The 115,343-nt window shown below is 29.8% G+C and carries 58 protein-coding genes and 7 riboswitches (1 of these 65 only partly in view); of the genes, 4 read left to right on the top strand and 54 right to left on the bottom strand.

Annotated elements, in window-relative coordinates; all coding sequences use genetic code 11:
• From BN2409_RS03495 to BN2409_RS03335, 33 genes are all read right to left on the bottom strand, one after another.
• Positions 1-1,474: the 5' portion of a C1 family peptidase gene (locus BN2409_RS03495; RefSeq protein WP_053955284.1), read on the bottom strand. The gene continues 128 nt to the left of window position 1, outside the view; only the first 1,474 of its 1,602 coding nucleotides appear in the window; it begins with the start codon at positions 1,472-1,474; its stop codon lies beyond the left edge, outside the window.
• Positions 1,475-1,487: 13 nt separating this feature from the next.
• Positions 1,488-6,224: an Ig-like domain-containing protein gene (locus BN2409_RS03490; RefSeq protein WP_053955283.1), complete on the bottom strand. Its 4,737-nt coding sequence runs from the start codon at positions 6,222-6,224 to the stop codon at positions 1,488-1,490.
• A gap of 134 nt (positions 6,225-6,358) precedes the next feature.
• Positions 6,359-6,548, bottom strand: a riboswitch (cobalamin riboswitch).
• Between the two features lie 174 nt (positions 6,549-6,722).
• Positions 6,723-9,098 carry an S-layer homology domain-containing protein gene (locus BN2409_RS03485; protein ID WP_053955282.1) on the bottom strand — a complete coding sequence of 792 codons (2,376 nt, stop codon included), beginning with the start codon at positions 9,096-9,098 and terminating at the stop codon, positions 6,723-6,725.
• 64 nt (positions 9,099-9,162) lie between these two features.
• Positions 9,163-14,799 (bottom strand): prenyltransferase/squalene oxidase repeat-containing protein, encoded by a 5,637-nt coding sequence (locus tag BN2409_RS03480; protein WP_053955281.1) that lies wholly within the window; start codon positions 14,797-14,799, stop codon positions 9,163-9,165.
• Positions 14,800-14,962: 163 nt separating this feature from the next.
• A riboswitch (cobalamin riboswitch) is annotated at positions 14,963-15,150 on the bottom strand.
• A gap of 140 nt (positions 15,151-15,290) precedes the next feature.
• Positions 15,291-19,193: an S-layer homology domain-containing protein gene (locus BN2409_RS03475; RefSeq protein ID WP_053955280.1), complete on the bottom strand. Its 3,903-nt coding sequence runs from the start codon at positions 19,191-19,193 to the stop codon at positions 15,291-15,293.
• Positions 19,194-19,208: 15 nt separating this feature from the next.
• Positions 19,209-20,024, bottom strand: coding sequence for a prenyltransferase/squalene oxidase repeat-containing protein (locus tag BN2409_RS03470; RefSeq protein ID WP_053955279.1), 816 nt, complete (start codon positions 20,022-20,024; stop codon positions 19,209-19,211).
• Between the two features lie 14 nt (positions 20,025-20,038).
• Positions 20,039-20,956 (bottom strand): DUF4430 domain-containing protein, encoded by a 918-nt coding sequence (locus BN2409_RS03465; RefSeq protein ID WP_053955278.1) that lies wholly within the window; start codon positions 20,954-20,956, stop codon positions 20,039-20,041.
• A 243-nt stretch (positions 20,957-21,199) separates the two neighbouring features.
• Positions 21,200-31,645, bottom strand: a complete 10,446-nt coding sequence (locus BN2409_RS03460; protein ID WP_053955277.1) for an Ig-like domain-containing protein — start codon at positions 31,643-31,645, stop codon at positions 21,200-21,202.
• Between the two features lie 349 nt (positions 31,646-31,994).
• A riboswitch (cobalamin riboswitch) is annotated at positions 31,995-32,181 on the bottom strand.
• A 181-nt stretch (positions 32,182-32,362) separates the two neighbouring features.
• Positions 32,363-35,695 carry an S-layer homology domain-containing protein gene (locus tag BN2409_RS03455; protein ID WP_053955276.1) on the bottom strand — a complete coding sequence of 1,111 codons (3,333 nt, stop codon included), beginning with the start codon at positions 35,693-35,695 and terminating at the stop codon, positions 32,363-32,365.
• 50 nt (positions 35,696-35,745) lie between these two features.
• The gene (locus BN2409_RS03450) at positions 35,746-38,877 is read right to left on the bottom strand and encodes an outer membrane protein assembly factor BamB family protein (RefSeq protein ID WP_053955275.1); all 3,132 of its coding nucleotides are present in this window, start codon (positions 38,875-38,877) and stop codon (positions 35,746-35,748) included.
• Positions 38,878-38,892: 15 nt separating this feature from the next.
• Positions 38,893-42,864, bottom strand: a complete 3,972-nt coding sequence (locus BN2409_RS03445; protein ID WP_053955274.1) for an outer membrane protein assembly factor BamB family protein — start codon at positions 42,862-42,864, stop codon at positions 38,893-38,895.
• Positions 42,865-42,952: 88 nt separating this feature from the next.
• Positions 42,953-43,747 (bottom strand): DUF4430 domain-containing protein, encoded by a 795-nt coding sequence (locus BN2409_RS03440; protein ID WP_053955273.1) that lies wholly within the window; start codon positions 43,745-43,747, stop codon positions 42,953-42,955.
• A gap of 152 nt (positions 43,748-43,899) precedes the next feature.
• Positions 43,900-44,095: riboswitch (cobalamin riboswitch) on the bottom strand.
• Between the two features lie 172 nt (positions 44,096-44,267).
• Positions 44,268-46,505 (bottom strand): S-layer homology domain-containing protein, encoded by a 2,238-nt coding sequence (locus BN2409_RS03435; protein ID WP_053955272.1) that lies wholly within the window; start codon positions 46,503-46,505, stop codon positions 44,268-44,270.
• A gap of 114 nt (positions 46,506-46,619) precedes the next feature.
• Positions 46,620-52,052, bottom strand: coding sequence for an Ig-like domain-containing protein (locus BN2409_RS03430; RefSeq protein WP_053955271.1), 5,433 nt, complete (start codon positions 52,050-52,052; stop codon positions 46,620-46,622).
• Between the two features lie 60 nt (positions 52,053-52,112).
• Entirely contained in the window at positions 52,113-53,501 is a 1,389-nt protein-coding gene (locus tag BN2409_RS03425) for an S-layer homology domain-containing protein (protein ID WP_053955270.1), read from the bottom strand.
• A 26-nt stretch (positions 53,502-53,527) separates the two neighbouring features.
• The gene (locus BN2409_RS03420) at positions 53,528-57,571 is read right to left on the bottom strand and encodes a S8 family serine peptidase (RefSeq protein ID WP_053955269.1); all 4,044 of its coding nucleotides are present in this window, start codon (positions 57,569-57,571) and stop codon (positions 53,528-53,530) included.
• A gap of 134 nt (positions 57,572-57,705) precedes the next feature.
• Positions 57,706-57,885: riboswitch (cobalamin riboswitch) on the bottom strand.
• Between the two features lie 165 nt (positions 57,886-58,050).
• A complete protein-coding gene (locus tag BN2409_RS03415; RefSeq protein ID WP_053955268.1) occupies positions 58,051-61,533 on the bottom strand; it encodes an S-layer homology domain-containing protein in 3,483 nt (1,160 codons plus the stop codon).
• A gap of 60 nt (positions 61,534-61,593) precedes the next feature.
• On the bottom strand, positions 61,594-66,468 hold the full coding sequence (locus tag BN2409_RS03410; protein WP_053955267.1) for a prenyltransferase/squalene oxidase repeat-containing protein: 4,875 nt from the start codon (positions 66,466-66,468) through the stop codon (positions 61,594-61,596).
• A 46-nt stretch (positions 66,469-66,514) separates the two neighbouring features.
• Positions 66,515-66,994 carry a hypothetical protein gene (locus tag BN2409_RS03405; RefSeq protein WP_053955266.1) on the bottom strand — a complete coding sequence of 160 codons (480 nt, stop codon included), beginning with the start codon at positions 66,992-66,994 and terminating at the stop codon, positions 66,515-66,517.
• 390 nt (positions 66,995-67,384) lie between these two features.
• Entirely contained in the window at positions 67,385-67,537 is a 153-nt protein-coding gene (locus BN2409_RS03400; protein WP_199872913.1) for a DUF2292 domain-containing protein, read from the bottom strand.
• A 153-nt stretch (positions 67,538-67,690) separates the two neighbouring features.
• Positions 67,691-67,865: riboswitch (cobalamin riboswitch) on the bottom strand.
• Between the two features lie 51 nt (positions 67,866-67,916).
• Positions 67,917-69,527, bottom strand: coding sequence for an S-layer homology domain-containing protein (locus tag BN2409_RS03395; RefSeq protein WP_053955265.1), 1,611 nt, complete (start codon positions 69,525-69,527; stop codon positions 67,917-67,919).
• 11 nt (positions 69,528-69,538) lie between these two features.
• Positions 69,539-72,037: a VWA domain-containing protein gene (locus BN2409_RS03390; RefSeq protein WP_053955264.1), complete on the bottom strand. Its 2,499-nt coding sequence runs from the start codon at positions 72,035-72,037 to the stop codon at positions 69,539-69,541.
• Positions 72,027-73,511: a BatA domain-containing protein gene (locus BN2409_RS03385; protein ID WP_053955263.1), complete on the bottom strand. Its 1,485-nt coding sequence runs from the start codon at positions 73,509-73,511 to the stop codon at positions 72,027-72,029. The genes BN2409_RS03390 and BN2409_RS03385 overlap by 11 nt, the downstream gene beginning before the upstream one ends.
• Positions 73,512-74,351, bottom strand: coding sequence for a DUF58 domain-containing protein (locus BN2409_RS03380; RefSeq protein WP_053955262.1), 840 nt, complete (start codon positions 74,349-74,351; stop codon positions 73,512-73,514).
• Position 74,352: 1 nt separating this feature from the next.
• On the bottom strand, positions 74,353-75,321 hold the full coding sequence (locus BN2409_RS03375) for an AAA family ATPase (RefSeq protein WP_053955261.1): 969 nt from the start codon (positions 75,319-75,321) through the stop codon (positions 74,353-74,355).
• Positions 75,308-76,813, bottom strand: a complete 1,506-nt coding sequence (locus BN2409_RS03370; RefSeq protein WP_053955260.1) for a hypothetical protein — start codon at positions 76,811-76,813, stop codon at positions 75,308-75,310. Before BN2409_RS03370 ends, BN2409_RS03375 begins: the two co-directional genes overlap by 14 nt.
• A complete protein-coding gene (locus tag BN2409_RS03365) occupies positions 76,810-77,493 on the bottom strand; it encodes a hypothetical protein (RefSeq protein WP_053955259.1) in 684 nt (227 codons plus the stop codon). The genes BN2409_RS03370 and BN2409_RS03365 overlap by 4 nt, the downstream gene beginning before the upstream one ends.
• Before the next feature lie 8 nt (positions 77,494-77,501).
• Positions 77,502-79,481, bottom strand: coding sequence for a hypothetical protein (locus BN2409_RS03360; protein WP_053955258.1), 1,980 nt, complete (start codon positions 79,479-79,481; stop codon positions 77,502-77,504).
• A 13-nt stretch (positions 79,482-79,494) separates the two neighbouring features.
• Positions 79,495-80,595, bottom strand: coding sequence for a DUF4430 domain-containing protein (locus tag BN2409_RS03355; RefSeq protein WP_053955257.1), 1,101 nt, complete (start codon positions 80,593-80,595; stop codon positions 79,495-79,497).
• A gap of 150 nt (positions 80,596-80,745) precedes the next feature.
• Positions 80,746-80,910, bottom strand: a riboswitch (cobalamin riboswitch).
• A 403-nt stretch (positions 80,911-81,313) separates the two neighbouring features.
• Positions 81,314-82,825 (bottom strand): C69 family dipeptidase, encoded by a 1,512-nt coding sequence (locus tag BN2409_RS03350; RefSeq protein ID WP_053955256.1) that lies wholly within the window; start codon positions 82,823-82,825, stop codon positions 81,314-81,316.
• A gap of 118 nt (positions 82,826-82,943) precedes the next feature.
• Positions 82,944-85,637, bottom strand: coding sequence for an MASE3 domain-containing sensor histidine kinase (locus BN2409_RS03345; protein ID WP_053955255.1), 2,694 nt, complete (start codon positions 85,635-85,637; stop codon positions 82,944-82,946).
• 413 nt (positions 85,638-86,050) lie between these two features.
• Positions 86,051-87,238 carry a pyridoxal phosphate-dependent aminotransferase gene (locus BN2409_RS03340; RefSeq protein ID WP_053955254.1) on the bottom strand — a complete coding sequence of 396 codons (1,188 nt, stop codon included), beginning with the start codon at positions 87,236-87,238 and terminating at the stop codon, positions 86,051-86,053.
• Between the two features lie 16 nt (positions 87,239-87,254).
• Positions 87,255-88,652 carry an oxaloacetate decarboxylase subunit alpha gene (locus tag BN2409_RS03335; protein ID WP_053955253.1) on the bottom strand — a complete coding sequence of 466 codons (1,398 nt, stop codon included), beginning with the start codon at positions 88,650-88,652 and terminating at the stop codon, positions 87,255-87,257.
• Between the two features lie 206 nt (positions 88,653-88,858).
• Between BN2409_RS03335 and BN2409_RS03330 the strand changes: the two genes are divergently transcribed.
• Complete coding sequence (locus tag BN2409_RS03330; RefSeq protein WP_053955252.1) at positions 88,859-89,287, top strand: Lrp/AsnC family transcriptional regulator; 429 nt, start codon at positions 88,859-88,861, stop codon at positions 89,285-89,287.
• Positions 89,288-89,330: 43 nt separating this feature from the next.
• Here BN2409_RS03330 and BN2409_RS03325 read toward each other — a convergent pair whose 3' ends face one another.
• From BN2409_RS03325 to BN2409_RS03265, 13 genes are all read right to left on the bottom strand, one after another.
• On the bottom strand, positions 89,331-89,795 hold the full coding sequence (locus BN2409_RS03325) for a ferritin family protein (RefSeq protein WP_053955251.1): 465 nt from the start codon (positions 89,793-89,795) through the stop codon (positions 89,331-89,333).
• Between the two features lie 82 nt (positions 89,796-89,877).
• The gene (gene cphA, locus BN2409_RS03320; RefSeq protein WP_053955250.1) at positions 89,878-92,520 is read right to left on the bottom strand and encodes a cyanophycin synthetase; all 2,643 of its coding nucleotides are present in this window, start codon (positions 92,518-92,520) and stop codon (positions 89,878-89,880) included.
• Positions 92,521-92,546: 26 nt separating this feature from the next.
• Positions 92,547-93,365, bottom strand: coding sequence for a cyanophycinase (locus BN2409_RS03315; protein ID WP_053955249.1), 819 nt, complete (start codon positions 93,363-93,365; stop codon positions 92,547-92,549).
• Positions 93,366-93,505: 140 nt separating this feature from the next.
• Complete coding sequence (locus BN2409_RS03310) at positions 93,506-95,422, bottom strand: OPT family oligopeptide transporter (RefSeq protein WP_199872911.1); 1,917 nt, start codon at positions 95,420-95,422, stop codon at positions 93,506-93,508.
• A 327-nt stretch (positions 95,423-95,749) separates the two neighbouring features.
• Positions 95,750-97,063, bottom strand: coding sequence for an aspartate kinase (locus BN2409_RS03305; protein ID WP_053955248.1), 1,314 nt, complete (start codon positions 97,061-97,063; stop codon positions 95,750-95,752).
• Positions 97,064-97,157: 94 nt separating this feature from the next.
• Positions 97,158-98,816, bottom strand: a complete 1,659-nt coding sequence (locus BN2409_RS03300; RefSeq protein WP_053955247.1) for a glycosyl hydrolase family 18 protein — start codon at positions 98,814-98,816, stop codon at positions 97,158-97,160.
• Between the two features lie 201 nt (positions 98,817-99,017).
• Entirely contained in the window at positions 99,018-99,758 is a 741-nt protein-coding gene (locus tag BN2409_RS03295) for a hypothetical protein (RefSeq protein WP_053955246.1), read from the bottom strand.
• Positions 99,751-100,449, bottom strand: coding sequence for an ABC transporter ATP-binding protein (locus BN2409_RS03290; protein WP_053955245.1), 699 nt, complete (start codon positions 100,447-100,449; stop codon positions 99,751-99,753). Before BN2409_RS03290 ends, BN2409_RS03295 begins: the two co-directional genes overlap by 8 nt.
• 1 nt (position 100,450) lies before the next feature.
• On the bottom strand, positions 100,451-100,810 hold the full coding sequence (locus tag BN2409_RS03285) for a GntR family transcriptional regulator (protein ID WP_053955244.1): 360 nt from the start codon (positions 100,808-100,810) through the stop codon (positions 100,451-100,453).
• Positions 100,811-101,015: 205 nt separating this feature from the next.
• Positions 101,016-102,728 (bottom strand): phospho-sugar mutase, encoded by a 1,713-nt coding sequence (locus tag BN2409_RS03280; protein WP_053955243.1) that lies wholly within the window; start codon positions 102,726-102,728, stop codon positions 101,016-101,018.
• A 354-nt stretch (positions 102,729-103,082) separates the two neighbouring features.
• Positions 103,083-103,511 (bottom strand): flavodoxin, encoded by a 429-nt coding sequence (locus tag BN2409_RS03275; RefSeq protein WP_053955242.1) that lies wholly within the window; start codon positions 103,509-103,511, stop codon positions 103,083-103,085.
• A gap of 31 nt (positions 103,512-103,542) precedes the next feature.
• Positions 103,543-104,175, bottom strand: a complete 633-nt coding sequence (locus tag BN2409_RS03270) for a DUF3793 family protein (RefSeq protein WP_110942921.1) — start codon at positions 104,173-104,175, stop codon at positions 103,543-103,545.
• Between the two features lie 161 nt (positions 104,176-104,336).
• Positions 104,337-105,059, bottom strand: a complete 723-nt coding sequence (locus BN2409_RS03265; RefSeq protein ID WP_053955240.1) for an NAD-dependent protein deacylase — start codon at positions 105,057-105,059, stop codon at positions 104,337-104,339.
• A 226-nt stretch (positions 105,060-105,285) separates the two neighbouring features.
• Between BN2409_RS03265 and BN2409_RS03260 the strand changes: the two genes are divergently transcribed.
• From BN2409_RS03260 to BN2409_RS03250, 3 genes are all read left to right on the top strand, one after another.
• Positions 105,286-105,828 (top strand): hydrolase, encoded by a 543-nt coding sequence (locus tag BN2409_RS03260; protein ID WP_053955239.1) that lies wholly within the window; start codon positions 105,286-105,288, stop codon positions 105,826-105,828.
• Between the two features lie 286 nt (positions 105,829-106,114).
• Positions 106,115-106,456: a CidA/LrgA family protein gene (locus tag BN2409_RS03255; RefSeq protein ID WP_053955238.1), complete on the top strand. Its 342-nt coding sequence runs from the start codon at positions 106,115-106,117 to the stop codon at positions 106,454-106,456.
• Positions 106,457-106,464: 8 nt separating this feature from the next.
• The gene (locus tag BN2409_RS03250; RefSeq protein WP_330375364.1) at positions 106,465-107,157 is read left to right on the top strand and encodes an LrgB family protein; all 693 of its coding nucleotides are present in this window, start codon (positions 106,465-106,467) and stop codon (positions 107,155-107,157) included.
• Between the two features lie 36 nt (positions 107,158-107,193).
• On the opposite strand, the gene BN2409_RS03245 is transcribed toward BN2409_RS03250, so the two are convergent.
• The 8 genes from BN2409_RS03245 to BN2409_RS03210 all read right to left on the bottom strand — a co-directional run bounded on the left by BN2409_RS03245 (position 107,194) and on the right by BN2409_RS03210 (position 115,205).
• Positions 107,194-108,285, bottom strand: coding sequence for a dipeptide epimerase (locus tag BN2409_RS03245; protein WP_053955236.1), 1,092 nt, complete (start codon positions 108,283-108,285; stop codon positions 107,194-107,196).
• Between the two features lie 60 nt (positions 108,286-108,345).
• Positions 108,346-109,506: a DUF819 family protein gene (locus tag BN2409_RS03240; protein ID WP_053955235.1), complete on the bottom strand. Its 1,161-nt coding sequence runs from the start codon at positions 109,504-109,506 to the stop codon at positions 108,346-108,348.
• Between the two features lie 266 nt (positions 109,507-109,772).
• Positions 109,773-110,624, bottom strand: coding sequence for a diguanylate cyclase (locus BN2409_RS03235; RefSeq protein ID WP_053955234.1), 852 nt, complete (start codon positions 110,622-110,624; stop codon positions 109,773-109,775).
• The gene (locus tag BN2409_RS03230; protein ID WP_053955233.1) at positions 110,621-110,971 is read right to left on the bottom strand and encodes a hypothetical protein; all 351 of its coding nucleotides are present in this window, start codon (positions 110,969-110,971) and stop codon (positions 110,621-110,623) included. Before BN2409_RS03230 ends, BN2409_RS03235 begins: the two co-directional genes overlap by 4 nt.
• Positions 110,972-111,198: 227 nt before the next feature.
• On the bottom strand, positions 111,199-112,116 hold the full coding sequence (locus BN2409_RS03225) for a PLP-dependent cysteine synthase family protein (RefSeq protein ID WP_053955232.1): 918 nt from the start codon (positions 112,114-112,116) through the stop codon (positions 111,199-111,201).
• Positions 112,117-112,129: 13 nt separating this feature from the next.
• A complete protein-coding gene (locus BN2409_RS03220) occupies positions 112,130-113,251 on the bottom strand; it encodes an aminotransferase class V-fold PLP-dependent enzyme (protein ID WP_053955231.1) in 1,122 nt (373 codons plus the stop codon).
• A gap of 2 nt (positions 113,252-113,253) precedes the next feature.
• The gene (locus tag BN2409_RS03215) at positions 113,254-113,715 is read right to left on the bottom strand and encodes an S-ribosylhomocysteine lyase (protein WP_053955230.1); all 462 of its coding nucleotides are present in this window, start codon (positions 113,713-113,715) and stop codon (positions 113,254-113,256) included.
• Positions 113,716-113,993: 278 nt separating this feature from the next.
• Positions 113,994-115,205: a hypothetical protein gene (locus BN2409_RS03210; RefSeq protein WP_053955229.1), complete on the bottom strand. Its 1,212-nt coding sequence runs from the start codon at positions 115,203-115,205 to the stop codon at positions 113,994-113,996.
• Positions 115,206-115,343: the final 138 nt, after the last annotated feature.

Here is a 115,343-nt window from a genome sequence, read left to right as displayed (position 1 = left end):
CTTCATTAGGTTTTATTTCTTCATTAATATAGCTATGATTTACCATTTTATTATTTTCATCATATAATCCCACCATTAAAGCTACTTTCTCTGACTGATTTCCTTCATTTTTTATTTTCAATTTTAAGAAAGCTTCCTCTCCATTTGAAAAACTTATTGAATCTATTTTCTCTATCCATAAATTTCTTTTTACATGAACCTTTTCTCCTCCATTGGTAAAAGCTTTCAAACAAACATTTGTATTGGGTTCATAGAAAGTTATATCTTTCCAATCATTTCCTTCTGTACTAATATAACTTTCTCCTTGGTTTGATCTTGCTTTACTAGACTTAAATCCCTTAGGACTTTCTATGGCTATAGGATCCTTGCTCCCTTTTGTTATTAATTTTACAATCACTGCGAATTTCTCATTTTTAGAAAGTTCAATAGAGTCTATAGAAATCGTATGGTAACCCATAGAATCTATTTTTCCACTTTTGATTTTTTCTTTTGTTGAAAAAGAATGGATATCTTCAAAATTTCTGCATATCCAAATTTCATATTCTGATTCTTCTCCTCTAGTATAAAAACTTACTCCACTTAATTTTTCATTTGAAGCTTTAGCTTCAAATATATTAGAGAACCAGGCTGTATCCATTCCAAAACCATATTCTGTAGTTTGTCCTAATGGGTCATATTGATAAATATTGTCATATTGTTTTTCTCTTCCTACAAAAACTGCGTTTTCAGTATCTCCTATATTAAAATCATAATAAGAGATATAAAAATACCCTTCATCTCCAAAGCTTGTTCCCCAGCTGTTTTTACATAAAAATGCTCCGTCTCCATATATTTCATTGCTTTTAAAATTTTCCTTTGGATAATCATCATCCCATCCTATTATGGTTACTGTATGGTCATATCCTTTTAATTTGCTAGTACTTCCATAAGCTTTTTTTTCTTTATTATAATAATCATCATCCCATTTTATATTTGTATAAACCGCTCCATAAGTGTGGATTGCTTTTTTTATTTTTTCGTTATCTTTAAAATCCTTTCTTTTAGGGATAAATATTACATCTTTAATTTGAGCATCTTCTCCATATATTTCTCTTTTAATAGGAGTTCCCAAGTACGGATCTTTTTCTTCTAGGACAGGTCCTTTAAAACTTGCAAGGTAAGCTACAGCCATATAAATATTTCCTCCATCGGTAGGTTTTAAATCAAAACCATGATGGGTCATCATATGGTTTTCTGAAAAATCTATGTCTATATTCTTATCCTTCATATTGGATTCTAGGGAAGAGAGGGCTGCAAAAGCCCAGCATCCATTCACCTTTCCTTGATCCCTTACTGCTGTTACTCTATTTTCTTCTCTTAAATCATACTTTTTAGGCAAAGCTGTATCTCCGTAAGAAATACCTAGTTGAGCAGTCAGTGTAAAAATACAGCTACATGCAATTACAATCAGTATCTTCCTATTTTTTCTTATCATATTTTTCTCCCCTTTAGTTGATACTTATCACTTTTACTGGTTTGGATAGGTCTATTTTTTCATCTGTCAAAAATACTTTTATTTTATATTCTCCACAATCAGGAATAGCAAATCCAGGAGATAAAATCGTTTCTTCTCCATCTAATAATTCTTTTTCTATACTACTTCCCTTTAATACTTTATTGTTTTCATCTATTAATTGAATGACACAAATCATATTGCTAGATTGTATTCCTTTATTCTTTACTTTCATTCTTAGTTTTACTTCTTCTCCACAATGAAAATCCTCTTGATTTAATAAACTCCATTCTAATTTATTATTTTTTACATCATTTGTAACTTTTACTTTACAATAAGCTGCAACAATATTTAAGCTTTCATCCTCATAAACTGCACCAATCATATATTCTCCTTCTTTATCAAATCTTAATGTAGCATTTCCAAGATGATCTGTTGTTATATTTTCTCCATTGATCATATAAGGCTTTTGATTGACTAGAATTTGAGCATTTTTTACATTTGTTTTTTCACGATTTGTCATATCTGTACTTATATATGTCTTTAAATTCAAAGTAAATTCTTCATTAGGTTGAACAACAACTTGTGTTTTATCAAAATAAGAATAAGATTGTTTTTGATAATCCTTCACATAAAATACACATATAGAATCTCCATCCTTTATGGTTGTATTTACAAAATAGTCATTTACATATTGATTATTGATATAATACATCCATCCACTATTAGGTCCTTCTTGTCCTTCTTTTAATCCATTGATATTTGATAAAATAGATAGATCCATTCCTGCATCAAATTTATTTTTATCCGTACAATCTATATCTTTACTCTTTAGAGCTTTTATAAGAGCATTCATAGCTGTTGGAGCTTCTTTTAAAACAGAGTTTCCATTTCCATATAAAGCCATATCAAAATTATCTATTTCTAATTCAATTTCTGGTACGATGATATCTTTTAGTCCTTCTACTCTGACCTTTACCTGAGCTGATTTTTTATTGATAATATCTATCGAAATAGACTCACAAACATTTTTATTTTCCTCTAAAACAGCTTTTATCACTACTTTTCCTGTAGATAAAGCCTTAAGATATATTTTTCCTTCTTCTTCATATATGTTTGCAACATTTTCATTATCTACAGACCAAATACATTTTACTCCTTTTATTTCATTGCCTATTTTATCAAAGGAATTTGCACTTAATAAAATAACATCATCTTTTCTTATTTTATTTTTATTACATTGTATTTTTACATTTTTTATTTCCAAATCTTCTACACTTAAATGCATCTCATTTTTTATAGTTGTACCTTCTACAGTGGCCGTAATGGTTACATTTCCTGTTTTTTTTCCATTAACTACCCCATTTTTTACACTGGCTATATCTTCATCAGAAGAGGACCATACAATAGAAGGATTCTCTATCCAATTATATTGATCGTCAAAAGCAACTAATTGTAGCTTGAGCTCTTGTCCTATCAAAATTTTATCATTCTTTGGTTTTAATATAGAAACGGTAGCCACATCTTTTGGCTGAATACTTTCATCATATTTGATAGAATGAATTTCAAACATAGATTTATTTTCATACATATCCACTAATGCTGCAAAAGCATTATAAGTAGCTTTCTCATTTTTAAAATCTAATCCTTCTCCTTGACAAAATCCTGAATTTTTTAAATCTCCTGTAGGAGATACAAACTTACTTTTTAACATACTATCTAACATTGTTTTTTTATTTTTCATCCATACTTTATCATAAAGGGGATTGATACCATTAGCAATTAACCCTTGGATCACAGTTCCTGTTGTGATTGGACTATTTTTAAAATATCCTCCATTTGCATCAAATCCACCATCTTCATTTTGTTGTTTTTTGATATACTCTATCCACTCATTTATTTTTTCCTCAACCCCACCTATATCCTTATGCTTTGCCAATGCCGTTAAAGCCAACGCCTCTGATTTTATTTCTTCATATCCTGAAACATTCTCTTTATTAGATACATTCATTAAACATAACAATGCTTTTACAGCTTCTTCTTTATTGTAATCTGCATCTACCATATCTAGCGCCATAATACAACAAGCTAGTGTTTCAATGTTTTTAGAATCCATAGATTCATTAATAATGAACTGTCCCTTATTTTCACCATCTTTGATTTGATGTGCCCTTAATAGGTCTACATAATTCTTAAATGTATCTTTTTTAAATTCATCTTTTCTAGGATCTTGCCCACTTCCCCTAACCGCAATAATCATTCTTGCATATTGAAGAGCCGTAGGTCTTGAATATCTATATATCTTCTTTTGAATCATTTCTTTGTCCATTCCTGCTGTTATCGCTGCTGGAGCTGCTAAAAATTCATACTGATTATATTCTTTATAATAACCTTTTAAAAATTCTATTTCCTCTTTAACTCTTTGTTTTAAAACTTCATCAGATATTCCTGATTGGATCTGAATTATAATTTCATCTGATATTTCTTTATTATTTTCTAAATACGCCTTTATTTTTACAGTTCCTTCTGCTAAAGCTCTTATGACTCCATTTTCTACTGTTGCTTTTGTTAAATCACTGCTTTCCCATAAAACAACTGGATTTTTTATTTGATAATTTTGTTCATCATATACAATAGCTTTGATTTGTAATTGATCTCCTTCTGTTAATACAACCGACTCGTTACTTTTTATTTCTATTCTAGAAGGAGCTCCTTCTTTTACATATTTAATATTATGATACATAGAAGCCTGTGCCTTTAGATCTACCAAAGCCCCCATAGCTGCATTTGTTTGAATATCTGCTACGCTTCCATTAAATGAACTTTTAAATCTTTGTCCATCTCTACACATAAGCATTGCATCTACTAAATTATTTTGATTTTTATACTGATCTTGTATCCTCCAATATTCGTCTAAAGGACTCTCTCCTATTGCTATGATTCCCTGAATCACTGCACTTGTAATCAAACAGCTTTCTTGATTTGAAAAGGAAGTTTCTTCTTTTATTAATCCCGATTCACTTTGTGCACTTTTGAAAAACTTTTTTATACCATTAATGGCATCTACCGCACCATCTATATCTTTATGTTTTGAAAATGCAATCATTGCTTTTGCTGTTAACTCCATATCTGGATTTTCATATCTTTCAAAATAGAAATTTCCATTATCATCTTTTTTTATTTTATGTATTAAAGCTTTTACAGCTTTTTCTGAATCATATTTTGCATTAGTCATGTCTAAAGCAATAATAGCATAAACAAGTTTATCTTCTTTGTTTTCATCTATATCTTCATAAAAGACAAATGAATCATCAAGTATTTTTTCTATCTCTTTTTTGGGATCTTCATTCACTGCAATAAGAGTCATAATATTTTTTGAAGTATTTAAAAGGTCATATGTTCCTGCATCTGTTGGAAATATCCTTTTTGTATTGTTAATTTCCTCTATATCCATACCTGAATATCTTAGTGATAATGCCAATTCTCCTACATATTTGCTTAAAGTATATTCGGATCCATAAAAGGTTGGATTTTTATATCGTATTGTAAGCTCCTCTATAGCTTCTTGAATCTTTTCTTCTCTTGTTTTTGATTTTGTAACTTCCAATGTAATACTATTGCTTTCTATCATTTCTTTATCTGTACTTTGAGTCACAGCCTTAATGCTTACATCTCCCTCTTTTAGGGTATGTATTATATACTGTTCATCTATTGTTACAATATCTACAGGTTCTATACTCCATTTTATTTGTGGATTTTTTATTTCTTTTTTATTTTTATCTTTAGCTATAACATTTACTTTAATATTTCTTCCACATTCTATTTCTTTTATATCTTGATCTAAAGAAATATTTATATGATCTATCTCTCCAACTTCTTGAATAGGTTCATCCTCTACTACTGTAATTTCTATTTCCTTTGGCTCACAATTTTTACAGTCTTTGCTTTCTATTTTTATTTTTACTTTTCCAACACTGATTCCCGTTATATTTCCTGTATCTTCCTCCCATTGGCCTGCCTTGGCTGTTGCTATTTTTTCATCTTCACTGCTCCAGCTATATTTTGTATAACTTGGTACATCTCCATCTAAATCATCCCAGTACGTATCTTCATTTCCTTCATCATCTACTACCATTGCATATAAGCTTATTGTTTCTCCTACTTTTATTTCTGTTTTTTTTGGCTTACTTCTAAATGCTATGTGTCTTTCATATTTAGGTCTGTCATCAATTACTGTAATTTCTATTTCCTTTGCCTCACAATTTTTACAGTCTTTGCTTTCTATTTTTATTTTTACTTTTCCAGCACTGATTCCCGTTATATTTCCTGTATCTTCCTCCCATTGTTCTCCCTTGGCTATCGCTATCTTTTCATCTTCACTGCTCCAGCTATATTTTGTATAACTTGGTACATCTCCATCTAAATCATCCCAGTACGTATCTTCATTTCCTTCATCATCTACTACCATTGCATATAAGCTTATTGTTTCTCCTACTTTTATTTCTGTTTTTTTTGGTTCACTTCTAAAAGCTATATGCTTTTCATATTTGGATTGGTTATCAATTTCTTTTATACTTTCTCCTGCCCCTATTTCTTTTTGTTCAATTTTACTTTCTTGATCTTCTATGAACATATCTTCTTCATGATCTGTTTGTCCATATACAAAATCAAAGGGTATTCCACTACATAATAAAACAATCATCAATAAAACACTCATTACTCGTTTATTCATCTTAAATGCTCCTTTCTATACCTATTTTGTTTAATTATACAAAAATCCTTGACTTTCAAAGAAAGTCAAGGATTTTTTATAAATATCTTCATAAACATTTATATACCTTGCACTTTCCTTAACCCTAGAAGGAAGTATGCTAAAAAATTTAGATAGGTCTCCTGGCTTGTGGATTAACGCTTTCCTTTCCCTTCCCAAAATAAAATATATTTCAGTGGTATGTCAAAGAATTGCTCCCCACTTACAGTGGCTGGACCGCTTAGGATTTTCACCTAATTCCCTTTTTATCTTCTCAAAAGAAGAACCTAAATTAAAATACTATGTAGTTTAAATTATAATTATTACTAAAAAAGTATTAATATGTCGAATTCAGACATGTAATATTTTATATTATTTCTCATATTTTTTCAATACTGGATATTTTATTTGAAAATTTCTTATTTTATGACTATAGATATATAAAAACAAAAATGCCAGCATATGCTAGCGTTTTTTGTTTTATTGTATGGATTTATATAATTTGTAAAGCATAACAGCTGCTTGTGCTCTGTTTGCATTTTCTTTTGGCATAAAAGTACCATCTGGCATTCCACTAATAATAGATTCTTTTACACATAATGCTGCATTCTCATTTGCCCAAGAAGCTATATTTGCTTGATCAATAAATCTTTCTAATTCATTTATACTTGCTTTTTCTTTTCCTTTTTGAGTCAGTACCTTTCCAATAATTGTTGCCATTTCTTCTCTTGTAATTTTTCCATTTGGATCAAATATAGTTTTGCTTCTTCCACTAATGAGTCCATTTTTGTAAGCAGCTTTTACATATGGAGCATACCATTGATTTTCTTTTACATCTGTAAAGCTTAATTTTGTATCTTCTGTATCTAATTGAAGCATTTTTGTAATTAAAGTTGCAAATTCTGCTCTTGTAATAGATGCACTCGGGTCAAATAGCTCTTTACTTCTTCCATTGATGATACCTTTTTGAGCCATTTCTTCTATAGCTTCCTTTGCCCATTCATAATCTTTTAAATCATGAAATCCTATTTTTATTTCTTCTTTTTCTACTTTTTGAGCAAAATATTTGCTAAAATGACTTGTTTCAAAGGTAACCATCTTTGTATCTTGATCATATTGACCACCCATGTTTTCTATAGTTTCCTTATCCTTTAGATAAAATACTTGCACTACTTCTTCTTTTTTAACTTCTCCATTGTATAAAATAGCTACTTTTATTTTTTCTTTAAATTCTTTAATCGGTTTTTCCCCTAAATAAACTGTCAAATCTACTACTGTACTTTCTTTAGGTATAAAAGAATACAATGTATTTTTTTCTATTTCCTTTACATTCAATATAATATTGTCTTTTACTTCCTCAAATGTATTTTGTGTAAGGGTAAACACTGCTTTTTCTGTTTTCACAAGAACTTTTTCTATATTGTTTTCTTTTGCTATTTTTATTGTATTAGCTGGTAAAATGGTTTCTACTTCTTGTTTATTTATATTTGGCATTTGAAGAATCATCTTGCCTTCTATATTCTTAGCTTCTATATGATTTTTATTACATTTTTCTTCTAAGATTTTTACTGTATTTTCTATATCCTTAGCCAATTCCTTTACAGTATTTTCACCTACTACAATAGTTGCTTTTTCTTGTTCTATATTTGCTTTTTCAATTTTTTTTGTACTTGCTTTTTCCAAAGTCTTTTCCATAAGCTTTTGAGTATTTTCTATAATATCTTTTGCATTTTCCTTGCCTATTCCTTTAATTACTTTTCCATTTGCATCTATAAATTCACCTGCTAAAATAGTAACTTCTTTAGAATCATTTATTTTATCCATAAGCTTAATAGTATTTTCTATATTTTCTTTGACTACTTGATTGATTTCTTTTTGATTCTCTGATCTAGATATTTTTTCTGAAGCTTTTCCTAATATATTTACTATTTTTATATTTTCTTTGACTACTGTTTTTGCTCCTTCTTCACTTTTTACTTTTTCTATAGCCTTTTGTATAGACTTAGAAAAATCTTTCCCATAAAATACTAAATTTTTAACATCTTCCTCTGTTTTTATTTCTTCTACTTTTTTATTCAATTGCTCTGCAACATCACTAATGGCCTTTGTAATATCTTTTTCGTTTACATTTTTATCCTTGATCATATTTTGAATATGGTCTATTTGATTTTGCACTTTTTCATTTTTTTTGGAAGAAACACTGCCTCCTCCTCCAATATCTTGCCCAAGATCTACCGTATAGAGCCATTTAATTGTATCTCCATTATGTACTTGTACAACCCCTGCTCCTACATCTGGAAATTTTTCATTTATAGAAAACATCCATCCACTTTTTTTACCTTTATCAAATTCTCCTTGTCCATCTATGCTTGCAATATATCCTTCTCTATCTACATAACTTTTATTATTTTGTTCTAATATTCTTTTTGTAATACTTAATACTGTATCATTTTTTTTCATCTCTACTTCCGTATATGGCAATATAATTCCTTTGTATCCTTTTATATATATAGAAACCCTCTCTTTATTATTAGAATTATTATGATCTCCACCATTTACTAAATTTAAATCTACTTCTTGTTTATCTCCTTCAATATTAAACCTAGCTTTATATTTTTTATTTTTGTCCAATGAAAACGAAAATTTAAAATTCCCCTCTTGATCTGTTTTTCCTTGATTCATATAGTATTTTTGAGAATCATCAAATACTTGCAATGATACTGGGGCATCATAATGATTTGTATTTCCTATGAACTGAATTTCCTCCCCATTGATTCTACTTTCTATATGAATCTGTGCAAAAGAAGATATAGTCATGCATAAAATCATACCTATAATACATAAAATTTTTTTCATTCTTTTCCTCCTCAACAATTATATACTTTAGCTTCCCTATAATAGAGAAGCTAAAGCCTATTCATTATTTTTGAACTTCTACAACAAAAGGATTGATTAATAGTATATTTTGATCTTCAAAATTATCCCATACAAAGCTTTTGACTTGATAATTTCCATTTTGAGGAACTAAAAATCCTCCAATCAGATCTTTACTCTCTCCTTGATTTATATTTTCTATCACATAAGAATAATTGATCATTTTTCCATTGTCTTGATTATATAATGCAATAATCAAAGTAACATTTTGATTATTTTCTCCATTATTTTTCACTTTTACTTGTACTTTTGCTTCTTTTCCATTTTTAAATACTTCTTCTCCTATTTTTGTAATATCAAAATTTTTCATAGGTAAAGCTTCTACCTTTAGTTCTATTGTATCTTGAATTTTTTCATTTCCAACAACCTTAGCAGTAATGCTTACTTTTCCTTCTTGAATTCCTCTTACAACTCCAGCTTCATCTATTGTTGCAATTTTTTCATCTAAACTTTTCCACTCAATTTTTTCTGTAATGATTTCTTTATTTTCTTCATCCCATATTTTTACATGGAGTTTTAAAGTGTTATTTACTTTGAGTGCATTTATATTTGGTTTTTGAATCTCAATCTTACTAATACGAGTTGGTTCTACATCAATCATTCTCAATTCGTGATACATAGACTTTCCTTTATATAAATCAGCTAAAGCCATAAAACATTGTTCTGTTACACTGTTAATTTCTGATCCATACTCAGATTTATTTTCAAAATGATCTTCTACTTTAAATGAAAGTAAAAAATCTAACATATTTTTTCCATTCTTTACCCATTTCTCTTGTAATGGATTTTCTCCTACAGCAATCAGCCCTTGAATCACAGCAGCTGTAGTATATGGATTGTTTTGTCCCCATGCCACAAATCCTCCTGTATCTTGTTGCTGTTTATGAATATATGAAACCCCTTGATCTATGCAATTCTTTACACCCTCTATATTTTTATGCTTTCCAAGAGCCATAATACTCATAGCTGTTGTATCAATGTCTCCAAAACTTCCATCACTTTTTTGAAAACTCATTAATGCTGTTACTGCTTTTTGTACTTGATACTGTGCATCTGCCATATCTAATGCAATCATACTAAAAGCTGTTTGAGTAGGATATGTTCCTTCTGCTTTTACTTCAAATATTCCATTTTCTTTCTGATAATTTGTAAGCTCTTGTACATAATTTTTACCATAAGCATTTCTTGGATTTTTTCCTGCTGCAATTAACCCTATGATATTAGACGCATAGTCTGAAGCTTGAGCTGGATTTTCTCTGATTTTATATTTTTGTTGTATCTTTTTTATATCCTCATAAATTTTATCACTAGAATAGTGATATGCTATAGTTTCTCTAAATGTAAATTGATCTTTCTTCTCATAATACTTTCTCAAATCTTGGATCGCATCTTTTATCTTTTCCTGATTACTATTTTCTTCTATAGGCTTTTGTTCATATTTGATCTTTAAAGTATGATACATAGATTTTTGAGTATCTACATCTATTAATGCTGCAAGAACCATACCTGTTGCTGAATCTGTATATTCTTTATAACTAGATTTTTGAATATCATATACAAAATGATCATCTTTTTTAAATGCCATCATACCATCTAAAACAGTCTTTCCATTTTTCTTAAATTCCTCTGAAAAAGGATCTTTTCCTGCTGCAATCATAGCTTGAAGAGCTATTGCATCGTACTCAGATACTTCATGAGGATCACTACTAATACTGCCTTTATTATAATCAAATCCTCCTGTATCAATTTGCATCTCTTTTAAATCCTTTACATACATATCTATCTTAGAATTTACATGTTCTAAATCTTTATGAAAAGACAATGCAATAAGCACTTCTGATGTAGTATATACACTAGGATTTTTTAATTTTTCATACTCAGATGTTAAGACCTCAATTGCTTTTTGCACATCATATGTTCCATCAGCCATATCTAATGCAATCATACTATAAGCCTGTGTACCTACATTATTTCCGTCTATATTAAAAATTCCATCTTTGTTTTGGGATTTCTCCAAGGCTTCTACATAATTTTTACCTTTATAATTTCTAGGGTCTTCTCCTGATCCAATAATCCCCATAATATTTTTAGCATACATCTCTGTTTCATTATCTAAAACAATATACGTTCTTTTAGCTTCATCTTCTCTTAATTCCAATTGATTTTGAAGCTCACTTTTATCTAATCCAGCCAAATTTAAAGCCATTGCCTGAATATAATTATATTTATTATCTTTTTTATAATAGTCCTTTAATTCTTTGATTGTCTTTTTCAAAATATCTGAATCATCTAATACAGGCTCTATATTTTTATACATAGATTTTCCCATATATAGATCTGAAAGAGCGGCAAAAGCACGTTCTGTAGAAGGAATATCTACATAATCCCCCATCATTTCACAAGCTCTAAAAGTACCATCCTCCATTTGATCATGAAGCATAGATGTAACTAAATTTTTATCGCCCTTCATCCATTCCTTAGACATAGGATCTATATCATTTGCCATTAAAGCTTGAATTACTAGTCCTGTATATTGAGGAGTATCTCCGCATCCGCCCATATCAAATCCACCATTTTCTGATTGATTAGATTTTAAATACTGGATCGCTGAATCTACTAATTCAGAAACACCTTTTATATCTTTATGTTTAGATAAAGCAATTAAAGCCCATGCAGTCTCTTCAACATCTTCAAAATGATCTTGATCTTTCATATTGATTAAAGCAGTTATTGCTTTTTTTTCATCATATTCTTCTTGTGCCAAATCTAACGCTATTATTGCATAAGACTGCTTATATACATTTGAATCTTTTCCTTTTTCTACAAATTTTCCTTCTTCATTTTGTAAATTCATCAATTCTTGTACATAATTTTTATCCTTATATTTTTTAGGATTTTGTCCAGAAGCAATAATTCCCATAATATCCTGGCTATAAGACAATACGTCATCTTTATTATTTAATTTGTATTTTTGTTGTATATCCTTTACATCTTTTTCTTTTTCATTGCTCATATAATAAAGAGCTAAAGCTTCTTGAGAAGAATAAAAAATAGGTACATCTTTTAATGAAGAATTTTTTCTAGTTTGTGTAGTTGTTAAATAATTTCTAAGCTTCAATGTTGCATCTTTGATGATTCCCTTATAGCTTGTAGCCTTTTGCACATTTTGATAAGAAGACTTTTTATTGATTACATCTGCTAATGCAATAAATGCTTGTTCTGTAGCCTCATCTTTATAAAAATATTCTGCAGATTTCCCTTGATTGCATACAAAATAATTTAGTTTTTTAAATTTTAGTAAAGCATCTATTAAAGTATTTTCTCCTTTGATCCATTCTGAATCTGTCAGTGGATCAATACCATTTGCAACTAATGCAGAAATTACATATGCTGTTGGTACAGAGCTTTCCACTTTTTCTCTGCTCATCATGTCAAGCATCTCAAATCCACCAGTATCTAATTGTTGTTGTTTTATATAATCCAATTTGGAATGGATAAATTCCTCTACTCCATCTATATTCTTATGAGAAGCTAATGCAGTTAAAGCCACTGATAATAATGATATATCTTCTTGATCTTTATTATTTTTCATAATACATTCTACGGCCTTTTGTTTATCATATTCCTTTTGTGCCATATCTAAAGCAATGACTGCCCATTCTGTTTGTTTTACTCTTCCTATTTTAAAACTTCCATCTGCTTGTTGCCCTTCTTTTAATAATTCTAAATATTGGTTTGCACCTTGTCCTGAAGATATTAATCCTATACTATTCATTACATAAGGAAGTGTCCCTTGATTTTTATTTAATTGAACTTTGTTAGCCAAATCTTCCACATCTTCTTGAATATTTTTACTAGTTACATTCATTCCTAAAGCTTCTAATGGCCTATAAAAAGCAGGTTGTGTTTCATATTTAGAATCCATTCTTGTTTCCATGGAAGTTAGATAATCTCTTATTCCATCAATTGCCTCTTGAATCATTTTTTCATAATTTTTTTGTGTATTTCCATCCTTTATACTAAATTTTTCATACATAGACTCCCCATTAAAAATATCTACCAAAGCTGCAAAAGCAAATTGAGTGGCCGTAGGATCATCATATCCTGATCCTTTTCCCTCTGCAAATTCAAATCCTTTGTCCTTTAGTTTGCAAGCAAGTAAAGAATCTACAAGGGTTCTATTCCCTTTTTTAAAAGAGTCTGATAATATATCTTCTTGAACCAATACCAAGCCTTGTATTACAGGTCCTGTAGCATGTGGACTATTACCCATACCAAAGGCATCATATCCACCTTTTTCTAGCTGATTATTTTTTAAATACTGGATTGAAGATTGAATGATAGATTCTACTCCTTCTATATCTTTATGTTTTACCAAAGCCTTTAGAGCATAAGCCGTATCAACAGCATCTTTATAATATCCATCCTTTGCTTCATCCATTAAAGCTTTTACTGCTTTTTGCACATCATATTTTCCTTTTGCCATATCTAGTGCAACAATAGAATCTGCCAATGCTGTAACTAATTTTTTATCCCTGCTTTTTACAATGAACTTTCCACTTTCATCCTGAGAGGCTACCAATAAATCTACATACTCCTTTGGATTTTGGCCAGTAGCTAAGCATCCCATTATATTTTCTGCATAAGCTGCTGCATCTTTTTTATTACTTATTTTAAATACTTTCTTATAATCTTTCTCCCCACTCATCAAATGATTATAGGCCATAACCTCTATAGCCTTTAAATCTTCTTTATCTTTATACATTTCCTTTAATTCATTTATGATATCTTGTAATCCTTCTGAGTCTTTTCCTTCACTTTCTATCTGAATATGTTGTCTTACAATAGCTGGATAATCTTGATCCTTTGAAATATCTACTTGATACGTTCCAGCTTTGGGTAAAGAAAAAGTTACCTCCCCATTTTCATCAGTTTGATAATTTCCTTTTGTTCCTACTTTTATATCAACATTTTTAATCGGAGCATTTCCCACTTGATTATCTACCACTTTGATAGTAAAATGAATTCCATCTTGTTTGACAGTAATGACTGGTATTTTAGTAATAATGCTTGTTCCTGAGTAAGAACACATATAAAATACTAATTCTTTGCAATTTAATTCTCCATTTAAATTAGTCAATCCATCAAATTGCTCTACTCCTATACTTGGAAAAATGATATCTCCACTATTAAAATGTACATAATAGCACCAACCAAAGTTTTCCTTTTGTGATTCTCCTAATATTTCTGTAATAAAAAATCCTGTAGATGGATTGTTTGTTCCTTGTATATTTTCCTCTTTTACTGCTGCTTTTAACACATCTAGAGGATTTTTCATATCTTTTGTAAATTTTATTTTTTCATCATACAAGGTATCTTTACAACCTTCTATTCTTACATGAATCCATTCTTCTTTTTCATTTGTTTGATCCATTGTCATTACTTTTGATAGATTTTCTTCACATTCTTTTTCTACATTTTTATTTTCCCCATAAACTTGATCCACTACCTTTAATTCTTCTTTATACTGGCTACCTTCTGCATGTGCCATCATAGAAGATAATGGTAAAATTCCAAGCAACATCGTAAAAACCAATACTAAACTTAATAATTTTTTATTCATAAAAATCTCCTCTCTCTTAATTATTTTTTATAAAAATTTGCTCCTCCTTTTTCATAAGTTTTAAACAAAAAAAATCTTAACTCTAATAGAGTTAAGATTTTTAGCCCATAGCAAGTGTATACTTACACCTAATTTTATGCACTTTCCCTAACCCCAGAAGGAAGTATGCTCATACATTTAGGCAGGTCTCCTGACTTGTGAATCTGCACTTTCCTTTGCCTTCCCAAAATATAATGATTTCAGTGGCATATCAAAGGTAGCTCCTCACTTACAGTGGCTGGACCGTTTAGGATTTTCACCTAATTCCCTTTTCATCTTCTTAAAAGAAGAACCTAAATAAAATAATATGTAATTTAAAATCGTATATTGTTTAAAATAGTCATAATATGTCGTATTTAACCATGTTATATTTTACATCATTTAGTATATTTTTGCAATCGTAAATATATTTTTTTATAATAAAAATGCTAGCTTTCGCTAGCAATTTTCATTTACTTTATACTATTGTATAATTTGTAAAGCATCACAGCTGCTTGTGCTCTGTTTGCATTTTCTTTTGGCATAAAAGTGCCGTCTGGCATTCCACTAATAATAGATTCTTTTACACATAATGCTGCATTCTCATTTGCCCAAGGAGCAATACTTTCTTTGTCAATAAATTTTTCTAATTCATTGATATTTGCTTTTTCTTTTCCTTTTTGTGTAAGTACTTTTCCAATGATGCTTGCCATTTCTTCTCTTGTAATTTTTCCATTTGGATCAAATATAGTAGCACTTCTTCCACTGATGAATCCATTTTTGTAAGCGGCTTTTACATATGGAGCATACCAATCAGAATCTTCTACATCTGTAAAGCTTACATGGATATCTTCTATATCTAATTGAAGCATTTTTGTGATTAAAGTTGCAAATTCTGCTCTTGTAATAGATGCACTCGGGTCAAATAGATCTTTACTTTTTCCATGGATGATTCCTTTTTCAGCCATTTCTTCTATAGATTCTTTCGCCCATTCATAATCTTTTAAATCATGAAAAGTTATTTTTACTTCTTCTTTTTCTAATTTTTGAGCGAAGTATTTGCTAAAATGACTTATTTCAAAAGTAACCATTTTTGTATCTTGATCATATTCTCCACCCATATTTTCTATAGTGCCCTTATCATTTAGATAAAATACTTGCACTACCTCTTGATCTTTGACTTCTCCATCATATGGAATAGCTACTTTCATAGGTTCATGAAATTGATTTATTTTTTCTTCTCCCATCTTTATATTTAAATCTAGAACTATACTTTCTTTTGGAACTTTATTTTTCTCAAAAGCTGTTAAATCTTCTTGATCTATAGCTTTCGCACTTAAAGATATGGGTTGATCTTTTTGAATCAAAGTATTTGCTGTCATGTTAAATACTGCATTTTCTGTCTGAATAGTTACCTTCTCTATTTTATTTTCTTTTACTATTTTCATCATATTGGAAGGCAAACGAACTTCTACTTCTTTTTTATTTGTATTTGGTATTTGAATCATCATTTTATTTTCTATATTCTTAGATTCAATACTATTTTTATTTAATTTTTCCTTTATGTCTTTTGTAGCATTTACTATATCTTTTGCTGTTTTTTTGATTGTATTTTCATCTAATTGAGCCAATGATTTTTCACTTTCATATTCTACTTTTTTAACTTGTAGCATACTACATTGATCAATTGTATTTTGAGCCATTTTTATAGTGCTTTTTTCTACTTCTTCTCCATTTTCTTTTCCTATAGATTTTAAAACTTTTCCACTTTCATCTATAATGTTTCCCGTTAAACTTACTACTTCTTTTTTATCCTCTACCTTATTGATTAATTGGATCATGTTGTGAATATTTTTTGATACTACTTCATTTACTTCCTTTTGATTTTCTTTTTTGGATAGTTTTTCTGTAGATTTTGCTAAAATATTGAGTATCTTTATATTGTCTTTTAATAAACCTTTTGCTGCTTCTTCACTTTTTATTTGTTCTATAGCATGTTGTATAGAATTAGAAAATTCTTTCCCATAAAACACTAACTTTTTTGCATCCTCTTCTGTCTTTATATCTTCTGCTTTTTTATTCAATTGATTTATTACATTTTTTACTGTCTTTGTAATATCTCCTTCATTTATATTTTTATTGTTTAAGATCTCTTGTATTTTATCTATTTCTTTGGTCATTTCATCTTTTGGTTCACTTGCTGAAGAACCCTTTGTATAGTCTATAGTATAAATCCACTTTATTTCATCTTTATTTTTCACACTACAATCATTTACACTTTTTTGTACCCTTTCTCCATTTAATGTATATTCCCATCCACTTTTTGCTCCTTGACTAAATTCTCCATATTTTCCGATACGCTTAAAATAAGTTTCTGTATCATTTAATTCATAGCTTATATTTTTATCCTTTAAAAGCCTCTTTGTTACAGATAAAACCGTATCTCCTTTTTGTAATTTTATTTGTGTTTTAGAGATATTAGGATCATTGTTATATCCTTTGATAGAAATAGAAGCTTCATCTCCTTCTTCTATAGATCCTCCTCCAGATCCTGGTCCATCATTTTTTGTAGGAATAAAATAATCTCCAAAGCCTTCTATCGAAATAGATTTTTTTGTATACATTGATTGTTTTTGATATAAGTCGGATAAAGCTGTAAATACTTGCTCTGTAGCTAAATCATTTCCAAAATGATCTTCATTTTGATACTTTAACATGGCATTGAGCATAGTTTTTTGATCTAATTTCCATTGGCTTGCTAAAGGATTTTCTCCTACCGAAACAAGTCCTTGAATCACTGTTGCTAATGTATTTGCATTATCATTATTTATAATATTTTCCTTTTCTAATTGCAGTTTATGGATAGCCTTTTGTATAGCTTCATTAACTCCTTCTATATCTCTATGGTTAGAAAGTCCCATCATAGACATAGCTAAAGTATCTATATCTTTATATTCCCCAAAGGTTCCATCTGTATTTTGATATTTTAGAAGAGATTTTACTGTCTTTTCCACTTCATATTTAGCCTTTGCTAAATCTAGGGCAAGAATACAATAAGCTTGGGTAGATGGATAATCATCCCATCCATTCACAATAAATTTGCTATCTGTTGTTTGTTTATTTAATAATTCAGTTACCATATTTTTAGAATCTTGTCCTGTTTCTATTAACCCTATAATATTTTTAGCATAACTTGTAACTGAAGTATTAGGAATAAGTTTATATTTTTCTTTTACCTTTGAAGCATTTTTATCTATATTTTTATTACTATATTTATATCCTAGTCCTTCTGAAAGAGTAAAACTTTCTTTTTTCTCATAACGAGCACGTAATGTATTTAATACTTCTTCTATTTTTCTCTCATTTGTTTTAGGTGATTCTACAGAAATCTCAATAGATGTATAGATATTTTCATTGCTAGCAAGTTTTGCAGTAATGATTGTTTTTCCTTCCTTAATCCCTTTTACTATCCCTGTATTCTCATCTACAGATGCGATTTCTGGATTGGTGCTATACCATTTTACTGCTTCATCTAAAATATTTTCCTCTTCATAAACTTTTTTATCTAGTTTTAACTCATTTCCTATGGTTACTTCTTTCCAATGAGAAAGAATTTCTATTCTCTTTGTTCCTATCTGAATCTTTTTAGTACATTTGATTAATTTAGGATACTCATTTTCTTCATCCTTTGATATTTTTACGATACAACTTCCTGATTTTAAGTCTACCTTTACTTTTCCATCTGTATTGGTGACATAAATTTTTCCTTCTATTTCTAATTTGGCATTTTCTACTGGTACTATACTTGTAGTAGAATTTCCATTTTTATCATAAGTAGTGACTGATTCTTTTATGATTAAATAAATTTCATTATTATTTTTTTCATAGCTAAGAATAGGAAGGTTTGTATTTTGATTCACATGAAACAAAACTTCATCTAATCCTTCTATAGAAACATCAGAAACCCCACTCATAGACTCACTTGTTTCTCCATCCACTACTGTATAAAATCCCCAAAAAGCTCCATTAGTTTTCCAATTAGCTTCTTCTCCTTTTATTCCTTGGATTAAAAATCCATATGCACCTTCCTCACCTTTTACATTTTCTTCTCCTACTGCTTTTTTTAGGATTTCTAATGCATTTTTACAATTTCCTATCACTACATCTTTATCAAATAATGTTTCATCTTTTCCTTCTACTCTCACTCTTATTGTACGATCTTGGTCTTCTCCTCCATATACACTATCATATACTGTATCTTTAACAATTTCATGATTGCTTTCATGATTCAAAGGTTCTAAGGCATATGCTCCTATTGAAAAAAGCATTAAAAATATCATCAAAAATGATAGTTTGACTTTATAATTTTTTTTCATAAAATAGCTCCCTCTTTATTTATTTTTTTCATGTAATCTTGTAAAAATAGATTTTTTATTTTTATAATCTGTCATAGCTAAAAGTCCATGCCAGCTTGCCATATAATTTTCTTTGGTTTGCTTTTTGAAATGCTTAAATCCGCCATTTTTTAATTGATAAGCTCCTAATTGATCATAAAGACTTTTTTCTACCTTCATTCCTAATTTTGTTTTTGCCAATATGTAATAACTGATAGATTCACAACTTTCTCTTTTCCCTATATTCTTTTGAATAAATGAAAGAGCACTTTTTACTTCTTTGCTATTTTCATTAAGCCCTAATATATGATAAGCAATAATGGCCATTGAAGTTAAATCTATATCAGACTCAGGATCTCCTTTATAAACAGGAAATCCTCCATCTTTATTTTGATTTTGTTTTAACCAAAGTAATGCATTTTGTTTGTTATAATTTTCTTGTTTTGCACAATATAAAGCTATAATTCCCCAAATATGAGAGTTCATTAAATCTTCTCCTGTTCCATCTATAAAATCTGCAAATTTACCAGTACTTCTTTGAGATTTCATAATGATTTGCGCCTCTTTAGATACATTTCTTCCTAGAGGTAGGGCTCCCATTATATAAGCTTCATAATCTGTAGTAACCTTTGAAGAAATATTTTTTAATGCTTTTCCTTTTACAGATTTTCCACTACTATATAGTGCTAAAATTCCCCATTCATCTATCTTTTGTTTGTTAAGATATTTAGCTGCACTATTTATATCTAGTGCAAAAGAAAAACTACTAAAAAGCAAAGTAAATAATAGTACAAAAGATATAATTTTTTTCATGAAAATTCCTCCTTTTATTTTATAGGCATATTGATTATTTCATCTTCTGTAACAAATACAGAAAATTTTCCTCTTATTTTTTCAGGTTCTTCATATAATATTTTTACTGCTCTTTGAATAGATGTTTGATCATTTCCACTAATCATCCAAAGGGTTCCACTCATTCCATATTCCTTAGATATAGAAACAATCCATGCGCCTTTTTTATATTCTTTGGCCACTTTTCCATTCATATCTAATAACTTTATATTTGAATCCACCTCAAAAGATAGACCTACTTTATCCTTATTTTCATAATAATCTTTGATAGTACCTAGCTTTGATAACTCATCCCATAAACCAATCAAAATAGAATTTATTTCGCCATTCTTTAGATGATCCTCGTTTATATTTTCCCTAGAGATCTCTACCTTTTTTCCTTGTAAAAATTGCAATAAATTTTTAGAATCCTTTTCATATTCTTTTGTAGAAGATATTTCTGTTTTTAATACTTGTCCATTATATCCATTTATAAAATTTTGTGGATATGCTCCAATAATACTTGAAATACTTTTTTGACTCCAGTCATGATAATCCCATAGAATTACATCTCCAGGTTCGCATATATAGTCATCTGCACCCACTTCTGAAATCATCCCATTTACATAATAAAACCAATCTAGTTTCGTTTTATTTTCCATTCCTGTAAAACCAGATTTCAAACTATCAATTCCATTAATAAATCCACCACCATAGGCTGTCTCTACCTGAAAATTTTCTTTCATCACCTCCATCACACTTTTATCTCGATTGAGTTTTATATCTTGATCGTGCATCACTTTCTTTCCAAAATCCTTTGAAACCATGACTTGAATTCTTCCTTCGTCAACAGATTGGCTACTACAACCAGTAATCAACAAAATGATCAAGACCATCCAACACCATTTTTTCATTTTTACCCTCCTTATTTATCGAAAAATATTTTTTATAAAATACATCATTTTATAAAAATCACAAGAAATGTCGCAATTAGTCGTTTTTTTCTTTGAATACATGGTATATTCTAACTGATTCTATATATAATTTCAACTTTAACCTAAATGTGGTAATGATAGACAAAAAAAGAGAATCCTTTTGTATAAAAGAATTCTCTTTTTAAAAATTTATCTTTTTTATTCACTTTATTACTATGTCTTCTACTTCATTGCTTTTACAATCACCGTTACTGCTTCTGCTCTTGTGGCATTTCCTTGTGGTTTTAATGTTCCATCTGGATATCCTTTGATGATTTCTTTGCTTATCACTGTATCTATAGCATCTTTTGCCCAGCTAGATATATCTTTATGATCTGCAAATACTTGTGTATTTTCTTGTTTTATTAATTTTGAAGCTTTGACTACCATTACGGCCATTTGTTCTCTTGTTATTTTTTCATCTGGTCTAAAACTTCCATCTTCATATCCTGATACAATGCCATGTGCAGATGCAGTAGAGATTACACCTTTTGCCCAGTGATCTTTTGTATCTGTAAATACTTTTCCTTCTTTATGTTGTAATTTAAATGCTTTGATTACTACTGCTGCAAATTCTGCTCTTGTAATATTTTGATCTGGTTTGAAGGTTTGATCTGGGTATCCACTAATTGCTTGTTTTTGTACTAATTCTTTAATAAATCCTTCTGCCCAGTGTCCTTTAGTATCTTTTAAATCTACTTTTATTTCTTGATTTACTGGTTCTTTGATTACTTCTTTTTCAATTTTCATTGAAATGACTGCAAATTTTGTAAAATGTGTTACTTGTCCACTTATTTTTCCTTTTTCAAAATCTACTTTTACATTTTCAAGTTCTACCCATTTTTTATTGCTTTCATCATAAAAGCATAGACTAAGCTCTTCTTTATCTTTGTCTATTTTTGATTTTTCAAATGGTAATGTAATAGTAATAGCTTTTTTGAAATCTTTACTTTTATCCTTTGTAATTTCATATACAGAACCTATTATTTTTTCATTTTCACTTAATTTTAAATTAGATACATTATCTTGTTTTTCTATTTTTACATAAGTATTTTCATCTATTGCACCTTTTGGTATTTCTATGACTGCATTATATTTTTCTACCTTTGCATCCTTATCTTTTTCTACTTTTGTTCCACTTCGAGCTGGTGCTGGTCCTCCACCACCTCCACCACCAGATACATTTCCATTTGATGGTTTATTTTTTTCATAAGTAATGGTGTAAGTTTCTTCTGCTTTATTTCCTGTTTTATCCACTGTTGTAATGATAATTGTATTTTTTCCTTCTATTAATGTTACTGTGTATTTTTTCTCTTTGCCTTCTATTACTTTTCCATTTACTTTTACTTCTATTTTTCCATCTGTTGCACTTACTGTAAATATTAATTTTTCTTTATTCACTACCTTGTTTTCTAAATCTGTTGTAATTACTGGTTTTTGTTGATCAACTTCATCTTTTTCAACAACAACCTTACAATATGGTCTTGTTAAATCTCTCTTATTTGTTTCTTGATCAAATCTCTCCGCAGATACATAATAAGTTCCTGCTTTATCAAACTTCAATGTTGCTTTTCCATCTTCATTAGTACATACAGATTTTTCACCTATCTTGTATTCTTGATTGTTTACAAGAATCTTTGCTAATTGAACTGGTTCTGTTTTTATTTTATCCGTATCCATATCATAGTAATTTCCTGTAAGCACTATATCTAAATTTTTACCTGTTTTTACAGTCATTTCTTCTTTATCAAACCATGCGTATATATTTTTATTATAATCTTCTACAAAAAATACTACTATAGATTGTCCTTCTTTGATTTCAAAATTACTTACTCCTACTGGCGCGAATTGATGATCTACATAATACATCCAACCATCTTTGTCTCCTGTGCTTTTTACTTTTAAACCATCAATCATAGTTATATTGCTTCCGCCACCATGATTCAATCCTTTTTCACTATCTTTGCAATCTATGCCTTTGCTTTCTAATGCTTTTATGATAGCATGAATAGCTCTTGGATTTTCAAATTTCTTAGTGATTCCATAATCACTCAAATCTAATTTGTCTACTGCAACTTGTGTTTTTGGAACAATGGTACGGTCATTTCCCTCTACTCTTACATATACATTCACATTTGTAGCAGGTTCTTCTATTTCTCCTGATATTTTTACATCTTTTGCATAATAATCTCCATATCCAGCTTCTTTTAAGTCTATTAATGCATATAATGCTTTTTGTGTAGCCTCACTTTTACTTTCTCCTTTTTTATAATCAAAGGAATTATCTTCCTTCCATAATATAAATAAGGCATCCACTGGATTTTTACCTGCTTTTGTCCATTTTTCTGTTCTTAAATCTTCTCCTACTGCTACAAGTCCTCTTACTATATCTGCATGATATCCAGTAATATATACTGTCTCATATAATCCTCCATCTTCTTTTTGAATAGATCTAAGATAATTTGTTGCTTTATTGATACTTTCTTTTACAGCTTCTATATCTTTATGCTTGCTTAATGCGAGTAGCACATCTCCTGTAGTTCTAGAATTGGATGTATTTCCTATTAGCGTAAAGCCTCCATCTTCTTGTTGATTTGAAAGAATTTTTTTAATGGTTTTTTCTACATCGTATGCTACCTTTTGATCTGGATATTTTTCATTATATTTATCTAAAATAGTTACAGCATTAATATATTCATTTAGATTTGTACTATTTTCAAGCTTGTCTACAATTTCTTTTACTAGATTTCTTCCTTCAAAATCCTTTGGATCTTTTTGTACATCTAATAAAATAGCTACTTGTGTAATAATGTTAGATAGATCTTTTAAATCTTCATCATAATTTGTAGTATATTTTATGTCTATGTTCCATTTACTTACATCTATTCCTGCTCTTTTTAATGTTGCTGTTTTTAAAGCATCTAATTTTCCTTGAGTTTGTTTGAAATAATCTGTTTGATAATAGGATTGAACTGCTCGAATAAGCTTATCAATTCTTTCCTTTGATGTAAATTCTGGTCCATTGTATTGAGTAGCTAATTTTTTAAACATAGATTCATGGTTATAAAGATCTACTAAAGCTGCAAATGCTTGATGGGTCGCATCATTATTTAAATCCTTTTTTTCTTTGCTTGTTCCATAACCACACCTTTCAGGATTTTCTTGTACTATTTTATTTTTTAATAAAGCATCTAACATGGTTTGATCATTTTTTATCCATTCTTTATCAGAAATAGGATCAATACCATTTGCTATTAAAGCTTGAATAACTCTACCCGTTGCTATAGTGCTATTTTTAAATCCTAAAGTTCTTGATTGAGTATCAAAGCCACCATCTTCGTTTTGTTTGAATTTTAAGAAATCCATTAAAGTTTGAATAGTTTCTTTTACTCCCTCTACATCGTTATGCTTTGATAAAGCTGTTAAAGCTAATGCTTCTGTTGTGATTTCTCTATAAGTTTTAGAGTTCTTATCCTTTAGCATTTGAAGAAGTCTTTTTACTGCTGCTTCTTTGTCATATTTTCCATCCGCCATATCCATTGCAATGATGGCATAACATAAAGCTTCAATAGAGTTTTTATCCGTATTTGTGATGATAAATTCTCCCTTATTTGCTCCCTCTTTCACTTGTGCAGCTGTCAATTCATAAACAAAGTTTCTAACTTCATCCTTTTCAATCAATGCACCCCTTGGATCTAAATCTGCACCAATTAAGCACATAATTTGCTTTGAAATAGTCCAAACTATATTTGCCCTTTTATTTTCAGGTAATTTACTTTGAATCAATTGTTTATCGAGTCCTGATAGATTTCCTGCTAATGCAGACAAATAGTCTAGTATTACTTTTTCTTTATAAGCTTTATTTAAAAATTCTATTTCTTCTTTTATTTTTTTACTTGTTTCATCATTTTCATCTTTTTTGATTCCATTAGAATGATACATAGATTTATTTTGATATAAATCTGCTAATGCGGCAAATGCAGTTTCTGTGCATTTAAAATCATCAAATATTTCTTCATTTGGTGTAGAAGGTAGTTGTTCACTATATTCAAATCCACCATTATCCAATTGACGATCTAGTAAGATTTTCACCATATTATTTCCATTTTTGACCCATTTCATAGGATCTATTTGGTTTGCAACAAGTCCTTGAACAACAGTTCCTATTGCGAATGGATTATTTTTATATCCACTATGGTCAAATCCACCCTCTTCATTTTGTTTATCTTTAATATAAGTAATACAATCCTCAATAGTAGCTTGTACTCCAGCTATATCTTTATGCTTAGATAACGCAGTAATAGCTAATGCTTTTACTTCAACATCTGTATATAAGCCATCATTTTGATGCTTATCATCTTTGATCATATTTACAAGTCTATTTACAGCTTTTTCTACATTATATTTTCCATCTGCCATATCTAGTGCCATGATGGATAGCGACAATGTAACTGGATGATCTAGATCTGCTCCTTGGTGAACAATAAATTCTCCATTTTCCTTTTGAGAATTTTCTAAATCCATTACATAATTTTTGGATAAAACATTCCCTTTTTCATCCTTTAACGCATAGTTTCTAGGATTTTCTCCTGCTGCAATGATTTCCATTATATTTTTTGCATAATGGATTGCATAATCTTTTCTATAAAGTCTTAAATGAGATGCTACTTTTTCTTGATTTACCTTAAATCCTTCTCCTATATGTTTGGAAGCTAAAGCTGCCATATAATCATAAGAGCCATGTTGATCATAAAAAGTTACAAGCTTATTTATAGCTTCTTTCACTTGTAAGCTTAGATCTTGATTCTCACTAACATTTACTGTGATTTCATCAAATGCATCTTTGTTTTCTTTTAATGTTACTTTTACTTTTCCTTCTCCAACTTGTAATGCCTTGATTTTTCCATCCTTTACTTCTACGATGGTAGGAGTTAAACTCTCCCAATTTATTTGTGCATTTTTTACTACTACATTTTTTTCATCAAATGCTTGTGCCTCTATGTATTTTTCTTCTCCTACCATAAGGTTTAAATTCTCTGAGTTAATTTTAATACTTTTTGCTTTTCCTGCTGGTACATATTTTAACTCATGATACATAGATTTATTTTTATTTAAGTCTGCTAAAGCTGCAAGGGCATAAGATGTAACTAATTTTGAGCTCATACTTGCTGAAGGTTTTAATTTAAATTGACCACCATCTCTACACAATAAAATAGCATCTAATAGAGTGATTTTATTTCCGTATGCATCAATTTTTGTCCATTCATCCGAAAGTGGATTTTCACCTATTGCTATTATAGCTTGAATCACAATGGCAGTATTAGATGTATCTTCAATAAATCCATTTTCATCTTGTTTTTCTTTTAAGTATTTTTTCATTCCTTCTATAGCTTCTTGGGCACCTGATTTTCCTCTGTGATTAGAAAGGGCAATCAATGCACAAGCTGTATCCTCTACCGAAGAATATGTTGATTGAATATAGTATTGATCATTATCTTTTGTAAGCTTTTGGATTAAAGCAGTTATAGCTTCTTTTTCTTCATAGCTTTCTCCTGCCATATCAAGGGCAATGATTGCTTTTGCTATGAATCCAGCATTAGAATCATCATAAAACTTAGATGTATTATTTAAAATTAAATCTATATAATTTTTACCTTTATAATTTTTAGGATCTTCATTGGTTGAAACAATATTGATAACATTTTTTGCATAATTTCCAAGACTTTTAGATGTAGTAAGATTCTTCTTTTTACTAATATCACTTAGATTCACATCTGTAAATCTAAGTCCTAAAGATGTCATAAAATCATATGAATCTTGCTTGTTAAAATATTCTTTTACATCATGAATAGCTTCATTAATTTTTTCTTCATTTGTCTTTCCTTGAACAATTGTTAAACTTACTTCACCTTGAATTTCTTTTCCATCTGCTTTTTTTACAGTTCCTGTAATTTTGATTATACCTTCTTTTAGAGCTGTTACAATACCATATGAATCCACACTTCCTACATCATTAGGAGTAACAGTCCATTCTACAGGATAATTTTCAATAAAATCATTATCTGCATCATATACGTTTGCATTAATTTTTATCTTTTTACCTGCTTTTATTTCTTTAATATCTTGATCTACAGATACTTCTATTTTGTTAGGAATTACATTGACAATCTTTAATTCAAAAGTATTTTTAATATTTTCAAAATCCTTCACCATAGCCGTAATGACTACTGTTCCTGAACCTATAGCTGTAACTTCTCCTGTATTTGCATCTATGGTTGCAATAGCTGGATCACTTATAGACCATGTAAATGTTTGAGAAGGCACAAATTTACCATCTTTATCTAATGCTTTTGCTGATAATTTTAATTGTTTTCCTACCTTTAGCTCTTTTTGATCATTTTCTGATTGAATTTCTACTTTTTTAGGATCTCCTATTTTGATTTTTAATTCTTTGTACATAGATTTTCCTTTGTACACATCTGTAATAGCTGCAAACGCTAAAGCTGTAGTTTCTTCATTTATATAAGTAGATGTTTTATTATTTTTAAATCCATCCTCTGTCTTTAGATTTAAAAGCATATCTAACATGGTCACTTTATTTTTATATTGATCTATCTTTATATAATCTTCTGATAATGGATCTTCCCCTATTGCAATAAATGCTTGTAGGGTATTTGCCATATCTTTACTACTTGTTTTGTCATTCCATGCATTGTATTGTTCTTTCATATATGCTTTGATTTTATTTACTAAATCATGGATTCCTTCTTTATCTGTATGATTAGAAAAAGCAATTAAAGCAATAGATGTTTTTTCTAATTTAGCTTGGGCACTTCCTTTTTTTACATAAGCTTGATCTTTCATTACTGTAAATTGATCCTTTAAAGCTTCTAAAGCCTTATCTATATTATATTCTGCACCTGCCATATCTAGTGCAATCATGGAATATGCTATATGATCTGCTTCTTTATCATTAGAATAAGAATAACCCTTTGCATCAAAATATCCTTGTTCTACCTGAGAATCTGCTAGATATTTTACACAGTCCTTACCTTCATAATCTCTCGGATCTATCCCTGCTGCAATCATAGACATAATCGCTTTAGCATAATCTCCTGCTTCAGTATCACTCCATTTACCTTTTGTAAATGTTAATTTTGGAACATTTAATGTATTTTTTATTTTATCTTGAGTTACTCCTGCTCGATTTAATGCCATAGCTTCTAGATAACCATATTTTGTATTTTTTTCATAATACTTTTTAATATCATCTATTGCTCTTTGTGATTTTTGCTTATTGGTTTGAGTTGGAATCACTTTTAAATTTAGTTTCTTTTCTGCTTCAAATCCTTTTACTTTTGCTGTAATTTGAATAGTTTTTTCTTCTTTTATATCTTTTGCTGTAATCATTCCATTTTCTATAGTTGCTACATTTTGATCAGAGCTTGTCCACTCTATTTCTGCATTTTCAATGAGTGACTTATCTTTTTCGTAAGCTTTTACATCAAGCTTTAGCTTATATCCTGATTCTATTGTTTTTTCATCTATTTCTTGATCCTCAAAAAGAATTTCAATCTTTTCTGGTATTATTGCAATAATATTTAATTCAATACTTCCTGCTACATCATTTTTACTCTTTGACGTAACGGTGATAGTTACTTTTGTATCCTTTTGTACTTCTTTTGCTGTAACCAATCCTTTTTCATCTACTACAGCTATATTTTCATCTGAACTACTCCATATTACATCTTCATTTAATCCTTCCCCATCTTTTTCTAGAACTTTTTTAAATAATACCAGTTCTTTTCCTTCTTTAAGATTATTATCCTTTTGATTTTTAGGTAAATCAACTTTTATTTCATAAGGAATTCTAGCCTTGACAATAATCTCTTTTGTTATTTCTATTGATTGATCTTTTATTTTTGCTTTAATAATAATTTTTTGATCTTGACTGATATCTTTTCCTGTCACAAGTCCTTTTTCATCTATTATAGCTATTGTAGGATCAGAGCTTGTCCATTCTATAATTTGTTCTGGTACTAATTTTCCATCTATATCTGTTACTTTTGATCTAAGCTTTAAAGTTTGTCCTTCTTTTACAAAATATTGATCTCCTAAAATCTCAATCTTGTGTGGTACAGTTCCTATTTCTATTTTCATTGAATGATACATGGATTTGTTTTTATACAAGTCTATTAATGCTGCAAATGCACATGCAGTTGCTTCATCCTTTGTACCATAAGTAGATTGAGTTTCCTTAAATTTATTTTCTTTTTTAAATGAAATAAGTGCATCAAAGATTGTTTTATTATTTTTTACCCAATCTCCTTTTAATGGATTTTCTCCACTAGCAATCAATGCTTGTATTACAGAAGCTGTAGCCTTACAATTTCCTTCATATGATGTATTATACCCAGATCCACTTTTTGCTTCGAATTCTGCATTATCATTTTGCTTTTCTTTTAAATATCCTCTACATTGATTGAATAAATCACCAGCTACATCTTTATGCTTAGACATTGCAATCATTGCTAAAGATGTAATTTCTATTTCACTATAACTTCCTGCAGTTTCTAAATATTTTGTATCTTTAGAAGATTTAGCACTTGTTTTTAAAATATTTATACACTGATTCACATTATATTTCGCATCTGCCATATCCAAAGCAATCATTGGTAATACAATATTTTCAGTACGTCTAGAATTATTTCCAATACTAAAATATCCAGAGTCCTTTTGAGATTTTGCCAATTCATCTACATAATTTTTACCATTGTAATCTCTAGGATCTAATCCTACTGAAATTAATGCGATAATATTTTTTGCATAATCTTGTTCCTCTGTACTATATGAAGGTTTATCTATTATTTCTAATTTTTCTTTTATAGTCTTTTGATCTACACCCATGTAACTTAATGATAAAGCTTCTAAATAAGTATATTTTTCCTTATCTTTATAAATAGCTTGAACTTCATCTAATACATCTTTTACGACATCTGTCATAAGTATTACATCTATATTTGCACTGGCTTTTATAGATTCATAAGCAGCATTTATGACTGCATTTCCCTTTGAAAGTCCAGTCACTTTCCCTTCTTGATCTATAGATGCATGAGTATTTCCTTCTGCCATACTCCATGTAACTTTCTTTTCTTTCATCTCTTCATGATCTTGATCAAATATTTTTGCACTCAATTGAATGATTTCATCTTTTTTAATTGTAACTTTATCTGTCACTTCTTTATTTTCTAAATATATTTTAATGCTAGAAGGATTTCTATCTTGTACGACTATCTCAATATTTTTTTGAACTGCAGAATTTCCTTCAAGCTCTGCTGTAATAGTTACTTTTCCTTTTTCTTTTGCTGTAACCACTCCATTTTCAACTGTTGCAATGTTTTCATCCGAGCTTATCCATTTTATTTGTTGTCCTGTTACCAATCTATTTTTATCATCTAAAACCTTGGCTTGAAGTTTTGTACTCTTTCCTTTGATGATTTCAGTTTTATCTGCTTTAATTTCAATTTGAGATGGTGTATCTCCTAATTCTATTTTTAAAGTATGATACATAGATTTCTTTTTATTTAAATCTGCTAAAGCTGCAAAAGCTGCTTCTGTTGAGTTTTTATCATAGCCTTTAAACGCTTTATCTTTCATATAAGTTCCATCGTCTCTCTGATATTCCATTAAACGATGCAGCATGTTTCCATTCTTTTTTACATAATCTCCTGCTAAAGGATTCTCTCCTACTGCAATTAATCCTTGTATAACTTTTCCTAATGTTTCTGGATCCGTTGAATATTTTCCAAATCCTCCAGAATCATTTTGATCTGATTTTATGTAATTGATACATCCCTTTAATAAATCAGAAACACCTGCATGATCTTTATGATTAGATAAAGCAATCATGGCTAAGACAGTCTGTTTTAAATCAGCACTCCACTTTCCCTTTATATAAGCTTGATCTCCTTCTACGATAAATTTACTTTTTAATATCTCTACTGCTTTTTCTACATTATATTCCCCACAAGCCATATCAAGAGCTAACATACAATATATATGGTGAACAATCTCTTCATCAAATTCTCCGGAATCTTTTTGCATTTTTATTAACGTATCTACATAATTGAGAGCTTTTCCATCACATTCAAAGTTTCTTGGATCTTGTCCACATGCGATAGCTTCCATAATTCCTTTGTAATTATTGTAAACATTTTTTTCGTCTAATGAATATGTTCTTATTTTTTTTTCTATGATTTTCATATCTTGATCTAGATTATTACTTGAATGATGATATGCCATAGCTGGTATATAATCTATAGAATTGTCTTTGTAATAATCTTTTAATTTTTCCAGTCCATCATCTATTACACTTTGATAATCTACTTCTACTTTTTCTTCCATAAGAGGCTGTATTTCAACTTTTTTTATCACCTCTTCTACTTCTTTTTGATCAATATTCTCTGTGTCAGTTTCTTTTTCATATACATTTTCTACTGTAGTTTTTTCTTTTTCATATACAGAATCTGCAACTGTTTCTTCTCCATAAACATACATCAGATTATCTAGACCTGGCATATATGAAAAAAGCATTGCCACTACTAACAGTATACTAATAGATTTTCTCATGACCTTCCTCCTTTTTATTATAATTTTTTAAATCATTTTTCTCCTTTCATAAGCATAAATAAAATCAATAGGAAAGTCCCAACTTTAATATTGTTAGGACTTTTATATAAATGTTCTTTTTATAATTATGGTACCTGTTCATATAACAAACTTGTCGAAAATTTGTCTACTAAAGGGTGAAAAAAGGGTGAGTTTAAAGAAGAAACCAAAAGAACATTTATAATTTCCTATATATTATAAAAAAACCTTGACTTCCTAATGAAAGTCAAGGTTTTTTATACATAAGCATGATGCATGTATATCTACATACTCTTATTTTACCTTTACATACCACCTTTCCTCGGAAGGTTAATGCCTCATTTCTTAGGCAGGTCTCCTGACTTGTGGATCAATACTTTCCTTCACCTTCCCAGTTTCCCAGTGGTATACTAAAGGATTGTTCCCCACTTACAGTGGCCGGACCGCTTAGGATTTTCACCTAATTCCCTTTTCATCCTTGATATTTACATCAAAGAACCTAAAAAAATATTTAATTTAAATACTCTCTTACCATGATAGATTGTATCTTATATCCCATTTTTTTTCAATACAATATATTACATTTTTCTCAAAATTTTCTCGACATTTTTCGACCTTTATTTTTCTTCACTAGAAATGTATCCTATTTTTCTTTAAATTTCTCAATAGAAAAAAGCTAGCCTAAGCTAGCTTTTTTCATTATTGTATAGATTTGTATAGATTATAAAGCATCATGGCAGCTTGCGCTCTATTTGCATTTTCTTTTGGCATAAAAGTACCATCTGGCATTCCACTGATAATAGCTTCTTTTACACATAATGCTACATTTTCATTTGCCCAAGAAGCTATATTTGTTTTGTCACTAAATCTTTCTAATTCGTTTGTATTTGCTTTTTCTTTTCCTTTTTGTGTGAGTACCTTTCCAATGATGGTTGCCATTTCTTCTCTTGTAATTTTTCCATTTGGATCAAATATAGTTTCGCTTCTTCCACTTACGAGTCCATTTTTGTATGCAGTTTTAATGTATGGAGTATACCAAGCCATATCCTCTACATCTGTAAAGCCTACATTTATATTTTCTATGTTTAATCCAAGCATTTTTGTAATTAGGGTTGCAAATTCTGCTCTTGTGATAGATGCACCAGGGTCAAATACATCTTCACTTCTTCCACTGATAATTCCTTTATTAGCCATTTCTTCTATAGCTTTTGTTGCCCATTCATAACCATTTAAATCACTAAAAGTTACTTTTGCTTCTTCTTTTCCTACTTTCTGAGCAAAATATTTACTAAAATGAGTTGCTTCAAAAGTTACCATTTTGGTATTAGGATCATATATTCCACCCATATTTTCTATGGTACCATTATCTTTTAGGTAGAATACTTGTACTGTTTCTCCAGTTTTGACTTCTCCATTATATGGAAGTGATACTTTCATAGGTTCATTAAATTGATTTATTTTTTCTCCTTCTACCTTTGCATTTAAATCTACTACTACACATCCTTTTGGTACTTTATTTTTTTCAAGTGCTGTTAAATCATTTCGATCTATTGTTTTTGCACTTAAAGCTATTTCTTTTTGAACTAAAGTATTTGGTGTTACATTAAATACTGCATTTTCTGTTTGAATAGATACTTTTTCTACTTTATTTTCTTTTACTATTTTCATTATATTTGCTGAAAGTACTGCTTCTACTTCTTTTTGTTCTACTTTTGGTATTTGTATGATGACTTTGTTTTCAAGTGAAATACCTTCTATCCCATTTGATTTTAATTTTTCATTTATGATTTTTACAGTACTTGCTGTGTTTTTTGAAGCTTCTTGAATCATAGCTTCCTCTACTTTGACAACTGCCTTCTCTTTTTCTACTGTTATTCTTTCTTTTGTAACCTTTTTCATACTTACCTTTTCTACTGTATTTTGTGCAAGTTTTATGGTTTTTTCTATAACCTCTTTGCTATTTTCTTTTCCAATAGCCTTGATGACTTTTCCACTTGCATCCATGCACTCTCCTGCTAGTTTGATTACTTCTTTTGAATCATTAATAACAGAAACAAGCTTAATTGTATGATTCATATTTTGTGCTACCACTTGACTTAATTCTTTTTTATCATTTTCTTTAGATAATTTTTCTCCTGATTTTGCTAATCCATTCACTACCTTGATATTTTCTTTGAATACATCCTTTGCTCCTTCTTCCGTTTTTACTTTTTCTATTGCTTTTTCTATTATTTTTCCTATATCTTTTCCGTCTTTTATCATATTTTGTGCATCTTTTTCATTCTGAACCTTGTCAGCCTTTTTACTGAATTTATCTATTGCATCCTTTGTAGCTTTTACTGTATCCTTTTCATTTGTATTCGGATTATTAATGATATCATATTCTTTTTGATAATCTGGATTAGAAATAGTTCCCCCTCCTGAAATATTTTTTCCTGTAACAGTTACCTTTACTTTTTCTGTTCTAGATACAAGTGGGAAATAATATTGTCCATGCTTTGAATTTTTATCTAATTTAATAGCATATACATCAAAGGTACCTGCTGTATTCATAGTAATTTCTGCTTTTCCTTCTTTATCTGTAGTATAAGTTTCATTTCCTACATAGACAATTGCTCCTTCTATCGGTTGACTGCTTCCTGCTCCTCCAAAATTATTTATTTTTCCATTGACCTTTACATATAATTTTTCTCCTGTTTTTAAGTTTGTAGGACTTACATCTATATATCCAAAACATACTCCTGGATCAATAGATGTATAATACCACTCTACCTTGTCCTTATCTTTGATTTCCCATGCTCCTGAACCTTTAGGGATAACTACATCATTGACTCGAATCATCCATCCGCAGGTTGGATGCTCATCTTTAAAATCAAATTCTTGCTCTCCTGCCATTCTTGCAATGTAATACCCTTTGTCCTTGGAATTGACAATATTATCACTAATACCTGCTTGATTCCATGCCACAACTGTTGCTAAAAATACTGTTGGCCTATCAAATACATGCTCTTCTCCTTTTGGATCTGTGATTCTGTATTTTCCATCGCTTCCTCTGTAGTCTTTTAATTTAAAGCTTATTTTGTCATCAAATATAGTTCCTTTGTATCCTTCAATTCTCATATCTACTTTGATAGATTTATCATCTTGTCCTGGCTTATTGCTAGATGACGAATGAACTTGAACTGTTAGTGGAACTGGACGAATCCATTTTCCTTTTAGAGGTGCTTCTACCTTTCCTGTAGTGGATCCTGTAAAGATTGCTTTTCCTTCTTTATCTGTTTTCTTTTCTACTCCTCCATAGACAATAGGCTGATTTGAAACAGGTACTTCTCCATTTGTATCTATTTTTAAATATACTGTAAATTCTTCACCTGAATTGACTTCTTCTTTACTAAGCTTAAGCTTTGTGATGACTGGATCCCATATTTCATCATCTACTAATATTATTTGATCTCCTGCATGAAGCTTTGTACTTGGAATAGCCATACCACCTTTTCCATTGAGCATCCATTGCCATCCTACTTCTCCACTTATGCTATGGATCATATCTCCATCCATTTTATAATCTACATTTTGTTTTTCCAAACCTTTTTTGACAGCATCTAAAAGAGTCGTTTCTCCTTCATATATGATGACTTCTGTTAAAGGAAGCAATGTCTTTGTAGCTCCCTCTACCCGAACCGTTGCTACTGCTGTGTTTTCATCTAAAATTTGTAATTTTTCTTGTTTATGAATTCCATTGCTTGTTACAATAACTTCATATTCTCCTCCCTTAAGTGGGAAAGAAAATTCATAAGCTCCTTGATCATTAGATTTTGTTTCATTAGAATAGCTTTTACTTTGATCTTCTACTCGAAGAACTAATAATGTCACAATTGTATCAGGAGTAGTATTTCCTGTAATCATTACTTGATTTCCTTCATGTGTAATACTACTTGTCATATTGTCTTGAGCATGAGAAATAGGTATACATGAAAAAATCATCATAAAAATCATAAAAAAAGCCAAGGTATTTTTTCGAAATGAATTCATTAGATCCCTCCTCTATTTGGATAAGGCGAGAAAAAATTCTCACCTTATCTTTATTTTATTTCTTTTACTATAGCCTCTACTAAAGCTCTTCCTTTTAACCAATCATTCCATATCATTGCTTTGATTTCATATTCTCCATCCTTAGGGATCACAAAGCTTGTTTGTACTGTATGTTTTTCATTCGGAACCAATCCTTTGGATACAAATGATTGATAGATAATTTTTTGAGTATTTTTATCATACAATCCTATAATACATACTGCTTCTTTTCTTTTATCTGATATATTTTTGATATCAAAAGAAAAAATTGCTTTGTCTTCATTTTTTTGAACATCTATTTGATCTACTTCAAAATCTTGTTTGACTACTACTACTTCTGCAATTGCATTTATTTCTTTTTGGTCCTTAAATACAGCCTTTACATTTACAGTTCCTTCTTTTTTAGTAATAAGTTTTCCATCTTCTACTTCTGCAATAGAAGGATCACTCACACTCCATAATATCTGATCCTTAGAAATATAAGCACCATCTTGATTTTTGACAGTTAAATAAATACTTTTTCCATTTTCAATTTCTATAGATTTTGGAGCAATCTCTATACTTTCTACTTCTACATTTGCCTCTTTGGCCGTATCAATTTTATAGAATATAGTAGAATATCCTTTTTCCATATATTCATTTAATGCTGCTAATGCTTGTAATCCTTGTGGAGTTCCAAAGTTTGGATCTGCTATATCTGTATGCTTAAACATTCCATTTTCTACTTGATAATTCAACAAAGCAGTTACTGCATTCCCTTTTTTCTTTGTAAATTCAGGACTTTGTGGATCTATTCCCCAAGCAGTCAATCCCATAATTACCTGTGAAATAGATTCAGAACATTCAGTTCCCCAAGAACCAAATTCTCCTGTTTCTAATTGATTTTCACTTAACCATTTGATTGCTCTTTGTCCTGCTAATTTTACATCTGGTCTCTCTTTATAAGGAGCTAGTGCATATAGAGCCATCCCTGTCATATCTGGATCTGCTACACTTCCTCCTCCAAATGCCCATCCTTCTCCACTCATATGAGTTAGAATATAATCAATCAAAGAATCCCTTGTATGAATAGATCCTGCTGGTATTTCTCCATTGGCAGCATCTAATGCAATGAGTCCCCAAATAGGTGCATTGATTCCTTGACTCAAATTTGGCCAATTTACTATTTTGTCTATTAAATTGATTCCTCCAAGATTAGTAGGATCTCCTCCTCCTGATAGTATAGCTATAGTTGTACGCTCATAATCTGTCATAAAAGAGCCTACTCCCTTTTCTTTTATTTTATTTTCTAATTCTTGAAGAGATCTTTTCATTTGTTCATTTTGTGTACCTGCTGCATTGATAGCAAACATTTCCCAATCATCATAGGTTTCTTTTCTATTATAATAGCCTATGGTTTTTATGATGGCATTTTTTATATCTCTATCTGTTGCCTTTTGAACTTCTACATTTTTTACAGTAATTTTTGCTTCTTCTGTCAATTGAGGATAATTTTTTAATCTAACTCTTATGATCCCTTCTCCTGGTTGAATTGCCTCTACCCTTCCTTCATCTACATTGACAATAGGTAGAGTTCTACTTATCCATTCTAATTTTTCTCCTTTTATTTTCATTCCACTTTTGGTATTGATACTTGCTATAAGGAAAATATTCCTTCCTTCTATGACCTTCGCATTTTTAGGAGAAACTTCAATTTTTACTTGACTACTATCTTTTAGTACCTCTATATTTACCGCATCTGATAGATCATGATCTGCATCAAAAACCTTTATGGTCGCTTTTCCTTCCTTTAGTGCTTCTACTTTTCCGTTTTCTACCTTTATGACTTCTTCATTATTGCTTTCATATTCCAGATGATTCAAACTCATAGGACGATTGTATGTATCTTTTAAATCAATAGAAAGAATATATTCTCCTCCCTTGATCATGGCAAAATCATCATCTTTGATATGGATATCCTTTGGTATTTGCTCAATAGTATGATCTACAAATTTGAGAAGTCTTCCCTCTTCTCCTCCTCCATAGATTTCTCCATTTAATCCAGGCTTTGAAAGGGTATGTATAAAATATTCTCCCCCTTTACTTTGAGCCTTTTTTGTTCCATCTGGATTGATTGCATATATATTTTTTCCCATAGGAACATAAATTGTACCCTCTACTCCTATAGCAGGAGGACGTGTATCACCTCTTCCTATTTCATACTCTTCTCCCTCAGCTGTATATATCCATTTTTCTTTTCCAGATTTTGTATCTACTGCATGAAGTACATTGTCCTGTGTTTTATAATAAACTGTATCTTTATATACAGCAGGAGCACTTGCTCCTTTATAAATATCTATATTCCATAAATCTTTTCCATTTTCTCCAGAAAATTTATGAAGTTTATAATGATTGTTTCCTTTAAATGTGATGACATATAAATTGTCATCTTCTCCTACAGCCATTCTCTTTTCATTAGTTCCACTCCAGCTTCCATGATAAATGGTTTCATCATCTAAGCGGATATGCCACTTTAGACTTCCATCTTTATGAATAGCATTAATCTTTTTTGTGCTTCCTACAAATATAGTTCCATCTGAAGCTACAACTGGAGTGTTGCAGCTCCAATTTTGCTTGATCGGAGCATCCCATTGTTTTTTTCCAGTATTTTTGTCAATGGCATATAATGTACCTCCCAAAGTCACTGCATAGATAGTATCTCCTTTTAATACAGTAGAGGTTCCTATTGCTACCTCATCCTTCATAAGATATGTCCAAATGATATTTCCATTTTTTGAGATGCAATATACTTTTTTATCTCCTGATGCTATATATGCATTTCCTTTTTCATCAAATACAGGGCTTACTCCTCCTATTTTGTCTGCTTCCCCTCTTTGAAACAAATTTATCTTCCAATCCATAGTTCGATCAGGTGCTACTGAAAATAAATAACCACTTGTTACATTTACATATACACTTCCATCTTTATGGATGGAAGGAATTTCATCATATCTTAAGTCATCAAAATATCCTGTATGAAAAGTTCTCTCCCATTCAAAGGTAATTCCTTCATTTTCTTGTGCAAAGGAAAAAGGAGTATAAACACCAACTATCATACAAAGAATCATGGTGTATATGAGTAATTTTTTCACAGTTTTTCTCATATAAATCCTCCTTGTCTATTTTTTTACTTTAATATTTTTTTGAATCAGTACATTTTTTGATTCTTGGTCTATGACTTTTATAGTCATTTTATAATTTCCTTCCTCTGGAATATGGATTCCACAATCATAAGATTTTGTTTCTTTAGCATTCATATGATCTTTAAAGGAAGTATTTTGTATTTCTTTTTCTTCATCATACAAGCTTATTTTTAAAATAATATTTTTATTTTCTTTTAAATTGTTTTTTATCTCAAGGCTTATATCTTGAAAACTTCCTAAATAAACTTTATTTCCTCCAATAATATTTAAGCTAATACCTTTATTGGATATTTCTTTTCCTTTTATTGCAACCAATCCTCTCTCTCCTGCTGTCACATAAATGATTTCATCTTCATCTACCGTAATAGTATCTGGAGCTTGATGAGAAAATGCATCCTTTAAAGATACTTGCCATTGTTTTTCTCCCGTTTGAGGATCTACTACATACAACCGAACTAAAGATATATATACTCTTCCATCACTTCCGATCAAAGGCTTGTATACCCCATCTGGTCTTCCTACCTTGTCTAAAGCTTTTTTTACTCTTTCCGTGCCATCTGAATTTAAAAAGTAAATATGTATATCTCTTAAAAAATCATCCTGTTTTTTCTCTACCGCATATACAGATCCTTGATCATCACAGCTTAATTCTACTTTTCCATCTATTCCTTCATATGTCCATTTGCAATTTCCTTTTTGATCAATAGAAAGTAAATTATATTTTTCTCCCTTTTTTTGTTGCAATATAATGTTTTCATTTGATGTAATGTCTTCTATAGATAATTCTCCTTCTCCTGTATAGATATTATTAAGTTTTTTTTCATTTTGAAGAACAAAAACCTTTTCATTCATAGATAAATACAAAACTCCACTTTCAGATAAAAGAATACTACTGTTTTGTCCTACCTCTAAAGGAGTCTCCCATAAAAATTCTCCATCTTTATTTAAATGATAAAGCTTTCCTCTTTGAGTTAAAGCATAAACTCCATCTTCTCCTATTTCAAAAGATTTGATTCCATCATTTCCTTCTACTTTTTTCCATATGATTTCTCCATTTTTTGGATTTACTTTTATAAAAGCTGTGCTATCTTTTCCATACAAATAAATATCTCCATTTGTATCTATTTTAGGATGACCTAGATTGATTCCCAAATAAGCTCCTATTTCAGAAATCCACAATGAATTCCCTGTATGTTTATTGACTGCCAAGAGTCTATTTTCATTGACATAAAAAATTTCATCCTCTTTGCCCATCACATGATATGCTCTTTTTTCCCACCAATGACCTTGAAGGGGTACCTCCCATTTGATTTCATAAGGTGTAGCTTCAATTTCTATAGGAATGCTACAAGTGATTTCAGGATGATCTACAAGCTTTGCTGTCAATATGGTTTTTCCTATTTTCTTTCCTGTCAACACTGCATTGTATCGAACTTTATCATCTCCACTACCACCTTGATAATTGAGCATAGATACAATACTACTATCTTCTAAAATCCATTCTATAGGTTGTTTGGGTGCAAATTTATTATTTTGATCTTCTATAAAAACTCTGATTGATCTTAACCCTTCCCCACAAACTCCTTTTAAACCTTTTTCTACATCTACAATTTGTTGATTTTGAGGGTCATTTCCTCTATCCACATCATCATATACAAAATACATTTTTTCTGGAATAGGTGTTTCAATAACTTTTATATTTATACTTTTGTGAATTTCTGGTTTTTCTTTTATAGTGATTGTAATTGTTGCTTCTCCTACTTTTTTTGCTTTCATCATTCCATCTTCTTCAATAGACACTACATCAGGATCATTACTTTCAAAAATAATTTTTTTATTGTATAGTACAGCTTTATTTTGATCTAGTACTTCTGCTTTGATTCTATGTTCTTCCTTTGGATAGAGGACTATATTTTCTTCATATAATTTCAAATCATCTATCACTGAATCTTTTGTATCATAAAGTGTTACTTTTTCTATTCCTATTGCCAAAGATTCGCTATTTAATATCCTATAGATGCTATTGTCTTCTCCTAAATTAAATGCAGAATATGAAAAATATGGTATGTCATTTTTGTAATCATCATAATAAGCCATAGGCTCTCCAGCTTCATCATATATGATTTTAGTTGTATAAAGCTTTTGATCTTTTCCTATTCTTCCAAAAAAAGAAGGATAAGGATATTCCTTTAATATCTCTCCTGTTTGAGGATCAAATTTTGTAAAGGTTTCATATTGTTCCTGCCCTTCATAATCCTTCTTGGCTACACTCATATAAATGCCATCTTCTCCTAATACCATTTGTTGTTGATTCAAGTTTAGGTCATAGTTTCTATACATACCATCCTTTGACCATTTGATTTTTCCTAATGGATCAATTGCATATAAATTTTTTTCATCTGCAATATATACAGTTTTGTCATGCCCTATGACAGGTTGAACAATAAAATATAGTCTAGGATCTGGATTTTCAAATTTCCACAAAAGCTCTCCATTTGGTTGTATGACAAATAAAGTATTTCCTGCTACTGTATATACATTTCCTTTTTCATCTATAGGCATTTGACCATAGTATCCTTGATTTATATCATTTAAAATTTGGTTTTTTGTATCAAATTTCCATATGAATCTTTTACTTTTTCCATCTACTCCATATACTCTAGAATCCTCACATCCTACAAATATGATTCCAGAAGAATTGATAACAGGAGTTGTCAAAATTTCTGAATCTAACTCTACCTGCCATATAAGTTCTCCTGTATATGGACTTATAGCAAATAATTTATTTTCTAAGGTTCCAAAAATATATTCAACACCTTCTACTTCTACTATTTCTATGGCATTCTTTATTTCTGGACTTTTGAAACCTTCCTTTATAGTTCCATCTGAATTGAAAGCTGTAATTTCATAATTATCTGAATTTCTTGATATCTGAGTAACAATATACACAGATCCATCTTTTCCTAATATAGGAAATCCCTTGTATTTCTTTTTATCAATTGAAGTACTCCATATAGGCAGAAGTGTTTTTGAAAAATTTTCTCTTATTTCTAGTGAATAATCATCCTTAATCCTAGGATCATCATATACAGATGCTAAAACTGTAATATTTCCTGGACTTTTTGCTGTCAGCAAACCATTTTCAATCGTTCCTCTATCATCAGGATATATTTTCCAATTTATTTTACAATCTGTTAGCAAATCACCTTCATCATTTGTAGCTTTTATAGGTATAGATATGGATTGACCTACATGAAGTCTTTTTAAATTTTTATCTAATATTTCTAATTTACTTGCTTTATTGGATTTTTCTTTTACATAAAACTTCCATTTATCCAATTCTATTCCTGGAAATTTTTCATTTCCTTTTTTTTCTTGAATGACATCTTTCCATACTCTAATCCCATGAAGATGTCCAGTTTTTAAATAATCTTTCTTTGTTTTTCTTTTATATAAATGAAGAACTACCTTTTTAGGATCTTCTTCACTTACAATTAATTGATTAAAATAAGGATTTCCTATAGCTATTCCTGCACTTTCATCCTTTTCATAGCAAATTACAGTAGCTTTTTTCCTAACATTACTAATTTCTACAGGCTTATTAAAAAATAATGCTATTTCTGTATTTGCTGATACAGTAGAATCATTTTCTGGAGTGACTTTTACAAGCTGTAAATCTTCATACACCTTATCTGTAACCTTTTGATCTATAGTACTCTCAAGGAAATTTATATTTTCCTTTTGTATTTTTTCTTCTACATTTTTTTGATTTTTTATATTTTCTTTTTGATCTCTTTCTTTGTTGATATCTTCTTCATACACTGCATTGGTTACTGTTTCTTTTGTATTTTCATTCTTTACTATTTCTATTTCATTTGCAAAAGAAGAAAATATCATAGTAAAAATCATACAGATCATTACCAAAATACTTAAAATTTTTCTATTCAATATGGATCTCTCCTTTCTATTTTTTCACAAAAATACGAGAATTGAAATCCAATTCTCGTATTTTTCAAATATTCAGAGATTTCTTATTTTAGTATTCCCAGCCTTTAAATTCCCAAACTACATTATCTCCATCATGTAATTCATAAATAGAAGCTGCTTTTTCTTGTTTTTGACCATTTACTGTGTATTGCCATCCATTTGACCAATCTGAACTTGAATCATCTGTACCTATTTTTTCTACATAACCACCTTGATTTTTTACAACTATATTATTTTTTACCCATTCTTTACCTTTTTCTTGTTCTAAAGCTTTCATAAGAGCATGTAATGCAGATGGATTTTCTTTTAATACGTCTGCATCATCAAAATATTCTTCTAAACTATCATTTGTTAATGTTAATCCTTTTACCTCAACAGGTCCAAAAGTTTTTCCTATTATTTTTACATTAACTTTTTCAACTGTAGGATTATCACTAGGTTCTTCTACTACAATATAACTACTAATAGGAGTAATCTTGTCCTTATCACCTAAAGTAGCTGTGATCGTAGCTCGTCCAGCTTCTTTTAATTTAATATTTACTGTATCTTGTCCAGCGATAGTCTTTCCTTCTACTTCTTTTCCATCCTTAACAAAAGCTACTATATTTTCATCTGAAGTTTCCCAAACAATTCCTTCTTTGTTTTCAATATCTACCTTTTGATAACTACTTGTAAGACCTACTACCTTCATTTCCTCTGGTTCGTCACCATATCCTACTACTGTAAAATCACTAGAATCATCTAGAGTAAGCATTGTGATGTCTGCATCTGCTGCAAAAGCAGGTATACCTGCTAAGCTTAAAATAAGTGTTAATACTAACATAAATGATAATGTCTTTTTCATTTTTTTGTCCCCTTTCATTTTTTGTTTTTTCTCTGAATATTTTATAAGCCTCAAGGCTTATCAGCAAAATTAAAAATCCCTATCTTCCAAAAAAGATAGGGATTACACGCAAAATAAACTTTTGTGAGTATCTCTCCTTTCTTCGGAAGGATGTGTACCAAAACTTTTAGGTAGGTCTCCTGACTTGTGGATCAACACTCTCCTTCACCTTCCCAAAATAAAATATATTTCAGTGGTATATTGAAGGACTGCTCCTCACTTACAGTGGCCGGACCGTTTAGGATTTTCACCTAATTCCCTTTTCATCTTTGAACTATTCATCAAAGAACCTAAAAGCTTATATATAATTTTATTTTTATAAATAATGGATAGTAATTTCAAACTTCTTTTATTATTATTTCATATTTCTACTATTTTTTCAACCAATATATTACATATTTTACAAAATTCGTTTGACATTTTTCGATAATATGAAGTAAAATTCAACAAAAAACGCCAGCATTTGCTAGCGTTTTGTCGGTTATTTTATGGATTTGTATAAATTATAAAGCATCATAGCAGCTTGAGCTCTATTGGCATTTTGTTTTGGCATAAAATTACCATCAGGCATTCCACTGATCATAGATTCTTTTACACACAATGCTATATTTTCACTTGCCCAAGAAGCTATATTTGTTTTGTCATTAAATCTTTCCAATTCATTTATATTTGCTTTTTCTTTTCCTTTTTGTATGAGTACCTTTCCAATGATCGTTGCCATTTCTTCTCTTGTAATTTTTCCATTTGGATCAAATATCGTTTCATTTCTTCCACTTACGAATCCATTTTTGTAAGCAGTTTTTACATATGGAGTATACCAAGCAGTATCCTCTACATCTATAAATCTCAATTTTTCATTTTCTATGTTTAATCCAAGCATTTTTGTAATGAGAGTTGCAAATTCTGCTCTTGTGATAGATGCACTAGGGTCAAATACATCTTCACTTCTTCCACTGATGATTCCTTTTTGAGCCATTTCTTCTATGGCTTTTGTTGCCCATTCATAACCAACTAGATCATTAAAAGTTGATTTTACTTCTTCTTTTCCTACTTTCTGAGCAAAATATTTACTAAAGTGAGTAGTTTCAAAAGTTATCATCTTAGTATCTTTATCATATACTCCACCCATATTTTCTATGATACCATTATCTTTTAGATAGAAGGCTTGTACTACTTCTCCATTTTTGACTTCTCCCTTATATGGGATAGATACTTTCATAGGTATTTTAAATTCTTTAATAAAATTTTGCCCAATCTTGGCAGTTACATCTACGATTTTATTTTCTTCTCCTACTTTATTTTTTACTATATCTATACATTCACTTTGATCTATATCTTTTGCAATCAGTGTAATGGTGTCCTCTGTATCAAATATCTGTGGAGTAATAGCAAATGCTGCATATTCTGTTTGAACTACTGCCTTTTGTATATTATTTTCTTTCAATAAACTCATCATTCCAGAAGGTAGTGTTGCTTCTACTTCTTTTTTATTTGTAGTAGGTACAACAATAGTAATTTTTTCTTGTGTTATATTTTTTCCCATTTTATTTTTTATCTTTTCTTTGATACTATTTGCATCTTTTATGATTTCTTGAATGGTTTGTGTTTCTACTTTTCCGATTGCCCTCTGACCTTCTAATTTGATTTGATTTTGGTCTATATTTTTTATACTCATTTTTTCAACTGCCTTTTGTGCAATGATAGCAGTGCTTTCTATAACTTCTTTTCCTTTTTCTTTTCCTATCTTATCAATCAGCTTTCCATTTACATCAATAATTTTTTCAGACATTTCTTTTACTTCTTTTGGATCTTTCATATGTTCTACTACTTCTTGCATTTTTTGCGATACATTTTTCATTTCAGAAATACATTCTTTTTCTTCTTCTTTTGTCTTCATTTTTTCTATTTTTTCATTCATATAGTGAGTCATATCTTTTATTGCTTTTTTTATTTCATCTTCATTCGCATTTTTATTTTCTAATACTTTTTTTACCTTTTCTATTTCTTTACCTATATCTACAGGTTTTCCGCCGCCTCCTCCCATTGAGGTGTTTCTTTTATCTGTTCTATAGTCTAATGTATAATACCATTTTATATCTTCTCCACCTGTTAATCTATATTGATCTGCTCCTACATTTGTAGTATTTCCATTGATATTATACATCCATCCACTATAGGGTCCTTTGTCTTTTTCTCTTTGCCCTGCAATACTGGAAAAATATCCCTCTGTTGCTTCATAAGAAATTCCTTCTTCATTGAATATCTTTCTTGTAATTTTTCCTACTGTATCATTTTTATGAATTTCTATATTGGATTTACTTAATATTTTTCCATTATATCCTTCAACGGATAAATTTACATAGAGTTTTTTATCTGAAGATCCTCCACTTGAATCCTTTTTTGTTTGAAAAGTAAACTCTTCTTTTTCTCCACTAATATTTATTTTTCCTTTATAATCTTTTCCTTCTTCTACCTGAAATGAAAATTGAAACTGTCCTTTTTCATCTGTCATCTCTTCATCTATGTATGCTTTTTTATTTCTACCTTCTACTTTAATCATCACAGGCTTTTGTTTATAATCTGAATATCCTTGTATAGATATATTTTTATGATCTACATGAATATCCACATCTATTTGTGCAAAAGCTGGGACGGTAAAGGCTATTGTCAATAACAAAGATAGAAATATACTAAAAATCCTATATTGTCTTTTTTTCATCTTCCTTCTTCCTTTCTTGATAATAGGTATAAGCCTTATCTAGACCTATACCTATCTTTTTTGTAAATATTAGAAAATTATTATATTTAAAACTCATAAATGGTTTTAGAAATTTTAATTTTCCACTGGAATCACTATTTTTCTAGATAATGAATTCATATCCTCTTCATTATCCCATACAAATGCTTTTACCGTATATTTCCCAATTTCAGGTACTAAAAATGCTCCTAGCATATTTACTTCTTCTTTTGGTTCAATCTCTCTACTTACTACACTATAGTTGATCATTTTATTGTTTTCATCATATAAAGCAACAATCAAACTTGCTTCTTGATCTCTTTCTTTTAAATTTTTTACTTTAATAATCACATAAGCTTCTTCATTATTTTTGAAAGCTTCATTTCCAATTCTCTCTATTTGAAAATCATTTTTATCTTCTAGTTCTACTTTTTCTACTGGATTTTTAATAAAATCATAAATAGAACCTTTTTTATCTAAAGCGTATAAATACTGTTCTAAAGCACGTACTACTTGTTCCGTAGTCATCCCTACATCTCCTATGCTCTTGAAGCTTCCATCTTTATTTTGCATACTCAATAAATATTCTATTACATTTTTTCCATCTTTCATAAAGCTTTCATCTAAAGGATTTTTTTCGTTTAAAGACATAGACATTAATGCTAGTGCTGAAGTCTCTACACTACTTTTTCCTAATCCAAAGCCTCCATCTTTATTTTGTTTTGTTTCTAATTGTTTAAATGTTTCATCTATTACAGATTTTACTTCTTGGTTTTCTTTAGAATATTTACTTAATGCAGTTAAGATAAATAAAGCTCCATCATCAAGGTAGGATTGACCACCATATTTTGTTTCTAACTTTAATGCTCCATTTTCTTGTTGTTCTAATAAATTTTTGATTAAATCATCTCTTGTAAAACTACATTCCTTTGGAAGCTTATAATCTATTGCATCTAATGCTAATAATCCAAATGGTAATGTGTATGCACTTTTATCTTTTTCTAAATTTAATTTGCAAATTTCTTGATAAAAATTATGTCCTCCAATATGCTCTGGATTTCCTCCTGCTGATAAAATACCTAATATAAATTTACCATACGCTCCTGCATCTTTTTTAGGAAGAGTATTGCCTTCATTTAAAAGCTCTAAATAATTTTTAGGTACTTCTTTACCTGCTCTTGCAATGCCTATTGCTTTCCAGTGATCTGCTCCATTAAAATTATTTATTAACCAATTGCTTCCTTTGTCTACTGCTTTTTGCACTTCTTCTTTCATATTTTTTTCTTCTTTTTGATCTGCAATTTCACTCCATTTTGGAGTTTTTCCTTCCATTCCCTCTGCACTATAGTACCATAAAATTTTATCTCCATCTTTTACAACTGAATTCATATCTCCTACTTGATCATTGATGGTATACATCCAACCACCCATGCCTTGGTTTTCAATTCCACAAATAGAAGTTACCATACTTCCATTCATAGTATATATAGGAGTAGTAGCTTGTAATGCTCCTATAGGAGTAAATCCTCCACTATGTTTTTTATTGTTGATAACTACCTCTTTTGCTTTATAACAAATATCATATTTTTCTCCTACTGGAACTACAATAGCTGTATAAACAGTACAAGTTTTTTCTGGTTCCTCTACTGGTTCTTCTATTTCTCCAAATTTTACTAAATAATTGTTGTATCCAGCATTTTTTAAATCTACAAGAGTATAAAGGGCCCATTGAGTTCCTGCAACCCAGCTTCTGTTGTTTGAGCTATCTCCTTCTTTGTTGTCAAAGGAATGATTCTTTTTCCAAAGATTAAACAATGCATCTATTGGATTTTTTCCATTTTTAGTCCATTCCTTAGAAGTAATATTCTCCCCTACTGCCAAAAGACCACTTAATGCATGTGCATGATTATCTGTCATATATGTTTTACTACAAAAGCCTCCATCTTCCTTTTGGATGTCTTTTAGATATTGAATAGCTTTTTGTATACTTTCATCTACTAAAGCTTCACCTTTATGGTTGCTCAAAGCTTTAAGAGCATAGCCTGTATTGACTGGTACAGGAGAATCTCCTCTTTCCTTAAATCCACCATTCTCTGTTTGTGCTGCAAATATTATTTTCAAAGCTTTGTCTACATTATAATTTACTTTTTTATCTGGATATTTTTTATTAAATTCATCTAGAGCAATGACTGCTTTTAATTCATTTAAACTAGCAAAATTTTGTTCTCCATTATCTAGATATTCTTTAACTTCATTGACTAAATTTCTTCCTTCAAAGTTTGTAGGATCTTCTCCTAAATCAAGGCAAATTAATACTTGTGGAATCACACTAGTTATTCTTTCTAAATTCATATCATATTTTGTACAATATTTTTTTTGTGCTCCTATTCCCCATTTTGTTAAATCTGCTCCTGCTTTTGCTAAGGTAGCACTTTCCCAAGCATCCAAACAACCTTGATTTTCTCTATAATAAATTTCTTGATAATATTTTTTTACTCCTTCTGTAAGCTGAGCAATAGTGTGATTTGCTTCTTCATCTATATCTACTACCATTAATGAAATAGTACTTTGAATATTTGTATCTTTTACTTGTACAGAAATATCTACTGATCCTTTTTGTATTCCTGTAAAAATTCCATCTTGAATTGTCCCTACTTTTTCATCTGAACTATTCCAAATTAAATTTGGATTTTCAAGTTCATTTTCATCTTCATCAAAAACTTTTACTTCTAATTTTAAAGTATTTCCCTTTACTACTGCTGTATTTTCTGGTTCCGTAATGATTGCTTTATTCGGTGCTTTATATACTACCAAAACTTGAACGGTTAGATCTGTATAGATCTTTTCATCATCTTTTGATTGAATACGAATCGTTCCTATTCCTTTTTTTAGTCCTATAATTTTTCCATCTTCTACTTTTACAATGTCAGGGTTTAAGCTTTCCCAAACCAAATTTGGATTTTCAATGGTTTGACCTTTTTCATCAATAGCTTGTACCTTTACTTCTTTTGTTTCTCCTTTTTGAATAGATAAATCCTTAGATTCAATTTTTATTTCTTTTATTTTTACAATTTCTATATCTCCATGCTTAATAGAATGATACATAGATTTTTCTTTACTTAAATCTGCTAATGCAGCTAAAGCATATTGTTCTTGTTTTGTATCACTAGGATTAGTATTACCTTTTATAGTCGGTCTAAATTTTTGACCATCCTTTAATTTTAACAACCCATCTAAAAGATAAATATTATTCCCATATTCATCTTTTTTTACCCAAGGATCAGAATATAAGTCTTCTCCTGCTGCTATCAATCCTTGTATTGCCAAAGATGTAGTTTCACAATTTTGGATAATTCCATTTTCATCTTGTAATTTTTTTAAGTCGTCTTGAATGATTTTTATTGTATCATTGACTCCATCTATCTTTTTATGATTAGATAAAGCAATCATTGCAATAGATTTACTACTTAAACTTGATGAATTTTTTACTTTATTGATTAAATATTTTATTGCTTTTTCTTTATCATATGACGCATTTGCCATATCTAATGCAATAATAGCATCAGATAAATTTGCTACATCCAATTCTTCATAAAAAGGTTTAGAAGCATTTAAAATCTTTTCTATTTGATCTTTTCCATTATAATTTTTAGGATCTTTTCCTAATGCAACAGCTGTAATAATATTTTTTGCATAATCACTAAAGTTTGCATAATATTTTCCATATACATTTGCTTTATCTTCTATGATAGATGGATCTACTCCTATATGTCTAAGTCCTAAAGTTGTATAATATTCATATTTATCATTACTACTTGCAAAGCCTTCTTGAATGTCAGCTATTGCCTTTTGAATTTTTTCTTTTCTAGATATAATTTTTAAAGTAATCGTTTTAGTAACTTTGTCTTCAATAGAAGCAGTAATAGAAACTTCTCCTATAGCTTTAGCAGTAAAAATATTATCTTTAAATTCTGCAATATCATCTGGTGAAATGCTCCATTTTATATCTGGATTCTCAATGATCTCCCCACCTGTATCATATGCAGCTGCAGTTATTTTTATCTTTCTACCTTCTTCTATTTCTACTACATCACCATCTACTTTAATTTCTATTTTATCAGGTGTTACATCTACGATCTCTAGGTCAATAGATTCCTCAATAGTTTGTAATTTTGCAGTTATTTTTACTTTTCCTAAATCTTTTGCAGTTAAAATTCCTTTTTTTTCATCTATTTTTGCAATAGATGGATCACTACTAGACCATGTCAATTTTTCAGAAGCAATATATTTTCCATTTGCATCGAAAACTTTTCCTGATAATGAAACAATCTTTCCTATTTTAATTTGTGTTTGATCATTTGGAACTTTTATTTGAATCGTATGAGGCGTACCTAATTTTATTTTTATTTCATGAAACATAGATTTTTCTGTGTAAAAATCTATTAATGCAGCAAACACAGCTTTTGTTGCTTCTTCATTTAATTTATCGTTTGAGGACTGATCTGTTTCTTTAAAAATCTCTCCATTTTTTAATGTAAATAATTGATCTAAAATCGTAATACTTGTACCATCTTGAGTTTTTTTCCATTTATCTTGATAAATATCTACTTTTGCGGCAGCTAATGCTTGAAGAACTAGAGCAGTTTTTTTAGCACTTTTTGTTTCTATATCTTCTTTTGTTTCTCCATATACTCCACAATTTAATTGTTCACTTTTTATAAAATTCACCATTTTGTCTATTAAAGAATCTTCTATTTTATCCTTATGACTGCAAAGAGCAATCAATGTAATACAAGTTTTCTCTAAATGTCCACTAGGTGCTCCACTAAATTCCTTCACACAAGCTCGATTACCTTCTTCAGTAATTTTACTATTTAAAAACTTCATAGCTTTGTCTACATCATATTCTGCTCCTGCCATATCTAATGCCAAAATACAATAAGCTACTTCATCTGCCATATCACAAAGAGCTTCTCTTGTTTTAAAATATCCTTCTGGCTCTTGGCATTTTACTAAAAATTCTACATAATTTTTTCCATTATAGTTAGTAGGATCTAAACCTGCTGCAATAATCCCCATAATGGCTTTTGCATATTCTTTTGAGGTATTACCGCTCCATACACTTCCTACCTCAAATTTAAAATTGTCTATTTCAAGCTTACCTTGAATATCTTTTACATCTACTCTTGCTCTATTGAGTGCCATAGCAGTAAGATAATCATATTCTGAAATTTTAGCATAATGCTTTTTCAAATCCTCTATAGCTACCTTGAATTTTGTTTGATCATCTTCTACTGTTTTTCCTTCCATGAAAGAATTCATAGATCTTACTGAATAATCTTCATCTATATTATTTTCTTCTACTTTCTCTTTAGAAGAATCTTTATAGACTTCATCTTCTACTGTATTTTCTTGTACTTGAAATGCTTCATTTTCTTGAGCCATTGAAAAATGAAAACCAGTACTTGTAAAGATCATTGTAAAGATCATTAAAAAAGATATCCATGATTTTATATTTCTTTTGTCCATTTTCGTACCTCCTTTATTTTTTGAATCATTAGCATTTTAATCTTTCTCCTTTCTTGTGTGTTAAAATTTATGAACTGTTTTTAAAAGATTATAAAGGATTTGTGCTCCTTGAGCTCTTGTTGCATTTTCTTTTGGTGAAAATAAATTTTCTCCTACTCCTTTTAACAATCCATTACTCACAGCAATAGAAACTGATTCCTTTGCCCAGTTTGAAATATTTTCTTCATCTGTAAAATAAATATCTGTTTTCTTTACTTTTTCTGGTTCTATGATAGATAGAGCCTTTGTAATCATCACTGCCATTTCTTCTCTTGTAATATTTTTATTTGGATAAAACTTTCCATCTGATCCTTTTGCAATATCCAAATTTGCAGCAGCTTCTACATAAGGTGCATACCAAGCATTTTCTTCTACATCTGTAAATCTTTTTTGATCCTTTTGTATCTCCGTTCCTAAAACACTTACAATCATTTTTGCAAATTGTGCTCTTGTAATATTTTCATTGGGCGCAAAATTCACTGGATCTACTCCTGATACTACTTGTCTTGCTGCCATTACTTCAATAGCATGTTCTCCCCAATGATGATTTGTATCTTCAAATTTCTTTGTAGATAACATGATTCCATAAGCTCCTGTTTCATCAATAGAAGCCACTACTTTGTTATTTTTCATATCAATAGAGCTATCTATATACTCCCAATTCTTTTTTTGTTCATTCCAATGATACAATCCCAATTTTTCTGCTGATTGTCCATTAAGATGGGAAGAATCATAAGACATCTCCATTTTTATTGATTTTTCATTTTTGGGTATTTCTTTTACTTCATAAGTTTGTCCTATTTTTTTTGTATCTACCATATCCTTTGTATTTTTTTCATATACTCCAATAGCATCTTGAATAAATTCTCCCTTTGAATTCATCACTTTTACTTCTCGGATCTCTTCATTCAAAGAATCAGTTTTATCTTGTGGTTTCTTTACGAAACCACCACCTCCACCACCGCCTCCTCCAGAGCTTGGTGTGGATCCTCCAGAAGAATTAGTACCTCCATTTCCTGTTGATTCTCCTGAATTTTGATTCTTTTTTTCTATTTGAAAAGAAACCCTATTTTCTCTATTGAATGCTTTTAGTACAATAAAATATTGACCTTCTTCCATATCCTTTGGAATTTTAAAATGAATTTGAAAATTTCCATTTGTATCTGTAATACATTGATCCACATAATAAGCAGATTGCTTTTGTCCCTCTACCCTTATGGTCACAATTCCCTTTGAAACAGGTTGTTCATCATAAATCAACTTACCTATTCCTTTAATTTCTTCATTTTTATCAATCTTTGTTTTTTCTAGTTGTAAAGATAACACACATTTTTCATCTGCAAAGCTTGAAATACTTAATGCAATTGTAAATAGTAAAGCGAAAAATATATACATTCCTTTTTTGACCAACTCTTTCCCTCCTCACTAAAAATTTTTTATTTTATCTCAAATGTAGATAATTGTTTCATAGCCAAAGGTTTCATTCCTTCTAAGCTCTCCCAAATATACGCTTCTACTTCATATTTTCCTATTTGGTGAATAGGTATTTCCACTTCACATGGACCTTGTTCATTTAGGAATTTTGTATCCATAAAACAACTTCTATTTTCTTCATTTTTTACTTGAAGAATCACTATTCCTTTTGTTTTTTCCTTTTGATCCGTCTCTATTTTTGCATAGATTTTATCATCTTTAGAAAATGCTTGATTTTCATTTTTAGATGCATCTATCATTTTTATACCGACTTTTTGAATAGGCAAATTACAAATATCTATCTTTTCCATAATCTTTGAAGTAATATCCATATTATTTTTATCTACTGCTTCAAAGTAAATAATATATTCTCCAAAGTAATCATTTTCATGAGGTACCCATGTTTTTTCAAAGATACTCTTTTGATTTTCTTCAAAGGCATCTACTACAATTCCTTTATTATCTTTTATAGTTACTATCCAATCTACCTTTTGATCTGCTTTAGCATAGATCATTACTGGATTTTCAGATGAAATATTTCCTTTTCTATACGCCTTCGTTTGTACATGAATTTGTAAAGGATTTTTTTGTTCTTCTTCTACTGTTATTTCTACTGGAATTTGATTTAAAATATCTCCTGTATCTCCATCTTTTACTAAAATAGATCCTATATATATTCCTGCTTTATCATTTCCTTGTATTTTTGCTTTTTTTGTACATTTTTCTCCTACCTTTGTGTATTCAGGTGTAGAATCTATAAAAACTTCTACCTCTTCTTTTGCATTATTTACATTGATCATTTTTTTTGAATACCTAATTTGTGTTGGATTGTTTAAAAATTCAGGATAATTTTTCAATCCTGTATTTACAATTTTTACCTTGTACTCTCCTGGCATCAATCCCATTATATGAATAGATTCATTTGAATCATTATTAGTAGATGCATAAATCACCTTCCCGTTTTGATTACATAAATATAAATCAAAATTATCTATATCTGAACAATCTATAGGTTCAATCTCTACATGAAATAAAATATTTGGATCTTCTTCTGTAATTTTAATCACATCACTATATTCATATTTCATATCACAATTTTCATTTATGCCAGATGTTATGACTTTTTCTTCTGTATTAGATGTCCTGGAAAAATCGATTAATTTTGTTCCTTCAATGACAATATTTCTATCTTTATTTGTTCTATTTGTAAATTCAAAATCTTTTTCTATTTCTTCATTGATATGAATCTTAGATGAAAAAATATCTGGTTGAGATACGAAACCTTTATAGTGAATAAGCATTTCATATGCTGCTGTATTAGATGCATATCCATAGTTAGTTACTTGATTGCTTCCATTTTCTTGAGATGTGTACAAATCAATTTCCCAATTTCCACTTTGTGGCTTATCAATAACTAAAACATTATTCCTACCAAATCCTTTTCCTAGTGTGAAACTAGCTAATTCTCCAGATGGATTAAATAAATATCCTTCTATAGATCCCTTTTGTCCTTGTTCATTTTCTACATTGTTAATTTGTATCTCCATTTTTTCTATTCCATTCGGAACATTAAAAAAGTGTCTATTATATTTTGCTGTCTCTGCTTTTCCTGATATTTTACATTCATATTGATTATCACCTTTTAAATTCAATCCTTTTGCAATAGTAATAGGAAGTTCGCCTTCTATCCATTTTGTATCTTTACTATCTATTTGAATCACATCATGATATAATCCAGGCTTCAGTTCATCTTCTATCCTTACACAAAAATGTGCATATCCATTGGCTGGTATATCTATCTTATCTGTATCAAAAGAATACCAATTTCCATCATTTTCTTTAGTTAAATTTAAATAAACAGGTTCGTCCTCATTATTTTTAATTTCTACCATTACCTCTTTTGGAACTTCTCCATTTCTTACAAAAATTCCATTAGAATAATTCAATTTTTCACTATAATCTGTATTCACTTCAATAGAATATTTTTTTGCATCTTGATTTTCTTTCATATATTCATAAGATTTTAAAATATCTACAAGACCTTTTCCTTGTTCAATTTGGTTATATCCTTCTAGTTTTCTTGCCGTATTTTGAAGAGCCTCTGTCATAAGATCTATAGAAATTCTTTCATTATTTCCAACGATTCCTTCATCCCTTGCAGCTTGTAATAATAATGCAACAATTCCTGCTGTATGAGGGGATGACATACTTGTTCCTTGATATACAGCATAACCCCTGTTATTATACTTTCCAGAATTAATATCCCATACTGGTACACATGAAAGTGCTGTTCCAGGAGATAGTATAGTTGGTTTTACTGCTCCATCTTCTCTAGGCCCTACAGATGAAAAATACCAAAGCATTTCTTTTGGTACAAAATATCCATAGTCTTTTTTCCATGTATCACTTTCAATATACGCCCCAGAAGTAATAGCCAAATCTGCATCTCCAGGAGATCCTATTGTGTTGATTCCTGGTCCTTCATTTCCAGCTGAAATACAAAAGATCGTTCCATATTTTTGAGTCAATTCATCTGCTAATAAAGCTTCGATATTTTTTCCATCATTAATATCTAATGAAGCACCAAGACTCATATTCACTATGTCTGCCCCATGCTCTGCTGCATAATTCATTGCTTTTATAATAGATTGGGTACTTCCTTTCCCATTTGTACCTAAAACCTTAAGAGCCATAATATTGGCTCCTGGAGCCACCCCTTTTAAGTCTTTCCCGTTTCCTGCTGCAATACCTGCTACATGGGTTCCATGCTCTCCTCCATCAAAGGCAATATTTAAAAATATTTCATTATCTCTTTTTTCCAATTTACTCACTACAAAATTCACTACTGCATCTGGGTATTGCTTTTCATATCTCATTCTTGGAAAATTTGTTACATATCTCTTATTTTCTTTTTGAACCCCTTCATCATAAGGTTTTAGCGGTTGTTCATTTCTAAAATCACCATCTAAATCTGTATCTACATAAACGATTTTATATTCATTATTTTCATCCTTGGTAATTAAAATAGGATAATTATCTGTTTTTCCATTAAAATTGAATTCCGTCAATTTAACATTTGGATCAAATCCAAATTCTTCAAAAAACTGTTCACTAATTACTCCCATATAAACTTCTTCTCCAGCTGGTATGTCATCTGGCAGGATCCATGAATATCCATTTGCTTTTACCTCTTTTTTATGTTCTTCATTTGAAACATCCTCTACAATACATATCTTATCTGCAACTACATCTCCTTCGCCTGTAAAATCCTTAATATCTACAATTTTAATTTTTCCATTTGTAGTTTTTTGAAGCATTTCATGTCCTGGATCAATTCCTGTATCTAAAATTGCAATTGTAACATCTTCTCCATATTTACCATAATCAGATTGAAATTTATTTACATATGTATCATCTAAGGTAGTTAATAATTTTTCTGTTATTTCTCTTTCAAACTGTGGTTCTAATAAACGTTCTTCTTTTTCATATACAGATTGAATTACTGTTTCTTCTGGTTTTTCATAAACTTCTTCTTGTACAGTAGTACTTCTAGAATCTAATTTTCTCATTGTAAAATTTTTCAAATCTGATTTTTCTTCTTCTGTTATACTTTGAATCATCTTATAAAATTTTTTTGAAATTCTTTTTTCATTTTCTAAACTGTTCATTTCCCTTGGATCTAGGGAAAAAGTATTAGGCGAAGAAATATTTTTTATTCCATTCACATCTAATAATTCTTGTGCTTGATCCTTAGAAATCGTAATAGAATATATATCCTCTGTTAATTTTTCTATATGTTCTATTCCCTTTCGTTCCAATTCTTTTTCTACATTTGAATTATTATTTTGTAGAATCAAATTTAGAGTGTCATTTTCTTCATTTTCTGTATTTAATATATGATGCAATTGAACTTTCGCATCATTACAAGATTCCCCATACCCTATATGAATAGATCCAAAGAGTAAGCATACTAGGATTATTACAGAAAACGTTCTTTTCCTTTTCATCTTTTTATCCTCCTATTTTATTTTTAAATTTAAAACAACAAAAAAAATCTTAACTTCCAATAAAAGTTAAGATTTTCTATATCCATAGATTATATAATCACAAATCTTTGTACTTTCCCTTTTCACGGAAGGTTAGATACACAAATATTTAGGCAGGTCTCCTGACTTATGGATCATAGCTTTTCTTTGCCTTCCCAGTTTCCCAGTGGCATATTAAAGAATAGCTTCCCATTTACAGTGGCCGGACCGTTTAGGATTTTCACCTAATTCCCTTTTCATCTGCTATAAACAGAACCTAAATTATTTTTATGTAATTTTAGTCATATTTTGTTTACAGAAAACGTAATATGTCAAATTTTGTACATTTCATATGTTATACGAATTGGTTTTTTTTTTCAATGTTGTATTTCATTGGTTTTTCATTATATTATGGCAAAATAAGAAAATACTAGATATTTATCTAGTATTTTCTTATTTTTTTATTGAATGTTATGATATAACTGATTTAACATGACAGCAGCTTGAGCTCTATTGGCATTTTGTTTTGGCATAAAGGTGCCATCTGGCATACCCCTGATCATAGATTCTTTTACGCACAATGCTACCTTTTCATTTGCCCAAGAAGCTATATTTGTTTTGTCATTAAATCTTTCTAATTCATTTATATTTGCTTTTTCTTTTCCTTTTTGTATGAGTACCTTTCCAATAATGGTTGTCATTTCTTCTCTTGTAATTTTTCCATTTGGATCAAATATCGTTTCACTTCTTCCTCTTACGAATCCATTTTTGTAAGCAGTTTTTACATATGGAGTATACCAAGCAGTATCCTCTATATCTGTAAAGCTTACTTTTTCATTTTCTATGTTTAATCCAAGCATTTTTGTAATGAGAGTTGCAAATTCTGCTCTTGTGATAGATGCACTAGGGTCAAATACATCTTCACTTCTTCCACTAATGATTCCTTTTTGAGCCATTTCTTCTATCGCTTCTTTTGCCCATTCATAACCAATTAGATCATTAAAAGTTGATTTTATTTCTGTTTTTTCTACTTTATTTGCAAAATATTTACTAAAGTGAGTAGTTTCAAAAGTTACCATCTTCGTAACAGGATCATATACTCCACCCATATTTTCTATGATACCATTATCTTTTAGATAGAAGGCTTGTACTACTTCTCCATTTTTTATGTCTCCCTTATATGGAATATATAATTTTATAGGTTGTTCAAATGCAGTGATTTTTTTATCTCCTGCTTTGATATTTACATCTACTACAATACTATTTTGAGGTACTTTATTTTTTTGAAGAGCTAATAATTCATTGACTTCTAATTTTTTAACATTGAAAACTAATTCTTTTTCTGTTGCTTGATCATTAAATGTACCTTTTTTCATTTCAATCTCTGTAATTTCTGTATTAATTTGCACTTTTTCCATTCCAATTTCTCTCATATCTTTAATGAAAGTATCTGGAAGGCTAGTTTCTATTTCTTTTTGATTCATTTTAGGTATTTGAAGAGTTAATTTTTTCTCTAGAGATTTAGATATTTCAATATGATTATTAGATAATTTACCTTTCATGTCTTTTGTAATTTGTACAATATCTTTTGCAAGAGTATTTATCTCATTTTTATTGAGTTCTAAAATTACCTTATCTCCCTCAACTTTTAATTGTTCTTTTTTAATTTCTTTGATTCCTGCTTTTTGAACTGCTTTTTCTGCTGCCTTAATTGCATGTTTTTTGATTTCTGTTCCTTGATCTTGTCCTATATTTTTAATTAATTTTCCTGCTATATCTATCATATCTACTGCAACTTTACTTATTTCTTTTGCATCATTGATTTGATCCATTGCCTCTAATGTATTATTCATATCCTTTACTGCTACTTTGCTTGCTTCTTTTTTATCTTCAACCTTTGTTAATTTTTCTGATGATAAGGTAATCATTTTCAAAACTTCATTACTTTTGTTTGCTACATCTTTTGCTGCATTTTCTGTATTTATTTTTTCTAGGGCTTTTCCAATAATATTTGAAACATCCTTTGCATCCTTGATTAAATGATTTGCATCTTTTTCTGATTTTATTTCTTTTGATGTTTTTTCTAATTTATTGGTTGCATCCTTTACTGCATTTGTAACATCTTTTTCAGTTGCATTTTTGTCATTAACTACATTTTGTTCTTTATTATATTCTGGATTGTCTACTTTAATAGGACCTCCTCCGCCCCCTCTAGTGCTTCCAGTTTGTGCTTTCCCTGATACGGTTATTTCTATAGGTATGGGTCTTACAATATCTACATATCCTTCCTTATCTACTTTTTCTGCTCCTATTGTATAAGTTCCTGGTTTGTCAAATTTAATAATCCCTTTTCCATTTTGATCTGTAGTCACAATTTTTCCATCCATTTCATATGGCTTATGATTTACATATATTTTTGCACCCTCTATCAGTTTTTGATAAGTAGGTCCTCTTTTATTTTTATCTTTTAATATGGTTATTTCTCCATCTAATGTCAATGCAACTTCTTCACCTGGTGCTATAGTGGTTTTATCTGCAGATATTTTTGTAAACCATGTAAGGAATCCATTCACCCCAAAGAAAATTTCTATTTTATCTCCATCTTTTAATTTATAATTCTCTACTCCATAATCTGGAAGCCACCCATTTACTCTATACATCCATCCAGATGAATGTTTGTATTTAAATTCTTTGTCTTTCCCAATTCTAGAAATATAGCATGACCATCCATAATCCTCAAAATTATAATCATCTATGTTTTTATTTTTTAATGCTTGTACAAAAGCATGGGCTACTGTAGGCCCTGAAAATCTTTCTTTTGGCCAACCATTAGATGGTGTGGCAGTCGGATGAGTTGATTTTGTTAAATATGGATCTAAATCAAATACTCCAACTTCTAAATTGTCATCATATAATACTATCTTTTCATATCCTTCTATGCGAATAGATACATTTACTTTCTTATTTTCATCTATATTTCCTTGTGATTCTTTTACTACTACTTCTAACTCTTTGCTAAAATCTGAAACATTTCCTAAGGAGTCTATTGCTTTTATTTTATATTTATAATTTTGTTTTGGTTCAATCTTTGTATCTACATATGTATCATTATTAGAATGTCCGATGAGCTTATTGTCTCTATAAATTTCATATATTTTTATTTCTGATGAGTCTTTTGCAAAAAGACTTAAAGATACTCTTTTCCCATTATTTTCTTTTAATTGTAATTCTACATCTTTAGGACTTTCTGTATCTTCAAAAACCCCATATATGCCATCTGTATTGATTTGAGCTGAAACCACATTATTTATTTTATTGCTATTTATGTACTTCCATCTTTTATCACTTACATCATAAGCATATAATGACACTTTATCTTTATTTGCACTATCTGTGGAAATCCCAATTTCAAATATTTTATCTAGGCTTATGCCTTTAAATTTTAATTCTACTGTTTTTCCTGCTTTTTTAAGTCCATTACTAACACTAATATTTTTTTCATTAATTTGAACTCTTGAATTCTCTTGAATATCTGAATTTTTTAAATTCAAATAAATTCCATCTTGGAAAAATAAAATTGAATCATTAGAAGGCTTTACTTCTTCTCCAAATTGATATTCTTTTTCTCCCTTTGTAGCAAAAGAAAATTCCTGTACTTCTCCTTCAATTTTAACTTTCCCTGTATATAATTTTCCTCCATCTACTGTAATAGTAAAACTATATTTACCATGTATATCTGTAAAATTTTGATATTCATAAACAGATTGATCTCGATCATAAACAGTCAATGTTGCTGGCTTTTGTGTATAATCAGAAGTTCCTTGAATTGTAACTTTAGATTTTCCTAAATATTCAATATCTACATTATTTGCATAAGAAGGTATTATAAATGATAATAATAAAACAAATATGAGTAATAAATTTAGCTTTTTATTTAACTTCATGATCCCACATCCTTTCTATATTTAGATTCTCTGCCCATTGTTATGGGCAGAGAAAATGAATCAACTTACCTTTAATGTTATTGGATGTGCTTTTAATGGATTTTGTCCTTCTAAGCTATCCCATAAAAATACTTTCACTGTATAGTTTTTTCCCTCTGGTACAGAGTACTCTTTATAGATTACTTTATTTTCTTTTACTTGTATTTTGTCTCTTACTTTTTCACTTCTCACCATTCTATTTTCTTCATCATAGGTTCCTATAATCAATAATACATCTTGTTCTTTGTCTCCTAAATTTTCAACATAAATCTTGCTTATTTTTTGATCATTTTGATCTAATCCCATAATTAATCCTTTTGCATCTGCAAGCTTTTCTCCAAAATAATATATGGATGCTTTTCCTTCCTTTGAATTTTTTCCCATTTTTACAAATTTATCATAAGCAAGTAAGGCTTGATATGCTTGTTCCGTTGCCATTCCTGTGTTTCCAACTTCTCCAGCACCTGGTTGAATATGAAGGAATGTTCCATCTTCTTGAGCAAAGCTTAATAATGCATCTATTAAAGTATTGCCTTTCTTTGTAAATTTTTCATTTGTTGGATCAATTCCATTTGCACAAAGTCCTATAATAGTTTGTGAAACACTTTCACTATTATCTTCTGAACCCCAAGAATCAAATCCTCCATTGTCTATTCTTTGTACTTTTGATAACCAATTTGTAGCCTTCTCTACTGCATCTTTTACATCTTGTCGATTGTGATAAGGCGCTAAACTAATAAGTGTCATAGATGTAATATCTACATCGCTATTTCCACTCATGTATAAATCCCATCCACCATCGCTATTTTGTTTTTTAAGTACATAGTCCACTAATTTTTCTCTTGTATAAGTAGCCGTATTAGGAACAAAATATCTGTTTGTATCCATGGCAATCAATGCATAAATCACACCATTTAACCCTTGAAAATAAATTTCTCCTTGTTCATCATAATTATAGATTTTATCAATTAAATTATATCCACCTACATTTCTTGCATCTCCACCTGCTGCGGAAACTCCTAGAGCCATTCTTTCGTAATCTGTTACTTTATCAGAAGTACAATTATTTTCTTTTGCCCATTTAGCAACTTCTTCTAAATAGTCTTTTTGAACAGCCTTTCCTGCATTGGCAATACCTACAACCTTCCAGTCAGAACTATATGTTCCATGATCTTTTAAATATGCGCCTGTTTTTTTAATTGCTTCTCTTACTTTAATAATATATTGATCATTTATATCTACTTCTACATATTCTATTATAAGTGTTTTTGTAGATATATTTCCTTTTGAATCCTTTGCTGTAATTTCTATGATATTGTCTCCATCAATTAAATTTGCTACATAGTTTCCTTCTTCTTTTGTTTGTATTTCTTTCTCATTTACTTTCACTACTGGAGTTACTTTTCCTTCTCTTGCATCATTTGCAATAACAGAAAATTCAACTTCTTGATCATTGTATACAAAACCATCTTCTATACCTCGTACATATATTTCTGGAGGTATAATATCCGGTTCGTTACCTGCTACATAGAATACTGGTGTTCTATATATAGATCCTCCAAACCCACATTCTATCATATAGTATCCACTTCTTACATTCTCAAGAATCTTGTAATCCATATGAAGTTTTCCATCTGAATCCAACTTAGCCTTTACTTTATATGGTTGGAATGCATAAACTTCAGGTAAACCTTGGTCCGTATAAAATTCTCTAGGTGCTTTGTGATAATAATCCATATCACAATTGTATAAAATTAAGTCTGTTTCATTTTCTGCATAATCTTTCATTTCAAATAGAACTTCTAAATTATTTCCTGCATCTACTCTATATTTGTTTAATTTGATTTTATTTAAATTATCTTTTGTATTAACAATTGTATATTCTACTGTAGAGCTATTTCCTGCTTGGTCTTTAGTTGTAATGACTATTTTATTTGTTCCTTCAACAAGGTCTAATCTGTATCTGCAGTATGCTACTGGCTCTATTCTTTCAACCTTTTCTCCATTTAACATAACAGTTACATCTACATTTCCATCTGTTAAATCGTAAGCCGTAGCTTTCATAATAATATAATTACTATGTACTTCACATTCATCACCAGGTTTAAGATCTCCTATGTCTCTAAATGCAGTTTTTATTACTGGTGGAATTGTATCTGTTTCTTGATTTACTTTGAAATTTATATTTGCATTAGATTGATCCTCTTTAAAATAAAAGTTTATCCAATACTCTCCAGGCTCTATCTCTTTTAATATAGTTAATTTCTCTACTGCTTTTCCATTTACAAGCTTTCCTTCCTTAGTCATCTGCTTACTGCCTTCACCAGGCTTTTGACCATCTTTGCCTGGAGTCCAATAATATCCTCCACCTAATTTTTCTATTCCTAGTATATATTCTGCGTCTTTTAAATTATCAAATTTCGTACCTATATATATAGTTATTTCTTGATCCTTATTTTCATCATTATTATCTTTTTTGATGATTTCTCTTGTTTCTGTAAATACTACTGTTCCAGAGCCATTGTATAAAACTTTTTTGCTTATTTTTCCTTTTCTACCTTGTTCATCTGTTGCTTCTACCATTACTTCTTTTATTTCATTGATTCCAGCCTCATTTTCTGGATCTTTATGAAATGTAATCATATAAGACCCATCTTCTTGCTTTTCTATTTCTTCTATTGGATTTGTATTTTCTGTTGGAGTAGGGATTCCACCTCCAAGTGTCATTCCATTTTTTACAAAGACTTTTGGTTCTAAAAGATTTCCTTCTTTATCTTTTGCATCAATTGTTATAGATATAGTTTCTTGATTATAAACAACTTGATAATCTTCTATTCCTTTTACACTTATTTTAGGTAAATCTTCAGGATTTTGTAGATCTACTTTCTTATATGTAATATGAATTGTCTCATGAGCTTTATTTCCTTTATCGTCTTTTGCATATAATTCAATAATATTTGCTCCTTCTTTTAAAGAAGCTGTATATTGATTATTTTTTTCTTGTATTTCTATTTCATTTACTTTTACAATCTTATCTTCTATCTTTTCATCTCTTCCATTTTTAGCAAAAACCATAAAGCTTATTTCTTTTTCTGTTACTTCTTGATGATCTTTTAATCCATTTACTATAATTTTTATTTTATCGTTCTCTGGATTTGCATAGTTAACAAAATATTGTTTGGATGCTTTATTTTCTGATTGATCTGCGGCTTCTATAGTTATTATATTGTTTCCTTCTATCAATGTAGCTTTGTATGTATATATCCCATTTTTTTCACTGACTAATTCAATTTTTGTTTGATTGCTTGTTGCTGTTACTTTTGGCTCAACGATTCCATCCACATCATCTTCTGCTAAAACTGTAAAGGTTATTTCTTCTGTTTTTACTGTCTCATTGTCTATCCCTTTTATAGTTAACTTTGGTGGGATCTTATCCACTCCTGCAGCAATAAACTGAATTGGTGTTTTAGCAAGAACCACACTGTCAGTACCTACCCCTTTTACTAACCCAATATAATAATCTTCTCCTACATTACAACGTTTTGCAACACTTGATTTTTTCGATAAATCTATAATTGTTTCATTGTCAAAATATCTAAAAGTTCCTTTTCCTTCGCTATCAAAATCTACTCTAGTAAGATTTAGGTGAGTCCTACCATCACTAAATAATATATATATATATACATCACCTTCATTATAATTTTTATATTCTTGAGCTTTTACATTTACTTCTAGTTTCCCATCTAAGGCTACTACTTTTTGATTTATCGATATAGTAGCTTCTTCTGATTTTGTTTCGCTTACTATCACTGGTATTTCTATTTCTTGCGTATCGCATCTCACTATATTTATGTTTATTGTATATTCTCCAGTTTCTATATCTTCAGGTATTTTAAATGTACAGCTACCGTTTCCTTTTTCATCTGTATCCTCTGATTTTCCTCCACCTAAACCCTTAATCATTTTTCCATCTTTATACAAGTTTACTTGATAATCATATTGTGGCCAAGGTTGAGGAGTTACTGATTTCCAATTTGCTATATGTACATCTACCCTCACACTTTCTCCTAGTGCTACTTCTGCTTTGTCTAATTCTGCTGTACTTTTATCTTCTGGTTCTTCTTCTTTTACTGTGAATTTTTCACTTGCAATGACTTCCCAATCATATCTATCTGCTATTCCTAAATAATGTACTCCTGGATTTAATTGGGATGTTTCATCAAATTTTATTTTGTTGCTTTCCCCTTTATAAGTAAATCTTCCATTTCCTTCACTATCAAAGTTTATTCCTGCATATTGTACTGGTCTATTACGTTCCTTTACTATTTCATTATTTTCATCTACTAAGTATAAATTGTAGCTACTTGAATTTGCACATTCTGCTGCTTTTATTTTTAACATTAATTCTCCACCTGGATATATTTCTGATGGATTGATTTCTATAGTTGCTTTTTCTGATGATTTTACTGTTGCTTCTTTTTTCTCTGTTATTGATTCTGTTTTTTGAACTTCTTTTACTTTTATTGCTTCTTCTTTTTTATTTTCTTGTACTGGTTCTTTTTCTTCTAATTGCAGTAATTTTTCTTCTGATTCTAGTATTTCTTCTACTTCTGTTTTTTCTTGTATTATTTCTATTTCTTCTTGTTCTTCTTTATTTTCTTCTACCTTTACTTCTTCATCTGTTACACTTTCATCTTTTATTTCTTCATCTTTTATTTCTTCTTGATTATTTACAATTGTTTCTGTAGCTTCTTCATTTTGTTCATCATCTTGCACTACTTGATCTTCTTCTTGTGCATAGGACGGCATAAAGCTCATACATTCAAAGCCTGCAGTAGTAAATACCATAGCAAAAACTATTAAGTATGATAATAGTTTTTTAAATTGTTGCTTCATAATATCCTTCCTTTCAATTTTACTGTAAATAATAGTTCTAGTATGCTTATTTTACTGTAAGCAATGCTTTTGCAATTACTCCTTCATCATCTATTTTTGATCTATCTCCTATACCTAAATAGTATTTCCCTGGTTGCAATGTATAGTATCCAGCTGATTCACCAAAGTTTAATTTGTTTGTTAATGGATCCCATGGAGCTCCTACTGACAATAGTCCATTTCCATCTTTGTCAAACTTTACTCCTGCAAATTGTACTGGTCTATTTCCTTGTTTTATAATATCTCCCTCTTCATTTAATAGATAAAGATTAAATGCACTTGAATTTGCATATTTTGGTGCTTTTATTGTCAACTCTACCTCTTCATCTGGATATATTTCTGGCGGATTGATTTCTATTGTTGCTTCTACTGTACTTTTATTACCTTGTGCACTTGCCACTCCACTGAAATTAAAGCTATAACCTGCAAATACCATAGTAAATACAGCTAAAAAACATACTATCTTTTTAAAATTTTTTGTACACATAATACCCTTCCTTTCATTATTAAAATTTAATCTCTATAGAAATCTCATCTTCTATATCACAACTTCATCACCCCAATTTTCATAAAATTTATATAAAATCTTAAAAAGATTTTATATACAAAAAAGGCATCACTATTTTTAAGTGATGCCTCCAGTTTTCTGGTCAGCTTTTACTTAGATACTACAAAAACCCACTTTCTTTGGGTAGGTTTCTACAAAATATGTCATATTTATTCTATATTTTGTATAGCGCCTTTTCTTGTAAGTATCACTGAATATTCAGACAGTTATTTTGACTTGTGAATCATTCCTTTTCATGTCCTATAGAAGAACCTAAATATATAATGTATAAAGCTGTAAAAACCTGTACTAAAATATAGAATAATTCTATTATAGTTTTATAGATCTCTTTACTTCTTCAATTCTTATAGGATATCCATCTTGTATAATTACCTTTACTTCTCCATATCCAATTTTTCTGATTAATTCAATTAACTTTTTTTCCTTAGCATTTATACTCATCATCATATCATTTTGACTCATCTTAACTCCCTCCTATTTATATATTTTAAAATAGGAGGATCAAGCGGGTCTTAATTTAAAAATCTCTATCTTCATTATCAGATAGAGATTTACACCATAGATAATATTTTTCAATATTCTATACATGTGTGTATTTCTCCTTTCTTCGGAAGGATCTCTACAAAATATTAGGCAGGTCTCCTGACTTGTGAATCATAGCTTTTCTTTCCCTTCCCAGTTTCCCAGTGGTATATGAAATATAGCTCCTCACTTACAGTGGCCGGACCGTTTAGGATTTTCACCTAATTCCCTATTAATCTTCAATTCAACCTAATATTTTACATTTTTTTATAATATTCCCTTATATTTTAATAGTATAGCATTTATTATTTTTGTCAATCTATTTATTCTTTATTTTTGATAAACTCCATGATATTTGTGCTCTATTTACAGGTTCATTTTCTTTAAACCCTTCATATAGTAATCCTTGATCCTTTGCTATTTTTACATAAGGATAAGACCAGCTTTGTCCATTTGCATCTATATTTTTTACTTCTCCTTCTAAACCTTTGGCTTTTACCAAGATAACTGCAAGTTGTTCTCCTGTAATACTTTCAGTTGAAGCAAAAGTATTTTCTCCTGTTCCTTTGATGTATCCTTTTTGATCACAAAGTCCAATAGCTTTGCTTGCCCAATGATTTTCATCTACATCTATAAATTTAATAGATCCTGTATAATTTTCTTTTTCTTTCTTTAAATTTAAAGTATTGATTAATAAAGTAGCAGCTTCTGCTCTTGTAACATTCTTTTTAGGTTTAAATGTTCCATCTTCATATCCTGATAATACATAATTATAAACTAAATCCATAATTTCTTTAAAAGCAAAATCTGAATCCTTTAAATCAGAAAATAAATTTTTTTCAGCAGTAGATCTATATTTTTCATGAAGCAAGTCATAAGCGGCTTTTTTATTATATGCATCAGCCAAACCATATAAAGCTTGTTCTGTAGACATGCCATTACTATAAACTGGTAAATCTTCTTCCTCTAGTACATGTACAAAGCTTCCATCTTTGATTTGAAATGTTAAAAGAGCACTTACAGGATTTCCTCCAGATTTTTTCGTCCACTCGGGTCCCATAGGATCTTGTCCTAATAAAGTTATGGCTTGAATTGCCCATGCACAACTTTCTGGATTTACTGTTCCCCAAGACTCAAATCCTCCATTATCTAATTGTTTATTATGTAAAAAATCTAATGCTTTTTTTACATGAGGATTTTTTTCATCTTCTCCTAATATAGCAAATGCCATAAGTGCTCCTGCAGTCATATCTACATCTGATTCCACCAATTTATAATCCTCTGGATCATCAAATTTTTTTACATCAAAGGTAAATCCCCCATCTAAATTTTGTTGTCCTTCTAACCAAGAAAGACATTTGTCTCTATTGGGAATAGGCTCTCCTGCACAATGCATTGCAATAATTCCAAAGATATGAGCATTGACTAAATCTTCTCCTACAGGCTTTCCTGTTTCATTATCCATTACACTATCTGCAAAATGTCCATTTGGAAGCATAGTATTTTTTTCAATTTCTACTAAATTTTTTCCTCCAAAATTTCTTGGTTCTTTTCCAGAAGCACATACAGCAATAATCGTTCTTTGAAAATCTGTATTCACTCCTGATCTTAATCCATTTTCACAATATCCTGGCTCTAACTTTGCTGCTTTTACTTCTTGTTCTCTAAAGTAAGGTCCATTTTTACCATCTACTGTCCACTTAGGTCCTGCTACATCTTCTCCAAATCCAAATAATCCTAATGCAGGCCAATCTAATATTCCTTCATATTTTCTATCTTTGTATGTATCATGATAGTACTTAATAGTCTTTTGAGCAGCATTGTATACATCATCTCTACTCACTTTACTTGCTGCATCTGCATCAAACATAAATACATTAAAAATCATTAAAAAACTTAATAAAAACAATAATCCTCTACACTTTTTCATAAAAACCCTCCTTATCTTTTTCGAATCCATATATCTCCTATAAATGCCAAAATGGCAACAGGAAGCAATATAAAATCTAATGCTAAATACCCTTTGTTTTTATTTTTTATAGGAAGTGAAAATAAATGGGTATCTTCATTGACATATTCTTCATCTGTAGAAAGTTTTAAAACATCTAATTTATTTTGTACCATACGATCCTCTGGAGAATAATCTATTTTTATTCTTCTTGTATTTTGTTCTATGACTTTACCATTTTCTCTTTGTTTAATCGTTAATGCATATTCTCCTACCTCTGAAAGGGATATCTTTTTATAAAATTTGCCTGCCCCCATTCCATCAAAGAATATATTTTCTTTCTCATTAGGCCCTTGTAATACCCCTTCTATTTTTTGATGATCTCCTTTTTTTCCTGTTTCTACAAATATTTCTACATCCCCATTTTCTATATTTGTTTCTATTTTCATAGAGCTATTTTGTTCTCCTAGTGTATAGTTGATAATTTTAGACCACATTTTCTCAAATTGATCCCATAGGATAAAATCATGACTCCATTTTCCATTTAAATCTGAAGTCCATACTACTACATTTCCTAGTCCATATTTCCATGAAGCTAAAATAGGGTCTTCCTCATCACTTTTTAATAGGAGTGTAGCTCCACTCTTTATACCTGTCCCTATATAGCCTTTTAAAGAAGGGATACTTGTCTTTTCTAAGAAAGATGAATTTACCCACTTTGGAGTAAAAGTTCTTTGATTAAGATATTTTTTAGATGCCAAATAAGTTTCTTTTGCAAATATTTCAGGAATCGTATAATAATCTAATGCTATATAATTTCTTCCCTTTGTCCCATATCCTAATTTTTTTAATACATCTTTTTCTGAATCTTGTCCTAGGGCTACAGTAGATAAAGTAATTTTTTGTTCTTTTAACTTTTCTACTATTGCTTCATAGCCTTCCTTTTCACCTTGTCCATCTGTTAATAAAATCATATGCTTTATTTTTGTATCTGTATCTTTTAACTTTTCTATTCCTTTATAAATTCCAGGCTGAATAAGTGTACCTCCACCTGACTTTAGTCTTCCTACTTCTTTTTTTATATTTTCTTTATCTTTTACAGACTTCATTGGAACAATCCATTCTAATTTGTCTGAAAAAGCTAAAATACCTATTTCATCATTTTGATCTAGTATATCTATAGATCTTATAGCAGCTTCCTTTGCCATCTCAATTTTTTTGACACCATTTGCAGTATCTTCCATACTTCCAGATACATCTATTAATAAAACAAGTCCTGTATTAGGTTTCTTTTTATTTTCCTTCATTTTGCAATTTACAGGTAATACTTTTTCAAATAAAGTATTTTTGTATCCTCCTAGTGAGAAAGTATTTTCTCCTCCTATAAATAAAAGACCTGTTCCTTGTTCTTTTACACAAGTATTGATATTTTTTTCAAATTCTTTATTTATTTTTTCGTAAGGTATATTGACCATACAAATAGAATCAAAGGAAGATAAAAAGTTGAGATCCGAAGAAGCCCGCTCTATAGTACACTCTTCATATACTACAGGCAAATGACTCAATAGATTTCTTATGTTTCCTACATCTTCATTTTCTCCAATAAGTAATATGCGGCTTTTTTCTTTTGTATCTATATAAGTGGTACAAATATTATTTTTTCCATTTTCATCTTCTAAAAAATTAATTTCTCCTTTTAAAGTGCTTTTCTCTTTGATCGGAATATTGAATGTAAATTCATTTTCTCCTTTTTCTACTTTTACATTTTCTTGTATGATTTTTTCATTATTTTCAAAAAGATAAAATTCTCCTTGTGTACCTATATTACTTCTAATATGAACCGTTACAGGAGCATTTTCTCCTATATGAATATTTGTAGGAAGGTTGATTTCCTTTAACTCTACATCCTTACCCCTCTCGTTTTTCAAAGGATATATACTCATATTTACATGATTATGACTTATTTTTTCTTCGATCTCCTCTATACTTCCCATATTTTCTTCTCCATCTGTAAATAGAATGAGTCTTTTATTTCTATTCTTTGGAAAATAAGATAAGGAATAATCTATAGCCTTTTGTATATTTGTTCCTTGTGCTTCTACTTTTGTTTGAAGATTTACTTCTTTTATTTGTTTGGTAAGCGGAATTTCTATCATAGGCTCTTTCCCAAAAGTAATGACACCTATTTCATCTTTATTTTTCTTATCTTTTATATTATTATTTATAACTTTTTCTATTTCTTCCTTATGATTTTCACAACTCAAAGATCGATCTACTAAAAATAAAGTAGTTGTATCTTTACTAGTGAGTACCATTTCACTTCCAAATAAAACTAAAATCAATGATAAAATTGCAATCATTCTAAAAAGAATCCATCCTATATACTTTTTTTTAGGAAATAAATTTTTATATACAAAGCTTTGATATATAAAATATCCTAAAATTCCTATGCTAAAAAGGATGTAGTATATATTTATTGTATTAAGATGCACGTCGGTACACCTCCCATTCTAAAACCATAAGTAAAAGTATGAAAAATACTATGTATTTTGTAAAATGAATTTCTATATTTTCTATTTTATTATTTTCTGTTTTTATTGTATCTTTCAATTCTCCTTTTACCATAGGCTTAGGAGGTTGATAGAAATTTAAATATTCTCCGTCTAAAAACCAATCTATTGTGTTTTGAATAAGAATTGGAAAATCAGGAGTATATACGATATTGCTATACTTAAAATCTATACTTTCTACTCTTTTTTCATCTTCTTTTCCATACGTCATCAAAGGTCTTTTTTCTGCCATTAATATTGGAAGATATCCCTTTTTCGAAGAAATACTATTTTTTGTATAGCTATTTTTAAGAGTCATATCTTTTACAAAAATAGAATCTTTCTTTGAAATGTTTACAGGATCTTTTAAAATTTCCCCTTGATTCATAACCCATACCTTTTGATTTTTTAAAGAAGGATCTATTTGGTCTACAATATAAAGCTCAGGATGATCTTCTTTTTTCACAAGTTTTATGTAAGGAATACTTTGTAGTGCTTTTTCTAAAAATTCATTTTCAATTCCTAAAAATACTCTTTTTTGATTTTCTTCTCCTAATAACAAAATAGATGTATTGTCTTCCTTTAACATATCTTCATTTTCTATTTGAATTTTAACTTTTTTTGAATCTATTGGAACATGAAAAGAAATATTTTCTTTTTCTAATCCATTGATTTTAACTTTTTTCATATCCTTTTGATTTTTTTCATTCATCATAGATACAAGTATTTCTTCATCTTCTTTATTATTATTTTCAATAGTAACTAAAGCTTTTTTTGTGTAAAAATCATAGTCTATATGATGAATTCCTATATTTTTTAATTTCTCTCCTACCTTTACTATGGAAGCTTTTATTGGAATTTCTTTATTGGTCACAATCATTTTCTTTCCAGAAAAATTTTTCATACTTTCATAAGCATGCGTAAGATCCAGAGATTCATCTGTACAATGAATATTTTTGATATAGTTTTTAATGTCTTCCTTGCTTCCTCTTTCAATAGGTATACTATTTTCTTCCTTTAATAAAATTAAATTTACCTTTGTATTTTTATCTGTATTTTGAAGGATTTTAAAAATTTTATTTTTCCCTTCTTCAAAATGACTTTTTCCTTTTTCCATAGCCTTCATACTATAAGAACAATCTAATCCTATAGTTATTTCTTTTCCTTTAAAGGATTCATACCCTATAGGCTTTGCAATACAAAATACAATGAGTAAAGCAATAAAAAGCTGAATGAGTAGTAAAATCCAATGATCTATTTTTTTCGATTTTACTCCTTCTACTTCTTTGATGACTTCCTCCCAAAGAAATAAACTAGAAACCTTTTGTTCTATGACTTGTTTTTTCTTAAAATAAAGAAATAGAATAGCTCCTAATGAAAGTCCTGATAAAAGTCCTAAGGGATTTAAAAATCTCATTTAAATTCCCCCTAACCCTTTTTGAAAGATATGGATGATATTGCCATTGGTTTGAGACAATACATATCTTCCATTTCTACTTGTACAGCTTTTTTCTATATTTCCTATAAAATTTTTCATTTTTTCTTTATATATTTCTTTCATTTGATGGTTCATTTCTATTTTTCTACTTTCCTTTGTTTCAACATCTATAAGCTTTAACTCTTGTCCATATAATGGATTGATTTCTTCTTTAGACAAAACATGAAATAAAATAACTTCTTGGTTTTGTATGATTAAGAAATCTATAATTTTCTCTAACTCTTTTGTAAAAAAATCTGAAATAAAAAAAGTAATTCCAGATGAAAAAGTATTCATATTGAGTATATTTTCAAAATGGGTATCCCCTTTAGGGTGAATATTTTTTATCTTTTGTGTCAACTCATAAAAATGCTCTTTCCCTTTTCTTTTTTTCATAATTTCTTTTAATGTAGAGTTTATAGTATAAAAATTTAAATAATCATTTTGTTTGAGTGTAATATAACCTAATCCTAAAGCAATATGCTTTGCCATCTCCCACTTATTAGGCTCTCCAAAGTCCATAGATAAACTATCATCCAAAATAATATTTACATCCATCTGTCTTTCTTCTTCAAAGGATTTTGTATAGAGCTTTTGGGTTCTTCCATAAGCCTTCCAGTCTATTTTTTTTAGATCCTCTCCATAGTTGTACTCTTTGTGTCCATAAAAATCTAATGAATTTCCAAGACCAGCTCCTCTATAATTTCCTTTTCCTCCCTTTATTATTTTTTTTCTTGGAATAATTTTAAAATGTTCTAGGGATTTTAAAAGCTGATCCAAATTACTTCACCTTCTTTATAATTTCTATAAGGATCTCATCTGTACTTACCTTATCTGCCATTGCTTTAAAATTTAAAAACATTCTATGTCTTAGACAAGGTAATGCTACATGATATAGATCTTCTAATGAAACATGATATCTTCCTTCTGATAATGCTTTTACTTTTGCTGCTGAAATCATAGATATGATTCCTCTAGGACTTGTTCCGCACTGTACATATTCTTTTACGATATCTATATTGGTTTGGTCTGGATGGGTACTCATTAAAAGATCAATCGCTTTATTCTTTATATTGGCTGCAATAGGAACTTTTTTCGCTGTATTTTTCATTTCTAAAAGATCTTCTTTTGTTGCTATTTTTTTTATTTCTAAAGATTTTTCTCCTGTGCTAATATCGATCATATGAAATAAAGCATCCTTTTGAGGCAATGATACATTTAATTTAAATAAAAATCGGTCTAATTGTGCTTCAGGAAGAGGATAAGTTCCTTCCATTTCTAATGGATTTTGAGTAGCCAGTACAAAGAAGGGTTCTTCTAGGATATATGAGTTTTTTCCTACTGTTACAGTTCTCTCTTGCATAGCTTCTAAGAGTGCACTTTGAGTTTTAGGGGTAGCTCTATTGATTTCATCTGCTAAAAGAAGGCTTGTAAAAATAGGACCTTTTTCAAATTGAAAGGATAACTGATCCTTATCCTTTCTTACGATTTCTGCTCCCAAAATATCTGTTGGCATTAAATCTGGAGTAAATTGAATCCTTGAAAATGGAAGGTCTAAAACCTTTGAAAAAGTTTTTACTAAAACTGTTTTTCCAAGACCTGGAGCACCCTCCATCAAAATATTTCCTCCTGCAATGATTCCTATTAAAACATTTTGAATGATCTCATCTTGTCCTACAATTTGTTTTTTCACTTCTACTACAATGTTTTCAAAATCATTTGCAAAATTTTTCATATTATTTTCTTCCATCTTCTTCTCCTCCATTTAGCTTCTTAAAATATTCAAGCACCAATTGTTTATGTTTGATAGGAATTGTCAATTTTTCTACATAATCCATTTGAGTATTTTTAAAATCTCTTTCATATCCCTCTAAAGAAACTTCTTCTCCCCTTTGAGAGGATACTTCTTCTTTTTTTCCATCTTTGATGGCTCCCCCATCATTCCACTGTCCTTTTAAATAAGAAGAATCTCCTTTGTTCTCACCAATTCTTGTAGACTGATCTTGTCTATTTACTTTTCCTTCTAAAGCTTCTCCTTCACTTCCATCTATTTTATCTCCTCCAACACCACTAGAGCTTTTCATAGACTGATTTCCCATATTTCCTAGAGCTAAAGCATCTGATGAATTTTGGCTTAATTCTCCATTTTGTTCTTCTTTGCTTTCTCCCTTTGCAAAATCTGATAATTTTTCTTCTCCACCATTTCCTTTAAATCCTTTTTCTCCTTTTGCCAATAATCTTTCCTTCATAGCATCAAGCTTTACATCTAAAGATTCTTTGACTTCTTGTGATTTCTTACCATTTTCTAATGCTTTTGCAATTTCTTTTCCTGTATTATTTTTTTCTAAAGCTGTATTGATTTTTTTTAATTTTTCCTTTTGATCTTCATTTTTTGTTTTCATCATATTTTTTATATTTTCTTTTATTTTCTCTTTTTCATCTTTAGAAAAATGAGTATTTTTTATATTTTCTAAAGCTTCTTCATGATTTTTGATCCACTGACTTTGAAGCTTTTGTTTTGAAGAAATTCCATCCAATATTTCTGATATAAATTGATCATCATTTTCATTTTCTATTTGCTCTTGAATGGAAGAAATATGAGCTGCTCCACTTTCATAATCATAAGAATTCTCAAGTTCAGTTTGTAGCTCTTCTAGGGACGTGATCATATTCTTTGAAGGATTCTTTTTTTTTATTTTCTCCTTTAATTCTTCAACTTTTTTTGCTTCTTCTTTTAATTCTTTATGAATATTTTCTTTTTCTGATGCTATTTCCATAGAAGAAGAAGGTATAAAATAAATTCCTATAGATAAACTAATCATAAGAATGCTTGCTAAAATTACTTTTGCAGGTATTTTTATTTTATATTTTTCTAAAATAGGAAAATCCTCCAAAGCTTCTTTTACTTCTTCTATAAATATTTTTATGATACAATCTTTTCTTTCTTTGTATTCTACATAGGTTAAAAATCTTTCTTGAAAACCTAATTGATCTCCTATAGAAGCTGCTTCATATAAACTTGGCTTTTTTAGTATTCCAAACAACAGCCCTCCAAAAATAAAAATACTCATAACGGCCATAGCTTTTTGAAAACTATATACAATAGGATAAAAATGAATGACAATCATAAAAATAAAAAAAGAAATACTAAATACCCCTAAGCTAAAAATCAATGATTTTATAATTCGGTCGATCCATATTTTTATTCTTAGTTTTTTTAAAGTATTCTCTATTAAATTCATTGTCTACACTCCCGAGGCTTTGATATATTCATAACAAAAGTCCATAAAGCCCAGAATATATAAAATATATATATTGGTGTAGCTCCCATTTGGTTTCCTCCTCCAACTTGCATATACAAAGTACCTACAAAGCTAAGTATTGGATTTAAAAAGAAATAAATAGGTATATCTTTATCATAAACAGTAGTTAAAACCAAACTTGCATATTCATAGTAACAATACAATAATATACTGCTCACAATAATAAGCATAAAAATAAATATCATCATAATAAAATTTTTCCATACAATTGGTATTTTCATTTGTGATATTCTCTTTTTTGTACTAATCAATCCAATTCCCCAAAAGATCTCCATAAATAAAGGAAGAAATATATTTTGAATCGTAATTTTACCACTCATAAAAATAGTTAACAAAATAGGTATAATAGAAAATGTAAAAATACTTATTTCTACACAATTTTTAATAAAATCTTTTTCATACTCCCATACTAAAAGAATCCCTGTATACAATAAAAAAGAAAAAATCATCAAATATAGATATGCTCTTTCATAAATTTGTATTTCATATGTATTTCCTATAATATTCATAAATAAATATATGATCCACATAATACTCATCATCAATACATAAAAAAGAATCATTCCTTTTTTATATCTATTTATATTCAAAAGTTCCATTTTTTCACCTACCTTATCTTTCCTTCTAATAAAATTTGAGGAATAATCATTCTTGCATCACCCTCTGCTTTTATCTTTAAAAATCCTTTACGGATATAATTTTGAAGATTTTCTTTGTTGAAACTTGTATTTGTTAATAGCTCCCATTGATGGATAGAGAAGTTATAAACCATAAGCTTCATCTCTCCACCTTCTTGTTTTGTAGTAAGTTTTATTTTTTCTACTAAAACTTCTGAAGGAATGGAATAATAAATTTCTAATGGTGTATTTTCTAATAAATATTCTTTCCTTTCCATCATTTCACTCGTAAAGATAGGTTTGATCATTCCTGATGGTATATGTACTTTGTTTTTAAAATTCACATTTACAGGAAAAACATTACAAATTTTATTTTTTATTTTTTTATTTTTTTTATTAATGGATATTTCTTCTTTTTCATTGCTAAATCCAATTAACTTTCCACTACAAGGATCTTCTATATTATAAAAATAATAAGAAAACATTTCTTTTTGATCCTCTTTTAATTTTGCTTTTTCATAAATTTTTTCAAGATAATTATAATCTCCTAAATTTTTTAACTCATGCTTTAAAGTAATATCTATTTTTTTATTTTCTTTTCCTTCTAAATTTCCTATGGGTATGATACTATCTCCTATTACAAAGAAAGTATTTTCTAAAGTCTCTGGAATAGGATTTTCAATGTTTGCACTTATTTTATCTTTACCTATAAATTCAATAGAAATATTGCCTATTTGTTTCCCCTCATTTTTTTCTTCATATAAAATGCATTCTACTTCTTTCTTTTTAGGGAAATTTACATTCTTTTCTATAGGATCTATTTTATAATTTTGTCCGTCTATTCCCTCTATAAAGAATGCATCATGTTTCAATTGAATAGGATCTTTTTGAGCAGGTGATCCATATAATAAATCATAAGTTCTTACTATAGGATCATGAACACAAATAGACGCTTTCATCCACTCATCCTTTTGAAAACCTCCCCACCAAGATAAAACATAAAAAAGAATGGAAAATCCAAAAATAGTGATGGTAAAAATCCATTTTTTATTTTCTATATATATAAATATAGCTAAAATGATAAGATACATGAAAAGTCCTATAAGTAAGAAAAGTGCTGTTTTTTCATTTGGTTTTTTCATTTCATCCACAACTGTATAAAGATTCATACTGTTTTGTATTCTTTCTTCCATAGAATCTTTTTTTACTATTTTTTCTATAAAAGTATCGTTTATATGAGAATATAAAGTCTTTTCAAAGGATTGAGCATCTTTTATATTCTTTATTGGAACTACAAAACCTTTTCCCACTTTAGTAGGTTCTTTTAAATTTGAAAAAATTCCTGTTAAAGTCTTATAAGAACGCTCTCCTGTTTCAATGAATAAAGTATTTCCACTTGAAATCCAATTTTTCAAAAGATTCTGTTGTTGATTTGTAAGATTTTTTGTATTGTAATTGTCAATTACAATCAATGAAATAGAATTTAAAATATCTTTATCATTTAATTTTTTATGTAAAGAAACAATTTGGGTATTTTGAAGAAGTACATCATCTTTATATTCTTTTAGATAATGGTTTGAAAAATCATCACTCAAAATACCTATAAACGCAGTTTCTGTAGGCAACACTTTAATATTTTTTGATTTTTCTTCTAGTATTTGTCCATTTTCTTCTATACTTGCTTGAATCTTTTCCTTTCCATTCCATATAGGAATAGAAAAGAAAAATTCTTTTTTACTATTTGGAGACAACTGAATAGGGTGATGATACACCCTATTCTCTGTTTGTATTTTTAAATTTCCATCTACATTTGTTTTACTTTCCACTTGTATTTTCACAGGCATCATGGTACCTATTTTCCCTTTTCCATCGAAGCCTGCATCTATTTTTATATCTATATTTCCCTCAGCTTTAGATGAAAAGGAAAATATCAACATCCACATCAAAAAAACACAAATACTTTTTTTCACACTTTCACTTCCTTTAGTTGATATAAGGTATATTTTCTACTCCCTTATTAGAAATAATAGCACTAAAATGCTTATCTAGACTTTGAGGTTTATTAATCATTACATTTACTGCATTTTTAACACTTTGATCATCTGTTCCTGTAACCATCCATATAGGACATGTGCTTCCTATTCCTGCTGCATAAGCATAAATGGCTCCTGCATGATCATAAGAAGTGATTGCTTTTCCTTTAAAATTTAATCCCTTTAATTTTCCTTTTTCAAATTTTACATAAGTTCCTAATAATTTATTTTTTGTATTGATATCTTTTACTACCTTACTATTTTTAGATAAATCATTCCATTTTCCAATCAATATATAATATTTTTTAGGCTTATTTAATTTGTTAGGATTATACGCTGCTAAATCAATTTTTTTGACTCCTTGTTTGAGTAAACTATTTTTTAAATTTTGTGCATCCTTTTCGTATCCCTTTGTATACATAATTACAGTTCCTGGATTTTTACCTCCAAACCCACTTTTAAAAGGCTGTGGATAAGAACCAACCACTGCAGGAGCAAACATAGTAGTACCCCAATCATGATAATCCCACCAAATTACATCTCCCGGTTGAGGTCTATATTCGGCTACTCCTATGGGAGCTAAAATTCCATTGACCCAATAAAACCAATCTATCTTTTGTCTATTTTTTCCTGTAAAGAAAGTAAACTTAGACTCTACTCCATTAATGGCATTTACAAAACCTCCACCATAAGCTGTTTGAATGTCTAAATTTCTAAAAAGTACCTCCATACCTACTTCATCTTTTACAAGTCCTACATTTTTAGAATACATTTTTTTATGTCCAAAATCTCTCGTAACTACTAAATCTACATGGTATGGACTACCTATATCCCCAGACGCTTTAAGATTTTGAGAATTTTGATTAGCTGGTCTTCCTTCTTTGTATTTGATCTCTCCTTGTACAGGTCCTTTATATCCTGTATAAGTTACTCCATTTATTACAACTGCATCTGACTTTTTTTTCCCCTTTAGGGCATCTGAAAAGTCTACAGATGAAGTAAATATCAATGCTGCAATAAGTACAAAAATAATACTTCTCAATTTTTTCATACTAAAACCTCCTTTAAATAATAAAAATCCTCTTCCAACTCAGAAGAGGATTTTTTAGAAATGAACATGTTGCATTTTTCACAATGAATACTTAATGATCAAAACAACATTTTAATTTTCTATATACCTTCTTTTCCTCTAAGTCGGAGGATCTGAAAATATGTAATAACAGGTCTTCTGGCTTTCGGGTCATATTCAAAGTAAACCTTCCCATCTTTCGACAGTGGCATTTTTTACTTTTCATCGCCGATTACAGCTACGACTATAGCAAGGGCATCTCACCCTTTTCCCTAAATTATTACATTTATATATATTTTTTTACCGTCGTTTTTATTATAACATGTATTGTAACCTTGTCAACTTCATCCATTACGTCCATATTTTCGTATAACCAATGATCAATTTTAATATATTGACAAACTATATTTTAGCAAGGTCATAAAATTCGCAAGCTCATGGCGCCAACGAAATCTTTTCATTTCATTCAAGATTTCCGTTGCTTAGAAATGAGGAACATTTATTGAGAATTTGTGAAAATATAGAATAAGTGAGAAAATAGTTAGCATTACACTGTTTGAGCATAGCGAGTTTGTAATGCCATTTTCGATCGTTTCTTTATATTTTCCAAATTTGAAAATTGGTTACGTTTTTTATGACTTTGCTACAAACTAAAGGGACGATTTTCATCGTCCCTCTTGTTTGTTCCATATGTCACTTTTTATTTTGCAGCTGCAACATCTTCTAATGTTTTTTGTACTGCAAATGGACCTCCTAATTTTTTAGCTGTACGGCCATTACGATCCATTATGAAATACAATAATTGATCATAAACCATATCTGCATCTTCACAAGCTTTCTTTGCAATATCCATATGTAATTTTGTCACATAACTCTTAGCAGCTTTTGGATCTTTTGCATAAAGCTCAATCATCTCTTTTTCTGCCTTTGCCATATCTGCATATAATTTTTCTTCATATGTTTTCCAATAATTTTTTACACCTTGTCCATAAAAACTTCTATTTTGTTCTGCCAAAGCACAAACTCTTTTGAATTTCCAGTATAAACCATCATAGTTTGGTGTTTCACCATCTACTTTGTAAGCAGCATAAGTATCTTGGATTCCACTAAAGCTTGGAAGGAATACAGAGTGTTCTGCATTACCAAGAGCAAGCCATTGTAGTGCAGAAATTTCAGCTGGATAATTGTCTTTTACTTGAATAACGTGTATTTGAGATTGACGTTCTACACCAATGACACGAAGGTCTTTGTTTTCTTTAAGAGAAGCATCATATTTTGTACCTTCATAACGATTGCGTAATACATCCATCACTTCTAGAGCAGAAACTTTTTTATCTGGATTGTAGAAAAATGGATAATATTCATCTGTTTTATATTCTCCTACACTAGATGGTGCCAATAAACGATGTCCCATCCATGTACGCATATTAGAATAATCTTCTCTTGGTTCACCAAAAGTTGCAGCAAGATGCACCTTACCATCGACTTTTTTTGTCCATCCATTTTTATCAGCAGTTGTAAATAAATCCTTATGGAACATTACATTCTCTATATCACTTGGATCTACTGTTTCAATCATGAATTGATTTCCAAAAACTGCAACTTTATCTGTTGGCATTTTTTGAGCAGCCCATAAATGTCCACTGTATACTTCAAATACCCAAGCCTCTTTTTGATCTGCAAGCATTACTATATTTCCTTCTTCTGAACCATAAGTTTCAACCATTTGTGCTAAAAGCTTTACTCCTTCTTTTGCAGTCTTAGTTGTTGCAGCTACGATTCCAGGAATAACAGCTTCACGTAAGCTTCCTTCCACATATGGGTCTACTGTCAAAACGTTTTCCTTTGGAGAAGCAGATACTGTTGCACTAATGCTTAATCCATATTCATTTGTACAAGCACCAAAATATGGTCCATCTCCACAGTTTGAAGAATCGGGAACAATCGTATACTTGTAAGTAGTTGCTGGTAATTTGTAAGAAAATCCGTTTGCATCGTCAATTGTACGACCAGGTACATTTTCCACTCTATTTACTACTTTAAACATCTTATTGTAAGCACCTGTACCTTGGTCCTCACTTCTTGCTAAGATTGTACTTCCATCTGCACTTACATCTTTTCCTACATAAACTGCGGTACAAGCAAATGCACTAGTGCTACTTAAGATTAATGCCATAATCAGTGTACATGTAATGATTTTTAATTTTTTCATACTTTACCTCCTTTAAGCATTATTAGAATATTTTGCTATTCATGTATATTATAGCACCATCCTAAGTAATTCACTAGTCCAAATTATGTTTCAATTTTTTAATATATTATGTTATCCATCAACTTACATATATATCTGAAAATTCTATATGTATTCTTTCTGTATAAGGTTGTGCAGTATTATTTCTTAAACTTTCATCTTTTTTCACATCTACCCTATGATCTAAAAACTTAATCATAAATGTAGTTCCCTTTCCTACCTCACTATTTACCCAAATACTACCTCCCTGCATTTTCACCAAAGATTCTACTAAAGACAATCCTATTCCGCTTCCTTCATGATTTCTTCTTAATGATTTATCTACTTGCTTAAATCTTTCAAAAATAAGTTCTAGTTGATCTTTTGGAATACCAACCCCTGTATCTTTCACTTCAATTAAAATTCCATCTTTTTGATCCCACACATTTACATAAACATGTCCACCAGGATTTGTAAACTTTACAGCGTTAGAAAATAAATTTAATAAAATTCTTTCTAAATTGTCTGGATCGCAAGCAATGATTTTTTCTTCTATGTCTGTATCAAATTGTAGATGTATTTTTTTTTCTTTCATATATTCTACTACAGATAAAGTAATTTCTTCTACAATACTGACAATATTATAATTTTGTATATCTAATTCAAAATATCCTGAATCAATTTTTGTAATATCTATTAAATTGTTGACCAATCTTAAAAGTCTATATCCATTTTGTTTTAATACCTTCATTCTTTTATTGACTATTTTCTCATTAGTCCATATATCTTTATTTTTAAAATCTAATTCTAAAAGTTGAATACTGCTAAAAATTAAATTTAGAGGCGTTCTTAATTCATGAGATAAATTTGCAAAAAATTCTGTTTTGATTTTGTCTTGTTCTTCCGCTTCTTGAATTCTTCTTTTTAAGGCTTCTGCATTTTTTCTTTCTGTAATGTCTCTTATAATACTTACATACTTTGTTTTTCTATTGATGCAAAATGGAATAAGTTTTCCTTCTACATCTATAACTTCTCCATTTAAGCGAACAGCCTTTTGTTCTAATAATGGAACATTATTTTTATGTAAAACTACTTTTTGAATTCTATTTTGAACAGTATCATAATAATCTTTATAAATAAAATCATGAATATTTTTTCCTATGAGTTCATCTTTGCTGTTTGCCCCAAATAATTTTACGGAAGCTGTATTGACAAACTCAATTTTGCTATCATCACAAATTGCCAAACCATCTGGTAAAAGCTCTACCAATTGGCTATACCTTTCTTCACTTTCTTTAAGCTCTAACTCCATATTTTTTCTCTCTGTAATATCTGAGATTACACCAATTAACCCCTCTCCTTCCCCTTCTAAATTGGTGTACACTGCTTTATGAAAAATTACATACTTATAATCTTTCTCCTTATTGTGAATTTTTGATTCATAAATCTGTACCCCACCCTTATGAATCAATTCTTCATCCATATGACAATAAATATTTGCTATATCTTTATAAAATAAATCATAAGTTCTATATCCTATAATTTCTTCTTTTGTCAATCCCATTAATTGTTCAAAACTTTTGTTACATCCCAGATAAACTCCTTCTTTGTTTCTATAAAATATAGGATTGGGAATGGTGTCTATCAACATATCCATAAAATTAATATGATCTTTTAGCTGTTTTTCTATTTTTTTTCTCTTTTGAATATTGATGACCAAAATTCCTATAAAAAATATAAGGATCATGAATATATACATCAATATATAATGAAAAAGATCCTTATCTATAGAATAAGTAGGTTCATTAGCTACCTGACTTCCTTTTGGTACATCATTAGAATCTATGTTAAATTTCTGCATTTCATTATAATCAAAGGTCCATTGATTTTCCGTTATTTTAATGTTCTGAATATCGTTTGTGTCTTTCCCATTTATAATTTCATCCACTAATTTTGCTGTATCTACCCCTTCATCTACTCCTTCTATTAAAAGTCCTCCCATAATACCATGATTTAAAAAAACATCCCAAAAACTGTAAATGGGAATATTAGAATTTTCTACCATTCTATATATTGCATCTATAGGCATAACATTTCCCACTTCATTTCTTAAAATAGGATACATAAAAAATATAATACTCTCTTTGGGTAATCCTTTTACATTTTGTACCACTCTAGAAATTTCTGTATCATCCCAAATTTGAATATTCATATTTTGGCATTGTGTCATTGTATTTATAATTTTTTCTTTATAATCTTTCCCACGATCTGTCTGATCTGTAATAAAAACTATATTTTTAGTATTGGGATGAATTTTTAAAACTGTATCTATACTTTTTTTTATATTGATTTTTTCAATAACTCCTACACATCCATTATCTTTTAAAATTTTTTCATCATATCCACCGCAACATACTATAGGTGTATTGATAAATAACTCATCTTTATAATCTTGTAAAAAATGAAAGGCTTCTATATCTGTAGCAATAATAGCATCAAACTTCATATGTTTGTATTTACTTTTATAAAATTCTGATAATCTATGCACAAACATCTTACAAGGATGTCTTTTAATATCCATATATTCTATAGACAATTCTATATTACTCTTATTTTTAATAAAAAAAGATTTTATTCCATTCTCAACCTGATCTGTCCACTCATAGCCCCTATAATCAGAATGTAATAGTAATACATTTTTTGGAGGTACTTGATTTGCATATGTAAAATCCAATAATAAAATAAAAGCAAAAAAAGCACAAAAAATAATAGATACTATTTTTTTACTAATCATATGGCTATTCATCTCCCTATTCCATTCTTTTTTATCTCTTTACCCCATTACTGTATTCTACATTTTTATACCATAAACCTTTGATGAAATAGCACTTTTTTTGTCAAACACTACATTTTATTCCATATTTTTATTAATTCTTCTCATAAAACACAAAATCATCCTTTTGGATGCTTTCAGACTAAAAACAAACTATATTTTAGCAAAGTCATAGAAATAAGGAACATTTATTGAGAATTTGTGAAAATATAGAAAAAGTGAGAAAATGGTTAGCATTACACTGTTTGAACATAGCGAGTTTGTAATGCTATTTTCGACCATTTCTTTATATTTTCCAAATTTGAAAATTTAGTGACGTTTTGTATGACTTTACTACAAGCAAAAAGCATCCTTTTGGATGCTTTTTGTAAAATCTATTGAATGGCTTGTTGTATTCTTTTTAATCCTTCTTGAATATTTTCAAGTGAAGTTGCATAAGAAAGCCTTATATATTCATCAGCTCCAAATGCCACTCCTGGAACTACTGCAACATTTACCGTATCTAATAAATACTCTGCAAAATCCATAGAGCCATTTATATGATATCCTTTGAAAGTTTTTCCAATTATCTTAGAGATATTCACCATTACATAAAAAGCTCCTTCTGGCTTTCTACAAGATAAATCCTCAATAGAGTTTATCTTTTCTACCATATAATTTCTTCTTTCTAAAAAGGATTCTACCATTTTAGAAATTGGTGTTTGATCTCCTTGTAGAGCAGCAATACTTGCATATTGAGCCATAGTGTTTGGATTAGATGTGGCATGACTTTGTATATTGGTAATAATTTGTGCAATTTCTTTTTCACAAGCTAAATAACCAATTCTCCATCCTGTCATAGCATAAGCCTTAGACATACCATTAACTACAATTGTAAGTTTTTTAATTTCATCTCCTAAAGACGCAATACTCATATGACTTCCTTCATAAATTAATTTTTCATAAATTTCATCAGAGATCACATAAATATTGTTTTTCACTGCAAAATCTGCAATCATTTTTAATTCGTCTTCTGTATAAACAGTTCCTGTAGGGTTGTTCGGACTATTTAAAATAATTGCCTTTGTATTTGTTGTAATCACATTTTCTAAGCTTTCTTTTGTATATTTAAACCCATCTTCTTCCTTTGTATGTACCAATATAGGAGTAGCATCTGCAAGTTTTACGAGTTCTGTGTAACTTACCCAATAAGGTAGTGGTACAATTACTTCATCTCCTGGATTACATATAGCTTGTAATGCATTGTATAAAGAATGTTTTGCTCCATTAGAAACTACAATATTTTCACTTTGATAGATCAAATGGTTTTCTTTTTTAAATTTTTCACAAATGGCTTCCTTTAACTTTGGAAGACCTGATGCTGCTGTGTATCCTGTCAAACCTTTTTCTAAAGCATCCACAGCCGCCTCTCTTATATGTTTTGGAGTATTAAAGTCAGGTTCTCCAGCTCCAAAGCTCACTACATCTATCCCATCTTCCTTCATTTTTTTTGCTTTTGCTGTAATAGCTAATGTAAGAGATGATGAAATGCCCATATTTTTTTTAGATAAACCAGTTTTCATAATAAATCCTCCTTTATTATACAGGATAAGTTTTTTGTTCTATATCCACACACGCACTATCTATTTTATACTTTTTCGCTTGTCTGTACTTAAAATATTCCATAGCTACTTGTGGAAACATGGCATAAGAAAGTATATCTTCTTCTTGTTCTAAATATTCTTTCATTTTATTTTTAATCTCTTCTAATTCAGGCTTTATTAAATCTGCCGGTCTACAAGTAATCACTTCTTCATCTCCAATGATTTTTTGGATGATTTCTTTTTTAATTGGCACTGTAGATCTACCATACATTCCTCTTACATAAGCTTTTACTTCTTTTGGAATCATTTTATATCGTTGACCTGTAATGACATTAAGTACTGCTTGAGTTCCTACAATTTGACTTGTTGGTGTTACTAAAGGTGGATACCCTAAATCTTCTCTTACTCTTGGTACTTCTTTTAAAACTTCTTCAAATTTATCTAGTGCATTTTGTATTTTAAGCTGAGATACAAGATTAGATAACATTCCTCCTGGTACTTGATAAATAAGTGTATTAATATTTACACCTAAAACTTTTGGATTCATCAAACCATTTTTTAGACATTCTTCTCTTAAAGGTCTAAAATGTTCTGCAATTTCATTTAATTTTTCAATCTTAAGACTTGTATCATATTCTGTTCCCTGTAATGTTGCAACTAATGATTCTGTAGGAGGTTGACTCGTTCCCATAGAAAAAGGAGATATGGCAGTATCAATAATATCTACCCCTGCTTCAATTGCTTTTAAATACATCATACTTGCAAGTCCACTAGTAGTATGAGAATGAATTTCTAGAGGAATCTTTACAGCTTTTTTGAGTGCACAAATCAACTCATATGCATAGTAGGGAGTCAAAAGACCTGACATATCCTTAATGCAAATAGAGTCTGCACCCATATCCTCCATGTCTTTTGCAAGATTTACATAGCTATTTGTTGTATGAACTGGACTAATGGTATAAGAGATAGCTCCTTGGGCATGAGCTCCTTCTTTTTTAGTAGCATCCATAGCAACTTTTATATTCCTCACGTCATTTAATGCATCAAAAATTCTTATAATATCAATACCATTATAAACTGCTCTCTTGACAAATTCAATCACTACATCATCTGCATAATGCTTATATCCTAAAACATTCTGACCTCTTAAAAGCATTTGAAGGTTCGTGTTTTTTACTTTTTTTCTTATGATCCTAAGTCTCTCCCATGGATCTTCATTTAAAAATCTAAGGCAAGTGTCAAAAGTGGCTCCTCCCCACATCTCAAGTGCATAATATCCTACTTGATCTAACTTTTCTAAAATAGGTAGCATATCTTTGGTTTCCATTCTTGTAGCAATCAAAGACTGATGTGCATCTCTTAATATGGTTTCTGTAATTTTGACTTTTGTCATACTTTCCCCCTACCTTTCAAATTTTCATTTATTTCAATATTTTATCTATACATTTCTTCAAATTTATTGCAAAAGTATCTATTTACTATTATTCTATCAATGGGCTAGATCTATGTACAGAGATGATCAAAAGTGTTATAATAATATTACTTTATAATGATAGTTTAAAAATCTTTTAGCTTAATTTTTTTAAGTGGGGGTAAATTATGGATGCTACTGACTTAAAAATATTACAAATTCTTCAAACAGATGGAAGAATATCTATGAAAGCTCTGGGAAAAACAGTAGGTTTAACTTCTCCTGCTGTATCAGAAAGGGTCAAAAGATTAGAAGAAAAAGGTATAATCACTGGATATAGAGCTATGGTCAATCCTCAAAAGCTAGATAAAAATATTCAAGCTTTTATTGATATATCCATGGCTGCAGATCAATATGAAAAATTTTTAAAATCTGCTCAAAATACACCAAGCATTATTGAATGTCATCATGTAACAGGTGGAGACTGTATGACTTTAAAAGTTTTGGTCAAAAACATGGAAGAACTGGAAATTTTAATTGATGAAATAAAAAAAGTAGGAAATACAAAAACATCTATTATTCTTTCTACGCCTATAGAACATAAAATAATTATATAATATTTGTATAATAAAAGAACCTCTTTGACAAAAAGGTTCTTTTTCATTTTTTTACAAATCTTTGAAGATTTTCTACATGCTTTTTTTCTTCTTCAATAACCCTAGATACCACTTGATACGCTTGACTTTTCATATCTTCTTTTTTTCTGACCAATCTTCCTTGAATATCTACAAGGACTGCTACATTTTGTTTTTCAAACTCTAGTGCAAATTCTAATAATTGATATGTATTTTCTGTATTTGGAGAATCTAGCTTGTGTTTAAATTTGTTTAATAAAAATGATACTTTATCATAAATATCAAAGTCTACTTCTTCTGTTACATTTTTTAATTCTTCCTTTAAGCTTTCATAAAATAAAATATGTCTCTCTTCTTCTTTTTTGAGTACCTTTGCGATCATCTTTATTTTTATATCTTTACTCATATTTCCTATGTCCTCATACATATCTCTTCCATTTTTCTCAATCTCTATAAATTTTTCTAATATATCTATAGCTGTATATCCCATAGGTTTCCCCCTTTCACCTATATGGTTTTTTCTATATTTATCCTTATTTTTAAAAATTACACAAAATAAAATATTAAATCTTTTAATGTGTAGCTAAAATTAATTCCTTATACAAAGATTTCTCATGCTTTTTCTTATATTCCTCTATCTTATCTATGATTTTTTCTCGATCTTCATAAAATACTACAATCATATCTCCTTTTTTTGCTAGATTCATTGCCTTTTCTAAAGCTTTTTCTTCTACTAATTCAATATCTATATTATTTTTTTTCATTCCACCTTCTATGCATCCTTCATATAAAATATTTGCAACTTCTCCCTTTTCTCTTCCTCTTAAATCTCTATCTTCTTTGATCCATACAAAATCAAAATTTGCACCAGACAATTTTGCCACTTCATGAATATCCTCACTTAATCGATCTCCTGGCACTCCTATTACACCTATTAATTGATTATATTTCATTTTCTTTAAGCTTTCTATGGTTTTTTTATATCCATCATAATTATGTCCATAATCTACAATAACTTTGAAATCTTTTATAGGATAAACATTAAATCTTCCGGGATTATCTATTTCGTCATTTTTAAAAGAACTCATAGCATTATAGATAACTTTAGTATCCATTTTTAAAGCACAAGCAGCAGCTATAGCGGCTAAACTATTTTCAATATTATGGATCAGTATTCCTCCATAGGTAGCTGGAATTTCTTCTATATTCATAATTTTTATCTCTTCTTTTTTATGAAAGAAATAGATGCTTTTATCTCTTATATAAACAGCTTCTCCTCCATTTTTTACATGTTCTTTTATATGTATATTATTTTCATCCTTTGAAAATAGAAGTACATTTCCAAACACTCTATCTTTTATCTTCATACAATATGGATCATCTCCATTTAAAACTCCATATCCATCTTTTTTGATTGCTTCTACTACCAAGCTTTTAATATTTGCTAGATCTTCTAAATCCTCTACTCCATCTAATCCTAAATGATCATTTTCAATATTTGTAATCACCCCTACATCCGCAAGATCATATCCTAATCCCCGATTTACAATTCCTCCTCTTGCAGTCTCCAGTACGGCTGCTGTAACATATTTATTCATCAAAACTTTTTTTGCACTTTTAGGACCTGTTGTGTCTCCCTTTTCTATACATTCATCTCCTATATAGATTCCTCCTGTAGTCGTCATTCCTACATGATGTTTTGCATGTTTTAGAATATTTCCAATCATTCTAGTGGTTGTAGTTTTTCCATTGGTTCCTGTAACAGACACAACAGGTATAGAATATCCATTTTGTCCTTCAAATAAGGACTTGATAATTTCTTTTGCTACATTTCTTGGCATTCCAGCAGAAGGATAATGATGCATCCGAATACCAGGAGCAGCATTTACTTCAATAATTGCCCCTTTTGTTTCTTCCAATGTTTTTGTGATATCTGTAGTTGTCACATCTATCCCTGCTACATCTAAGCCTATAAGATCTGCTGTTTTGATACAAATCCTTTTTATTTCTTCATTGACCCATTCTGTCACATCAATTGCTGTTCCTCCTGTACTTAAATTATCATTTTCTCTTACATAAACTACTTTATTCAAAGGAGGAATATCTTCTAAGCTTTGTCCACTTTTATGTAAAAAAAGAAGTAAAACATCATCTATTTTTATCTTTGTTAAAGGCTTCTCATGGCCTTCTCCTCTATTGGGATTTTGATTTTCTATTTCTATCAACTCTTGAATAGAGTGAATTCCATCTCCAATTACATGGGCAGGCACCCTTTGAGCCACTGCAACTACTTTATTTTTTACAACTAATATTCTATAATGCTTTCCTTTAATATATTCTTCAACCAATGCACAAGAATGATGCTTATTTATTTTTTGAAAAGCTTTTAAAACCTCTTCTTCATTTTTTAAATTTAAATAAACATTCTTCCCTTGATTTCCGTTGTAAGGCTTTAGTACTACCGGATATCCTATATCTTTTGCCATTTGTAAAGCTTCTATTTTTGTATATACAACAGTTCCATTTGGAACAGGAATATTATTTTCTCTTAAAATTTCATTGGTAAGTTCTTTGTCACAAGATATGTCTACTGAAATACAGCTTGGTTTTTCTGTTAGAGTCGCTTGTACTAATTTTTTCTTTGCTCCATATCCAAGCTGCAAAATACTTCCTTTTCCTATTCTTATAACAGGAATCTCCATCTTTTTCGCTTCTCTTTGTATTGCTTTTGTACTGGGTCCTAACTCTATCTCTATAGCTTTATTTTTGATATTCTTAATTTTTTCATTTAGATCTATCACATTTCCATCAAGAAGTCCTTGAATAAAGTCAAAAGATAATTTACCCGCTTCTAAACCTGCCACTTCATTTAAATATTCAAAAATAATATTATAAACACTTTCCTGACTATCTCTTCTGGCTTTTCCATAACAAATAGAATAGCCCATTAAATTTTGAAGTTCAATAGATACATGCTCCATCACATGAGCTAGATAAGTTCCTGTAGATAATCTTTCTACAAACCCTCCTCTATATCCTTTTGAACATTTATGCTCCCAAAGCGTTGGTAAACTTTTGAGTAATTGATCATTAAATCCTGATATTTGGCAGGTTGGTATACAATAGAAATTTTCTAAATCTACTGTCATCTTAATAACAGGTTGATGACTATATGCATTTCTTCCTTGTAGTTTTCTTATACTGATGATTTTCATTTTGTTCCCTCCAAGTATTCCATACCTTACCTTTGTTTTTTATTAAGAATAGGTGTATTTGTAGAAAAATCATACCGATATCCATTTGGAAGCACATGAACAGTCACATTGGTGATGGCTAATGGATCGTCTGGATATTGTTCTGATGTATTGGTATAAGTAATATTTCTACCATCAATGACTGTTACAACTCCTGATCCTACTACCTCAAATACATTAGTATGATTTAAAAGAATAGCTGTATTTTCATCTATTCCAATTCCTATAGAATGTGGATTTTGAGCAATAGCAGCAAGCAGTCTTCCTATTCTTCCTCTTTGATTAAAATGCTGATCTATAATTACTCCTTCTACAAGTCCCATCCCTGGAGCCATCTTGATTGTACATCTACTAGGAGCTTCCTCATCTTTTCCTTCTACTACCATAATCTCACTCATCATAGAAGCTCCAGCACTAGTGCCTGCAATAATTTTCCCTTTTTCTACAATCTCATGTAATAATTCATGTACAGTAGTTCCCCCTAAAATACTAGAAATCCTTAATTGATCTCCTCCAGTAAAAAAAATACAATCTCCTTTTTCTATTTCCTCTTTTATTTTAGGATCATGTGTATCTTCTCTATTTGTTATATTAAGAACTACAGTTTTTTGTACTCCTAATTTTTCAAATACTTTCACATACTGTTCTCCTACCTCTTTAGGTTCTTCAGTAGCTGTTGTAATTACAACCATTCTTTTCTCCTTCTTAGGTATACAATCTACAAGCTTTTTAAGAATGACCTTGTCTGATGTTTGGTCTTCCGCTCCTCCAATAATCATCAAATAAGTATCTTTATGATACTTCATTATATTTTTCCTCCTATAGCCTAAATCTTTCATATATTTTTATAAAACTTACTCTTAGTTTATATACTTATTTATTATCTACAATACACTCTAAAATATACATATATTGTAAATAAACAAAAAGGAGATTTCTCTCCTTTTTAATACTCTACTTTTTTTCCAAAGCTATTTTTCACTAGAAAAAAAACTAATACTCCAAACATCAATATAGATCCATATTTTCCTAAAACTTTATGTCCTATTGATAATTTATTGGCTAATGTAACATCTCCCACTTGAATACTTGCCAATATGGCCAGAAATATTCCTGTAAGACCTTCCCCTGCAATAAGTCCTGAGGCATACAATGTTCCTCCCTCTGTTTTTTCTTTTAATACCATTTTAATTTTTTCTCTTTTATTTAACATTCCTCGAATCAATCCTCCCACCATAATAGGAGTACTCAAATGAATCGGAAGGTATAATCCTACTGCAAAGGGAAGAACAGAAATTCCTAAAATTTCCACAACCATTCCTGCTGCAACTCCTGTAAAAAACAATGGCCAAGGAAGATTTCCATTCATAATCCCCTCTACTACTAATCTCATTAAAGTAGCCTGTGGAGCAGGAATCTCCTTTGACCCAAACCCAAATGCATAATTCAAAAGAGTCAAAATCATTCCCATTACAAGTCCTGCTGCAATCACTCCAATTAATTCTCCTATTTGCTGTTTCTTGGGAGTTGCCCCCACTAAAACACCTGTTTTTAAATCTTGAGAAATATCGCCTGCAATAGCTACTACGATACAAATAATACTTCCTATAATTAGTGCCTCTGTCATACCTTCTTGACCAGTTATGCCTAATTTTTTAAATATAAACGTAGTAATTAAAAGACTTGCAATCGTCATTCCTGATATGGGATTAGAAGAAGTTCCTATAAGTCCTACTAATCTTGCAGATACGGTTGCAAATAAAAAACTAAAAATCACAATCAATGTTCCTCCTACAGCTCCTACAGGAATAATTGGAGTAAATATAATCAGAAGTACCAAAATACCCATACTCATTAATACAAAATACATAGATAAATCTTCATCTGTCCTTTGAATCACTTGTTTTAAAGAAGGAGTAAACCCTCCTAAAACATCTTTAAATGCATCAATCGTTAGAGGAAGAGCTTTGATCAAACTCATAAATCCTCCAAAAGCTACTGCCCCTGTTCCTACATATCGAATATAATAATCCCAAATTCCATAAGCTCCTAAATCTTGTATAGGTTTTATAGCAGGGTAAATGGGTACATTCATAAAATCACCTAAATAAGAAATAAGAGGTATAATTCCAAGCCATCCAAGGATGGCTCCTGCCATCATATAAGAAGAAATTTTAGGTCCGATAATAAATCCTACCCCTAAAAGAGCAGGATACACATCCATACCTATAACTGCATTTTTTATCCCTGAAATTTTCCATTCTATAGCTCCTGGAAACAATTTTATGCCATCTACAATAAACTTATATATAGCTCCTATTCCCACTCCTTTAAGAACAGTCTTTGCATTTGTACCTCCTACTTCTCCTGCTACTAAGACCTCTGCACATGCGGTACCTTCTGGGTATGGCAAATGCTCATGTTCTTCGATCATCAAAAACCTTCTTAGAGGAACCATAAGCAATACTCCTAAGATTCCACCTACTACTGAAATAATGGTAATTTTTTTCATTGTAGGTGGCTCAATTCCCATTTCATTGGCCCATATGTATAAAGCAGGGATGGTAAAAATCACTCCTGATGCTAAAGATTGCCCAGCCGAACTAATAGTTTGTACAATATTATTTTCAAGAATAGAATTTCTTTTTAATATTCCCCGAATAATTCCCATAGATATTACAGAAGCAGGAATAGATGCACTCACCGTCATACCTATTCGAAGCCCTAAATATGCATTGGCACTGGCAAAAACAATAGAAAGAATAATGCCAATCCAAACTGAAGTCCATGTAAACTCACTCATGCTCTTATTTGCTGGAACATAGGGAGTAATATTACTCTTATTTTCTTTATTTCTTAACATCATCCCCTCCCCTTTCTCTATTAAATCCACATCATTATAATATCAAAATCATAAACATTTTCAATAAAAAGGGCATGATAAATATCATGCCCAGACTATTGATAATAGCATAATGTAGCAAAGTTATAAAAATAAGGAACAATGATTGAGAATTTGTGAAAATATAGAATAAGTGAGAAAATCATTAGCATTACACTGTTTGAGCATAGCGAGTTTGTAATGCTATTTTCGATCGTTTCTTTATATTTTCCAAATTTAAAAATTTAGTGACGTTTTTTATAACTTTGTCTACAAGGTCGGCATGATAAATATCATGCCCCTTTTCTATTATTCTACAAATCCATGATATATAGCTTCTACAGCTTTTTCAAAATCATTTGTTTCAACACCTACAATAATATTCATCTCACTAGATCCTTGATCAATCATTCTTATATTTACATTGGCTTTTGCTAAAGAGCTAAACAATTTTGCAGATACACCCCTTGAATAAACCATTCCATCTCCAACAGTTGCAATTAGTGCCATATTAGGATGTACTTCTATAGAATCTGGACTACATTGTTCACGGATTTCTTTTACAAGTTTATTTACCTTATTTCCTAAATATGCATCTTCAATGACAATAGAGATGGTATCAATTCCAGATGGAAGATGTTCTACTGGCACTTGATTTTCTTCAAAAATAGAAAGAAGCTTTCTAATAAAACTAATTTCTGCATGCATTCTATTTTTTTGTATAGCAATCACTGTAAAATCTTTTTTTCCAGCAATTCCTGTAATTGTTCCTGGAGCAGAATCCTTTTGATTTACAATCAATGTTCCAGAATTTTCTGGTTCATTTGTATTTCGTACATTGATAGGAATTCCTGCTTCTTTTACAGGAAATACAGATTCTTCATGAAGCACTGTAGCACCCATATAGGAAAGTTCTCTTAGTTCTTGATAAGTAATGATCTTTATGGGTTTTGGATTGTTTACAATTCTTGGGTCAGCCATTAAAAACCCTGAAACATCTGTCCAGTTCTCATAAATCTCTGCCCCTACTCCTTGGGCAATAATAGAACCTGTAACGTCTGATCCTCCTCTTGAAAAGGTTTTGATTTCCCCATTTGGCATAGCACCATAAAATCCTGGAATCACTGCTTTTTCATGTTGTAATAATTTTTCTTTGATTTGTTTTTGAGTATTTTGTTGATCTAAATCTCCATATTCATCAAAAGCTATAATTTCTGTTGCATCCAAAAAAGTATATCCTAAAAGCTCAGATAAAATAATCCCATTTAAATATTCGCCTCTACTCGCCGTATAATCTACAGATGCACCTTTTGAAATCTTTTCTTTGATTTCTTGTAAATAAGGTTTTAAATCTATAGATAAATTTAATTCCTCTACAATTCCCAAGTAACGATTGTCAATCATATCAAACATTTGATCAAAAGGTACAGAATGTTTCACATGAGCATGACAAAGATATAAAAGATCTGTTATTTTATAGTCTTTTTTATCTCTTTTTCCAGGAGCAGAGGTTACTACATATCTCCTATTTTCATCACTTTCTATAATGTTTTGTACTTTTTTAAATTGATTTGCATCTGCTACAGAGGATCCTCCAAATTTTGCTACCTTTAATCGCATCATCAAAACCTCCCACATAAACTATGAATAAATATTAACATTATAAATTGAAAATTTTTAAAAGTCAATATTTCCACAAAAAATCCGATAGACTCATCTATCGGATTTTTAGCTCTGTATCTATAATATACCATATATTTTCTGTTTCAAAACCTCTTCTCCAATTTCCAATTCCTGCAAGATTATAAAATTTTATAATATCTGTTCTCATTTTCATAGAAGTTTCATCTTCTATCCAAATTCTATGCAAAGCATTTTCTTCCATGTATTCAATATAATTTTGTCCAGTCTTTAGATCATAAGTTTTTATAAGTCCATACTGGTCAATAATTTTGTTCACTGTATCCATAGAAGCAGCCTTTGATTTTACCTTCATTTTTGTTGGATCTTCTATCGTAGGTGTCTCTGTCCAAATTCTTGTATAAGAAGGAACTCCTAATACAAGCTTTTGAGCTGGTACATCTTCTAAAAGTCCTTCTACACCCTTTTGTACCCAATTTTTAGATGCTACTGAACCACTTACAGGACTAGATGCCCAATGTTCATCATATGCCATTAAAATCATATAATCTATCACTTCTCCCAATCTTTGTCGATCATAAAATAATGACCAATTGGAACTTCCTCCCTTTACAGTCACATCCATAGATATTACTAAATTTTTATCATGTAAAACAGCTGCAAGCTCTCTAATAAACATGACAAGGTTGTCTTTATCTTCTACATACACATTTTCAAAATCTACATTAATTCCATCTATATTATTTTCTTCTACTAGCTTTACAATATCTTTGATGGCTTTTTCTTTTCCAAAAGGATTATTAAAAAATTCATGAGTTAATTTTGGATCAAAGGAATTGCTAAAGAGAGCCCAAACTTTATATCCTCTCATTTTAGCCCATTGTACATATTCTTTGCTAATATTACTATTGATATTTCCATTAGAATCCTTAAGAGATAGCCAAGTAGGAGATATTACATTGACTCCCTGAAGACTTCCGATTTTAGAAGTATCAGGATTTTTTTTCATAACATGCTCCCATGTAAGTATAATTTTTCCGTCTGGCCTCCATATAGGTTCATGTTCCTTTTTCTCTTTTTGTATGGTTTGTCTATTTTCTACATCATTTCCTTTTATGTAACCTACTTTTCCTTTTGGAGTGAATACCTTTATCCATTCCCCTTCTTCTTTTAATACATCTATTTCATCTTCTTTGTTTAAAACATCTGCTGTATACGCCCATACCTTTGGTTCTACTCTTACATTTACAGATTCTTTTCCTACTTTTGCTGTATATCTATTTTCATATATACTTTTTAATATGACTTTTTTTGATTCCTCTAATATATTTGTTTGAATTCCCAAATATTCTTTGATAGACTCTATTGGAACAAAAGGTTGTCCATTTATGATTTTCATAGGAGGCATTTGAATATTTCCTTGTAAATTTACCGCTACATTTTGATCTTTATAAAATCGAATAGTTTTTTTAGGACCTGCAATCACAGCTGTTCCACTTAAATCATCATAACTTACCAAAAGATCTAATCTATCTTTTAAAGACATGAGTGGAATATATAAATTTTCTCCTACTTTAACAGGCTCTCCTTCATAAAACATCACATCATTTTTATGTACAATCATAATTGGAGCATCATTTTCCATAGAATCAGCTAAAGCATATCTTTGTGTCATAAACATTCCTACCATTAAAATAAAACATACCACAATAATTCCTAAATCTCTTTTCTTCACCCAACCACACCTCTCTTTGCATAAAAATATACCCTAATTATCCTATTAACCAAATCATAAAAATAAGGAACTATTATTGAAAATTAGTGACGAATTTTATGATTTTGTTTATACCCTAACCCATACATAATAGGTTAGGGTATATTTTTATTATAGCGAATTTTCTACTTTTTTTCCATCTATTTGAAGGTTACAAATTATTTACAAATTTATTTTTCTATCCAATAAATATCCTGTCAACATAAATAATATTCCTATAATACATGAGTTAAAAATAAAATAATTCATTGTACCTTCAAAATGAAAATATTTCATTCCATAACTTAATGTATTCATATCCATAAATTGGTCAAAATATCCTACCACTTTTCCTACAATTTTTGAAACTACTAAAAAACATACAAAGGATAATATTTTTCCATGCTTAAATACTGAAAATACACTTTTAGATAGAGTAATAGATAAATAAATAATTAGCATAAAAGTAATATACCCTACTAAAAGAATCATAAATAATGTGAAAATTTCTTTGATACCTTCTGTATAAAAACTTTTCCAGTTTTCCATTAAGTGTGGATATTTATAAACAGCTATCTCTTGATCTATAATCATCATCAATATAGCAAATACAAATATACCCACAGATTCTAAAGTAATTCCTATAATCTTACTTCCTAATATATGGTACCCACTACATGGACTTGTAAATAATAGATATCTTTCTTCTCCAAAAAGACTTTTGTACATTCTTCTAATATGATCAAAAAATAATCCTAATCCCATAATAAATATACCTATCATTGCAATAATAGCAAATTTTGAAGGAGTTTGTTCCTTTAAAATACTTCTTATAAGATCTATATTTAAAGCAATGGCAATAATGATTCCTCCAAGGAAAAATTTCCACCTACTCATCCATTCATATTTAAGTAGTTTAAGCATTTTTATATACCTCCCTATATAACTCATCTATAGACATATTTTTCTCCATTCTAAATTCTTCCGCACTTCCTTTTAAAATCACTTTTCCTTCTCCTACAAAAATTACTTCATCCAATATACTTTCTAATTCAGTTACTAAGTGACTAGAAATAATCATTGTTTTATTTTCATCACATACTCTTACAACAGCTTCCATAATTTTTTCTCTAGAAATAGGATCTATTCCATTAAAAGGCTCATCTAATACATACACTTTAGCATCCCTTGCAAGGATCAAACTTAATTTAAGCCTTTGAAGCATTCCAGTAGATAATGAACCCACCTTTTGCTTTTCTTCTAATTCCATAAATTTTAATAATTCTTGAGCTTTTTCCATATTAAAATCTTCGAAGAAATCATTAAAATAACCTATACAATTTTTGATTTTCATCCATTTAGGTAAATGATTGTGGGTAGGCATAAAAGCCATTATTTTTTTTGTATCTACTCCAATCCTCTTTCCATTTATAGCAATCTGTCCACTTGTTGGCTGTATAAGTCCTGCAATCATTTTCATAAAAGTTGTCTTGCCACTTCCATTAGGTCCTAACAAGCCATAAATCTTTCCTTCTTCTAATATCATATTCAAATCATTTAATGCTTTTTTTGTAATATATTTTTTTGTTACATTTTCTGCTCGTAAAATTTCCATATTAATCCTCCTTCATTTCTTCTTTTACTACTTTTATAATTTCTTCATAGGAATATCCTATTTCTTTCATTCCTTCTATAAAATTCTTTAACATTTCATTTGCCATTTCTTTTTTGATTCTCAATACAACCTCCTCCTCTTGCGTAACAAAGGAACCTTTCCCTCTTTCTGTAAATGTAACTTTCTCTCTTTCTAACTCTTGATATGCCCTCTGGATTGTATTTACATTTACTTTTAAAGAAGCTGCCATTTCTCTTACAGAAGGAAGTTTTTCTCCTTTTTCTCTAATTCCTACTATAATTTCTTTTTTTATCATCTCTATAATCTGAAGATATATAGGAATTTTAGCATCAAAATTCATTTCATCACCTCTTTTGTATAAGTGTTATATTTAAATAGTACACTGCAACTCTATAGATGTCAATAAAAAATCTATATATTAGTTTTTTACTTTTAATCAATCATTTTTTAACAAAGCTATAAAAATAAGGAACAATTATTGAGAATTTATGAAGAATTTTATGACTTTGTTAAAAAAATAAAATCTGCACAAATTGTGCAGATTTTTACTTGACTTCATTGAGTTTTTCCATAATCACTTTTTCCATCTCTGTAATCTTGTCCTGGGCTTCCTTTATTGTATCTCCTTTTGTATAAAGATATATTTTAATTTTAGGTTCTGTTCCTGAAGGTCTTACAGCATACCATGAACCATCATCAAATAAAAATTTTAATACATCTGAAACTGGTATATCCACTTTTTCCTCTTGTTGTTTTAAAAAGTCAAAAGCTTTTTCTTGATCATAGTCCATATATTTTGCAAGTTTCTTCTCTCCAATTTCTGTTGGATATTCTTTTCTATAAACTTCCATCATTCTTTTGATTCTTTTTTGCCCTTCTATTCCTTCTAACACTAAAGATATGAGTTTTTCTTGATAATATCCATACTCCTTATATATTTCTTCTAAAATATCCAAAAGGCTTTTTCCTTGTTTTTTATAGTAAGCAGCTGCCTCACATATAAGCATAGCTGCAATCACTCCATCTTTATCTCTTACAAAAGTTCCAGCTACATAGCCAATACTTTCTTCATACCCAAATAAGAATTGTTCTTTTCCTACTTCTTCTAATTCATTGACTTTTCCACAAATATTTTTAAATCCTGTTAAAGTTTCATAAGTCTTTACATCATGAGATTTTGCAATACTTCTTCCCAAATCTCCTGTTACAATAGACTTTACAATATATCCATTTTTTATATCTTTTCTTGATTTTAAAATATAATCAATAAATATAGCTCCTACTTGATTTCCATTTAAAGAAATATAATTTCCACTTTCATCTTTGACCATCACACCTAGTCGATCACAATCTGGATCTGTTGCAATCAATAAATCTGCTTTTATTTTTTTCCCTAGCTTCTGTGCATATAAAAAAGCTTTTGTATCTTCAGGATTTGGATATCCTACAGTAGTAAAATCTGGATCTGGATTTTCTTGTTCTTTCACTACCTCTACATTTGTAAATCCTCTTTCCTTTAAAACTCTTCTTACAGGAATATTTCCTGTACCATTTAAAGGCGTATATACAATTTTTATTTCTTTATCTATATCCTCTCTTAAAGATAATTCTTTTACTTTCTCTATATATAAATCATCTATTTCTTTTCCTATAATTTTTAATAATCCTTTTTCTTTTGCCATTTCTTCATCCATTATTTTTACATGAGAAAAGTCTTGAATATTATGTATTTTTTCTGTAATGCCATCTGCAACCTCTGAAAGAATTTGAGATCCTTCTTCCCAGTACACTTTATATCCATTATAATCCTTTGGATTATGACTTGCAGTGATGACAATCCCAGAAGCTGCGTGCAAATGTCTTACGGCAAAAGAAAGCTCTGGAGTAGGTCTTAAACTTTCAAATAAATAAGCTGTAATTCCATTTGCAGCCAAAACTAAAGAAGTTCTTTTTGCAAATTCCTTTGAAAAGTGTCTGCAATCATAAGCAATGACTACTCCCCTTTTCATATAATCTTGCCCTTTTTCTATAATAAAATCAGCTAGTCCTTGAGTCACACGTCCTATAATATATAAGTTCATTCTATTTGTTCCAGCTCCTATTTTCCCTCTTAGACCTGCTGTTCCAAATTCTAATTCTTTATAAAAACGATCTTGTATTTCTTCTTCATCCTCTTTCATAGCTAAAAGCTCTTTTTTTGTTTCTTCATCAAAATGAGGATTTTCTAACCATTCTTCATATATTCTTTTGTATTCCATACTTTCACCTTCTTTAATAATATTTATCTCCTATACTGATTTCTATATTTCTTATCAATTTCCTTTTTTATGCTTTAAGAAATTATATAAATGAATAAATTGCGGATAGATTTAGAAAGTTAAATTTTCATCAAATTTTAAGCAACGGAAATTCTGAATGAAATGAAAGAATTTCGTTGGCCACATGACCAATTTTGAGAGGAATATGCGAATTTTTTTATCATTACCCTTATTCAAAAGAAATTACTCAATAATTTATATCTAATACTATAGCTAGTTTATAGTATTTGTAAAATAAAACAAAAAAAATCCTCTTGTTTACACAAAAGGATTTAAAGGGGTTTTTAAAAATTTTTATTCAGCTAATTTAACTCCTAAATCTCTACAATCATCTAGTGCATCTCCATCAGGAGTTAAATGAGCAATGTATCCTTCTCCATTTACTACTTGTGCACCATATCCTTCCATTCTTTCTGTCCAATCTCTCATCCATTGACCATCGCCCCAGTCATAAGAACCAAATAGAGCTAATTTTTTCCCAGATACAGTTCCTGCAATTTCTTCTACAAACGGTTCCATTGTATATTCTTCTAATACTTCAGCTCCCATGGAAGGGCATCCTAAAGCTAGTGCATCAGCACTTGATACATCTTCTTTTGTTGCATCTTCTACATTAATTAATTTTACTTCACAACCTTTGTCTTTTGCACCTTCTGCTACAGCTTCTGCCATTAATTTTGTATTTCCTGTTCCACTCCAATAAATAACTGATACATTTTTCATATAAATCCCTCCATTTAAAATATATAATTTTTTAAGCATAGGAAAGAATTTGATCGATGAATCCACCACTTAGAAGAGTTTTGATATAATCCTTTGCTTTTACAAATTCATCATAACGCTTCTCAGATATAGTAGTATCTCCATAAATTCTCCATCCTTTTACTTTCGTAAGCTTCAAAGAAGGATGACCTATAAATCCTAAAACATCCTTGAGTGGATAGCCTAAGAATATACCAATTTCATCAGGAATCATCCCTGATTCAATCTTTTTTGTCATGTGTAATACATAATCTTGTACATTCACACTTTTAGGATATCCTATATTGTTTAAAAATCTTTTATTTCGAGGGTCTGTGAGTACATCTTGCAATGATCCTGGATGATAAAAAAATACTTTAATGCTTTTTTTACCATAACTAAGTACTTTATAAGAAAGCTTCTTACAACACCTAAAAAAAGAGTTAATTTTTTTCAATTTTTCATTTGTATTCGATTGCTCTCTTGAAAAACTAAGTATTTCAGATGGCTTTTTTCCAAGCATAACAGGACCTAAAGTTTGAAGTAACCACTGAATAAAAGGATCTTTATTATTTTTTAAACAAACAAAATAATTTTGTTGACACATCACAAACACCTCGTTATTGATAATGATTATCTTTTTCATAAAAATAATATCAAATTTTCTTCTCTTTGTCAATGAAAATAATTATCATTATTGATAAAGTTTTTTATAATACAATGGTCAATAAAAATAAGAACATTTTATATGATTCCTTCACATAAAATGTTCTTATTTTTATTAATCTATTTATTTTAATTTATATCTTACAAAACACTATTTAAAACTTTTCCTATACTTTCATACATCACTAAATTTGCTCTTTTGTCGTAAGGTGTAGTGGCTTTATTAATAAGAATCAATTGATTCCCTCTATAATATTCAATCAAGCCTGCTGCAGGATATACAACTAAAGAAGTTCCTCCTACAATAAGAATATCTGCTTTTTTTATGTATTCTACAGATTTTTCAATGGTATAATAATCTAGCCCCTCTTCATATAAAACTACATCGGGTCTAACAATACCACCACATACACATCTAGGAATTACGTCCTTCGATGACATGACATACTCTAAATCATATTGTTTTTTACATTTCATACAATAATTTCTATGTACAGAGCCATGAAGTTCTAAAACTTCTTTGCTTCCTGCTAATTGATGAAGTCCATCTATATTTTGAGTAATCACAGCTTTTAGCTTATTTCTTTTTTCTAATTCTGCTAAGGCATCATGGGCTAAATTAGGCTGTGCATTTGGATAAATCATCTTACTTTTATAAAACTCATAAAATTCTTTTGGGTGCTTCATAAAAAAACTATGACTCAGCATAACCTCTGGAGGATATTTTTCTCCTTTTGCACTATATAACCCTGTATCTGCTGTTCTAAAATCAGGGATGTTACTTTCTGTTGAAGTCCCAGCACCTCCAAAAAAAACAATATTATCACTTTTTTGAATCATTTCTTTTAATTTTTCTATACTCAAAATAGCACCTCCTATTAAATACCATATCTGTATTGATTTTATTATACCATAATTTTATTCTTTGCCTTTCTGACAAATAAAACTCAGTTTAGATAAAATTTTCACTTTATCTACATAATCATAGATACAATTGTTCGAATTATTAGTCATTGAATAAAAATTTATAGAAGGGAATTTTCAAATTATGAAGAATATAATCAACAAACGCAAAAAAGGGGTGTTACAAATGAGAGTACTAAAGGATCATGCAGTAGCTGTCATTATTGACATGCAAGAACGGCTTCTTCCTCATATGGAAAATAGGAACAACTTATTACACAATGTCAAAACACTCATTCAAGGCCTTAACGCTTTAAATATTCCTATCATTGTCTCTGAACAATATCCTAAAGGATTAGGTTCTACTATTGAAGCAATTCATGAAATTCTAGGTGATTATACTAGTATCGAAAAAATGTCCTTTAGTTGTTTTGATGAAGCAAAACTACAACAAAAAATAGATTATATGAATAAAGAGTGGATTATTGTAGCTGGAATTGAATCTCATATTTGTGTACTTCAAACTGTAATCGACTTAATAGACAACGGATATGCTCCGGTAATTGTAGAAGATTGTGTTTCTTCTAGATATAAAAATGATAAAAAAATAGCCATTGAAAGAATGCGCCAACTAGGTGCTATCATTACTACTACTGAATCTATTTTATTTGAACTTTGTAGATATGCTACGACGGACTCATTTAAAGTTATTTCAAAGCTTGTTAAGTAAGTATCCACACTTACTTTACAAGCTTTTATACTTTTTAAATCTCCCTTCTTATTTGATAAATCCTTTTCTATTTAAAGTCTAAACTGTTTATGCTTAAAGAGCTTAAAAAGAAAACGATTTCTTCTGTCCATTCATACTATACTTTCCATTGTCATTTCATATCTTAGGTTGTAAAATACTATAGATAATCTTTTTGAAATACAATACATTTTTAGAGACAACTTAATTTTAAATAAGTATTGTAAATAAAATATGTATGTATACAAAATACATGGAGAGGTGACTTATGAAAATATTGATTCAATTTTTAGGTATTGTAGGAATTTGGCAATTAGGCGAACGGATTCATACTACATTGTCTCTTCCTATCCCTGGAAGTATTTTAGGAATGCTCATTTTATTTATGCTTTTAGTTTTTAATATAGTAAAACTAGAATGGGTAGAAAATTGTTCAGATTTTTTACTTAAACATTTGGCCTTTTTCTTTATTCCATCTGGAGTAGGACTCATCGCTGCTCTTGAATTATTAAAGAAGAACTGGCTTCCTCTTTCTGTCATTATATTTGTAAGTACCATTATTGTAATGGGCATTACAGGAAAAATAGTAGAAAAATTTGTAAAGGATTGATAAACATGTTGGATAATTATTTTTTTGGTATTCTTATTTCTTTGATTACTTTCAATATTGGTCTTTTTATTTATAAAAAAACTAAATTACCTATTTTAAATCCTATCCTCATTAGTATATTACTAACTGTAGGAGTTCTTCTCAATTTTGAAATTCCCCTTGAAACATACAATAAAGGTGGTAAAATTATTTCATTCTTTTTAGGTCCTGCTACTATTGTTTTAGCAGTTCCTATGTATAAGCAACTTCCAGCTTTAAAAAGACATATGAAGGCTATTTTAATAGGAATTAGCGGTGGAGTGATCACTTCTATTAGTGTTGTGATTCTATTAGCCAAAGTTTTTCAATTAGATCACTCTCTAAAGCTTTCTTTAGTTCCTAAATCTATCACCACTCCTATTGGTATTGCTATATCAGAAAGTCTAGGTGGTATGGGCTCTATAGCTGTCATTGCCATTATTATTACTGGGATTTTAGGTGCAATTATGGCCCCTTTCATATGTAAAATTTTTAGAATCCATCATAGTGTAGCAAAAGGGATTGCCATAGGCACATCCTCCCATGCAGTAGGAACTTCTAAAGCTTTGGAGATGGGAGAAACAGAAGGAGCTATGAGCAGTCTATCTATAGCATTAGCAGGTCTTATTACTGTATTTTTAGCCCCTTTATTTGTTCGTATATTTTCTTATTTTCATTTATAAAGTATTCATTAAAAGAGAATCCTAAAAAGGATTCTCTTACTTCATATACTCTATTCCATGAATCTTTTGAAACCCAAAACCAGGAGCATCTTCTATTGTTATCTTAGATTGATTAAAAATAGCTCCTCCCTCTATAGGATCTTCTTTGCATAATACAGGTCCATCTAAATCAATTTTTGTAATAATACTTTTAGCTGCTGCTAAGTGTACTGCTGCTGTCACACTTATTTTCGCTTCTAACATACATCCTATCATACACTCTACCCCATAGATTTCTGCTAGGGAACAAATCTTTAACGCATGATGAATTCCTCCTGTTTTCATTAACTTTATATTTATAAGATCAGCAGCTCCCATTTGTAATATCTTTATAGCATCCATAGGAGAAAAAATACTTTCATCTGCCATAACTGGAATCCCTACATTTTCTGTTACGAGTTTTAATCCTTCCAAATCATATGAAAATACCGGTTGCTCTACAAATTCAATATCTAAACCTGCATCTTCCATTTTTCTTAAAGTATATACAGCTTCTTTTGGCTTCCATCCTTGATTTGCATCTATCCTCAAATTAATATCATATCCAATAGCTTCTCTGATAGTCTTCATTCTCTTTATATCCAATCTAGAATCTTTTCCTACTTTTATTTTTAATGTTTTATATCCTAAGTTCACAGCTTCTATACTATCTTGTGCCATGATTTCTGGATCATTGACACTAATGGTTAAGTCTGTAACGATTTCTTTTCTATATCCACCCAAAAGTTTATAAACAGGCACTTTATACAGTTGTCCATATAAATCATACAAAGCAATATCTACTGCTGCCTTTGCTGTTGTATTCTTTACTAAAGAATGATCTAATTTTTTCATAATTTCCTCAAAATTTTCTATATCCATACCTATAATATTTTTTCTAATATGTTCCTGAAGGGCTCCTATAATCGCCCCTTTTGTATCTCCTGTTATAACTCCCGTAGGTGGAGCCTCTCCATATCCTATATGCCCTGTATCTGTAATCACCTTTACAATAACATCTTCGATACACTCTACTGTCCTTAAAGCTGTTTTAAAAGGTTTTTTAAGAGGAACAGATAAAATCCCAATTTGAATATCTTCTATTTTCATACCATACCCTCCTTTTTAAAAATTATATAAATTTATTTTATCATCATCATATCCAATTTATCACATAATAGAAAGAATCTTTCCTACCAGTAATCCTCCTCCTGTTCCAATCACATATCCAAGCATAGCCATCAAAACACCTATAGGAATTAACGCTTCACTATAAGATGCAGCAAGAATGGGAGCTGATGCAACTCCTCCTATATTTGCAAGGCTTGCTATTCCACAGGTAAATAAATCAAGCTTAAATATTTTTGCTACAATAGCAAGAATGACTCCATGCACAATTAAAATTACAAATCCTGCTATAATATATAAAGGTGCTTGGCCAAGCTCTGCAAAATTTGCCCTTGAAGCAATTAAACCTACAATTGTATACAGCATAACATTTGAAATCTGAGAAGAACCTGGTATTTTTCCAATACCTGTCATAGCACAAACTACTCCAGCTATAGTAGCTAAAATCACAGTCCATGTAGTTCCTGTAATAAAGCTAGTTTCAGGTAATATTTCTGATAAAGATTGGGAAACTGATGATACAAAGAAACTCATTCCGATTAAAAAAATCATATCTGAAAACTCTATGTTTTTTCTAATTTTCTCTTGAGTAGCAGCAAGTTGCTCTCCCACTTCATCTATAATACTTGTATCTGCTTTTGTCCATTTGTTAAAAAACTTAGCATAAGGCACAAGCCACAATAAAATCATTACCCAAATGGCATAATCAATAGAATCTATCAATAAAGTATATCCCATACTACTATCTGGTACATTTAAAGCTCCTTGTATGGCTGCCATGTTTCCTGTTCCACCCATCCAACTTCCTGCTAAAGCTGCAAAAGCTTTCCACGTATCTTGTACATACATATTTTTAAACAATCCATATGCTACAACAAAACCTATACCAATACTAATAGATGCAGCAAAAAATCCTAAAAGCATCTTAGGTCCTAATTTTAAAATCTTTCTCAAATCACATCTTAGAAGCATTAAAAAAATCATTGCAGGTAATAAATTATTCTTTACCATTTTATAATACATATTTACTTCATCTGTTTGATCCCATACTTTAAAAGTACCTAATAGCATTACTACAAAATAAATAACAACAATAGCAGGTACATATTCAAAAAATTTTCCTTTGCTTTTCTTCTCTGCAACAACTACTAAGCTTGAAAAAAATAAAATGACTGCTAAATAAGTAAAACCACTAGTAATCATACTACCTCCCCCTTTTTTTCATAATAAATAACAAGACCTAATAAACGATTATAAATCTCATTTATCAGGTCTTGTTTATGACGATGTTTTGGACATCTGAGTAAACAAGATGAGTTTTTGGAATTTCTTAAATCTATTATGTATTTTTATGAATATTCTGTTAATATTTATTGTGATTATACTTATTTTATAAATACTTATTCAGTAAATTATTTTTTATTATAACTTTTTTGAATACATAAAAACAGCCAGTTGATCTGGCTGTTTTAAGCAATTTCACTTTCTTCATAAACAATACTCAATCCACATTTATTTTTTTTAGCTGTAGTAGAAGCTAAGCTCGCTTGATTAATTAAATGAACAGTAGCTTCATATACATTTTTTATTTTTGTACATTTTTTTGATTGTATCACTCCAGCAGAAATAGTAACAGGAATTTTATTTGGAAATTCATGATTTTTTATCATATCTATTATTTTTATTATTTCATTTTTACATTTTTCTATAGGGGTAGAGAATTGCAAAACAAACTCATCTCCTCCAAATCTACAAATATGTGCATCTTTAGGTTTATATTGTTTTAGAAGTCTTGCCAATTCTTTTAATATTGTATCCCCCAAGATATGTCCGTATTCTTTGTCTATCCTTCCAAAATTATTTACATCCATAAATATAATAGATGTTATTTCATTTTTACTCATACATTTTTGGATTTGATAATAAATATAATCACTTTTATAAAGTCCAGTCAGTAAATCTATATGTTTTCCAAGTTCAGTTAATACAAGTGTCTTTGTAATAATTCCTACAATCTGTTTATTTTTCTCTACTAACAAAAAATCTTGATCTTGTTGATCAAAGATTTCTTTTGCACCCCATACAGTTGCTTCCGAACTAATAAATTTAAAGTCTGTCAACATAGCATCTGCTGCAATTCTATTAGGATGTGCATCTATGAGCTCTTTGCTTGTAATCATTCCTTTAATTTGATGATTATTTGTCACAAGAAAATAATTTATACCTTGATTAAATGCAATATCTCGAATAGCACCTACGCCCTCTAAAATATCAATACTCATAAAATGATCTGTCATAATTTGAGATATTCTTATTGTCATAAGTCTATAGATTTGCTAACTTGAAAAGTTATATTCATTTGTACCTTTATAATCATAGCTTCGTTAGCAACCTTTCCTCCCTCTTCCATAATTAAATCTATCAGTTTTTCTTTTTGTAACATATTTAACAAAACTTTCCTAATAACAAGTGCTTCTACTTTAGAGTCTTCTACTTTTATGATTTCATATTGTCCTGGAGATACTACCTCTACCATTCTTCTAGCCGCTTCTGGTCCGATTGGGGCTTTTCTCCCTACAATAAGTACATCCTGCATAGGAGGGATTTCAAACTCAGAAAAGCGCATAACAACTTCAGCTTTTCTTGTACTCCCCATATGGTTTTCCATATAAAATCCACCTTTCAACATCTAATCACAATTTAGTATTGTATTTATTTTTATTTTAATTTTATTTTTTTCTATATTTAACATATACTACTATTATACCAAAATAAATCTATTTCTTAAAGCATTTTTCGGGACTAAAGGCCTAGTCATCTGTCTGTAATAATCGAAAAAAAAACATAAAGAAAAACTCCTTTCTAAATTGTATATTTCTAGAAAGAAGTTTTTCTTTATAAAAGTTGATAAATATTTTTACTCAAATATCGATCTCCTCTATCTGCCAATAGCACCACTATATTTCCATATTTTATCTTCCTTGCTTGTTTGATAGCTCCTATAAAAGCTGCTCCAGAAGAAGTTCCTACTAATAGGCCTTCTTTTATAGCCAATTCTTTTACTCCCTGTAAAGCCTCATCATCTGAAATCTTTTCTACTTCATCTATCAAACTAGTATCCATAATTTTAGGAATAAAATCATTTCCTATTCCTTCTATCTTATAAGGAGCACATACTCCTCCACCAATAATAGAACCAATAGGATCAACTAGTACTCCTCTTATTTTTTCATTTTGTTCTTTTAAATAAGACATAACTCCTGTAAATGTTCCTCCTGATCCTGCTCCTGAAACAAATATATCTATCTTTCCATCTAATTGTTCATATATTTCTCTACCCGTATACATATAATGGGCCTGTGGATTATGATGATTATAAAATTGGTCCACTACAAAAGCATCTTTCATTTGAGCTTTTAGCTCCTGCACTTTTTCAAAAGCTCCATTCATACCCTTTTCTTCTGGTGTACTTATAATTTTAGCTCCTAATGCTTTCATAATCATTTGTTTTTCTATTGAAAACTTTTCAGGTACAACAAATATAACTTTATATCCTTTATTGATTGCAGCAAGTGAAATACCTATTCCTGTATTTCCTGCTGTTGCTTCTATAATTGTATTGCCTGGTTTGATTTTCCCTTCCTTTTCTGCCTTTTGAAGAATCCATTGTCCAATTCTATCTTTTACAGAACCCCCTGGATTATAAAATTCTAATTTGGCAAATAGCTTTACATGTTTTGGAATATTAAAATGATTTATTTTTAGCATAGGAGTATTGCCTATTAAATCTTGAATGCTATCATAGTAATTCATTTTCACTCATCCTTTATTTTAAAATATCTAAATCTTTTATAATATCCTCTACATCCTCAATTCCTACAGACAATCGAATCAATGTATCTGTAATACTTATTTTATCTCTCATATCTTTTGGAATCGAAGCATGAGTCATTTTAGCAGGAATAGATATAAGGCTTTCTATTCCTCCCAAGCTTTCTGCTAAAGTAATAGTTCTTAAATTAGATATTATTTTATCTACATGCTTTTCACTAGATACTTCAAAAGAAATCATTCCTCCACTATCTCTCATTTGATCTTTTAAAGAACCTTCTATGTGAATTTTAGGATAATATATCTTTCTAACCCAATCCTGATTTTTTAGCCAATTTACAACTATTTTTGCGTTTTGACAATGTCTATCCATCCGTACAGCTAAAGTTTTCATTCCTTTCAGTAAAATCCAACTATCAAAAGGTCCTAATATAGCACCTACTCCATTTTGTATAAAGTGCATTTTTTCTCCTAATTTCTCATCCTTTACTACTACTAACCCTGCAACTACATCACTATGTCCTCCTAAATATTTTGTAGCACTGTGAAGAATAATATCTGCTCCTAAAGATAAAGGTCTTTGCAAATAAGGAGTCATAAAAGTATTGTCTACAATAAAAATCATATTATTTTCTTTTGCTATCCTTCCTATTTCTTTTATATTGCTAATTTTCATCAATGGATTTGTAGGTGTTTCTACATAAATAGCTTTTGTATTTTCTCTTATATGATCTTTTATATTCTCTACATGAGTAGTATCTACAAAGCTATACTCTAATCCGAAATTTTTGAATATTTTATCTACCACTCTAAAAGTTCCACCATATACATCATCACTAAGTATAATATGATCCCCATTCTTTAATAACATAAGAACAGAAGATATAGCTGCCATTCCTGATCCAAAAGCAAACCCTCTCACTCCTCCCTCTAGATCAGCAATTAATTTTTCTACCCCTTCTCTAGTTGGATTTTGAGTACGAGAATACTCATACCCCATATGCTTTCCAATGTCTTCTTGGGAATAGGTAGATGTTTGATAAATTGGAATTGTAACTGCTCCTGTATTTTTATCCCCATCAATTCCTCCATGAATAATAAGAGAATTAAATTTCATATTTATGCCTTCTTTCCATATTTTATTTGTAAAAGGTCTAATACTTCTTTTGCAAATTCTTTTGCCCCAAACAAGGACATATCTCTATAATTTCCACATTGTATTTTATTGGCTGCCGGAACCTCCTTTGAATCTAATACTTTTTTTAATGTATAAATCAGAGCATCTGCTATCTCTTCCTCTTGTTTTTCTCCCACTACGATTAAATAAAATCCTGTCCTGCATCCCATAGGAGATAAATCTACTACATTATCTACTTTTTCTCTTATATATCCTGCCATTAAATGTTCTAGGCTGTGTATTGCTCCTGTAGGAATGGCTTCTTTATTAGGTTGAGTAAATCTTAAGTCGAATTTTGTAATTACATCCCCTTTTGGTGTATTGATTTTACCACACTTTCTTACAAAAGGAGCCTCTACTTTCGTATGATCCATTGTAAAGCTTTCTACAATTATTTTTTTCATTTTTTATTTCCTCCTTTATAGCAAGTAATTACCCATAGTATATTCATTTTTCATTCCATAAACCGTATGGTCATAATTCGGAGCCCATTGATCAAATAACTCAGTAAAATCTCCCATTTCATTTCCTCCTTTTTAATTCCTAGTATTCATACCAAATTACTTGGTATTAGTTTAGCATTTACTTTTTATAAAGTCAATGGATCTTTTAGATGCTTTCATAATTAGTAGAATGTAAAAAACTCCTTTCTAGGTTTTATATTCCTAGAAAGGAGTTTTTACTACATAGCTGGTTGAATGTTTTGTTCTTGAACGATTTGAGTTTCCATCATTTTTGCTTGAGCTTCCATCATTTGTGTCAAACTCATTGAATTTTGTGGAGTAAGCTTTGGCATATCCACTTTTACATCTTTATTGATATTGTATATCTTAGAATTATAGTTAATTCCTATATTAAATATTCCTTTAGCTTGTGGTTTTTCTACTTTTGCAGCTACTTTTTCTATGGCTGCCATATCAATATGTAAATCTATTTTACCATTTTCATGTACAATGTATCCATCTTTATTGATACCATATTCAATGACAATGCCTTTATCTCCAATGAATTTTACATTGTTGTATTGATCCATAAATTTATTAAATTCTTTTTTCATTTCTGGTAAATTCTTTTCAAGCTCAGCTAATCCTTTATTTAACTCTGCTTTGTCTAATTGTGCTTGTGGATTTGTAGCTTGTGAGAAAGTCATTACCATATCCATATACTCTTTTACAAATTTCATAGTATCTTTATTATCCATAAAACTATTTCCTGTATATCTTACTAATTTCTTAAATGATGCATCATCTAATTTTAACTCATAAATATCTAAAGATTCTCCATCAATTACTTTTGTTCCTTTTTTCTCTACCATTGTAAATCCTGGATCAAAGTTTTTAACATAATCTTTGAAGAATGTTGCAAATTTTCCTTGAGATTCTTGAGCAAATTTCATCATGTTTGCAAAATCTTGTTTTTCTTTTTGATCCTTCATCATTTCTTCAAAATTAATCACTGCATATTCTTTAGTTTGTAGTTCTTGTGGAAGTCCCATTTTCATCATGGCAGGCATTTTAATAATTTCTACTAATTTTGGTGTTTTTCCTGTCATATCTGTATCTACCCAGATTGGGAAATTCATTGCCATTCCACCAAAGTTCATATTCATATCCACTTGTGCTGTAGCAGCTGTTTTTTCTTTATTTTGTACCATTTTTTGATGTAGACTTACTTTTGAATCCTTAACCATTGTTTGCATTTGTTGAAATCCTTGTTGATCTTCTGGTGATAATCCTTCTACATCTACTGTAAAAGTAACATCTGTATTACTTTCCATAGAAGTAATGTCTTGTGATTTTTCAAAAGCATTGTAGATTGCCATTTCATTACTAGTACATCCAGTAAATACTAGAGCAAATACTAATAATAATGATAAAATTGATATTTTTTTCATATTATTTCCTCCTATATATTTTGTTAGTCTCATTTTACAATATATTTTACACATTGTAAATTATTTCACAATATAAAATACAAATTTAGACCTTTTTACTCATTTCTTTATCAGGATCAATAAAACTATCTGGTTGTT

Source organism: Inediibacterium massiliense (genome assembly GCF_001282725.1).
GTDB lineage: Bacteria > Bacillota > Clostridia > Peptostreptococcales > Thermotaleaceae > Anaerophilus > Anaerophilus massiliensis.
This window is presented reverse-complemented; position numbering and strand designations above follow the sequence as displayed.

Bases quoted from the DNA above. Each gene is read 5' to 3' on its own strand.
- BN2409_RS03460 (WP_053955277.1), bottom strand. From the start codon at position 31,645: ATGAGAAAATCTATTAGTATACTGTTAGTAGTGGCAATGCTTTTTTCA.
- BN2409_RS03325 (WP_053955251.1), bottom strand. From the start codon at position 89,795: ATGGGATATACAGCTATAGATATATTAGAAAAATTTATAGAGATTGAG.
- BN2409_RS03400 (WP_199872913.1), bottom strand. From the start codon at position 67,537: ATGAGTCAAAATGATATGATGATGAGTATAAATGCTAAGGAAAAAAAG.
- BN2409_RS03305 (WP_053955248.1), bottom strand. From the start codon at position 97,063: ATGATGCGATTAAAGGTAGCAAAATTTGGAGGATCCTCTGTAGCAGAT.
- BN2409_RS03210 (WP_053955229.1), bottom strand. From the start codon at position 115,205: ATGAAAAAAATATCAATTTTATCATTATTATTAGTATTTGCTCTAGTA.
- BN2409_RS03480 (WP_053955281.1), bottom strand. From the start codon at position 14,799: ATGAATAAAAAATTATTAAGTTTAGTATTGGTTTTTACGATGTTGCTT.
- BN2409_RS03285 (WP_053955244.1), bottom strand. From the start codon at position 100,810: ATGAATTTTGATGCTAAAATTCCTATATATCTTCAGATTATAGAGATG.
- BN2409_RS03260 (WP_053955239.1), top strand. From the start codon at position 105,286: ATGAGAGTACTAAAGGATCATGCAGTAGCTGTCATTATTGACATGCAA.
- BN2409_RS03220 (WP_053955231.1), bottom strand. From the start codon at position 113,251: ATGAAATTTAATTCTCTTATTATTCATGGAGGAATTGATGGGGATAAA.
- BN2409_RS03330 (WP_053955252.1), top strand. From the start codon at position 88,859: ATGGATGCTACTGACTTAAAAATATTACAAATTCTTCAAACAGATGGA.
- BN2409_RS03295 (WP_053955246.1), bottom strand. From the start codon at position 99,758: ATGCTTAAACTACTTAAATATGAATGGATGAGTAGGTGGAAATTTTTC.
- BN2409_RS03435 (WP_053955272.1), bottom strand. From the start codon at position 46,505: ATGAAAAAAAGACAATATAGGATTTTTAGTATATTTCTATCTTTGTTA.
- BN2409_RS03490 (WP_053955283.1), bottom strand. From the start codon at position 6,224: ATGAATAAACGAGTAATGAGTGTTTTATTGATGATTGTTTTATTATGT.
- BN2409_RS03270 (WP_110942921.1), bottom strand. From the start codon at position 104,175: ATGAAAAAGATAATCATTATCAATAACGAGGTGTTTGTGATGTGTCAA.
- BN2409_RS03465 (WP_053955278.1), bottom strand. From the start codon at position 20,956: ATGAAAAAATGGTGTTGGATGGTCTTGATCATTTTGTTGATTACTGGT.
- BN2409_RS03215 (WP_053955230.1), bottom strand. From the start codon at position 113,715: ATGAAAAAAATAATTGTAGAAAGCTTTACAATGGATCATACGAAAGTA.
- BN2409_RS03430 (WP_053955271.1), bottom strand. From the start codon at position 52,052: ATGGACAAAAGAAATATAAAATCATGGATATCTTTTTTAATGATCTTT.
- BN2409_RS03340 (WP_053955254.1), bottom strand. From the start codon at position 87,238: ATGAAAACTGGTTTATCTAAAAAAAATATGGGCATTTCATCATCTCTT.
- BN2409_RS03440 (WP_053955273.1), bottom strand. From the start codon at position 43,747: ATGAAAAAGACATTATCATTTATGTTAGTATTAACACTTATTTTAAGC.
- BN2409_RS03225 (WP_053955232.1), bottom strand. From the start codon at position 112,116: ATGAATTACTATGATAGCATTCAAGATTTAATAGGCAATACTCCTATG.
- BN2409_RS03275 (WP_053955242.1), bottom strand. From the start codon at position 103,511: ATGAAAAATGTATCAGTTATTTATTGGAGTGGAACAGGAAATACAAAA.
- BN2409_RS03335 (WP_053955253.1), bottom strand. From the start codon at position 88,652: ATGACAAAAGTCAAAATTACAGAAACCATATTAAGAGATGCACATCAG.
- BN2409_RS03355 (WP_053955257.1), bottom strand. From the start codon at position 80,595: ATGAAAAAATTGAGAAGTATTATTTTTGTACTTATTGCAGCATTGATA.
- BN2409_RS03365 (WP_053955259.1), bottom strand. From the start codon at position 77,493: ATGGAACTTTTGAATATAAATAGATATAAAAAAGGAATGATTCTTTTT.
- BN2409_RS03455 (WP_053955276.1), bottom strand. From the start codon at position 35,695: ATGAATTCATTTCGAAAAAATACCTTGGCTTTTTTTATGATTTTTATG.
- BN2409_RS03415 (WP_053955268.1), bottom strand. From the start codon at position 61,533: ATGAAGTTAAATAAAAAGCTAAATTTATTACTCATATTTGTTTTATTA.
- BN2409_RS03485 (WP_053955282.1), bottom strand. From the start codon at position 9,098: ATGAAAAAAATTTTATGTATTATAGGTATGATTTTATGCATGACTATA.
- BN2409_RS03370 (WP_053955260.1), bottom strand. From the start codon at position 76,813: ATGAATTTAATAGAGAATACTTTAAAAAAACTAAGAATAAAAATATGG.
- BN2409_RS03450 (WP_053955275.1), bottom strand. From the start codon at position 38,877: ATGAGAAAAACTGTGAAAAAATTACTCATATACACCATGATTCTTTGT.
- BN2409_RS03375 (WP_053955261.1), bottom strand. From the start codon at position 75,321: ATGGAAGAAAATAATATGAAAAATTTTGCAAATGATTTTGAAAACATT.
- BN2409_RS03470 (WP_053955279.1), bottom strand. From the start codon at position 20,024: ATGAAAAAAATTATATCTTTTGTACTATTATTTACTTTGCTTTTTAGT.
- BN2409_RS03350 (WP_053955256.1), bottom strand. From the start codon at position 82,825: ATGAAAAAATTAAAAATCATTACATGTACACTGATTATGGCATTAATC.
- cphA (WP_053955250.1), bottom strand. From the start codon at position 92,520: ATGAAAATCATCAGTATAAGAAAACTACAAGGAAGAAATGCATATAGT.
- BN2409_RS03405 (WP_053955266.1), bottom strand. From the start codon at position 66,994: ATGTGTACAAAAAATTTTAAAAAGATAGTATGTTTTTTAGCTGTATTT.
- BN2409_RS03420 (WP_053955269.1), bottom strand. From the start codon at position 57,571: ATGAAAAGGAAAAGAACGTTTTCTGTAATAATCCTAGTATGCTTACTC.
- BN2409_RS03245 (WP_053955236.1), bottom strand. From the start codon at position 108,285: ATGAAAATAGAAGATATTCAAATTGGGATTTTATCTGTTCCTCTTAAA.
- BN2409_RS03255 (WP_053955238.1), top strand. From the start codon at position 106,115: ATGAAAATATTGATTCAATTTTTAGGTATTGTAGGAATTTGGCAATTA.
- BN2409_RS03395 (WP_053955265.1), bottom strand. From the start codon at position 69,527: ATGAAAAAGTGTAGAGGATTATTGTTTTTATTAAGTTTTTTAATGATT.
- BN2409_RS03240 (WP_053955235.1), bottom strand. From the start codon at position 109,506: ATGATTACTAGTGGTTTTACTTATTTAGCAGTCATTTTATTTTTTTCA.
- BN2409_RS03290 (WP_053955245.1), bottom strand. From the start codon at position 100,449: ATGGAAATTTTACGAGCAGAAAATGTAACAAAAAAATATATTACAAAA.
- BN2409_RS03235 (WP_053955234.1), bottom strand. From the start codon at position 110,624: ATGACAATAAGAATATCTCAAATTATGACAGATCATTTTATGAGTATT.
- BN2409_RS03310 (WP_199872911.1), bottom strand. From the start codon at position 95,422: ATGTTAAGAAATAAAGAAAATAAGAGTAATATTACTCCCTATGTTCCA.
- BN2409_RS03230 (WP_053955233.1), bottom strand. From the start codon at position 110,971: ATGGAAAACCATATGGGGAGTACAAGAAAAGCTGAAGTTGTTATGCGC.
- BN2409_RS03475 (WP_053955280.1), bottom strand. From the start codon at position 19,193: ATGAAAAAAAATTATAAAGTCAAACTATCATTTTTGATGATATTTTTA.
- BN2409_RS03345 (WP_053955255.1), bottom strand. From the start codon at position 85,637: ATGATTAGTAAAAAAATAGTATCTATTATTTTTTGTGCTTTTTTTGCT.
- BN2409_RS03410 (WP_053955267.1), bottom strand. From the start codon at position 66,468: ATGAAGCAACAATTTAAAAAACTATTATCATACTTAATAGTTTTTGCT.
- BN2409_RS03280 (WP_053955243.1), bottom strand. From the start codon at position 102,728: ATGGAATACAAAAGAATATATGAAGAATGGTTAGAAAATCCTCATTTT.
- BN2409_RS03385 (WP_053955263.1), bottom strand. From the start codon at position 73,511: ATGAGATTTTTAAATCCCTTAGGACTTTTATCAGGACTTTCATTAGGA.
- BN2409_RS03315 (WP_053955249.1), bottom strand. From the start codon at position 93,365: ATGAAGTATCATAAAGATACTTATTTGATGATTATTGGAGGAGCGGAA.